Annotated in this window: 92 protein-coding genes (2 of these 92 only partly in view); 58 read left to right on the forward strand and 34 right to left on the reverse strand. The window is 36.6% G+C overall.

Annotation, left to right across the window (positions count from 1 at the left end; genetic code table 11):
• A protein-coding gene (locus ACFS6I_RS06795) for an NAD(P)H-quinone oxidoreductase (RefSeq protein ID WP_380919063.1) crosses the window boundary here: on the forward strand, positions 1 to 793 show its 3' portion. Its footprint begins 176 nt before the window's first position; only the last 793 of its 969 coding nucleotides appear in the window; the start codon falls outside the window, past its left edge; its stop codon occupies positions 791 to 793.
• Here ACFS6I_RS06795 and ACFS6I_RS06800 read toward each other — a convergent pair.
• The gene (locus ACFS6I_RS06800; RefSeq protein ID WP_021190394.1) at positions 790 to 1,662 is read right to left on the reverse strand and encodes an AraC family transcriptional regulator; all 873 of its coding nucleotides are present in this window, start codon (positions 1,660 to 1,662) and stop codon (positions 790 to 792) included. The genes ACFS6I_RS06795 and ACFS6I_RS06800 overlap by 4 nt on opposite strands.
• 141 nt (positions 1,663 to 1,803) lie before the next feature.
• Here ACFS6I_RS06800 and fucP point away from each other — a divergent pair, with 141 nt between their 5' ends.
• The 7 genes from fucP to ACFS6I_RS06835 all read left to right on the forward strand — a co-directional run bounded on the left by fucP (position 1,804) and on the right by ACFS6I_RS06835 (position 8,516).
• Entirely contained in the window at positions 1,804 to 3,060 is a 1,257-nt protein-coding gene (gene fucP, locus ACFS6I_RS06805) for an L-fucose:H+ symporter permease (RefSeq protein ID WP_380919065.1), read from the forward strand.
• 10 nt (positions 3,061 to 3,070) lie between these two features.
• Positions 3,071 to 3,406 carry an L-rhamnose mutarotase gene (locus tag ACFS6I_RS06810; protein WP_380919067.1) on the forward strand — a complete coding sequence of 112 codons (336 nt, stop codon included), beginning with the start codon at positions 3,071 to 3,073 and terminating at the stop codon, positions 3,404 to 3,406.
• A 1-nt stretch (position 3,407) separates the two neighbouring features.
• Positions 3,408 to 5,072, forward strand: a complete 1,665-nt coding sequence (locus ACFS6I_RS06815; RefSeq protein ID WP_380919069.1) for a UxaA family hydrolase — start codon at positions 3,408 to 3,410, stop codon at positions 5,070 to 5,072.
• Positions 5,073 to 5,202: 130 nt separating this feature from the next.
• Positions 5,203 to 5,967, forward strand: a complete 765-nt coding sequence (locus ACFS6I_RS06820; protein WP_380919071.1) for an SDR family NAD(P)-dependent oxidoreductase — start codon at positions 5,203 to 5,205, stop codon at positions 5,965 to 5,967.
• A 56-nt stretch (positions 5,968 to 6,023) separates the two neighbouring features.
• On the forward strand, positions 6,024 to 6,878 hold the full coding sequence (locus ACFS6I_RS06825) for a fumarylacetoacetate hydrolase family protein (protein ID WP_380919073.1): 855 nt from the start codon (positions 6,024 to 6,026) through the stop codon (positions 6,876 to 6,878).
• A gap of 10 nt (positions 6,879 to 6,888) precedes the next feature.
• On the forward strand, positions 6,889 to 7,716 hold the full coding sequence (locus ACFS6I_RS06830; protein WP_380919075.1) for an amidohydrolase family protein: 828 nt from the start codon (positions 6,889 to 6,891) through the stop codon (positions 7,714 to 7,716).
• A gap of 8 nt (positions 7,717 to 7,724) precedes the next feature.
• The gene (locus ACFS6I_RS06835) at positions 7,725 to 8,516 is read left to right on the forward strand and encodes an SDR family oxidoreductase (RefSeq protein ID WP_380919077.1); all 792 of its coding nucleotides are present in this window, start codon (positions 7,725 to 7,727) and stop codon (positions 8,514 to 8,516) included.
• Positions 8,517 to 8,593: 77 nt separating this feature from the next.
• On the opposite strand, the gene gap is transcribed toward ACFS6I_RS06835, so the two are convergent.
• The 3 genes from gap to pfkA are packed head-to-tail and all read right to left on the reverse strand — an operon-like array spanning position 8,594 to position 11,457.
• A complete protein-coding gene (gene gap / locus ACFS6I_RS06840; RefSeq protein WP_132773545.1) occupies positions 8,594 to 9,592 on the reverse strand; it encodes a type I glyceraldehyde-3-phosphate dehydrogenase in 999 nt (332 codons plus the stop codon).
• A gap of 4 nt (positions 9,593 to 9,596) precedes the next feature.
• Positions 9,597 to 10,448: a hypothetical protein gene (locus ACFS6I_RS06845; RefSeq protein WP_380919079.1), complete on the reverse strand. Its 852-nt coding sequence runs from the start codon at positions 10,446 to 10,448 to the stop codon at positions 9,597 to 9,599.
• Positions 10,449 to 10,470: 22 nt separating this feature from the next.
• Positions 10,471 to 11,457, reverse strand: a complete 987-nt coding sequence (gene pfkA, locus ACFS6I_RS06850) for a 6-phosphofructokinase (protein WP_021190386.1) — start codon at positions 11,455 to 11,457, stop codon at positions 10,471 to 10,473.
• A gap of 164 nt (positions 11,458 to 11,621) precedes the next feature.
• On the opposite strand from pfkA, the gene ACFS6I_RS06855 reads away from it, so the two are divergent.
• The 9 genes from ACFS6I_RS06855 to ACFS6I_RS06895 all read left to right on the forward strand — a co-directional run bounded on the left by ACFS6I_RS06855 (position 11,622) and on the right by ACFS6I_RS06895 (position 26,983).
• On the forward strand, positions 11,622 to 12,293 hold the full coding sequence (locus tag ACFS6I_RS06855; protein WP_021190385.1) for an NUDIX hydrolase: 672 nt from the start codon (positions 11,622 to 11,624) through the stop codon (positions 12,291 to 12,293).
• A 156-nt stretch (positions 12,294 to 12,449) separates the two neighbouring features.
• A complete protein-coding gene (locus tag ACFS6I_RS06860) occupies positions 12,450 to 13,073 on the forward strand; it encodes a TetR/AcrR family transcriptional regulator (protein ID WP_380919082.1) in 624 nt (207 codons plus the stop codon).
• Between the two features lie 8 nt (positions 13,074 to 13,081).
• A complete protein-coding gene (locus tag ACFS6I_RS06865; RefSeq protein WP_380919084.1) occupies positions 13,082 to 14,431 on the forward strand; it encodes a TolC family protein in 1,350 nt (449 codons plus the stop codon).
• A gap of 12 nt (positions 14,432 to 14,443) precedes the next feature.
• Positions 14,444 to 15,502 carry an efflux RND transporter periplasmic adaptor subunit gene (locus ACFS6I_RS06870; RefSeq protein ID WP_132842526.1) on the forward strand — a complete coding sequence of 353 codons (1,059 nt, stop codon included), beginning with the start codon at positions 14,444 to 14,446 and terminating at the stop codon, positions 15,500 to 15,502.
• 16 nt (positions 15,503 to 15,518) lie between these two features.
• The gene (locus ACFS6I_RS06875) at positions 15,519 to 18,695 is read left to right on the forward strand and encodes an efflux RND transporter permease subunit (RefSeq protein WP_380919086.1); all 3,177 of its coding nucleotides are present in this window, start codon (positions 15,519 to 15,521) and stop codon (positions 18,693 to 18,695) included.
• 183 nt (positions 18,696 to 18,878) lie between these two features.
• Positions 18,879 to 20,720 (forward strand): glutamine--fructose-6-phosphate transaminase (isomerizing), encoded by a 1,842-nt coding sequence (gene glmS, locus ACFS6I_RS06880; RefSeq protein WP_132842530.1) that lies wholly within the window; start codon positions 18,879 to 18,881, stop codon positions 20,718 to 20,720.
• Positions 20,721 to 20,724: 4 nt separating this feature from the next.
• Positions 20,725 to 22,911, forward strand: a complete 2,187-nt coding sequence (locus ACFS6I_RS06885; RefSeq protein ID WP_380919088.1) for a DUF4954 family protein — start codon at positions 20,725 to 20,727, stop codon at positions 22,909 to 22,911.
• A 176-nt stretch (positions 22,912 to 23,087) separates the two neighbouring features.
• The gene (locus tag ACFS6I_RS06890; RefSeq protein ID WP_380919090.1) at positions 23,088 to 25,091 is read left to right on the forward strand and encodes a DUF3857 domain-containing protein; all 2,004 of its coding nucleotides are present in this window, start codon (positions 23,088 to 23,090) and stop codon (positions 25,089 to 25,091) included.
• Positions 25,091 to 26,983 (forward strand): DUF3857 domain-containing protein, encoded by a 1,893-nt coding sequence (locus tag ACFS6I_RS06895; RefSeq protein ID WP_380919092.1) that lies wholly within the window; start codon positions 25,091 to 25,093, stop codon positions 26,981 to 26,983. The genes ACFS6I_RS06890 and ACFS6I_RS06895 overlap by 1 nt, the downstream gene beginning before the upstream one ends.
• Positions 26,984 to 27,142: 159 nt before the next feature.
• Here the strand turns inward: ACFS6I_RS06895 and ACFS6I_RS06900 are convergent, their stop codons facing one another.
• Together ACFS6I_RS06900 and ACFS6I_RS06905 are read right to left on the reverse strand one after the other, a co-directional pair.
• Positions 27,143 to 27,415 (reverse strand): hypothetical protein, encoded by a 273-nt coding sequence (locus ACFS6I_RS06900; RefSeq protein WP_132773561.1) that lies wholly within the window; start codon positions 27,413 to 27,415, stop codon positions 27,143 to 27,145.
• 128 nt (positions 27,416 to 27,543) lie between these two features.
• Positions 27,544 to 28,383, reverse strand: a complete 840-nt coding sequence (locus ACFS6I_RS06905) for an aldo/keto reductase (protein ID WP_132842537.1) — start codon at positions 28,381 to 28,383, stop codon at positions 27,544 to 27,546.
• A 130-nt stretch (positions 28,384 to 28,513) separates the two neighbouring features.
• Between ACFS6I_RS06905 and ACFS6I_RS06910 the strand changes: the two genes are divergently transcribed.
• Positions 28,514 to 29,158, forward strand: a complete 645-nt coding sequence (locus ACFS6I_RS06910; protein ID WP_380919094.1) for an NAD(P)H-binding protein — start codon at positions 28,514 to 28,516, stop codon at positions 29,156 to 29,158.
• Positions 29,159 to 29,403: 245 nt separating this feature from the next.
• A complete protein-coding gene (locus ACFS6I_RS06915) occupies positions 29,404 to 31,617 on the forward strand; it encodes an NADP-dependent isocitrate dehydrogenase (protein WP_132842541.1) in 2,214 nt (737 codons plus the stop codon).
• Between the two features lie 82 nt (positions 31,618 to 31,699).
• Here the strand turns inward: ACFS6I_RS06915 and ACFS6I_RS06920 are convergent, their stop codons facing one another.
• From ACFS6I_RS06920 to ACFS6I_RS06955, 8 genes are all read right to left on the reverse strand, one after another.
• The gene (locus tag ACFS6I_RS06920; protein ID WP_380919096.1) at positions 31,700 to 31,921 is read right to left on the reverse strand and encodes a hypothetical protein; all 222 of its coding nucleotides are present in this window, start codon (positions 31,919 to 31,921) and stop codon (positions 31,700 to 31,702) included.
• A gap of 102 nt (positions 31,922 to 32,023) precedes the next feature.
• Positions 32,024 to 32,464 (reverse strand): MepB family protein, encoded by a 441-nt coding sequence (locus ACFS6I_RS06925; RefSeq protein ID WP_380919098.1) that lies wholly within the window; start codon positions 32,462 to 32,464, stop codon positions 32,024 to 32,026.
• Between the two features lie 323 nt (positions 32,465 to 32,787).
• A complete protein-coding gene (locus tag ACFS6I_RS06930; RefSeq protein WP_380919100.1) occupies positions 32,788 to 34,053 on the reverse strand; it encodes a hypothetical protein in 1,266 nt (421 codons plus the stop codon).
• Between the two features lie 6 nt (positions 34,054 to 34,059).
• A complete protein-coding gene (locus tag ACFS6I_RS06935; protein ID WP_132842548.1) occupies positions 34,060 to 36,072 on the reverse strand; it encodes a hypothetical protein in 2,013 nt (670 codons plus the stop codon).
• Between the two features lie 4 nt (positions 36,073 to 36,076).
• Positions 36,077 to 36,763, reverse strand: coding sequence for a hypothetical protein (locus tag ACFS6I_RS06940; protein ID WP_380919102.1), 687 nt, complete (start codon positions 36,761 to 36,763; stop codon positions 36,077 to 36,079).
• Positions 36,764 to 36,934: 171 nt separating this feature from the next.
• Positions 36,935 to 37,564, reverse strand: a complete 630-nt coding sequence (locus ACFS6I_RS06945) for a response regulator (protein ID WP_380919104.1) — start codon at positions 37,562 to 37,564, stop codon at positions 36,935 to 36,937.
• Between the two features lie 5 nt (positions 37,565 to 37,569).
• Positions 37,570 to 39,822 (reverse strand): tetratricopeptide repeat-containing sensor histidine kinase, encoded by a 2,253-nt coding sequence (locus tag ACFS6I_RS06950; RefSeq protein WP_380919106.1) that lies wholly within the window; start codon positions 39,820 to 39,822, stop codon positions 37,570 to 37,572.
• 150 nt (positions 39,823 to 39,972) lie between these two features.
• Positions 39,973 to 41,325 carry a WG repeat-containing protein gene (locus ACFS6I_RS06955; RefSeq protein ID WP_380919107.1) on the reverse strand — a complete coding sequence of 451 codons (1,353 nt, stop codon included), beginning with the start codon at positions 41,323 to 41,325 and terminating at the stop codon, positions 39,973 to 39,975.
• A gap of 304 nt (positions 41,326 to 41,629) precedes the next feature.
• On the opposite strand from ACFS6I_RS06955, the gene ACFS6I_RS06960 reads away from it, so the two are divergent.
• From ACFS6I_RS06960 to ACFS6I_RS06990, 7 genes are all read left to right on the forward strand, one after another.
• The gene (locus ACFS6I_RS06960) at positions 41,630 to 42,124 is read left to right on the forward strand and encodes a hypothetical protein (protein ID WP_380919109.1); all 495 of its coding nucleotides are present in this window, start codon (positions 41,630 to 41,632) and stop codon (positions 42,122 to 42,124) included.
• 32 nt (positions 42,125 to 42,156) lie between these two features.
• Positions 42,157 to 43,668, forward strand: a complete 1,512-nt coding sequence (locus tag ACFS6I_RS06965) for an NAD(P)H-hydrate dehydratase (RefSeq protein WP_380919111.1) — start codon at positions 42,157 to 42,159, stop codon at positions 43,666 to 43,668.
• Positions 43,669 to 43,793: 125 nt separating this feature from the next.
• Positions 43,794 to 44,318, forward strand: a complete 525-nt coding sequence (locus ACFS6I_RS06970; protein WP_132842558.1) for a DinB family protein — start codon at positions 43,794 to 43,796, stop codon at positions 44,316 to 44,318.
• 1 nt (position 44,319) lies between these two features.
• Positions 44,320 to 45,093 (forward strand): alpha/beta fold hydrolase, encoded by a 774-nt coding sequence (locus tag ACFS6I_RS06975; protein ID WP_380919113.1) that lies wholly within the window; start codon positions 44,320 to 44,322, stop codon positions 45,091 to 45,093.
• A 191-nt stretch (positions 45,094 to 45,284) separates the two neighbouring features.
• The gene (locus ACFS6I_RS06980) at positions 45,285 to 46,088 is read left to right on the forward strand and encodes a hypothetical protein (RefSeq protein WP_380919115.1); all 804 of its coding nucleotides are present in this window, start codon (positions 45,285 to 45,287) and stop codon (positions 46,086 to 46,088) included.
• A 229-nt stretch (positions 46,089 to 46,317) separates the two neighbouring features.
• Positions 46,318 to 46,710 carry a VOC family protein gene (locus ACFS6I_RS06985; protein WP_132842562.1) on the forward strand — a complete coding sequence of 131 codons (393 nt, stop codon included), beginning with the start codon at positions 46,318 to 46,320 and terminating at the stop codon, positions 46,708 to 46,710.
• Between the two features lie 170 nt (positions 46,711 to 46,880).
• The gene (locus tag ACFS6I_RS06990; RefSeq protein ID WP_132773587.1) at positions 46,881 to 47,849 is read left to right on the forward strand and encodes an ROK family protein; all 969 of its coding nucleotides are present in this window, start codon (positions 46,881 to 46,883) and stop codon (positions 47,847 to 47,849) included.
• 96 nt (positions 47,850 to 47,945) lie between these two features.
• On the opposite strand, the gene ACFS6I_RS06995 is transcribed toward ACFS6I_RS06990, so the two are convergent.
• On the reverse strand, positions 47,946 to 48,641 hold the full coding sequence (locus ACFS6I_RS06995) for an alpha-ketoglutarate-dependent dioxygenase AlkB family protein (RefSeq protein ID WP_380919118.1): 696 nt from the start codon (positions 48,639 to 48,641) through the stop codon (positions 47,946 to 47,948).
• A gap of 175 nt (positions 48,642 to 48,816) precedes the next feature.
• Here ACFS6I_RS06995 and ACFS6I_RS07000 point away from each other — a divergent pair, with 175 nt between their 5' ends.
• The gene (locus tag ACFS6I_RS07000) at positions 48,817 to 49,056 is read left to right on the forward strand and encodes a helix-turn-helix domain-containing protein (protein ID WP_380919120.1); all 240 of its coding nucleotides are present in this window, start codon (positions 48,817 to 48,819) and stop codon (positions 49,054 to 49,056) included.
• Positions 49,057 to 49,125: 69 nt separating this feature from the next.
• On the opposite strand, the gene ACFS6I_RS07005 is transcribed toward ACFS6I_RS07000, so the two are convergent.
• From ACFS6I_RS07005 to ACFS6I_RS07025, 5 genes are all read right to left on the reverse strand, one after another.
• Positions 49,126 to 49,980: an endonuclease/exonuclease/phosphatase family protein gene (locus ACFS6I_RS07005; RefSeq protein WP_380919122.1), complete on the reverse strand. Its 855-nt coding sequence runs from the start codon at positions 49,978 to 49,980 to the stop codon at positions 49,126 to 49,128.
• A gap of 44 nt (positions 49,981 to 50,024) precedes the next feature.
• Positions 50,025 to 51,794, reverse strand: a complete 1,770-nt coding sequence (locus ACFS6I_RS07010) for a RagB/SusD family nutrient uptake outer membrane protein (RefSeq protein WP_380919124.1) — start codon at positions 51,792 to 51,794, stop codon at positions 50,025 to 50,027.
• 67 nt (positions 51,795 to 51,861) lie between these two features.
• Positions 51,862 to 55,110 carry a SusC/RagA family TonB-linked outer membrane protein gene (locus ACFS6I_RS07015; protein ID WP_132773594.1) on the reverse strand — a complete coding sequence of 1,083 codons (3,249 nt, stop codon included), beginning with the start codon at positions 55,108 to 55,110 and terminating at the stop codon, positions 51,862 to 51,864.
• Between the two features lie 88 nt (positions 55,111 to 55,198).
• Positions 55,199 to 56,269 carry a FecR family protein gene (locus tag ACFS6I_RS07020; protein WP_380919127.1) on the reverse strand — a complete coding sequence of 357 codons (1,071 nt, stop codon included), beginning with the start codon at positions 56,267 to 56,269 and terminating at the stop codon, positions 55,199 to 55,201.
• Positions 56,270 to 56,347: 78 nt separating this feature from the next.
• Complete coding sequence (locus ACFS6I_RS07025; RefSeq protein WP_132842572.1) at positions 56,348 to 56,944, reverse strand: RNA polymerase sigma factor; 597 nt, start codon at positions 56,942 to 56,944, stop codon at positions 56,348 to 56,350.
• A gap of 205 nt (positions 56,945 to 57,149) precedes the next feature.
• Here ACFS6I_RS07025 and ACFS6I_RS07030 point away from each other — a divergent pair, with 205 nt between their 5' ends.
• Positions 57,150 to 58,532, forward strand: coding sequence for a M20/M25/M40 family metallo-hydrolase (locus tag ACFS6I_RS07030; RefSeq protein ID WP_380919129.1), 1,383 nt, complete (start codon positions 57,150 to 57,152; stop codon positions 58,530 to 58,532).
• Positions 58,533 to 58,821: 289 nt separating this feature from the next.
• Complete coding sequence (locus tag ACFS6I_RS07035; protein WP_380919131.1) at positions 58,822 to 59,694, forward strand: hypothetical protein; 873 nt, start codon at positions 58,822 to 58,824, stop codon at positions 59,692 to 59,694.
• 104 nt (positions 59,695 to 59,798) lie between these two features.
• Here ACFS6I_RS07035 and ACFS6I_RS07040 read toward each other — a convergent pair whose 3' ends face one another.
• A complete protein-coding gene (locus tag ACFS6I_RS07040; RefSeq protein ID WP_380919133.1) occupies positions 59,799 to 60,866 on the reverse strand; it encodes a DUF6688 domain-containing protein in 1,068 nt (355 codons plus the stop codon).
• A 257-nt stretch (positions 60,867 to 61,123) separates the two neighbouring features.
• On the opposite strand from ACFS6I_RS07040, the gene ACFS6I_RS07045 reads away from it, so the two are divergent.
• Both ACFS6I_RS07045 and ACFS6I_RS07050 read left to right on the forward strand, forming a co-directional pair.
• A complete protein-coding gene (locus ACFS6I_RS07045; protein WP_132767706.1) occupies positions 61,124 to 61,516 on the forward strand; it encodes a hypothetical protein in 393 nt (130 codons plus the stop codon).
• A 112-nt stretch (positions 61,517 to 61,628) separates the two neighbouring features.
• Positions 61,629 to 63,095, forward strand: a complete 1,467-nt coding sequence (locus ACFS6I_RS07050) for an aminotransferase-like domain-containing protein (protein ID WP_380919135.1) — start codon at positions 61,629 to 61,631, stop codon at positions 63,093 to 63,095.
• A gap of 115 nt (positions 63,096 to 63,210) precedes the next feature.
• Here ACFS6I_RS07050 and ACFS6I_RS07055 read toward each other — a convergent pair whose 3' ends face one another.
• Both ACFS6I_RS07055 and ACFS6I_RS07060 read right to left on the reverse strand, forming a co-directional pair.
• Positions 63,211 to 64,860, reverse strand: coding sequence for an FAD-binding dehydrogenase (locus tag ACFS6I_RS07055; RefSeq protein ID WP_380919137.1), 1,650 nt, complete (start codon positions 64,858 to 64,860; stop codon positions 63,211 to 63,213).
• A 142-nt stretch (positions 64,861 to 65,002) separates the two neighbouring features.
• On the reverse strand, positions 65,003 to 65,830 hold the full coding sequence (locus ACFS6I_RS07060) for an aminotransferase class IV (RefSeq protein ID WP_380919139.1): 828 nt from the start codon (positions 65,828 to 65,830) through the stop codon (positions 65,003 to 65,005).
• Positions 65,831 to 66,209: 379 nt separating this feature from the next.
• Here ACFS6I_RS07060 and ACFS6I_RS07065 point away from each other — a divergent pair, with 379 nt between their 5' ends.
• Both ACFS6I_RS07065 and ACFS6I_RS07070 read left to right on the forward strand, forming a co-directional pair.
• Positions 66,210 to 67,085, forward strand: a complete 876-nt coding sequence (locus tag ACFS6I_RS07065; protein ID WP_380919141.1) for a helix-turn-helix domain-containing protein — start codon at positions 66,210 to 66,212, stop codon at positions 67,083 to 67,085.
• Between the two features lie 65 nt (positions 67,086 to 67,150).
• On the forward strand, positions 67,151 to 68,317 hold the full coding sequence (locus ACFS6I_RS07070) for an iron-containing alcohol dehydrogenase (protein ID WP_380919143.1): 1,167 nt from the start codon (positions 67,151 to 67,153) through the stop codon (positions 68,315 to 68,317).
• 139 nt (positions 68,318 to 68,456) lie between these two features.
• Here ACFS6I_RS07070 and ACFS6I_RS07075 read toward each other — a convergent pair whose 3' ends face one another.
• Complete coding sequence (locus ACFS6I_RS07075) at positions 68,457 to 69,335, reverse strand: AraC family transcriptional regulator (RefSeq protein ID WP_380919145.1); 879 nt, start codon at positions 69,333 to 69,335, stop codon at positions 68,457 to 68,459.
• Positions 69,336 to 70,055: 720 nt separating this feature from the next.
• Positions 70,056 to 70,652, reverse strand: a complete 597-nt coding sequence (locus tag ACFS6I_RS07080; RefSeq protein ID WP_168126374.1) for a GrpB family protein — start codon at positions 70,650 to 70,652, stop codon at positions 70,056 to 70,058.
• Between the two features lie 188 nt (positions 70,653 to 70,840).
• On the opposite strand from ACFS6I_RS07080, the gene ACFS6I_RS07085 reads away from it, so the two are divergent.
• The 4 genes from ACFS6I_RS07085 to ACFS6I_RS07100 all read left to right on the forward strand — a co-directional run bounded on the left by ACFS6I_RS07085 (position 70,841) and on the right by ACFS6I_RS07100 (position 79,039).
• Entirely contained in the window at positions 70,841 to 74,089 is a 3,249-nt protein-coding gene (locus ACFS6I_RS07085; protein WP_380919147.1) for a SusC/RagA family TonB-linked outer membrane protein, read from the forward strand.
• A gap of 14 nt (positions 74,090 to 74,103) precedes the next feature.
• On the forward strand, positions 74,104 to 75,624 hold the full coding sequence (locus ACFS6I_RS07090; protein WP_132840299.1) for a RagB/SusD family nutrient uptake outer membrane protein: 1,521 nt from the start codon (positions 74,104 to 74,106) through the stop codon (positions 75,622 to 75,624).
• Between the two features lie 20 nt (positions 75,625 to 75,644).
• Positions 75,645 to 76,880, forward strand: a complete 1,236-nt coding sequence (locus tag ACFS6I_RS07095; protein ID WP_380919150.1) for a YdcF family protein — start codon at positions 75,645 to 75,647, stop codon at positions 76,878 to 76,880.
• A 98-nt stretch (positions 76,881 to 76,978) separates the two neighbouring features.
• On the forward strand, positions 76,979 to 79,039 hold the full coding sequence (locus tag ACFS6I_RS07100) for a glycoside hydrolase domain-containing protein (RefSeq protein ID WP_380919152.1): 2,061 nt from the start codon (positions 76,979 to 76,981) through the stop codon (positions 79,037 to 79,039).
• Between the two features lie 79 nt (positions 79,040 to 79,118).
• Here ACFS6I_RS07100 and ACFS6I_RS07105 read toward each other — a convergent pair whose 3' ends face one another.
• From ACFS6I_RS07105 to ACFS6I_RS07115, 3 genes are all read right to left on the reverse strand, one after another.
• Positions 79,119 to 79,748 carry a hypothetical protein gene (locus tag ACFS6I_RS07105; RefSeq protein WP_380919154.1) on the reverse strand — a complete coding sequence of 210 codons (630 nt, stop codon included), beginning with the start codon at positions 79,746 to 79,748 and terminating at the stop codon, positions 79,119 to 79,121.
• A 66-nt stretch (positions 79,749 to 79,814) separates the two neighbouring features.
• A complete protein-coding gene (locus ACFS6I_RS07110) occupies positions 79,815 to 80,501 on the reverse strand; it encodes a DUF6624 domain-containing protein (protein ID WP_183913644.1) in 687 nt (228 codons plus the stop codon).
• Positions 80,502 to 80,572: 71 nt separating this feature from the next.
• Entirely contained in the window at positions 80,573 to 81,385 is an 813-nt protein-coding gene (locus ACFS6I_RS07115) for a helix-turn-helix domain-containing protein (protein WP_380919156.1), read from the reverse strand.
• Between the two features lie 427 nt (positions 81,386 to 81,812).
• On the opposite strand from ACFS6I_RS07115, the gene ACFS6I_RS07120 reads away from it, so the two are divergent.
• The 8 genes from ACFS6I_RS07120 to ACFS6I_RS07155 all read left to right on the forward strand — a co-directional run bounded on the left by ACFS6I_RS07120 (position 81,813) and on the right by ACFS6I_RS07155 (position 94,500).
• On the forward strand, positions 81,813 to 84,293 hold the full coding sequence (locus ACFS6I_RS07120; RefSeq protein WP_380919158.1) for a phosphocholine-specific phospholipase C: 2,481 nt from the start codon (positions 81,813 to 81,815) through the stop codon (positions 84,291 to 84,293).
• 207 nt (positions 84,294 to 84,500) lie between these two features.
• Complete coding sequence (locus ACFS6I_RS07125) at positions 84,501 to 84,965, forward strand: GyrI-like domain-containing protein (protein WP_380919160.1); 465 nt, start codon at positions 84,501 to 84,503, stop codon at positions 84,963 to 84,965.
• Between the two features lie 465 nt (positions 84,966 to 85,430).
• Positions 85,431 to 85,982 carry an RNA polymerase sigma factor gene (locus ACFS6I_RS07130; RefSeq protein ID WP_380919162.1) on the forward strand — a complete coding sequence of 184 codons (552 nt, stop codon included), beginning with the start codon at positions 85,431 to 85,433 and terminating at the stop codon, positions 85,980 to 85,982.
• 55 nt (positions 85,983 to 86,037) lie between these two features.
• The gene (locus tag ACFS6I_RS07135) at positions 86,038 to 87,117 is read left to right on the forward strand and encodes a FecR family protein (RefSeq protein ID WP_380919164.1); all 1,080 of its coding nucleotides are present in this window, start codon (positions 86,038 to 86,040) and stop codon (positions 87,115 to 87,117) included.
• A gap of 131 nt (positions 87,118 to 87,248) precedes the next feature.
• A complete protein-coding gene (locus ACFS6I_RS07140; RefSeq protein ID WP_380919166.1) occupies positions 87,249 to 90,743 on the forward strand; it encodes a SusC/RagA family TonB-linked outer membrane protein in 3,495 nt (1,164 codons plus the stop codon).
• Positions 90,744 to 90,753: 10 nt separating this feature from the next.
• A complete protein-coding gene (locus ACFS6I_RS07145; RefSeq protein ID WP_380919168.1) occupies positions 90,754 to 92,580 on the forward strand; it encodes a RagB/SusD family nutrient uptake outer membrane protein in 1,827 nt (608 codons plus the stop codon).
• Between the two features lie 10 nt (positions 92,581 to 92,590).
• Entirely contained in the window at positions 92,591 to 92,974 is a 384-nt protein-coding gene (locus tag ACFS6I_RS07150; protein WP_380919170.1) for a hypothetical protein, read from the forward strand.
• Complete coding sequence (locus ACFS6I_RS07155; protein ID WP_380919172.1) at positions 92,971 to 94,500, forward strand: sulfatase family protein; 1,530 nt, start codon at positions 92,971 to 92,973, stop codon at positions 94,498 to 94,500. The genes ACFS6I_RS07150 and ACFS6I_RS07155 overlap by 4 nt, the downstream gene beginning before the upstream one ends.
• A 483-nt stretch (positions 94,501 to 94,983) precedes the next feature.
• Here the strand turns inward: ACFS6I_RS07155 and ACFS6I_RS07160 are convergent, their stop codons facing one another.
• The 3 genes from ACFS6I_RS07160 to ACFS6I_RS07170 form a co-directional block, all read right to left on the reverse strand.
• A complete protein-coding gene (locus ACFS6I_RS07160; protein WP_380919174.1) occupies positions 94,984 to 95,823 on the reverse strand; it encodes a DUF5694 domain-containing protein in 840 nt (279 codons plus the stop codon).
• Between the two features lie 309 nt (positions 95,824 to 96,132).
• The gene (locus ACFS6I_RS07165) at positions 96,133 to 96,825 is read right to left on the reverse strand and encodes a 3-keto-disaccharide hydrolase (protein ID WP_021189929.1); all 693 of its coding nucleotides are present in this window, start codon (positions 96,823 to 96,825) and stop codon (positions 96,133 to 96,135) included.
• Positions 96,826 to 97,112: 287 nt separating this feature from the next.
• Positions 97,113 to 97,727: an MCP four helix bundle domain-containing protein gene (locus tag ACFS6I_RS07170; RefSeq protein WP_380919176.1), complete on the reverse strand. Its 615-nt coding sequence runs from the start codon at positions 97,725 to 97,727 to the stop codon at positions 97,113 to 97,115.
• A gap of 209 nt (positions 97,728 to 97,936) precedes the next feature.
• Between ACFS6I_RS07170 and ACFS6I_RS07175 the strand changes: the two genes are divergently transcribed.
• From ACFS6I_RS07175 to ACFS6I_RS07185, 3 genes are all read left to right on the forward strand, one after another.
• Positions 97,937 to 99,058: a vWA domain-containing protein gene (locus ACFS6I_RS07175; RefSeq protein WP_380919178.1), complete on the forward strand. Its 1,122-nt coding sequence runs from the start codon at positions 97,937 to 97,939 to the stop codon at positions 99,056 to 99,058.
• A gap of 65 nt (positions 99,059 to 99,123) precedes the next feature.
• Entirely contained in the window at positions 99,124 to 99,252 is a 129-nt protein-coding gene (locus ACFS6I_RS07180; protein ID WP_380919180.1) for a hypothetical protein, read from the forward strand.
• Positions 99,253 to 99,366: 114 nt separating this feature from the next.
• On the forward strand, positions 99,367 to 100,590 hold the full coding sequence (locus ACFS6I_RS07185) for a sigma 54-interacting transcriptional regulator (protein ID WP_380919182.1): 1,224 nt from the start codon (positions 99,367 to 99,369) through the stop codon (positions 100,588 to 100,590).
• 146 nt (positions 100,591 to 100,736) lie between these two features.
• On the opposite strand, the gene ACFS6I_RS07190 is transcribed toward ACFS6I_RS07185, so the two are convergent.
• The gene (locus ACFS6I_RS07190; protein WP_380919184.1) at positions 100,737 to 101,873 is read right to left on the reverse strand and encodes a hypothetical protein; all 1,137 of its coding nucleotides are present in this window, start codon (positions 101,871 to 101,873) and stop codon (positions 100,737 to 100,739) included.
• Between the two features lie 245 nt (positions 101,874 to 102,118).
• On the opposite strand from ACFS6I_RS07190, the gene ACFS6I_RS07195 reads away from it, so the two are divergent.
• From ACFS6I_RS07195 to ACFS6I_RS07230, 8 genes are all read left to right on the forward strand, one after another.
• Positions 102,119 to 102,622, forward strand: coding sequence for a YfbM family protein (locus ACFS6I_RS07195; protein WP_380919186.1), 504 nt, complete (start codon positions 102,119 to 102,121; stop codon positions 102,620 to 102,622).
• A gap of 241 nt (positions 102,623 to 102,863) precedes the next feature.
• Entirely contained in the window at positions 102,864 to 105,077 is a 2,214-nt protein-coding gene (locus tag ACFS6I_RS07200; RefSeq protein WP_380919188.1) for a tetratricopeptide repeat-containing sensor histidine kinase, read from the forward strand.
• Entirely contained in the window at positions 105,070 to 105,699 is a 630-nt protein-coding gene (locus tag ACFS6I_RS07205; protein WP_315394658.1) for a response regulator transcription factor, read from the forward strand. Before ACFS6I_RS07200 ends, ACFS6I_RS07205 begins: the two co-directional genes overlap by 8 nt.
• Before the next feature lie 111 nt (positions 105,700 to 105,810).
• Positions 105,811 to 106,284 (forward strand): LIC11966 family surface protein, encoded by a 474-nt coding sequence (locus ACFS6I_RS07210; RefSeq protein ID WP_132842591.1) that lies wholly within the window; start codon positions 105,811 to 105,813, stop codon positions 106,282 to 106,284.
• 501 nt (positions 106,285 to 106,785) lie between these two features.
• Entirely contained in the window at positions 106,786 to 107,463 is a 678-nt protein-coding gene (locus tag ACFS6I_RS07215; protein ID WP_380919191.1) for a hypothetical protein, read from the forward strand.
• A gap of 44 nt (positions 107,464 to 107,507) precedes the next feature.
• Positions 107,508 to 108,113 carry a hypothetical protein gene (locus tag ACFS6I_RS07220; RefSeq protein ID WP_380919193.1) on the forward strand — a complete coding sequence of 202 codons (606 nt, stop codon included), beginning with the start codon at positions 107,508 to 107,510 and terminating at the stop codon, positions 108,111 to 108,113.
• A 1-nt stretch (position 108,114) separates the two neighbouring features.
• Positions 108,115 to 108,756, forward strand: coding sequence for a hypothetical protein (locus ACFS6I_RS07225; RefSeq protein ID WP_380919195.1), 642 nt, complete (start codon positions 108,115 to 108,117; stop codon positions 108,754 to 108,756).
• Between the two features lie 420 nt (positions 108,757 to 109,176).
• The gene (locus ACFS6I_RS07230) at positions 109,177 to 109,842 is read left to right on the forward strand and encodes a TetR/AcrR family transcriptional regulator (RefSeq protein ID WP_380919197.1); all 666 of its coding nucleotides are present in this window, start codon (positions 109,177 to 109,179) and stop codon (positions 109,840 to 109,842) included.
• 407 nt (positions 109,843 to 110,249) lie between these two features.
• Here ACFS6I_RS07230 and ACFS6I_RS07235 read toward each other — a convergent pair whose 3' ends face one another.
• Positions 110,250 to 111,563 carry an aminotransferase class I/II-fold pyridoxal phosphate-dependent enzyme gene (locus ACFS6I_RS07235; RefSeq protein WP_380919199.1) on the reverse strand — a complete coding sequence of 438 codons (1,314 nt, stop codon included), beginning with the start codon at positions 111,561 to 111,563 and terminating at the stop codon, positions 110,250 to 110,252.
• A gap of 707 nt (positions 111,564 to 112,270) precedes the next feature.
• Between ACFS6I_RS07235 and ACFS6I_RS07240 the strand changes: the two genes are divergently transcribed.
• Positions 112,271 to 112,972 (forward strand): hypothetical protein, encoded by a 702-nt coding sequence (locus ACFS6I_RS07240; protein WP_380919202.1) that lies wholly within the window; start codon positions 112,271 to 112,273, stop codon positions 112,970 to 112,972.
• Positions 112,973 to 113,405: 433 nt separating this feature from the next.
• Here the strand turns inward: ACFS6I_RS07240 and ACFS6I_RS07245 are convergent, their stop codons facing one another.
• Entirely contained in the window at positions 113,406 to 113,882 is a 477-nt protein-coding gene (locus ACFS6I_RS07245) for a hypothetical protein (RefSeq protein ID WP_380919204.1), read from the reverse strand.
• 725 nt (positions 113,883 to 114,607) lie between these two features.
• Between ACFS6I_RS07245 and ACFS6I_RS07250 the strand changes: the two genes are divergently transcribed.
• Positions 114,608 to 115,343, forward strand: the 5' end (the start) of a protein-coding gene (locus tag ACFS6I_RS07250; protein ID WP_380919206.1) for a TonB-dependent receptor domain-containing protein. 1,658 nt of this gene lie beyond the right edge of the window; the window shows 736 of its 2,394 coding nt (coding positions 1-736); its start codon is at positions 114,608 to 114,610; its stop codon lies off the right edge, out of view.

The raw sequence follows: 115,343 nt of genomic DNA on the forward strand, positions 1-115,343 counted from the left end.
AGATATTCCTGGTCTTGAGGTTGCGGGAGAAATTGTTTCCATTGGTGAGCTGGTGGATGAATGGAAAATCGGTGATCAGGTCTGTGCTCTTTTATCTGGTGGAGGATACGCAGAATATGTCGCTGTTGATCAGGGACAGTGTCTGCTTATACCTAAAGGATTAACTTATGAAGAAGCTGCGGCTTTACCAGAGACATTGTTTACAGTGTATCATAATGTCTTTCAAAGGGGCGCGCTAAAATATGGCAATAGCTTTTTAGTTCATGGTGGAAGTGGAGGTATTGGATCAATGGCAATTCAGTTAGCAAAGCTTGCAGGAGCAAAAGTGTATACAACAGTGGGATCGGGTGACAAGGCTGCTTACTGTAAAGAATTGGGAGCGTCAGTAATCATTAATTATAAGGAGCAGGACTTTAGGGAGATTATTGGAGATAATAAAATTGACGTTATACTTGACAGTATAGGAGGGGATTATTTTGCAAAAAATCTTGAAGTATTGAAACCGGATGGTCATCTGATCTACATTAACGCAATGAAAGGTGCTAAAGTAGAATTAAATCTTTTTAAATTGATGCAGAAACGAATCTACCTATCAGGTAGTCTTTTAAGAAGTAGATCTATTTTATTTAAAAAAAATGTGCGCGATGACATAAATAAACAGATCTTACCTCTAATCAAACCAGGTGTTTTTAAAGCAAATATCTACAAGACCTTTCAATTGGAAGAGGCTTCTGCTGCCCATGCATTGTTAGATTCTGGTGACTTTACAGGAAAGCTTGTCTTTGTTCTTTAAAATAGATGTGCAATTCCTTTTTGATATTGTAATGGAGTAAATCCTGTCGCTTCTTTGAAATATTTGTGAAAACTGACAAAGTTTTGAAAACCACATTCGAAGCAAATTTGTTTCACATTATATTTACGTTCTGCTAATAATTTACAGGCATGCCCAATACGTATTTCGATAAGATATTGAAATAGAGTTTTTCCAGATTTAGCTTTAAAGTAGCGACAAAATGAATTTGTAGTCATTCCAGTTAATGTCGCAATATCTTCTAACTTGATTTGTGATTTGTAATTTTGTGTAATATAATCCATGATAACAGTCATTCTTCTGAAATCTAGATCTTGACTGTCAATCGGATAATTTTCACTGGACAACAAAGTATAGGCTTCAGATTCTGCTATTAAAGTTAAGACTTCTATTAGGGCTATTATTTTAGTTGAGTTGTTATTGTTTAAAACCTTTTCTATTAGAGATTTAGCTAATTGCAAAATTGATTTATTTAACTGAATTCCCCTTTTAGATTTTTTTAATAAATTCTTTAATTTATAATTTTCTGGCAGATTAAAGAAAGCGTCGCCAAGAAAATTTTCTTTAAAATGGGAAACTCTAATGTCCGCGGGTTCGGGGCAGTTATCATCTAAATAGCAGGAGTCAAATAACCAATAATGAGGTAAGTTAGATCCAACCAATACGATATCACCATTTGTAAAATTTTTAATACTGTCACCAATAAATTGGGTTCCCGATCCTTTTCCGAAATGAATTAATTCAAGCTCTTCATGGTAGTGCCAAATATTATGATTTTGTGGTATAATATCGTTCCTCACGCTGAATGACTGTACGTTACTATTATTGACTTTTAGTAGTTGTGGTTTCATTTATTAATAAATATATGCACTATATTTTACAGTTCTACTATTTTGAATGGTAATATAGCGTAATAATTGGGTAAAATACTTAAATTTTCTTTCATTAATTATTCCTTATTTTACATAAACCAATGATAAATTATATTTTATATGTCAGTTAGTAAAAATAATAAATTAGCGATTGTACTCGTAACATCCCTTTTTTTCTTTTGGGGCTTTGTTCATAATTTGGACCCTATTTTAATTCCACATCTTCGTAATGCATTTAGCCTAACGCATTTACAGGCATCTTTAGTGGATTCAGCTGTTTTTATTGCTTATTTTTTACTAGCTATTCCTGCCGGTATGATCATGAAAAAATATGGTTATAAATCGGGTATTTTAATAGGTCTGACAATTTTTGCTATTGGTTGTTTTTTATTTATACCAGCAGCTAATCAGATTAGTTATGTATTCTTTTTAGCGGCTTTATTTGTTGTGGCTTGTGGTTTAACTATTTTGGAAACTGCGGCAAATCCCTATGTTACGGTCTTAGGTGACCCCAGTAAAGCAACGCAGCGATTGAATTTTGCCCAATCCTTTAATGGACTGGCAGCATTTATAGCTCCAATCTTAGGCGGAAAATTTATTTTAGCAGAACAACCAAAATCTGATACTGAGATTGCCGCCATGAGTGAGCAGGTTAAATTAGCCTATATGCAGGCAGAGACTGCAACTGTAAAAGCGCCTTATATGATTTTAGGCTTAATTATATTGATTGTTGCCGCAATTCTTTTTTTTACTAAACTTCCTGATATTAAAGATGATGAAGGCGAACAAAAGGCTGGTTTCTTTCATGCATTTAAGCATAAAAATGTAAAGTGGGGAGTAATCGGACAGTTTTTTTATGTAGGAGCACAGGTGTGTGTGTTGAGCTTTATGGTACTTTATGCTACTGAGGTTGCTGGAATCACGCCCTTAAATGCTTCCAAATATGCTAGTTTTGCAGGTTTAGCTTTTATGTTAGGTCGTTTCGTTGGAACATTTTTTATGAAATTTATACAGCCACTAACTTTGCTAATGATTTATTCAATTATTTGTATTGCATTGTCATTTATTGTGATATACGGAAGTGGTACAATAACAGTCTATGCATTAATTGCAGTAGCATTTTTTATGTCGATTATGTTTCCCACAATATTTGCGGTCGGAGTTGAGGGAATTGGGGCAGATACGAAATCAGCTTCAAGTTTAATCATTATGTCTATTGTAGGTGGAGCAATTTTGCCACCTTTATTGGGATTGATTTCAGATAAAACTGGTAATCTTCAACTGGGCTACTGGGTACCTATGATCTGTTTTATAGTCGTGCTTTTATTTGCTCTAGCTAATAAAAATAATTTAAAGACGAAATCTTCTCACGAATAATAATTGTAAAATGACTCAATATACTTTTGCCTTAGATCTTGTTAATGATCCCGAATTAATTGCTGAATACGAAAAATATCATAGTAATGTTAGTTCGGAAATTCAACAATCAATTTTAGATGCCGGTGTTACTAAAATGCAAATTTTTAGGTTTGAAAATCGCTTGTTTATGATCATGGAAGTGGATGACACTTTTACATTTGAAAGAAAAGCAAATATGGATGCTACCAATCCTAAAGTTCAGGAATGGGAACAGCTGATGTGGAAGTACCAGAGTGCTATTCCGGGAGCTAAAGAAAATGAGAAGTGGGTTTTAATGAAACAGATATTTGATTTGAAGAAATAAAATGATAAAAGATAAAAAAACATATTTGCAGATTCATCCAGAGGATAATGTATTAGTGGCTTTGCAAGATTTGCCTAAAGGAACGTTAATTGAATGGAAAAATAACAATTTCCATTTATTGCAAGATGTAGCTGCCAAGCATAAGTTTACCATCTCTCCTTTAGATCAGGACGCTGAAGTTTATATGTACGGTGTGTTGGTTGGAAAGGTAAACTGTGCATTAGAAACTGGTGCCTTGATTTCTACAGAAAATCTACGTCATGCCGCCGATGATTTTAAGCTAAGTAAAAGAAGAACGGACTGGATAAAACCTGATGTTTCATCTTTTTTAGCAAAAACCTTCAATGGCTTTCATCGATCTAACGGATCGGTTGGTACTGCTAATTACTGGTTAGTAATCCCATTGGTTTTTTGTGAAAATAGAAATGTCTTGACTTTAAAGACAGCTTTTGAAGAGAAGTTGGGGTATAAAGTAAGGGCGAATGATTATACCACTGAAGTGGATGAATTGATCCGTTTATATCAATCAGGTGCAGATATTAATCAGATCATTGCTCAGGATTTAAGTTCTTCGGCAACGCGAGCAAGCGACCATCGCTTATTCGAAAATGTCGATGGAATCAAGTTTTTAAATCATGAAATGGGCTGTGGCGGTACACGTATGGATTCGGATGCACTGTGTGGTTTGCTTGCAGGCTACATTACACATCCAAATGTAGCAGGCGCTACCATCTTAAGTCTAGGTTGTCAACATGCTCAAGCCTCAATATTACAAGCGGAGATCGCGAAGAGGGATCCAAAGTTTGATAAACCTTTGTATATTTTTGAACAACAAAAAGAAGGTACGGAGAAGGAATTAATGCAAAAGGCTGTGAAGGCAACATTTGCTGGAATGATGGAAGCAAATAAATGTATGCGTCAACCCGCTAGCTTAGATAAATTATGTATAGGTCTCGAATGTGGTGGATCTGATGGATTTTCTGGTATATCTGCAAATCCTGCTCTGGGATATCTTTCTGATATTTTAGTAGCATTAGGTGGATCTGTTATTTTAGCAGAATTTCCAGAGTTATGTGGGGTAGAACAAGAGTTAAGTGACCGATGTGTAGATGAAGAGACTGCGGATAAATTTATGGAGTTAATGCGTGTTTATAATGCGAAAGCTGAGGCCGATGGTTCTGGTTTTTATATGAATCCTTCTCCTGGCAATATTCGTGACGGTCTTATCACCGATGCAATAAAGTCTGCTGGAGCTGCTAAGAAAGGTGGTACATCGCCTGTTACTGCAGTAATTGATTATCCAGAGTTAGCCAATAAGCCAGGTCTTAATCTGCTATGTACACCAGGAAATGATGTTGAAAGTACTACCGCAGAAGTTGCTGCAGGAGCAAATATTGTTTTGTTTACCACTGGTCTAGGAACACCAACGGGTAATCCAATAACTCCAGTGATTAAACTGTCTACAAATACAAAGACTTTTGAGAAAATGCCGGATATCATCGATATTAACTGTGGGACTATTATCGAGGGGGAGGAATCAATTCAAGAAGCGGCGCATCGTATATTAGATTATGTGATTGAAGTGGCTAGCGGAGAAGTAGTGCCGAAAGCGGTACTTTTGGGACAGGATGACTTTATTCCTTGGAGAAGAGGTGTATCTTTATAATCATAATTTGGTGTCAAGATTATCAGTATAGCTAGGTAGACAACTTCAATTTGTTAATAAATTTTAATAATCATAAGGTAGCTGTTCATGAAGTGTCATGGATCAGATATTAATAATAAATAATAATAACATGTCAAAATTGCAAAATAAAGTAGCTGTTATCACAGGTGGTGGAAGTGGAATAGGTCGTGCAATAAGTTTACTTTTTGCCGCAGAAGGAGCAACGGTTCATATCCTGGATCTAAATATCGAAGGGGGACAAAGTGTTGTTTCTGAGATAGCTAATCAAGGAGGACAAGGATTTGTTCATGCATGTAATGTAAGTCTTCAGGAAGAGGTGTTATCAATTGTAAATACTATTGGTAAAATAGATATTTTAGTTAACAACGCGGGTATTGCTCATGTTGGAAATCTCGAGAACTGTAAAACTGAAGATTTCGAAAGAGTATTTAATGTAAATGTTAAAGGTGCTTATAATGCGCTCTATGCAGTTGTTCCAAAGATGAAAGAAAATGGGGGCGGTGCAATTCTTAATCTAGCATCTATTGCGGCATGGGTAGGAATTACAGATCGATTCGCATATTCAATGAGCAAAGGTGCCATTTTTGCTATGTCACTATCGGTTGCTCGTGATTATATGGCTGATGGAATTAGATGTAATAGTATTTCGCCGGCAAGAGTACACACGCCATTTGTGGATGGTTTCATTGCCAAAAATTATCCAGGACAAGAAGCGGAGGTCTTTGAAAAATTGTCAAAGAGTCAACCGATTGGACGTATGGCACAACCTGAAGAAATTGCTAAATTGGCTTTGTTTTTATGTAGTGATGATGCTGGTTTTATCACTGGAAATGATTATCCCATTGATGGAGGTTTTATAAAACTAAATAATTAAAAGAGTTAAATTAGGGATCTTTTGAGATCACTTTATATAATATTAATACTGAAAATATGAAATTAATACGTTTTGGAGCAAAAGGAAAAGAGCAAATTGGTGTTCAGATAGATGGTGTAAATTATGATGTATCTGCATTTGGAGGCGATTATAATGAGTCTTTCTTTGAGAATGACGGTTTAGCTGCTTTGGAGGAATTTGTTAAAGCAAATGAAGGAAAATTAATTCCTGTACCCGATACTGAAAGAATTGGAGCTCCATTTGCAAGACCTTCTAAAATAGTTTGTATTGGTCTTAATTACAAAGATCATGCTGAAGAAACAGGAGCGGCTATTCCAGCAGAACCTATTATTTTCATGAAATCTACTACTTCTTTAATTGGTCCTTATGATCAGGTGATGATACCTCGTGATTCGGTTAAAACAGACTGGGAAGTGGAATTCGGGATTGTTATTGGTAAAACAGCATCTTATGTGGAAGAAGCTAATGCATTGGATTATGTAGCGGGATATGTGTTGCATAACGATGTTTCTGAACGTGAATATCAATTAGAACGCGGTGGAACATGGGATAAGGGCAAAGGCTGTAATACTTTTGCACCTATGGGACCTTATTTGACAACTAAAGATGAAATTAAGGATATTAACAACGTCAATATCTGGTTGAAGGTAAATGGTGAAATGTATCAAAATGGAAGTACTAAAAATTTAATCTTTTCTGTACCTTTTATTGTGAGTTATGTGTCTCAATTTATGACATTGTTGCCAGGGGACGTAATTTCTACAGGCACGCCTGCAGGTGTTGGATTAGGATTTAACCCTCCAATTTATTTGAAACCCGGCGATGTAATTGAACTAGGTGCTGATGGTCTAGGTGAGTCGCGTCAAGAGGTAATTGCTTATTCAAAATAATTAATTTTTTATGCGTATAGATGCTCATCAACATTTCTGGCAGTACGACCCAAACCGTCATAGTTGGATCACAAGTGAAATGAAGGTTTTGCAACAAGACTTTATTCCGCTAGATCTGCAGTTTATATTGGAAAAGAATGATTTTGATGGCTGTATCGCTGTTCAAGCAGATCAGTCTGATGAAGAAACGAAGTATTTGGTGCAATTAGCAAAAGAATATTCTTTTATAAAAGGAGTAGTTGGCTGGGTAGACCTACGCGCTTCGAATATTGATGAACAGTTGCATCAGTATAAAGATGAATCTATTATTAAAGGATTTAGACATATTGTAGAAGGAGAGGAAGATCCCGATTTCTTAAAGAGAGATTCTTTTCTAAAGGGTATAGAATCTCTCACAAAGTATAATTATACTTATGATCTTCTGATTCGTCCTCGTCATTATGCTGGCGCTATAACATGCGTACAATCAAATCCAAATCAGACATTTATTTTGGATCATATTGCTAAACCTCCAATAAAATCCCGTGAGTTTGATGAATGGGCATTATTTATTGAAGAATTAGCTGGTTTTTCGAATGTAAGTTGCAAGGTTTCTGGTCTTGCTACGGAAGCTAATTGGAAAAGTTGGCGACTGGATGATTTTACACAATATCTGGGACATGTATTTGATTCATTTGGTAATGATCGAATTATGTTTGGATCCGATTGGCCAGTATGTTTATTAGCAGCATCTTATGAAGAAAGTGTCACCATTGTGGAATCGAAATTAGGTGCATTTACTGCCACTGAGAAAGAGGCGTTCTGGGGATTAAATGCATTAAAAACCTATAATTTATAAGGTAGAATATGAATTTAAATTTGAAAGATAAAGTTATAATTGTCACAGGAGGTGCAAAGGGCATTGGTAAGGCAATTGTTTTAGGTTTGGCAAAAGAGGGTGCTATTCCAGTAATTGTTGGTCGTAGACAAGCTGATAATGCTCTTGTTAAGCAAGAAGTGGAAGCTCTTGGAGGACAGGCTTTTGCGGTAGAGGCAGAACTGTCTGATCCGAAAGATTGTGAAGCTGCAGTTGCAACAACATTTAATCATTTTGGACGCATAGACGGTTTAGTGAATAATGCTGGAGTTAACGATGGAGTAGGGTTAGCCTCTGGTAATTATGATAAATTTGTAGCGTCTTTACATAAAAATCTAATTCACTATTATTTAATGGCGCATCATGCTTTAGATGCTTTGATCGCATCACAAGGTAGTATTGTCAATATTACTTCAAAGACAGCAGAGACTGGACAAGGCAATACATCGGCTTATGCAGCCTCTAATGGGGGTAGAAATGCGCTAACAAGAGAGTGGGCCGTCGAACTGCTTCCACACCGAATCCGCGTGAATGCAATTGTCGTAGCAGAATGTGCTACGCCACAATATGATACTTGGATACAAACTTTAGATAATCCGGTAGAAACTTTAAAGAAAATCACAGATCGTATTCCGCTAGAACATAGAATGACTACTTCAGAGGAAATTGCAAATACAGCATTATTTCTTTTGTCTGATAAATCAAGTCATACAACCGGTCAGCTGATTCATGTTGATGGCGGTTATGTTCACCTTGATCGATCGATTATTGCTGAGCAATAACGATAAGAAATAATTTAGGAAATAAAAAGGGCTTTTAATATTTATTAAAAGCCCTTTTGTTATTTAATTAGTAAAGATTAACCTAATTTACCAATTTCTTGAACTAAATCAACGATTTTGTTAGAGTAACCCCACTCGTTGTCATACCAAGAGATAACTTTAACGAAGTTTTCATTTAATGAAATACCCGCTTTTGCATCAAAAATAGATGTGCGTGCATCACCTACGAAATCAGTTGAAACAACTTCGTCTTCTGTGTAACCTAAAATACCTTTTAAGTCACCTTCAGAAGCTTCCTTCATAGCAGCTTTGATTTCTTCATAAGTAGCAGATTTTGCTAAACGTACTGTTAAATCAACAACAGAAACGTCAGCAGTAGGAACGCGTAAAGACATACCTGTTAATTTACCTTTTAATTCAGGTAAAACTAAACCAACAGCTTTAGCTGCACCAGTAGAAGAAGGGATGATGTTTTGATAAGCACCACGTCCACCTCTCCAGTCTTTCACAGAAGGTCCATCAACTGTTTTTTGAGTTGCAGTAACAGCATGTACAGTTGTCATCAAACCTTCAACGATACCAAATTTGTCGTTTAAAACTTTAGCAACAGGTGCTAAACAGTTTGTTGTACATGAAGCGTTAGAAACGATATGTTGATCTGCTTTTAAATCTTTATGATTAACACCCATAACGAAAGTAGGAGTATCATCTTTAGCAGGCGCTGACATTACTACTTTTTTCGCACCAGCATCAATGTGTTTCTGTGCTAATTCTTGTGTCAAGAAGAAACCTGTAGACTCAATAATAACTTCTGCACCAACTTCATTCCATTTTAAGTTTGCAGGATCTTTTTCTGCTGTAACACGAATTGTTTTTCCGTTAACAACTAAGTTTCCGTTAACAACCTCAACTGTTCCATCGAATTTACCGTGTGTTGAATCATATTTCAACATATACGCCATATAATCTGGCTCCACTAAGTCATTGATACCAACAACTTCAACATCTGGACGATTTACCGCAGCTCTGAATGCTAAACGACCAATACGGCCAAATCCGTTAATTCCAATTTTCATATTATTAATTTTTATTGATATAATATTTTGTAAGATTATGAATAGGTTCTTTTATAATAGTACCTATTGATATATTAAATTCTTCTGTTGCAACCTCTTTGAGTAAATTTTCAAAATTAGCAGCTACAGAACCTGTAAAATGAATGTCGTTATCAGGATGTTCCTTGTACAAAGGCTTTATGAAAGTTTTGAGAAACAAACGAAAACCATTTTTTACTATTTGAATAATGAATGGATGATTTTTGTTTTCCAATACAAATTCGGAGAATGAATTGAGAAAAATAGTTGGTTGAGGGGAATTATAAACCTTTTCCAAAATTATTTTTCGATCAATAGCATATTTATTTAATAGTTTATCCTGCAAATCCTGCGGAAGTGTATCTGTTAAATAATGTTTTAACAACATTCTTGATGTCCAATTCGTAGATCCTTCATCGGCTAAAATATAACCGAGGCCATAATTATTTGGGATAACTTTTTTCCCCGTATAAAATGCCGCATTTGAACCACTTCCGATAATGCCAATAATGCCTTTTTCATCGCCAAAAGAAGAAATTGCAGAGGCGATAACATCATGTTCCACTTTTACTTTCGCGTTAATAAAGAATTTTTCAAATACAGTTTTGATTTTGTTCTTGCGTTCCGGAGAAGATGAGCCAGCACCAAAAAAATAAATGCGTTTGATCTTCTCAGCATTATTGATCAAATTGGTATTCTTATTTAAAAGTTGTGCAATATATCGCTCGTCTTGCAAATAAGGATTAATTCCACTTGTACGAAAGCCCGTGATCACACGACCTTTATCGGCTAATCTCCAATCTGCAAATTTTGAACCACTGTAGACCACTGCAATCATCTGAATTCTCTATTTTTTTATTTTAAATAGCCAATACTTGAACAAGTTCTAACATATCAGAACTTAATTTGTATTCTTTATTATTAATAGCCTCCTCTAGTGGAGTAGTAACAACTTCATTCCCTCTAACACCAACAGTCATACGATTGTTTCCTTTTAGTAATTCTTTTACGGCAGCAAAACCTAAACGGCTCGCAAGTACCCGATCAAAGCTTGATGGAGAACCACCGCGTTGTAAGTGCCCTAAGATACTAACTTTTGTGTCATAATAATCAAATTTTTCTTTGACTTTTTTGGCAACATTGTAGGCACCTCCGTTTTGATCACCTTCTGCGACAATAACAATTGAAGATGATTTCTTCCCACGGCCATCTGCAGCTGATAAGTGAGCAATTAATTCATCTATCGCTGTTTCCTTTTCTGGTAATAAAATTGCTTCTGCACCACCAGCTATTCCAGCATTCAAGGCAATACATCCAGAGTCTCGTCCCATAACTTCAATGAAAAATAAACGCTCATGGGATGCAGCTGTATCTCTAATTTTATCTATTGCTTCGATAACTGTATTCGTTGCCGTATCATAACCTAATGTGAAATCAGATCCGTATAAATCGTTATCGATTGTACCAGGGATACAAATAACTGGAATATCATATTCTTTTGAGAAAAAGTCTGCACCTGTAAAAGTTCCATCCCCACCTATAGCAACCAAAGCATCAATACCGGCCGCTTTTACATTTTCGTAAGCTTTTGCTCTTCCTTCTTTTGTTTTAAATTCGAGACATCTCGCTGTTTTAAGAATAGTTCCTCCTAATTGGATAATATTACTAACCGAACGTGATGTCATTTCTGTAAAGTTACCGTCCAACATACCTTGATATCCTTGGTATATGCCGGTAACACTTAATTTTTCGTATAATGCTGTACGGACAACCGCTCGAATGCAAGCATTCATGCCTGGAGCGTCTCCGCCTGATGTAAAAACTCCGATTCTTTTAATATTCACCACTGTCAAAAATTTTAGGTTGTACGAATATAGTGTATTTTTTACACTATTGAAATTATTTTTTATTTTTTTGTTTCGATAAAAATTAAGGTAAAGTTATTAACTTTATAGCATAAGCTACATATTCAACTCATTGGTTTAAGTAAAGATAATAAATTAGAAAAGTTTTGTATACTACATTTACAGTCGATTGTGTCATTTTCGGTTTTTATGAGGGGGAACTACATGTTCTACTAACGGAGAGAAATGAATATCCTTTTAAGGATTGGTGGGCATTGCCTGGTTTTTTTGTTAATAATGATGAAGAAATGGAGGATGCTGTTAAGCGGATATTATATGAAAATACAGGTCTTAAGGATGTGTTTTTGGATCAATTGTATGCCTTTGCAGGTTTAAAAAGACATCCTCAGGGAAGGATCTTGACAGTTGCTTACTATGCTTTACTACAATTGGACAAGACAAAAATTAAGTTAAAGCCAGTTACTTCTTATATGCGACAGGCCAAATGGTTCCCTTTAAATAAAGTGCCAGATTTGGCTTTTGATCATAGTACAATTTTAAAACAAAGTGTTGAAAAATTGAGACGTCGTATCGCTAATACACCCATCGCTTTTGAACTGTTGCCAGACAAATTTACGTTGACACAGTTACAAATGGTCTATGAAAGTATTTTGGGAAGAGAATTGGATAAAAGAAATTTTAGAAAAAAAATGATTAACTACGGTTTTCTTAAAGAATTGGACGAAGTTCAAAAAGGAGTAGCTTATCGTGCGGCAAGGCTTTACAAGTTGGATAAACGCAAGTTTTTAAAGCAATTTCAAAACAGTATAACTTTTTAACAGTTATAAGTTTAAAATAAAAAAAGTGCATATCGTATAGTATGCACTTTTTTTATTTTAAAAATTGACGATCTGTTGACAATTAAATTGTGAGTGTTTTTCACTTTTTGTATATTTGACCAAAGTTTACATAAAGTCAAAAGTTTAGAATCAAGTATGTCAACAAACAATGATAATAAGAAAGAGTTCATTATTGCCGCAGCTATTAGAAGATTTGCGCACTATGGCTTTTCTAAAACAACCATGAATGAGATTGCAGAAGATGTTAAAATTACCAAGGCAAACCTTTATTACTATTATCCTGATAAAACAACATTAGTGCATGATGTGATCTTATCTGTCACAGATGATTTCAGGAAGCAGGAACAAGACCTAATTAAGAAGTCTAAATCATCTGTAATAAATCTTCTTTTAGATTTGTTGGATTTAAAATCAGCATTTATAGAGCGTCATTATATGTTGCATATGAATGAAAACATGGAATGGATAAAAGGTGCGCCATTGCAAACATTGATGCGTCAAATACATGAAAAGGAAGTTATCGAAGTTGCGAAATTATTTCAAAAGGGAGTAGATAATAAAGAACTTGCTATAGAGGATGTACATAAAACTAGTGAAATGTACGTTTACCTAATGAAAAGTATCGGATTAGTTGGAATATTATGTGATGTGTTTACCGGAATTCCAACTCAATGTAATGTGGGCGATGTTTTACAGAAACAAAAAGATGCAACAATGTTAATATACAATGGTTTAAAGTTTAATACGGTTTCGAATTAATTATAAAAATGAAAAAGATAAAAATAGTAGGAGTGCTATTAGCCGCTTTGTTTTCAGTGAATTTCGTGCATGCGCAGGAAATATTAACATTGAACCAAGCTCTTAAGTATGCGCTGGAAAACAAAGCAGAGGCAAAAAAATCAACACTTGATTTAGAGAACGCCCAGTATAAAATTGACGAAGTCCGAGGGGGAGCTCTTCCGCAGATTAGTGGTGCAGGTACATTGACATATAACCCAATGTTACAGAAGGTGGCACTACCTGGAGAAATTATTGGAAAACCCGGTGAAACAGTAATGGTCGCAATGGGGCAAAAGTGGCAATCAAATGCTTCCCTGCAGGTTAATCAGCAGCTATTTAACCAATCATTATTTACGGGGTTAAAAGCCGCAAAAACTACAAAAGAGTTCTATATCATTAATAAAAGCTTGTCTGATGAGCAATTAATTGAAAAGGTCGCAAATGCGTATTATGATGTTTTTCAGACACAGTTACAATTAGAGACCGTTGATAATAATTTAAATAGCACAACTAAAACAAGAGATGTGATCGCGGGTTTGGTACAGGCGGGTTTGGGAAAGAAAATTGATTTGGACCGTACAAGTGTAGCTGTCAATAATTTAAAAGCAAACCGTCAAATTTTGATTAATGCATTGGAATTGAAAGAAAATGCGTTGAAATTTGCTATTGGTATGCCTATGCAACAGGAAGTTAAACTTCCCAATGAGACTTTTGAAATAAACTTATCAACAGCTGATTTAGCAGCGGCAGAATTAGCATCAAGAACCGAAGTTAGATTGCTGGAAAAGCAAAACCAACTATTGGAGTTGAATAGAAATGCTATGAAAGCTGAACTTTACCCTAAACTTTCTTTTTCTGGTAATTTAGGATATTTAGGAATGGGACCAACTTTCCCAATTTTCGCAAAAAATGAAGGAGTTAAATGGTCGGGTTTTTCTGGTTTAGGCTTAAACCTTTCAATTCCTATTTTTACAGGAGGAACAACAAAAGCTAAAATTAACCAAGCTACTATTCAGTTGAAACAAGCACAGGTTGATTTGGAAGATACCAAATTGGCATTGAGTTTATCCAATGAAAATGCCAAATCGCAGATTACAAATAGTCTATTGACAATTAACAGTAATCGCGAAAATGTGCAGTTAGCAAAAGAAGTTTTGGATAATACGCAGAATAATTATAAAAATGGATTAGCAACGCTCACAGATTTATTAGATGCTGAGAATGCTTATGCAGATGCACAAAACAATTTAAGTACATCATTATTAAATTATAAAGTAGCTGAAGTTCAATTGATTAAGGCTAAAGGGGAATTAAATACATTATTAAATAGCAAATAGTAACCGATATATATGAAAAAGATATTTATAACAGGAATCATAGTTATTGCTGCACTAGCAGGTATTATGTATGTGTTGAAAAAAAATAAAAAGGAGAATGAAGCTCAAACAGCTGTAGTAGCGCAAAAAAATGCAGCAGTTGCTGTTCGTATTGCTGAGGCAGGCATTAAGGATGTCAATACAGTTTACGTAACAAATGGAACTTTCGTTCCTAAACAAGAAGTTAAACTTTCTTCAGAAGTTGCTGGACGTGTAGCTCGTGTACTTGTAGATGAAGGTGATTATGTTAAAGTAGGACAGACATTAGCCATTATTGTTGGCGATAAGCAAAACGTAAGTGTAAACAATGCGCAGGCGGTTTACGATAATGCGAAAAATGAGGTAGCTCGATTTGAAAGTGCATTTGCAACAGGTGGTGTTACGAAACAACAATTGGATCAGATGAAATTGCAATTGGAAAATGCAAAAAACAATTTACGCTCTTCACAGATCACGGCCTCAGATGTTAACGTAAAAGCTTCATTTGCTGGTATTGTCAATAAGAGAAGTATTGAGCCAGGTTCATATGTAAGTCCAGGAAATGAAATGTTTGAAATCGTCAATGTTTCTTCATTAAAGCTGAAGGTAAATGTAGATGAGAAAAACATTGGATTTGTCAAATTAGGTCAAAACATCAAGGTTCAGTCAGCAGTGTTAGCTAATAAAACCTTCCAAGGTAAAGTCACATTTATTGCGCCCAAAGCAGATGGAAGTCTAAACTTCCCTGTTGAATTGGAAATAAGTAATAATGCCGCTAATGATTTAAAGGCAGGAATGTACGGAACAGCTTATTTTGGTGATGATCAGACTGCTCAAGCATTAGTTGTTCCTAGAGATGCTTTTGTCGGTAGTGTAAGCTCGAATCAGGTATTTGTTGTTAAAGACGGAAAAGCGGTATTAACTAAAGTAACTGCGGGTCGTGTGTTTGGAGATCAGGTTGAAATCATTTCAGGTATTGAAAGTGGTGCACAAGTCATTACGACAGGACAGATCAATTTATTGGATGGTACTGCTGTAGAAATCATTAAATAATTAACGTAAGTTTTAAATGAAAATTTCTGAAATATCTATAAAACGACCGAGTATCATCATTGTCATATTTTTATTATTGACATTAGGTGGTATCGGATCTTATTTGAATTTAGGCTACGAATTAGTTCCTAAATTTGATGTGAATGTTATAACTGTACAGACCGTCTATCCAGGAGCAGCTCCTTCGGAAGTAGAAACATCTGTTTCTAAAGTAATAGAAGATGCCGTTTCATCTTTAGAGAACGTAAAGAAGATTGAAACAAAATCTATGGAAAGTGTTTCTGTTGTCATGATTACGTTAAATACAGGTGCCGATGTCAACTTTCTTTTGACTGATGCACAACGTAAAATCAATGCTGTGATCAATGATTTACCGGAAGATGCCGAAACCCCATCATTAAGTAAATTTTCACTCGATGATGTGGCGATAATGAACCTTTCAGTAACGTCAAGCTTATCTGAAAAAGAATTATATGACTTATTAGATCAAAAGATTCAACCTGTTTTTGCCCGTATATTAGGTGTTGCAAAAGTTGATTTGACCGGTGGTGAAGAACGCGAAATCCAAGTAAGTGCTAATCCTGAAAAATTAGAAGGATATGGCCTTACGATCAGTGATGTACAAAAAATAATTGCATCTTCTAACTTAGATTTTCCAACAGGTAGCATTAAGTCGAGAGACAATCAGACAACAATCCGCCTATCGGGTAAATTTACCTCATTGGACCAAATGCGTAATCTTCCGATCACTACGCCTTCTGGTGTATCAATTCGTTTAAGTGATGTTGCAGATGTTCAGGATGGTATCAAGGATATTGAAAAGATATCTCGTATTGACCAAAAAAACACCATTTTAATGCAGGTTTTCAAGCAGTCAGATGCCAATGCGGTTGCTGTATCGAAACTTGTTAAAAAGACAATCGAGGTTGTAGAAAAAGATTACAAGGAACAAAAAATCAAAATTGATGTCGCGAGTGATTCGACTGAATACACCATTAATGCCGCAAGTAACGTAATGCACGATTTAATGATCGCTGTTGCTTTGGTAGGTTTTATCATGTTGTTTTTCTTGCATAGTTTACGTGATGCCTTTATAGCTGTTGTGGCTATTCCTTTGTCATTAATTGCAACTTTTATCGGTCTTTATGTAATGGGGTATACGCTTAACTTAATGTCTTTATTAGGTCTTTCCCTAGTGGTTGGTATTTTGGTGGATGATGCGATCGTTGTTATTGAGAATATTCACAGGCACATGCAAATGGGTAAAAGCAAGATTCGTGCAGCTTATGATGGTGCTGCAGAAATTGGATTTACCGTAACTGCCATTACGTTAGTAATTGTCGTTGTATTCTTACCGATTGCTTTATCATCAGGTTTAGTATCTGACATCTTGCGTCAATTTTGTGTAACGGTTATTTTTGCAACATTAATCTCTTTACTTGTTTCATTTACCGTAGTACCTTGGTTGTATTCACGTTTTGGAAAATTGTCACACATTAGCAATGCGACTTTCTTTGGTAGAATTTTAGAAAAATTTGAAGCAGGATTACAGAAATTGACACATTGGATTTCTGGAATTTTAGAATGGGCATTACGTAATCGCTGGAATAAGGTAATTACACTGGTCGTTACGATCGTGATGTTTGCCGCATCGATTAGTTTATTGGTGATGGGTTACATTGGTACAGATTTCTTCCCTGGTAATGATAAAGGAGAATTCTATTTACAGCTAGAACTTAATAAAGATGCTTCGATTGAACAAACCAACTTTATGACTCAAAAAGCTGAATCATTTTTAGCGGCTAAACCAGAGATCGAAAGAGTGATCACAACTGTGGGACAGGCGTCTGATGGTATGATGGCTGGTACTTCAGGAACGAAGTATAAATCTGAAATGCAGATTTATTTGAAAGATGGTCAAAACAAATTGGTGCCAACAAAAGTGTATGCTGCGAAGTTGAAACGAGAGATGGAAGAGCATTTAGTGGGAGCCAAAGTAAAGACGGTTTCAATCGGTATTATGGGGGCAGAGCAGGCTCCATTGAATCTAACTGTAATTGCATCATCGCAAAAAGATGCTTTAGAATTTGCTGATAAGGCTGCCGCATTATTGCGTAATATTTCAGGAGCAACGGAAGTAAAATTGACATCAGAAGATGGTAATCCGGAGATCAATGTACAATTAGATCGTGACAAGATGAATGCTCTGGGATTAAATGTCGCTTCTGTAGGTATGACGATGCAGACAGCATTCTCTGGTAATACCGATACCAAATACCGCGCTGGTGATACAGAATATGATATCAATATTCGTTACGATCAATCCGGTAGAATGAGTATGGATAATGTCAAAAATTTAAAGTTCATCAATACGAAGGGTGAGTCGATTTCCTTAGAGCAATTTGCAGATATCGAATATGGATCTGGGCCAACTTTATTGGAAAGACGTGATAAATCACCATCAGTTTCAGTACAAGCGCAAGTTGTCGGTAAACCTGCTGGTACAATAGCGACTGAATGGGAAACTGAATTTAAGAAACTTGAACTTAAACCAGGTGTATCGTTCAAGTGGGGCGGTAATATGGAGAATCAGCAAGAAGGTTTCGGTACTTTAGGAATTGCATTATTAGCTTCTATTATTTTAGTATATTTTGTGATGGTAGCCTTGTACGATAGTTTTGCAACGCCATTTATTGTATTGTTCTCAATCCCATTATCTTTCATTGGTGCATTTTTGTTATTAGCATTGACGAACCAGACTTTAAATATCTTTACTATTTTAGGTATTATTATGTTGATTGGTTTAGTTGCGAAAAATGCCATTATGTTGGTTGATTTTGCAAATCATAAGAAAGACGCCGGTTTTACTACATATGAATCATTAATTGCGGCAAACCATGCACGTTTACGTCCTATTTTAATGACAACTATCGCAATGGTTATTGGTATGGTTCCGATTGCAATGGCGCAAGGTGACGGTGCTGACATGAACCGTGGTATTGCAATTGTGATTATTGGAGGTTTATTGTCATCGTTGTTTCTTACGCTGATAATAGTACCAGTTGTTTACTCTCTTTTCGATGGCATTCAAAGAAGATTGGGTAATCATGAAAAGGTAGATTACGAAGCAGAAATGGTTGCAGACTATGTTCCAAGTGATGATTATGTGGATGAAATGTCCAGCAAGCACTAAATATTTTTCATAAGTTTATTTAAAAGAAGAAAGCCTTGCAAAACTGCAAGGCTTTCTTCTTTTGTTACTGTTCGTATTTAATTTATGTTAAATTTTGATAAAATTATTTCAAACAATCGATTGCATTAAAAAAAATGCTAATTTTGATTCAATTGTTTAAATTAATAACGTTAATAATAAATTATGTGTGGAATAGTTGGTTACACGGGTCCGCGTCAGGCATTTTCTATCGTGCTTGATGGACTTAAGAGATTAGAATATCGTGGATATGATAGTGCTGGTATAGCATTAGTTCAAGAAAACAAGCTCAATGTTTTTAAAAAAGCAGGTAAAGTAGCAAATTTGGAAACTGCCGTTTCTGGCCATGATGTTAGTTCACATACCGCTATTGGACATACCAGATGGGCTACACACGGTGAGCCTTCCGACAGAAATGCTCATCCACATTATACACCTGATGGTCAAATTGCCATGATTCATAATGGTATTATTGAAAACTATCAAACTATAAAAAATGAATTAATCAGTAAAGGGTATGAGTTTAAAAGCGATACAGATACCGAAGTTTTACTCTATTTTATTTCTGAAATTAAGAAAAATAATGCCTGTAGTTTAGAGGAAGCAGTACGTATTGCTTTAAAACGGGTTGTTGGTGCTTATGTTATTTTATTGATAGAACCGGAACATCCTGAAACTATCATTGCGGCACGTAAAGGAAGTCCATTGGTTATCGGTATTGGTAAAGGAGAGCATTTTCTTGGTTCCGATGCATCTCCAATGTTAGCATATACCAATGAGGTTGTGTATATCAATGATTACGAATTGGCCATTGTTAAACCTGATGAATTAATATTAAAAAATATAGGAAATGAGCGTGTTACACCGTATGTTCAAAAGTTAGATCTGGAATTGGCTGCGATTGAAAAAGGAGGCTATGATCACTTTATGCTCAAAGAAATTATAGAACAGCCGCAAGCTATTTTTGATTCAATGCGTGGACGTTTGGATTTAGATAAACTGACCATTACATTGAGCGGCATTGAGCAGTACGCAGAGCAGATTTGTAAAGCAAATCGAATAGTCATCGTCTCATGTGGTACAAGCTGGCATGCCGGACTAGTAGCTGAATATTTAATTGAAGAGCTTTGCCGTATCAATGTTGAAGTGGAGTATGCTTCAGAATTTCGTTATCGAAACCCTATTGTCAATGAAGGAGATGTTATTTTGGCGATATCACAGAGCGGTGAAACAGCTGATACATTGGTTGCCTTAGAAAATGCGAAAAGCAAAGGCGCAATTATATTGGGAGTTGTGAATGTTGTAGGATCATCTATTGCAAGATTATCGCATGCTGGTGCGTATACGCACGCTGGTCCAGAGATTGGAGTGGCTAGTACAAAGGCATTCACTGCGCAGTTAACAGTTCTTGAATTAATAGCAATTAAAATAGCGCATATTAAAAAAACAATTGACGAGCAGCAATATGCACATCTTTTAAAAGAACTGAGTGCAGTTCCAGATAAAGTACAAACGATTTTAGATACGCAACTTCCAAAAATCAGAGAAATAGCTCGTAAATATAAGGACGCAAGAGATTTTCTATATTTAGGTAGAGGATATAATTTCCCTATTGCATTAGAAGGAGCCTTAAAACTAAAGGAAATTACGTATATCCATGCAGAAGGGTATCCGGCAGCAGAGATGAAGCACGGACCTATTGCATTAGTAGATGAAAATCTTCCAGTAGTATTTGTGGCTACCAAGGACCGCTATCATGAGAAAATTGTGAGTAATATTCAGGAAGTGAAGGCTAGAAAAGGTCGTATTATAGCGGTTATTACTGAGGGAGATGAAGTATCAAAAGGGTTGGCGGAAGATTATATCGAAATTCCGGATGCTGATGAAATTGTAGCACCTATTTTATCCGTTATTCCATTGCAATTATTATCATATTATATGGGCGTTGAACGTAATCAAGATGTTGACAAACCTCGTAATCTAGCCAAATCTGTGACTGTTGAATAAAAATATGAGTCAAATAAAAAAAGGTAGCATCACTCGATTAGGTTTTGATTTTATTCCACAGGTATTTATACCAAAAGGGAAAGATGAAAATCATCATCGTTTTGAACAAAATCCACGTTCAGATTATAGGAATTTGACAGTAGAAGAAATCGTCATTCTTATCGAAAATGGTAATAGGGCAGATAATTGGGAGAATATCTTGGTAAGTGAATCATTTATCCCTTATCAAATTAGACAGAGTAATTTCTTTGGGTTGGTTCGAATTGGTCATATGGCACCAACCTATTTAGAATATCGTAATCTTAAACTGGAATCAGGTATTTATAATAGCACTATTGTAAGTTCTGATTTGGGTGATTACGTGGCTATACACCATGTCCGTTATATGTCTCATTTCATTATTGGTAACGATGTTATATTAAGTAACATCAGCGAAATGGAGACGAGTAGTACTGCTAAATTTGGAAATGGAGTTTTACGAGAAGGGGAGGCCGAAGATCTACGGATAGCATTGGAGCTATGTAACGAAAATGGGGTGCGCTCTATTCTTCCTTTTGATGGGATGCAAGCAGCGGATGCTTATTTGTGGACACGAAATAGGCAAGATACTGTTTTGCAGCATAGATTTAAGGAGCTGACTGAAAAGAGATTTTCCACAGTACGAGGCACCTATAGTATGATTGGCGATCGCTGTATCATTAAAAATTCGCAGAATATAAAAAATGTGCAAATTGGTTCAGATGCATATATTAAAGGAATCAATAAACTGAAAAATCTTACCATTAATTCTTCGCCCGAAGCTTTTACACAAATCGGTGAAGGTTGTGAGTTGGTCAATGGAATTGTCGGATATGGATGCCGCATATTCTACGGAGTTAAAGCCGTAAGGTTTATTTTGTCGTCTTTTTCACAATTGAAATATGGCGCCCGTCTTATAAATTCTTTTTTAGGAGATAATTCAACTATTTCGTGTTGCGAAGTTCTAAATTCTTTAATCTTTCCTGCACATGAGCAGCATCATAACAATTCTTTCTTATGCGCGGCAACGATCATGGGGCAGAGCAATATGGCTGCAGGTGCGACAGTTGGTTCGAATCATAATTCTAGAGCTGCAGATGGTGAAATTATTGCAGGAAGAGGATTCTGGCCAGGCCTATGTGTTAGTTTAAAGCATAATTCAAGATTTGCATCTTATACACTTCTAGTTAAGGGTGATTTTCCATATGAAATGGATATTCCGATTCCATTTTCTTTAGTCAACAATGATGTTAAAAACGATAAATTAATGATCATACCTGGTTATTGGTTTATGTATAATATGTATGCGCTTGTTCGTAATGCAAATAAGTATGCAAGTAGAGATAAACGTTTATTGAAAAATCAATATTTAGAGTATGATATGCTTGCTCCAGATACGATAAATGAGCTTTTCAATTCCTTGCGCATTATTGAATTGGCAGTTGGTTCACAGATGAATGAAGAGAGCAATTCACTCACCAAAGAAGAAATTATTCGAGCTGGTAGAGCAAAATTGACTGGACCGCTAGATCAGATACCTACATCAGTTCTTGTAAAAGGATTTGAACATTCGAAAAGGAAAGTTGAATTGGTCAAAATTGGCACTGCTTATCCACTTTTTAAGCGTTTTATCCAATACTACGGAACCATTCATATGATTGACTTTTTAGAAACTCATAGCTTTGAAGAGTTGAAAAATGAGATGACAAATAGTCAACGCCTAGAGTGGGAAAATATCGGTGGGCAATTGATAGAAAAAAATGCTATTGATCAATTGCTTCGTGAAATTAAATCAGGCAAGATTGATGATTGGGAAGATATCCATAAATATTATCATGAATTGAGTCGATCTTACTTAGAAACAAAAAGGGCGCATGCATTTGCATCGTTACTCGAAATTACAGACGTAAGATCGGAATCTATATCGGTTGAAATTGTGCAAGCTTGGCTGAAAGAAGCGATCTCGCATCGAACATGGATGGTTGATGAAATTTACGCAAGTAGGGCGAAAGATTACGAGAATCCTTTTCGAAATATGGTATACAACAGTGAAGAGGAACGTGATTTGGTTGTTGGCAAGTTATCTGAGAATAGTTTTATTTTGCAGCAACGTGACGAGCTCAATGGCTTTATAAAATGTGTCCATAAATTAATTTCAAAACTGTCGAATTAGACGATAATATAAAAACAAAAAATAAATCTTTCAAAATAGAACAATAGATGGTTGATAAATATTTTATGTAGTTATATTATTCATATTTTCAGGAAACAATTTAAGTTTAAAACGATATTTAATAGCTATTAAATATCGTTTTATTATTTATATTTGCATGACCAATTATAAATAAAATGCCATATAAAAAAGTATTATTAGTTTTTCTGATGTTATTTACCATCAGTCACTATCAGGTTTCTGCACAAAAAAAAGAAAAAATCGAATATAAGTTTGGCAAAATTCAACCTGAAGAATTTTCAATTATGCCATCAGGTGCAGACTCTGCCGCTTCAGCCATTAAATTGTTTGACATCGGTAACTGTTATTTTGAATTAAGTCCTGCTTCAAAATCATTTGTCTATGTATATGAAAGACACGTGCGTTATAAAATCATTAATAAAAATGGGTATGATTACGCAAATCATACTATTGGATTGTATAAAAGTAATTCACAGTCCAAGGAAACGTTAGATAATATGAGCGCAGCTACCTATAATATGGTGGATGGTGTCATGAAAACAGACAAAATTGATAAAGATTCAAAATTTACGGAAGAAGTAAATAAGAATGTTATCCAGAAAAAATTTACACTACCTAATGTAAAAGAAGGATCTATAATTGAATATAAGTATAAGATTAAATCGGATTTCATTTTTAATCTTCGCGGATGGAGTTTCCAAAGTGAAATTCCGACCCGTTGGTCCGAATTTACAGTAACTATTCCAGAGTATTTTGATTATAAATTCAGTAGAAATGGATATTATGATATTGCACATCCTATGCACGAAACCGTTAATGCAAGTTACGTTTCCGGTGTTCAATCTGCTGCGATTCGTGATCGCTTTGTGGCAGAAAATATGCCCGCTTTGAAGGACGAACCTTTTATTTCAAGCCTAGATGATTATCGACCTTCTATAGATTTTGAACTTCGATCCACCAATTTCCCTGGACAGTTTTTTGTTGATTATACAGGATCATGGCCAAAGATTATCAGTTCTTTGCTAGAAGATGAAAATTTTGGACGCTATATAGAGAAAACAAGCTTCGCTAAAAATAATTTGAAATCTATCATTAAAGCTGAAAACGATTCTTTGGCAAATGCGAAATCAATTTTTAAATATGTTAAGGATAATCTTAAGTGGAATGAGAAGTACAATTTTTATAGTACGGAAACAAATCCCAAAACAATTTTTGAGAAAAAAACAGGAAATTCAGCCGATTTAAATTTGGTGCTGATCAACTTTCTGAAAGAAGCGAATTACAGTGTTTATCCAGTGTTAATTAGTACACGTTCCAATGGGAAACATCCAGGATACCCAATCATAAGTAAATTTGATAATGTTGTGGCTGCGGTAGAAATTGGAGGCAAATCATACTTTCTCGATGCAACGGTTAAGGACATGCCATTTGGAATGATGAATTATCAAAATTTAAATCATGAGGGTTTCTTGATCAATGTTGGTGAAAAAAGTGGTGGGTGGATCAGCACTGAAACGCTTTTCGGAGATGAGAGCATGCATGTGTATAATCTCGTGTTAGATAAAGAAAACCGATTAAAAGGTAGTGTAACCAATTATTTCAATGGATATGCCGGTTTAAGTGCTCGCAACAGCTACAGGACTGCCATCAATGAAGAAGATTATATCAAGAACCTGAAAAAAAATAAAACGGGATTAGAGCTTAATAACTTCAAGATCTTAAATCTGGATAGTCTAGATGATCGATTGATTGAAACGATGGATGTTGAGATAGAAGATAATGTGGAAGAAGCTGGAGATCTGGTTTATTTCACACCTTTACTTTTCGAACGAACAAAGGAAAATCCATTGAAACATGAGGAAAGACTTTTTCCTGTAGATTTCGCTCATCCGATACTTGAAAATTGCCGTGTAGTCATTAATTTTCCTGAAGATTATCAGATTGATAAACTTCCTAAGGGCGGCATTTTTAAACTTCCTGAAGATGTCGGCTCCTTTTCGATATCGTATTTAATCGATGGCCAGACACTTCTAATAAAAAGTGCTATTCATATCAATAAGTCGATGTACAGTTCAGAAGAGTATTTCTATCTTAAAGAACTTTTCGCCGCTATTGTAGAGAAGCAAGCAGAAAAAATTGTATTTAAAAAGAAGGTATAATGAAGTATACATTGGGTTTAATGGCATTGCTGTTTTTTTCTCACGCTAATGCACAGACAAATTGGGATGTGGCAAATATCCACGAAGCGCTTAAAAAAGATGCCACTATTGTTATTAGAAATGAAGAACAGTTCCTCGATATTAAAGGTATCAATGCTGCAAAATATGATTATAAAATAACTGCAACCATTTTTAACAAAGCAGGTGATGACTTTGCTGCAATGGAAGAAGTTTACGATAAGTTTTCTACTATTTATAATATAAAAGCTGTTTTGTATGATGCCACCGGTAAGAAGATTAAAGAATATAAATCCTCTGATATAAAAGATCAAAGCTTGATATCTGGTTTTTCAATATTTGAGGACAATAGGCTAAAGAGTCTGAAATTTGTAAGTAATAGTTATCCGTACACCATTGAATATAGTTTTAGCCAAGATTTTAAAGGATTACTTTATTTTCCCCAGTGGCGCGATCTAAAAGATTTTGGTGTTTCCGTAGAAAAATCAAGTTATTGTATTCAAAAAGATAAAAATTATCAAATGAAATACCTCTCGAGTACAGGGTTGAAAGTTGATTCTACCAGTATTGGAGGTAAAATACGTTATAAATGGGAGAGTAGTCAAGTACCTGCTTTAGCTAAAGAACCGATGGCTATAGGGATTGATAATCTAAGTTCCTGGGTTAAAGCCTCTCCGAACTTATTTGAATATGATGGCTCCACCGGTAATTTTGATAACTGGAATAATTTTGGACAATGGATTTATAAGCTTAATGAAGGTGGAAATCAATTACCTGAAGCATTTAAAATTAAGATTCGTGACTTAACACAAGCAGCACGGACTCCAGAAGAAAAGATGCGCATCCTGTATCAATATCTGCAACAGAATACGCGTTATGTCAGTGTGCAATTGGGTATTGGCGGATTTAGACCTGTATTGGCCGAGAAAGTAGCTACAGTTAATTATGGTGATTGTAAGGGGCTGTCCAATTTTATGAAAGCGATGCTGAATGAAGTGGGAATTAATTCACATTTAGTGATGATTGGAAATGGCAAACCTAGTTTAAACGCTCAATACTCAAGTATCGGGCAGGCTAATCATATGATATTAGCTGTACCGATAGGGAAGGACACTACCTTTCTGGAGTGCACGAGCCCTTATTATCCGATGGGATTTATTGGTTACGGAAATTCAAATAGAAACGTACTGTTAGTGACCGAAGCTGGTGGAAAACTTGTAAAGACGCCAGCTTATAATGCCTCACAAAACTATCAGGTGAGTAAAACAAAAATTAAATTTAACAATGAAAATGATATTGATGTATTGATCAACACATCATATGGTAATTCTCAATTTGAAGATAATTTACGAAAAACAGTTTTAGAACCAAGTGAACAGAAAAAAAGAGCATTAGAAAATAGCAATATTCCTATTGAAACATTTGGTTATTATAAATGTGATCAAAAAGATAAAACTAAACCTGAGTTAGTAGAGGAGTTATCATTTAAATCAAAACCATTATTAAGTAAGGGTGGTGATAAATATTTTCTGTTACTGAATCAAATGAATAGAAGGGAAGCTGTACCTATTAAGATTGCAGATCGAAAAACATTTTTTTCCGTTCCTTATGCGTATGAAGATAAAGATGAGATCGTTTTCGAATTGCCACAAGGCTATCAGATAGACTTTATTCCAAAAGATATTCTGATCGAATCAGATTTCGGTATTTACACGGCGACATTTGAGAAAAAAGATGGTCTTCTTATCTACAGCCGAACTCAGAAAATGAATGATAAAATATATCCACCAGAAAAATACAGTGAGTATGTTGATTTTTATAAAAAAATAGTTCAGGCAGATAAGCAGAAAGCTGTTATTACAAAAACGTTATAATTTATTTAAACTGATATAATAAATTAAAAAGCTGTAAGGAAACTTTGATATCCTTACAGCTTTGTTAATATAAATACCTGGTTTTATATGTGATCAATAAATAATCTGAGCCAGTGTTGTCTGTGATTATTAATCAATTTTGATGCACGATCATAATAATTAATCATCCAAATCCGCCATGTAGATGTCATGTACGACAAATTTAACTTGTGCATTAGGTAATAGCATATCCATGACATCTTCCGAATCTATTGGATACAAAGTTTCACTATCTGCATCAAGCATTTCAGAATCAGGTATGAGCTCAAAGAATGTAATTCCATTGCTCTGTGATAATTCCTCCACTTTTATGCAGACAACATCTTGATTTTTCCAATTTGACCAGATGGTTTTATTGAACAGTTGATATGGATTTTTTTCTGAATTAGACATGTATGCAAACATAGTCAATCACATCTCTACAACAAAATTTATTCTTAACTAAGAGTCCTGGTCAACTTGGTACAGATGTAAATTATACACAAACAAGACCCGTGTAGCACTTTAAGTACAATTCTTTTTTAGAATGGCACCTCTGCTGGGTTGAGTCCTGAAAAACCTAAGTCCCCCATATTTTTAATTGATGCTATATCTTCAGCAGTCAATTCAAAATTTGATAGGTCAAGATTTGCCTTGATATTGATCGGATTAGTAGATTTTGGTAACGGATTAATACCCTCCTGTAGTGCAAATTTAATGCAGATCTGGCCGACACTAACGTTATACTTTTGCGCTAACGAAAGCAATACTTCATTGTCAAGAATTCGACCTGATCCAAGAGGTGACCAAGCTTGTACCAAAATGTTGTTTTCTTTACAGTACGAAACTGTTTCTTCCTGTAAATACCCAGGGTGAAATTCCAGTTGATTGACAGCTGGTTTAATTTGTACTGTTTTCAAAAGGGTTTCAACATATTTCTTAGGAAAATTACTTAGACCAATAGCTTTGACTCTTCCATCAACATATAATTTTTCAAAAGCTCTCCAGGTATCAGCATTAATTTCTGCCCAATTTTCAAATTGTGCTTCATTAGCCGGCCAATGAATAAGGTATAAATCAACATAAGTTAAATTGAGTAAAGCTAGTGATTTTTCAAATGCAGTTAATGTGTTTTCATATCCACGGTCCGCGTTCCATAATTTTGTCGTAATAAAAAGATCATCACGATCAATTCCACTATCTTGAATGGCCTTTCCAACGCTTTTTTCGTTACCATATACGGCAGCAGTATCGATATGAATATAACCCGCATTTAATGCCTCAGCTACCGCGTTATAGGCAGGCGCACCATCTTCGATTTGCCAGGTTCCGAAACCGATAGCAGGAATCTTAATCCCGTTGTTTAATGTATATGTAGTCATGTATTAAAGTTATTTGTAAATAATAAATCTAAAATTAACGATTCTAACAGGCAATCTCAGTCCCTCCGTTTATTTTAGTGAGAATTTGACAACATAATGAAATATGGAAACGAATCATTATATTTAATACATGGAAGCAATTGTTATTGGAGGAAGTGGAGCTACAGGAAGAGAACTGGTTAGGCTATTATTAGAAGATGTACGCTTCACTAAAGTCCGTGTATTAGTACGTAAAGCTTATTTTGAAGAACAGGATAAGTTAGAGGAAATTATTGTCGATTTTGACAAATTATCATCTTATCACCAAGTTATAAAAGGAGAAGTTGCGTTTTCATGTCTTGGCACAACTTTAAAAGATGCAGGAAGTAAAGATGTACAATGGCATATAGATTACGATTATCCACTGGATTTTGCACAGCTAGCTTTCAACAATGGGGTATCCCATTTTGTTCTATTATCAGCAATAGGAGCAGATGCAAAATCCAGTATTTTCTATAATCGTATGAAAGGAAGTTTAGAAGAAGCAATCAAAAAAATTGGGTTTAAACACCTTATGATATTGCAACCAGGCTTTATAGAAAGACCTAATTCAAATCGATTTGGAGAAAAGGTCGGACTGAAAGCAATTACTTTTTTTAATTCATTAGGTTTTTTTCGGCATTATGCGCCTATTAAAACGCATCAGCTCGCTCAAGCAATGATAGAAAGTGTTTTTTCATATGGATCAAACGTTCAAGTAATTTCATTAAAAGAAATGAGGGCACTAACTAAGTAATTAGATGTAGGCTGTAGTGCGTATAGGATATAAGTGCACATGCATCTGAAAAGAAAGGTAATAGACAAATATAATTGTGTTTAATCCAGTCATGCCAACATTTTACTTTTAACCGTCATAATTCAACCTTTTGTAGCGATTTAAATTTCAATTTCCTATCTTTAGGCGAATTTTGAATCAGCCTCAGCGTTCGTTTTGAATTTCAATTTTGTTTAAGCAAATTAAAAGATTTCAATAAAAAAATTATGTCATCTAAAATCATTTACACCAAGACAGATGAAGCGCCATTGTTGGCGACTTACTCATTCTTACCTATTGTACAAGCATTCGCCAAAACAGCTGATATCGATGTTGAATTAAGAGATATTTCTCTTGCAGGTCGTATTTTAGCAAACTTTTCAGATGTATTAAGCGCAGATCAGAAAGTAGCTGATGCTTTAGCTGAATTAGGGCAGTTGGCAACAACTCCAGAAGCTAATATCATCAAATTACCAAATATTTCAGCTTCCATTCCGCAATTAAAAGGAGCAATTGCTGAATTGCAGGCAGCAGGTTATGCGATACCAAATTTCCCTGACAATCCAGAAACTGCAGCAGAAACTGAGATTAAGGCAAAGTATGCAAAAGTATTAGGTTCAGCTGTAAATCCAGTTTTACGTGAAGGAAACTCTGACCGCCGTGCGCCAAAAGCTGTTAAGAATTATGCTAAAGCAAACCCGCATTCAATGGGTGCTTGGTCAGCAGATTCTAAGACACGCGTAGCGTCCATGTCTCACGGTGATTTTTATGAGACTGAGCAATCAGTAACAGTAGAAAACGCAGGACAGTTCAAAATTGAATTTGTTAATGCAGCGGGTACTGCTACAGAATTAAAAGGTTTATCTCCATTAAAGGCAGGTGAAGTAATTGATTCATCAGTAATGAGCTTAAATGCATTAAAAGGTTTTGTTGCAGATACAATTGCTGCGGCTAAAGCTGAAGGTGTTTTATTATCTGCTCATTTAAAAGCAACGATGATGAAAGTATCAGATCCTATTATTTTTGGTGCTATCGTAGAGGTTTATTTTAAAGATGTATTTGCTAAATATGGTGAATTATTCAACTCTTTAGGTATCAATAAAAATAATGGTTTAGGAGAAGTATTTGCAAAAATATCGGGTAATCCGCAAGAGGCAGAAGTTAAAGCAGCTATTGAAGCCGCTATCGCGAATGGTCCAGATTTAGCAATGGTAAACTCTGATAAAGGTATTACGAACTTACATGTGCCTTCAGATGTGATCGTTGATGCATCTATGCCAGCGATGATCCGTACTTCGGGACAGATGTGGAATAAAGAAGGAAAATCGCAAGATACCATCGCTATTATTCCAGATCGTTCTTATGCAGGAGTGTATGAAGCAACTATTGAAGATTGTAAAGAAAATGGCGCATTAGACCCTACAACTATGGGTTCTGTTCCCAACGTGGGTTTAATGGCTCAAAAAGCTGAAGAATATGGTTCACATGATAAAACTTTCCAGGCATCAGAAAACGGTTCGATCCGTGTAGTAGATGCAAATGGAAATGTTTTGATGGAACAAAGAGTTGAAACTGGTGATATCTTCCGGATGTGTCAAACTAAAGATGCACCTATTCAAGACTGGGTAAAATTGGCGGTTAACCGCGCGCGCTTATCGGCTACACCTGCAGTGTTCTGGTTAGATGAAAATCGTGCCCATGATAGAGAAATCATCAAAAAAGTTGAGAAATATTTAGGTGATTTTGATACAAATGGATTAGATATTTTTGTTATGAATCCTGTTGAGGCAACTAAATTTTCTTTAGACCGTATCCGCGAAGGATTAGATACAATTTCTGTAACGGGTAACGTATTACGTGATTATTTAACAGATTTATTTCCTATTTTAGAAGTTGGTACATCTGCAAAAATGCTTTCTATCGTTCCTTTAATGAATGGTGGAGGTTTATTTGAAACAGGTGCTGGTGGTTCTGCTCCAAAACATGTTGAACAATTCTTACAAGAAGGTTATTTACGTTGGGATTCTCTAGGTGAGTTTTTAGCTTTAGGAGCATCTTTAGAGCATTTGTCACAAACACAGAATAATGCGCAGGCATTAGTTTTGGCAGAAGCATTGGATGTGGCAACAGAAAAATTCTTAGCGAATGATAAATCTCCAGCACGTAAAGTAGGTCAAATCGATAACCGTGGTTCTCACTACTATTTGACAGCTTATTGGGCTGAAGCTTTAGCTGCACAAACAAAGGATAGCGTACTAGCAGCGAAGTTTGCACCTTTAGCTAAATCATTAGCTGAAAATGAGGCTAAGATCAACGAAGAGTTGATAGGTGCTCAAGGTAAAGCACAAAACATTGGTGGTTATTATTTCCCCAATGATGATTTGGCTACAGCCGCTATGCGTCCTTCGCAAACATTAAATAATGCAATCGCTTCTTTATAGTCGTGATTTTATAAATAAAAAGGCTCCATTCATGATGAATGGAGCCTTTTTATTTATAAAAATTATAAAGTATTATGGAATACTAATTTTTGTTCTTCATTAAATTCATTTCGAATATAACCTGTTCTAAGGTCTCTTCATTAACAATAGGTACTTGTTGGATTTTTAGCATATTATGCGATTTTGTATCCTTGTCGAGTAAATGAAAATTAGACCTCACAAAAGGATGAGCATTTGGTTTTTTAGAATCCTTATTTTCATTCATAATGGAATGATTTCTATTTTTATTTCGAAATGGATGCATAATGATTCGATTATGTCTGTAATTGGTATTTACAATTTACATAAAATAAATGAAAAGTACAATAGATTAGAATCTTGAAAATAATTTTTTAAAATTACCCCATCATAAGGTTAATAGTTGTTTAGCTTTTTTTAAGTCAACCTCTTCACCTGCAAGAATCTCTATAAAGTATAATTTTTGCCAAAGTTGTGTTTGTTTAGCCTGTTTATTCTCGGCGATATCCCAATTTGGATAGACTCTAAAACCTCGTTTACCAGCTTTACATTCACCTCTCAAGATACCATGTTTTAACAGAATGCTTCTAGGAAATATAAACAATCCAACACCATTATCTTTTCGGGTAGCTATTATATAAAAATCAATAGGGTTACTACCTGCATACGGAGTCGTAATTCCAGCTGCATCCCTATACCATAAGGTAACGAATTGACCAATCTTTTTAGGTGTTATCTTGGCTTTCCTATACTTAATTTTCAAATGGTCTAGATCAAAATTTTGAGCATCATATTCTTGACTTTCTCGTTCATATTTTCTATGTACCATTGTTAATCCACAGGGCTGAAAAATAAATGTATTGATGAGCTGAATCTCCGTAGGGGTAAGGGTAATATCTTGCAATGTGATGTATATAATAATTTAAAAAGCTTATTTATATGAAATGGATTATGCATTTGAAGAATTGCTTGAACATGGTAAGCAGTTTCAAACTTTGTTAAAACTTGTATTGTTGCAAATATAAAGAGACTTGTGCAGATCTTTTTAAAGCGAGTGATATTAGCATAGTATATAACCTTAGATATAACAAAAAACAGACAGTATTTTTTAAGTACTGTCTGTTTTCATGAAACCAAATATGACTACGAGTACTAGTAGGTGATTTCTCCCTTTATAGCAAGTTTGTTTTTATCCATAAGAGTAGTTGTCATTGTAGCGCTGACTTTGCTCTGTTTTAATTTACTAAACGGATATATTGTCCACTTTTCCGGCCATGCATTAAAATCAATAAAGAAGTAAAAAGGGTGTTGAGTTCTTTCATTTTGAATCCGATCAGGAGATCGTTCAGAAGTTGTATTTAACAAGTATGAATCGATATGTGCTTTATGAAATTGATAAAACATTTTACCAGGAAGGGACGCAGCTAATGGCTCGTTATATTTCCAGGTATGTACAATATAAGGAACAGCAATCTCTGTTACTTTTATTTCTTCTGTAGCATTAAAATCATCATCATATGCATATGCAATCGAGGTATCTTTTTGGATGACACTATCGGTTTTAATCTCTAAATCCAAATAATTAGCATAATTCTTCTTTAACTGTTCCTGATTGAATCCTGTATACTTGCTCATAATCTGGGATAACAAAGGAAGATCATTTAGAGACAATAAACTCCATAAGGTAACAATTTGATTAGCTGTATCTATCTTTCTTACCTGAAGGTTCTGTTCTATACTTTCAGATAACAACCACTGTCCAGTAATGTCTGTCTTATGTTTCGTAACAGTAGCTTCAGCCATTAAACTTTTGTCTTTTAGGGCATAACCAATATGTTTTTTGGTCAAAGCATGTTCAAAGCCTTTAAAAGAACCGACCTGTACCCATGCATCTTGATTTTTTAACAGTGCATGGAGCTCATTAAAATCCGAATTAGGATCAAGTCCAATCGAATAAACAAGATGATTATGATCAAACAGTACTTTAATATGTTTTGCTATATTAACACTGACAATACCTTGTTTTTTATCTACAAAATTAATTGCCTTCGGATATTGGTTTGCAAAAAAAGAAAAACAATCATCATAGTTCGATACAGCTAATATTCCGCAGAATTGATTTTTCTGTGTATCAGTACTAAATAAAAACAGACGGGCTGGAATAGATATTCCTGAATTCCATACGATTTTTTTTATCAAGTCTTCACCACCTTCTATTCCTGTAGAACGGGTATCAAAGCTCAAGAACTGAGATACATTATCCAACAGTAAATCATCAACAGCAATGGAGAGAATACCGGTACTTGATTGACCGACATATTGTTTTTCAATCCTATTTTTACGGACAGTATAAGTCACCCATAGGAATGATATAAGTATAAGTAATAGCGAGCAGATGATGATTGTAATCCTTTTCATGTATAATTAATTAGCGATTTTACTATCCATGTTCTGCATGATATGTTTTAAAATATACTGTAATGCATTTTTATCCTCTTTTGGCAATTCTATAGAAAGTTCACCAGAGAATTGACGATTTTTTAACGTACTTCCTCTTAATTGAATATCGCCGTAAGTCGATAGGTCTTTCATTGTTTGTTGCAATGAAGCAGTTACTGGTACTTCTAGTTTATGGACTACTTCAGGAATAGCATTCGCGTGAACAACCAAATTGAATGGGTTAGCAAGTAAATCCTTTTTCACTTTTGCATTTTTAGTACCTTTAAAACGGTTTTGTTCAATAGAAGTTAATTGTTCTACATCACTACCCACAAATACAAGATCTTCCTTGAAAAGGATATAGATTGGTTTTATATTTTTCTGCTCAGCAATTTTGTAGATACCATTTTCCAAAGTTACTTCTTGTTTTTTTACAGCGAAGTCAAGTGTACGTTTATACAATCTTTGATCTTGAGAAGTAAACATCCATAAGAAATTAGGTACGTACTCATCTTTCATTTTCGTAATTTCTTTGTAATTGTAATCATCATCATACTCATAGGTTACATACTCTTTATTAACCTTTTGAAGATCATTTAAGAAAAAAGCATGGTCACCTTTCATCACTTTACCGATTGCTTTCTCATCTAGTGCAATTTCTAAAGCTGTAGCGCCAATGGTGACAACGTCACTATATTCGCCAGCAATGGGAGCATACCAACGATTCACAAGGGCTGGCAGTTGTTTTAGATAAGCTTCCGTATTAATATTTACGGCAGCATATGCTAAATGGTTTTCAGGGATATATTTTGCAAATTTCTTGTTGATTTTACCATTGTACAACGGTTTGAAAATCTTTGCCATTTCAGCATCGACTCCCAAAGTTCCAGTAAACTTAATCGTATGCTGATCCTGGATTAAATCAAATGTACCTTCCTCATATCCATATTTAAATTTATCCATATCAATACCATAGGCCAATTTTAACACATCATAAGGCAATGCACCTTGATATAATTTATCTACATTGGGCACCCACAGACGAATCAGATGTTTGTTATCTGTTAATTTGATCGCTTTATTGTTTGCCATGTTGCTCTTAGGATCTAAGTAGCCATTAAAGTCATTTGCAAGCCATGTTCCAAATAATTTATTTTTAATAGAATCATTTTTAGCTTCTCGAGCTTGATTTAGAAGATAAAGTGAGTCCGACTCCAAATCGTAAGCCTCTACTGTGTCTACTGAATCATCCCATTGATCTGCGGATATGGCTATAGTCGAATCAACAACAGCTTCAACGGCCTCCATTTCAGCTTCGCTTATTTCTTCTAATACGTTCACGGTATCAGGTAAAATTTCCTCTTCACTCTCAAAAGTTTCTTCTTCCATAGCCTCCACAGCTTCTTCAGCAGCAGCCGTAGCTGCGGTTGCCGCATCACCTAATGCTTCATTATAGGTCCAGGTGTCCGTCGCATAAGAGCCAAGATCTAAGCCGTAACGGTCTGCTACATCTTTCATTTGAAAGTATTGACTGTGTACATCACCTGTGAGAATAAACATTGTTTCTGAATTCCAGGCAACCTGTGTTTTACCATCTTTTGAAACTCTTCTTTCATATCCATTATATATTGGAAGAACTTCATATTGTGAAAACATATGTTGTTTAACCTGATGGTTTGCTTTCAGGGGAAGTAAAATTCCAATGTAGTGTAAACTATCGGTATTTGCACGGTAAACATAAGCCTGTTTATCTAGATTAAAATCCAGCTCTTTTAGGTTTTTGATTGGAAAATCCATGTTTTTGGCCTGTTCAAATGCACCTAGTTTAGTTAGTGTTTCGTTTAGCAGTTCCATAGAACTTTGTTCTACGATAGCTTTATTATTAATAGAAACAACAAAGTCGGCATGAGCCGGTATTTTGCTGGTCAGTTCTTGAGCTGTAGCCTCCATTCCTGCAAAAGCAGATAATGCTAACAAGGGTAAGAATTTAATATTCATGTAGTTATTTGTTATTTAAAGTGATGGTATTGGCTAATGAAACTTTGCCACTAGCAAGATCTGTTGCCTTTAACTTAAGTAGAACAGCTTTTGCAGAACTGGATATTTTTGCTGAAGCATGTTTTTGTGATTTGACCGTTTTATCAAAACGTATAATCTGTGTGTAAAAGGCATCATTAAAATATTTGCGGTCAGTTTCAGATATACGGGCATACTCTTTACTTAAAGTAGGAGAGTGTGTATATGTTCTGGTAAAGGTTCCAGTTTTAGCATCGTAGGAATAATTATTATTATTACCGAGGGCACTTTTAAAATGAGTTCCAAGCGCTTTACTAAAATTATTCAGAGCATTTACGGAAGCGAAATTGCAGGAGACAGTTGCAATATAATTGTTAAAATCTAAATTATATTGCACCTGACTTATACCTGGGGTATTTTTTAAAATACGGATCATGTCCTCGGTTTCACTCTTTATCTTCTCTTTTGTCGGAATTTGAATGCCATTTACACTTTTTAATTTCATCAGAGAGGCTACTTTAGTACTACTTTTACTAAGGTTGAGTGTAGCTTTAATACTGCCAGAACCATTGGCATTTAGATTGATATCTTCGATAAAGTCAAAGCAACTTGTCAATAAACTGCAACAGCAGATTAAGATTATTAATCGCGAAAACGGCTTAAGTTTTATCATTTTTTATTGTTTTAAAGGATTTGCTATTATTCCTGCTAATTACCGTGCCATCATCGTAAGGCATCAGATTTTCTTTCTAGGTTTTTAACAATTTTACGTCTACTCAAAGCTAGAGATTAGAAGCAATTTCTACAATCCCCGAAACTAGTGGTTTTACCAATCAAAGTTCTACTATTGACGAATCAATCCATATTCTAACGCTAATTTAATTGCAGAACTAAGATTTTTTGCGTCAAATTTCTCAATCAAATTTTTACGGTGACTTTCCACAGTATGCGGACTAATAAATAGTTTTTCTGCGATTTGCCCCGTTGTTAATCCCAAAGATGCCTCAGTTAGTACTTCCTTTTCCCTACGGGTCAATTTTGGAACACTTTTGAGTTCATCTTTTGATTTTCTTTCAACAATATTTTTGGTTTGAGAACATAGAAATTTGTTTCCTTTTATAACCTGTTCAACTCCGGCAACAATCTCTTCCACAGAAGCATTTTTTTGAATATAACCTTGGGCCCCCTCTTGCAGTACACTATTGATAACAGCATATTCGTTATGTACACTGATTACTATAATACGCATTTCAGGATACTTGGATCGCAACGGTTTGATCAGCTCAATACTATTGGCATCAGGAAGATTAATATCCAGTAAAAGTACATCAACAGGCCCATCCGAAAGCGCTTTATGCATGGTTGATGCATCAGGATAACAACCCACTACTTCTAACATATCTTCCTTAGAAAGGATATTTTTCAATCCTTCCGAAAGCAAAGGATGATCATCTGTAATTGCTATTTTAATCATTTATTTTATTTTTTTGGAAATATAATTTCAACACTTGTCCCCACATCTTTTTCCGACTGTATAGTAAATTTCCCTTTAAGGAAATCGATACGCGATTGTATATTATGAAGGCCTGCTGAGTGATTACCCTTAACCTGATCAATATCAAATCCTTTTCCATCATCTTCAACAGTGATGGTGTAATAATCAGCTTCTTCTACAATTTGAATGATAATTTGTTTGGGGTCAGCATGTTTTATTGCGTTATTAACCAACTCCTGGATTACCCGATAAACAAGTAATTGTTCATCTTTTGTAAGTTGATTCGAATAATGTAAAAATTGTACATCAATATCCAATTCTACATTGGACATACGAACAGCGTAATCTTGTAATGCTTCCTTTAGACCATATCTATTTAGCAAATCGGGCATCAGATTATGAGCTACGCGTCTTAGCTCTTCTACAGCAGTATCCAATTGCAGAAGAGATTTTTGCATATCATTTTTCATTGGACTATCCACTTTATTTGTCAATTGAGATAAACTTATTTTTGTGGTGGATAAGAGGCCTCCCAGTCCATCATGAAGGTCCCTGGCCAATCGTCCTCGTTCCTGTTCCTGACCATCAAGCATAGCAGTTAATATTGATATTTTTGAATTCTGACGTTCCTTATCTAAAGAGAAATTATACAGTTCCTTATTTTGACGCATACTTTTGGACCGCTGTTTATATGCGTATAACATTAATAGTAGAACCAATAAAAAAAACAAGATCAAAGCCACATAATATTTATTTATTTTCTCTTTATAAGAAATCTCATTTTTGAAACTGAGGATGTCCTGAGCACGATTTTGTGTCTCTAAACGAGATAGCTTGAGTTCCTGGGTTCTTTTTTCAGATTCAAGCTGTGTGAGCTCAAGTTCTTTTCGCTGATTTTCTTCATGCAGCTTCAAATTCTCATATTGCTGTTTTTGTTGCAGACTGACCGTATGCATCAAACGGAGCTGCTGTTCTTTTTTATCCGTTTCCAGTTGCATTCTGATAAGTTGCTGTTGCTGTCTTTCTTTATCAAACTGTGCTTCTAGTCGTTTGCCCAATTCCAATTGTTCTTGATTGTATATGGATTTAAATGTTTCCATATACACTTTATGGTAACGTATGGCTTCAGCAAGATTATTCTCCTGTTCCGCAATTTCAGAGAGATTCTCGTAAATACTGAGGATGATGTTCTGATCCGGAACACTACTTTTAGTAATCTCCATAAGTGCCGACAACAAATAGGCTTTAGCACGCTCAGGTTTTTTGTTTTTCAGTGCGATCTCCGCCATTATACCGTAAGCAGACGCAACATGCGTGTATTGTTGAGTCGCTGTTCCCTGCTTTAGGGCGAGCTCAGCATATTGAATTGCCTGATCTTGATAAGAATCAGGAAAAAAACTAAAGTAGAGGTAAGCTAGATTATTAGCAACAAAAGATAGATTAGATGGGAAGGGGATTGTAGCCTTATTTTTGTTATACGTATTAATAGCTAAGAGGTAATACTTTTCTGCCTGATCTCGTAATTTGTGGTTAGTATCGTTCTTTATGTACTGTTGTTCATACATATAACCCATGAGCATATAAGCGTCAAATATAGCAATGGGATCATTTTGTTGAATAGCAAGATCTAAAGCAAGTAGACTATACTTCTCCTGTAGCTGATGCTCATTCCAATTCGCATAAATTGAAGTTAGCTCCTTGTAGGTCGTTGATTTACGGCTATTAAGTGTACGGGATGGGGGAGCCTGATCAAAATAACGGATAGCGCGTAAAAAACTTCTAACAGCTTCACCTTCTTTATTATTTCTGGTATATAGCCATCCTTCACAATAACTTATATAACCCTTAATCTCTGTATCTTTAGATTTGCTAGCAAACTCTTTTGCCTTATCAAAACTACTTTTAGATTCTTTTATACGCTCGCTGATTCTATAATTCATAGCCTCAATCGCATATAGATTAGCCGCATATTTTCCATCTGGTAAACGACTTGCTATCTGGATATTATCTTTAAGGATTTGACCGGCCTTAACTTCTTGTTGATTGAAAAATAAGGCAGTTGCATATTTTCCGGCAACAATTAATCTTTCTGGATTCGTAACAGATACTTTATCATATTGCTCCTTTAGTCTATCTAGCACTTCTTGAGCAGAAGAAAAGTTAAATAAAAAACACAAGATTAATAGAAGCAGAGTTTCTCTCAATTTATTGGTAAAATATAGTGCACTCTTCTTCATTTGCATTCATTCTGGACCTATTATATAGGAGACTAAGATATCATTTTTTATAAACAATGTATAGATCGAAACATTAAAATAGTTGTTTAAACCCCATAAATGCAAGAAAACTCCCATATTTATTTTACTAAATATGGGAGTTTTCTCATATTATTCAGCCTCTACAGCAGCAACCTCTTGACCTTTAGTATCAATATAATATATGTTTTCACCAGCTTCATCTTCCGAGACAATGGCTACACCATTATCAAACGCAAGTGCTGTTGAAAATTTAAAAGGAATAATTGTTTTACCTTTTTCATCAATGTAACCATACTTACCATTTTTCATCGCTAAGAAAATATTTCCTTCATCAGGTAAAGCCATATATTCATATCCTCCGGCTATTTTTTTATTATCTTTCATAGAGAGTAAAGAATAAGAAGTATCCTCGAACGTAATAAAATAGTCTTTATTTCTCATGAAAATGTGTTCATGTACTGCTGGTATGATCACCTGCTCCTTCTCATTCATAAAACCGCTTTTATCATTTTTCATGAATTGGATCAGCCCATTTTCCGGAAAACTCACCATCTCATATGTTGCGTTAATCAAAACGCTTCCATCAGCACGTAATAAACCGTATTTATCTTGTGCACCGTACATGAATGTTTTGGAGTCGTCAGAATAGTTTAGAAAATCGTGTTGTAGCGTAATAATTTCTTTACCGGCTAAGTTGATCGCTCCAAATTTATCCTCTGCATTGTTTACTATAGATATGTCTCCATCAAAAGGTGCTATAAAAGTATACTTAGGCTGTAAAAGAACTTGATCATTTTCATCTTTTAGTCCATATAAATCTCCTGTTTCATTAGTGAAAATATAGCGATTATCAGCAACTTGAAGATCACCATATCCTACTGCACTATCAGCTTCCATTTCAGTATAACTTTCTGGAATTTCGAATAGCTCTTGAGTCAATTCCTCAGAGTCGATCTTTTTTGCAATGTAGCCATCTCCCGATACCGTAATTGACAATGGTGCCCCAGGTAAAGTTTCTAAGAAATTGAATTCCGCCCAAGATAAATTAGGGATCTGCTCAGTATAATAAACCGTAAGTTTTACATCCTCGCCAGACTCCTCATCAGTTCCTATATTAATTATTGCTAGTTTACATGTATATCCCGCTATATTTTTCTCTTGGCCTTTTATGTATTCGATCTGGATATCACTGTAATCATTTTTGGTACCGTCTTGTAGCATCAAGTACTCTTGAGAGTTAGGAACTAGAATAAATGATTTTAATTTTTTCTTATCTTTTATCTCGATGTGACTTTCATCCTGCGTATAAGCGATGCGCATATAATCCTGATTCACCCAAGCTCTTAATTGCGTATCATCCATCTGTCCATTGTTTTCTCCCGATTTTATTCCGTAATCGATACGAAAAAACTTGTTGGATTGAGCTAGGGCACTTAAGCTCATTAAGCACACTGTTGCTAGTGTTAGTGTTATTCTCTTCATGATATTAATGTAATTCTAACACAAAAGTCATGATTGTTTTTTACCATTTTTATCCCTGATAACAGCCATTTGCAAAACATGAATAGGGATTTTTTAGTTATCATTAAAAACTCTTGACCATCTCGTAATGTATTCATCACCTAAGCATGAAGTCTATTTGTTTATTTTGTAACGCTTTAATTTTTTCGACATCAAGATATAAATCGTAGTTTTTTAACTTGAAATAGAGAAAATCTAAACAATAAAGGCATGTAATTTGTTTAAAAGTTGTACAGATTATTTCAAGCGACCAGATGTGAGACATATGCGCATACCTTTACTATTTTTTTTCATTGCAACTTTTGTAAATGCCAACCCCCAGCAGTTAAAGCAGGTATCGCAGGAAGAAGCGATCCTGACGAACATTGTTTTCATGCGTACCGAAGGATTACTTATGACCCAACTGATAGAGCAAAAGTCAAAGAATAAAAAAGTGCTTTCCGCAATTAAGCGAGCCAAACGTTACTACACAGAGACCCAGCCTATGCTACTAGAAGTTATAAAAGGAAAAGCACTTGCCCTAGATCAAAAACAGTTCGATTACATTTCTCAAGAAGCTGAAAAAAAATTCCAAAATTACGACATCAAAAATGAAGGTCATTGGATTAAACTCTATCAAAATCACATTCAAAACTGTATACGCTCATATAGCCTACTTTTGCAAGATAGAGAATGGGCAAGTGTTACCTATTTTTCATTTTATGCACTCCCAGAATTGATTAATCTCGATCAGGAATTTATAAAATTAAACATTAAATAAATACAAGTATATTTAGCGTATATCTGGATCATATGAAAATTCTTACCGCAAAACAAATGATGAACGCAGATGTACTGACCTGCAACGAACAACAAATAACAAGCTTAGATTTAATGGAAAGAGCTTCCCAAACGGTCTTTGCTGCATTAAAGATCAAGTACCCAGATCTCCCAAAACAACATTTCACCATCATCTGTGGAAAAGGAAATAACGGCGGAGATGGATTAGTATTAGCACGTTTATTAGATGCACATTTAGCCAATGTGATGGTATATGTCCTAAAATCCGAAACTTACGCGCCTGATAATAGCCGCAATCAGGCAAGATTATCCGCGGCGCAAATTCATTTTTTTAACGAAACAGATCAGTTACAAATCCCGGATAATACCATTGTTATAGATTGTCTTTTCGGATATGGACTTCGAGAAGAATTAGACGGAAAATGGGCTTATATCTGCAAGCAGATCAATGAAGCTGATGTTCCTGTATATGCCATTGATATGCCTTCAGGCTTATTGGCAGATAGACCAACATCGATTACTGCTCCTGTGATTCATGCAGATTTGGTATATACTTTCCAAATGCCTAAGCTCGCATTATTAATGCCTCAGAACCAAGTTTTTTATGATGATTTTCAAGTACTGGACATTCAATTGAGTAAAAATGCTATTGAAAAAGAAAATTCCGATTTGATTTATGTTGAAAAAGGGTTAATACTCAAATACTATAGAAAAAGGAAAAAGTTTGAACATAAAGGCATTTTTGGGCATAGCATGATCATAGGGGGAAGCAAGGGAAAAATGGGATCTGTCCAGCTGGCACTAAAAGCAGCTTTGCGAAGTGGCTGTGGTTTAGCTACCGGCTTTGTACCTGCTTGCGGGCATATCATTATCCAGACTGCTGTGCCCGAAGCTATGGTCTTATTAGATGACCATAATGACGTGATAACCACCATGCCCGACTTAGCAAATTATCAAGCTGTTGGCATTGGGGTAGGAATGGGAACCGCAGCAGAAACAAGTGTAGCCTGGATAGATTACATAAGTAGAGGAATCCAAACGCCATTGATTATTGATGCTGACGGCTTAAATATGATGTCAAAAAATCCTGAATTATGGAACTTTATACCGAAAAACACCATTCTGACTCCACATCCAAAAGAACTGAATCGGATTATAGGAGCGTGGATAGACGATTGGGATAAATTAGAAAAAGTAAAAGAATTTGCAACTAAATATCAGGTCAATATATTGATAAAAGGAGCAAATAGTGCAATGGTGATGAGCGACGGTAAGTGCTACTTTAATAGTACAGGCAATGTAGGGATGGCAACTGGGGGCAGCGGCGATGTATTAACAGGGATTATAACTGCATTGCTTGGACAGGGATATCTTGCAAACGAAGCGTTAATCATGGGTGTATATTTACATGGAAAGGCCGCAGATTTGGCAGTTAAGACCATCGGTACTTATAGTCTTCTTCCCTCAGATATTATTCAGTATTTACCACAAGCGTTTCTTGAATTAGAACTTGCGACACTGTAAACTAGTCCAAGACTTAGATGGCATACGATAGTTTGTTTTCTTGCCATAGGGCAAGGAGACTTTATGATCTATTGTTTATTTTTGATTAAACAGATGGTAGTCAACCATCACTAAATCAATAAACAATGGATAAGCCAAAATCAACAAAACTAGAAGTGATTATTCCCGCTTATAGAATGCATACACAGACTTTTTTAAGTGTGTTATCTGGGATATCTGAAGTGGATGCCAAGAAGCGGATCGATGGACGAACGAATCATATTATTTGGATGGCCGGCAACTTTGTCAATGTACGTTACGGAATAGCGAACATTTTAGGTTTGGAAGAAACAGATCCCTATAACGATTTGTTTTATATGGGAAAGACATTAGATGAACAATTTCAATACCCGACTCTAGCCGATCTCATTGCTAGTTTTCATAAAATCTCTCCTAAAGTTTACCGGAGTTTATTGGCCGTCAATGATGAACAGTTGTCTGAATTATTTCCGATTGGAATGAATATCCCCTTTGTTACAGAAGATAAACTCAATTTTATCGGAATGTGTATAGGTAGGCAGGATTATCTTGGCGGGCAGATGGCATTGATGAGACGTATCCTTAATTATTCGAGTATGAGTTACGGTGTAGATGACAAGATCACATATTAGCATGGAAGCACATGTAACAGGATACCTAGAGATAAACGGAATTCGCCTGTATCATGAAATTTATGGAGCAGGTGAACCTTTGGTTTTGATTCATGGAGGGGCGGGTTCTATACAGTTTGATTTTAGAGAAACGATTATCCGGTTACAAGAACGCTTTTTGCTGATCGGCATTGATCTGCAAAATCACGGACGCTCAGATCATAGGGAAGAACCTGAAACTTTTGAACAGGATGCAAAGGATATTGTCGCATTATTGGATCTCTTGGGAATACCTAAAGCCTCTTTTTTTGGATTTAGCAATGGTGCTACGACTGCCTTAGAGATAGCAAAGATTTACCCAGATCGCGTCGTGAAGATCGTTGCAGCCTCTGGAGTTTATAAAAGAAATGGCCTGATACCAGGTTTCTTTCAAGTAATGGAACAGGCCACAATTGATAATATGCCGACCTATCTGAAAGAGAACTTTCTGAAACTAAATTCGAATATAGATGAGTTGCATAATATGTTTCAAAAAGACAGTCAGCGGATGATCCATTTTGAAGACTGGAAAGATCGTGATATGCAGCATATTAAAAATCCTGTTCTGCTCATTTATGGAGATCGCGATGTTGTTACAGTCAAACATGCCGCAACCATCTGTCAGTTGCTCCCTGATGCAAGATTATGCATACTTCCTGCCACCCACGGCGGGTATATGATGGCCGATGAATCAGGGATAGTAGATGAAGAATTAATCACATTTACGGTATCACAGATCGCAAGATTTTTAGAATAATTTACATGTTCCTGGGTCAATTTAAATGCAACCTTTACAGCTTGTTAGGGTCAGTAGGTAATTAATAAAGTGAAATATAGGTTATAGGGCTACTTTATTTTTAAATATTTGTAATATCTTAGAGTATCACAGACGAAACTTTCAAAGTTTATCGCGCTAAGAACCCATTACTAAATTAACCAATATTGAAAATGAAGATGTACAAATCATTTATTCCGCTCTGCACTGCTTTATTCTTGTCAGCTTGTTCTTCAAATTACCTGATGACTGTTAATACCACCAATACGATTAAAGAAAAAGACCAAGGAACTTTCTTATACACAAATGACACTTTGGCTGTTCAATACTCTTTTGCAGGGAAGGATGGTAAAGTATATGTTAAGGTTGAAAATAAATTAGATCATCCAATCATGTGGAACTTGAAAAATTCTGCACTAGTAATCAACGGTAAGGCCCTTAGTTACGCTAATAACCAGATAGATTTAAAAGGTAATGTGAATCAGAATGTTTCCGCTTTTAGTGAGGATATTATTCATGGATATTTTAACGGCACAGCAACATTACCTAAAGATATTTTATTAATACCACCTCATGCGTTTGTCGAGGGAAGGTTTTTTGATCTTCGCGATGATGTAAAGAAATCGGTATCCCAAGCAAAAAAAGAAAAGGTTGTGCGGTATGGCATGAACGGTGGAACATATAATGTTCAACAAGCCAAGTTTAACATACAGAATTCGCCTTATATCCTGAGCAGTTTTTTGAGCTATTCTGTGTTGAATAATGGCGAGGCTACTTTCAGAACTACAGAACAAAAATTTTATGCTGAAACATTATTTCAGACTAGTACATCATTAAATAATGTACTTGAGTATTATACAAAACAAGGTGATCTAATGGCTTATAAGAAAGTAAAAGGTGAAAATGCTTTGCTGTTAGGAGGGGTGGTGGCTTTAGGTGCAGCAGCAGGAGCACTTGACAATAGTAGAACCGATTAAGCTGTAATTGAACTATAAAAAGCCTTGATCACTTCGACAAGGCTTTTTTATTTTTATTGTATTTTAATAAGGTTTACTGACATACTGTTGTCATTGACAGACTTATTTTTGTGTTAGCTAAAACATAGTAAGACGACGAACTTGTCTATTTCCAGTAACCTGATACAACGTCAAATTGATATAGCGAAAATAAAAACGGTAAAATTTTGAAGAAACAAAACAGTTAAAAATGATCAAATTTAAATATACTATCTTATATGTGTCCGATGTGACACGGGCCATTCAGTTTTATGAACAAGTATTTGGCTTTGTACGAAAATTTATAACACCTGAAAAAGACTACGGCGAATTAATAACAGGAGAAACCACCATTTCATTTGCCAAACACAGTTTAGCACAGACTAATTTGAGTGCAGGATATCAGGAAAGTTCTCGTTTAGCGAAACCTTTTGGAATAGAATTGGGCGTTATCACGGATAATGTTGAAGATCTAGTAGACAAAGTATGGGAGTATAATGGAATTATTGTTGAACAGCCTACAGTCAAGCCTTGGGGACAGACCGTTTCATATGTGAGAGATTTAGATGGTTTTCTAATTGAATTATGTACTCCGTTACCTTAGCCAGAAACTTTTTTGTAAAAATATATATCCGTTTATTATCGAGTAACGATGCCTTTTTAGTGCATTTTTCTCTCCATAAAGCACACATTAAGATCGATTAAGTATTTTTAAATAGCGCATTTATACATTTTTTTTTATAGTTTTAGCGATTTAGCATATTAAACAGAGAAATGGCGTTAACAAACTTGTCAAGACGAGTCGCTCTCGGAATCGATATTGGTGGAACCAATACGAAATTCGGAGTGGTAAATCATCGCGGGGAAGTTCTAGAAAAAGGATCCCTAAGAACAGATGAATATAAGAAAATAGAAGATTTTATTGATGCATTATATCTTCAGGTTTCTCCACTTATCGAGAAATACGGTACAGTGAAAAACTTTGATGGAATTGGTCTCGGTGTACCTAACGGTAATTACTATACTGGTACGGTAGAATTAGCTCCTAATTTACCTTGGAAAGGTGTAATTCCTTTTGCCGAACTTATGGAAAATAAATTTGGTATGGAGTGTACCATTACCAACGATGCGAATGCGGCAGCTTTGGGAGAGATGCTTTTCGGAGCAGCACGTGGTATGAAAGATTTTATCATGATTACTTTAGGAACAGGTGTAGGAAGCGGAATCGTTGCCAATGGAAATGTAATCTATGGACATGATGGTTTTGCGGGAGAGTTAGGACATACCATTGTAAAACCAGGAGGTAGAAAACACTGGAGTACAGGTTCGGAAGGAAGTCTGGAAGCCTATGCATCTGCTACCGGCATAGCCATTACAGCAAAGAAAATGAGAGCAGAATTTCCAAGTTCTATGCTCAATCAATATCCAGAAGAATCAATCAATTCTAAAACAGTTTACGAGTGTGCCATAAAAGAAGATCCAATTGCTATTGAAGTATTCCGCTATACAGGACAGAAGCTGGGTGAAGCATTAGCTAATTTTGTGATGTTTTCATCTCCTGAGGCGATCTTATTGTTTGGCGGAGTTATTCAAGCCGGAGACTTTATTCTCAAGCCTGCAAAATTACATATGGAAAGAAACCTACTTCCCATCTTTAGAGATAAAGTGAGATTGGTATTTAGTGAGCTTCCTGAAGCAGATGCCGCAATTTTAGGTGCAAGTGCACTCGTTTGGGAACAATAAAAGAAAATAAAACTCGTCTTTTAAGACGATCGTTTTCATAAACAGTGTCCGGTTGATGGATTTTAATGTAAATTAAATTTTAACAACCGGACACTCCTATAAAACCACATCGTCACGAGTATTAGCACGGCAGACCATTCTAAAGGTCAGATTTATTCTGGGCAGGATTTGCCGAGCTGTTTTAGGTACCTGGTGCTGCCAGCAACTGTTTGTCGTACCAGCCATCAGCAGGAAAGACCCATGATGCAGAGGAATTTCGATCTGCTTTATATCCTTTAGAAATTTATGACGTAGTCGGAATAAACGTGTTTCCCCAAAACTGACCGATGCAATCACAGGATTAGGACCAGACTTATCAGTATGATCACTATGCCACGCAACACCATCTTTCCCGTTACGGTAGTGGTTGAGCAAAACAGCATTAAAGCTTAAACCAGTTTCTTCTTCCACTCGTTTTCGGATGGCTAATAGTGCTGTGGTCCAGTCAGGACCTGCGGGATCAGCACCCAAATTGCTTTTATCCTCATACCAAGCGATCATGCGTGGCGCTTTAACTGTTTTATCAAAGATCTCCATTTCATATTCGCGCCATTTCGTAGTATGGAGCAAAGTATTGTAGTAATGGTCCGATTCTTCCTTTGAAAAAAAAGAATCAATTAGCATGAGTTCCGTATCAGGTAGATCGAATACAACCTTACCTCCATGGCCAGGTGCGAATATTTCAGTGTCATTAAATAAATTCATCGTATATGTTTTAGTAAAGTGGTAACAGTCAATAGGTGTTTTATTCATTTACTATAAACTTTAGAGTCTGCAATTGTAAGTTTTTTGGTTTTCAAAAAATAGCAGTTGGCTCTTCGGATTTATATATAGTAGTGTTCCTATTATGCTTATTAAAATATGACACAACAAAAATACTAATTATATTAGTATTTTTATTAAATTTGAAGCTATAAATATTAGCAGTATGATGTTGTCAAAAAACTTGAAGTATTTAAGAGCACAAAAAGGGATATCACAGCGCGAGATAGCAGCAGACTTAACCATTACACGCGCTAGGTACGCGAAGTACGAGGAAGCCCTCTCAGAGCCTCCGATAGAAGTCTTATTGAAGTTATGTCAATATCATCAGATCAGTATCGATACACTGATTACGGTAGATTTGAAGAATTTGAATCAAAAAACAGTGCTAATTGAAAATAGTTAGAATAATTTATATCGCAAAAAAGCCGTACTATTTTTTAGGTAGTACAGCTTTTTAGCTTAAAATGTATCATTAGAGTTCCAGTACAGTAAGTACAGGGAAATGGTCTGAAGGAAATTTACCGGAATAAGTATCTGTCAAAATTCCCCATTTATGACCTTTGAAGTGTTTGGATACAAAAATATGATCAATGATTGTATTATGAACAGGGAACTTTTCACCTGTCCGAAAACCATTGGAGCTTCCATTTAAAGCATAGGGCATGCTTACCATATGATAAGTATCTTTCAATAAATCAGATGTCGCTAAACTCTTATACCATTCAGAATTGCTATCGCCATTAAAATCACCCATAAGTATAACTGGCTGTTCTTTTGCGATTTCAGTAATCTTTTTTAATATTAACAAGCTCGATTCTTTGCGGGCTAATATTCCGCGATGGTCGTAATGAGCATTGAAGAGGAAGAACGACTTTTTAGAATCTTTATCTTTTAGCTGTATCCATGTACATATTCTGATGTTGAATGGCGCGTCCCATCCTAGACTCGGTCTATCTGGCGTTTCAGATAACCAAAAGTCGCCTTTACTGACCAGCTCAAAACGGTCCTTTTTATAGTAAATTGCCGCATGCTCGCCCGCAGCTTTACCGTCATCTCGTCCTAGTCCATAACGCTGAAATTGAGGAAGTTGCTTACTAAGGTCATCCAGTTGATTCTTCAATGCTTCTTGCGTCCCAAAGATATCAAATTCATGAAATTGGATTAATTGTGCGATCGGAGTCACTCTGTTTTGCCAGCGGTCCAGACTATCATTAGGCGTATCATAGCGAAGATTATACGTCGCCACGCGCATTTTTTGAGCCTGAGCAGTTAATGTAACTGCCGAAATCATGAGGCAGATCATGGTTTTGATATAGCGTGTTTTCATATTTTTTCTAAATATTCATATTACTAGGTTAAGCAGCAGACATACTATTGCCAGAAAGGATAATTTTTCAAATTTTTGTTTAAAACAATCGCATTGCTTGGTATTGGATAGTAGTACTGTCTGCCGTCATCATACCAGGTACGTGTTTGCGCTTTAAACCACTCCAGATGTTTATCTGCAGTTAACGTCTGGTAGTTAGTCGCTGGTCCACCAATAGCTATTTTTGCAACTTTGGCGCCAACCGTTACCGAAGGACCTTTATTATTGCCATCATAGAAGATAACATCTACAGTGCCGTCGCGATCCAGATCCATCGGTTTGTCCAATTCCGGAATATAGATACCGGACCATTCTAAAGAAGCCATGATATGACCCGCATTCCATCTTTTTAGATCATTAAATCTAAAACCTTCAAGCGCCAGTTCAACTTGTCTTTCACGTCTTATTTCTAGCAGTACAGGGTTGTCGATATCTTTAAAGAATTTTTCTTTGATGTAAGTATCAATCACTGTCGGTAATTGCGAGGTACCTCCTGTAATACCTGCACGCGAACGTAGTGCACCAATAGTTTTTTGCCAGTCGCCATCTGTAATTTCACCCAATTCGGCACGTGCCTCAGCATAATTAAGCAGTACTTCTGCATAGCGCATCAATGGAATAGCATTCGTATTTAGCTGTCCATTATCATATTTACTTTCATCAAGTGTATATTTTATTGGCTGATAACCTGTGTACGAGTAACCATTAAAATTTGGTGCTGCTGGTTTTCCATCTATTTTATAGCCTGGGGTACGGATAAGCTGAGATAAGCGGTAATCTCTATTTTGACACTCATCATAAAACTCTTGTGTATTGTACCCCGTTCTATTCGTATACGGTGTACCATCTCGGTTTAATATCGTATTGATAAACGGTCTTACAAAACTATAACGTGGGCCATAAGTCGGAGAAGTCCAATACCAGTTCGCAGAACTTAGGATGGCCAGGTTCTTATTAAAAGCAATAGCTAGCATGACCTCTTGAGTAACTGCAGCATCACTGACAAAAAGTTGACGTTGCGATAGTTCGGGACCTTTAGCGGTATAGATACTGTGCGGTCCCTTTGTCATCAGTTCCTGAGCGGCATCCACCACCTGTTTATAATATTTGTTTGCAGTTGATGCTAAGCCTAGCTCAGTATGGTATTTACGAAATGAAGCTTCAAAAAGTGCAATTCTTGTTTTCAGTCCCAGAGCAGTCCATTTCGTGATCTCCGAACCGTCTGTAGAGGAGCTGGTCTGTATATTCGCGTAGGCATAATCCAGATCTGCCAAGATATGATCCATCACTACAGTACGGTCTCCGCGGTCCCCATATAAGATATCGTTGTCAGTAATTGAAAGAGCCTTATCCACCCAGGGCACATCGCCGAAACGAGTGACCATTTTATAGTAAAAGTATGCTCTAAAAAAGCGAGCAACACCATTGTAATGGTTACGACTTGTTTCCGATACGTTTGACCGGTTATTGCTTGCTAAAAAATGATTGATATTTCTAAGGTTCTTCCAATCCCATCCAGAACTTGTCTGTGCCGTATAGGCATTCAATTTTAAAAAATTGTCGAGGTTATTGACAGCACCATAATCAGACATCTGGTCCAATCTGTAGGCATCAGAAGAAGAAGGCAGATCATTGTAAAATGAGATCGAATAGCGACGGAGTCCTCCCTCGGTTCCAAATACGTCTTCTTCTAAGGCTGACGATTCCGGAAATTCATTTAGCTCACAGCTGCTGCATAAAGCCAGTATACTTAATAAATAGAATATCTTTTTCATGTGTGTTTTTTCTTAATCGTTGCATAATGCTTCTGATTATCCAGAAGCATCTTTCTAATCATAAATGTTAAAAAGTGACTGATATACCTAAGCTGATTGATTTCATGGTCGGATAGTTGAAGCCATCACCAGCATTGCTGTCGCTGATATCCGGGTCGGATGAACCGATATTGCTTACATCCAGATCGCGTGTATGTTTATAGAACGGTGACCAGCTCCATAGGTTTTCACCCGATAGCGAAGCTTTTATATCCTGAAAGCCCCATCGTGATACGATAGATTTAGGAAGACTATATCCAACTTGAATATTTTTCAGTCTAATGTAACCCACATTTTGTAAGTAACGTGTTTGAGGCGTTTCTTTGATAGACTGGTTATAGCCAGCGTAGCGGGGTAGGTAAGCACCTTTGTTGTCCTCAGTCCAGTAGTTATTTAAGTGCCATTCCGGCAGATTATTGTACGGTCTATTATATTGTCCCCAGAAAATTGATTCATTGCTTGGATACCAGTTTTGACGGCCTACTCCCTGAAAAAATGTGGACAATGATATGCCGTTCCAGTCCGCATTAAAGTTAAATCCATAGATATACCGGGGATCCTTATTACCGATGATTTTTTTATCACCATGATTATCTAATGTATTGGTGCCGTAATCGATCTTCCCGTCACCGTTTAGATCTGCAAAACGGACATCGCCTGGATAAACAATACCAGCACTAGACGATTTGATTAAAATCTGCTTTGCGGCATTGTCAATCTCCGCTTGCGATTGGAACAGACCTTGAGTTTCGTATCCCCAGATTTCACCGACTGTTTGACCGGCATAGTAATCGCCTAACGTACCCGTTAGATTATTGTATTTATCGATTTTAGATTTATAGTCAGCTAAGGTTCCTCTAATACTATAGCGCAATGATTTACCCGCCACATCAAATCGATTGTTGTAAGAAAGTGTAAGTTCATAACCATTTGTGGTCATATCAGCATAGTTACCTTTAGGAGATGTAGCACCAAATATATCCGGCAATGTCATGCCTACAGTAAACATATCAGTTGTTTTACGTGTATACATATCGGCTACCAATTGCAGTTTACCATTTAAGAAACTCATATCCACCCCAAAATTGGCAGTGGTCGCCGTTTCCCAGGTTAGCTGATCGGGCAGTACTACCGGTTGCTGCGTATAGCGTGGCCGCTCACCGTTTATGATACGGTCAGAAGTACTGATGTTATAAATCTGTAAAAAGGAATAGGATTTAATATTACCATTCCCTAAAGAGCCGTAGGAGCCTCGAAATTTCAAATCTGAGATAATTTCAGGATTTACAGACCAAAAATCTTCCTGCGATGCTCTCCAGCCCAAAGAAGCAGAAGGGAAGAACGCCCATTGCGAACCTATCGGGAATTTGGAAGAGCCATCATAACGACCGTTCACTTCAAACAGATAGCGGTCTTTGTAAGCATAGTTAGCTCTAAAAAATAATCCTGCGATCCGGTATTTTTCATAATTACCAGAAGCAGTAATGGCATCCCCAAGAGCAAGATTAATATTGCTGACATCATTGGTTAATAGTCCATTTTTAGAAACATCAACACTTTCTCTTACCTTTTGCTCATAGTTATACCCAATTAACCCTTTAAAGTAGTGATTCTGTTTAAACGTATTCTCATACTCCGCATAGATATTTGTAAATAAGTTACGTTCTTGAAGCACATACTTTGATATATCATTATACTGGGTTGCCAGCTGAAGGATCTCACCTTCCTTTATACTATAGGGAATAGGAATACGTATTCTTGTCGCCACATCATCCTTATTCATAAAAGTGAAATCTCCCTTTACTCTGAACGTGTTGTTGAAAAATTTGGTTTCAAAACTTGTTGTATTACGCAATAGGCCATCATCGGTATCTTTACCATTTTTACTCATGATAAAATCACCTACAGAATACGCCGCAGAATATGAAAGTGTTCCATCAGGATTGAAGATAGGAGAGGTCGGATGGCCTTCATCGGCGATGTTACGCAGAATATTTCCTCCTTCACCAACAGTCATTGGGATATGGTACTTTTTGGCCGAATAGTCTAAATTATTAGCAATACGTAACCAGTTAGTCACCTGAATGCCTCCCTTTGCTCTTAAATTAAGACTTCTAAATTTATCGGTATTATAGCGGTATAAACCATCGTAGCCATAGTATCTTCCTGAAAGGTAAAAATCTGTTTTTCCCGAAGAACCATTGATCGCGATATTATGGTTCTGAGCCATCGTATTATCCTTGATCAAAGCCTTATAATAATCTTCATTGCCATAGTACACATAGTTTCCATTACCATCTACAGTTACCTGTTCTTGAATACCGGCATCATTGCGTCTTTTGAATTCTTCCAGCCACGCCAGTGAAAAAGGTTGTGTCTTGTTCATCTTACTCGGAATTGATGAATAATTATTCCAGGAATTGTAAGCCTCCGAAAAATGGGATGCATAGGTATAGCCGTCCGTTACAAATTGAGGAGTTGCGGTCGGCTTCTGGCTTGCGAGGGAGCCTGAATAATTGACAGAAGTGCGACCCTGTTTTGCTTTTTTTGTACTGATAAGTACTACGCCAAAAGTTCCCCTCGATCCATATATCGCAGCCGATGAAGCATCTTTTAAAACAGATACAGACTCAATGTCATCCGGGTTTAAATTTGCAGGATCACCTTCCACACCATCAATCAGAACAAGAGCAGCTCCACCTTGACCAATGGAAGTCGTGCCGCGTATGTTAAAACTCGCTGAACGACTCGGTTTGCCATCGGCCAGATTGATATTTAAATTTGGAACAGCACCTTGTAGCATTTGCGTTGCATTAGCAGCCATGCGTCCTTCAAACACTTCTTTGCCGACCATATCGACAGCTCCAGTAAGATTAGCTTTTTTTTGTGTACCGTAACCCACAACAACAACCTCGTCCAGTTGAGAAGAACCTTCTTCCATTCGGATCAAAATGGAGTTATTGTCCGCAGGTTTAACAATAAAATTATTTTCTTCTTTGTTTCCATAACCGACGATTGAAAATCGAATGTTATACGATTTACCAGCTTCAAGGGATTCAAATAGAAATAGTCCCTTAGCATCTGTGGCGGTATTGGTGATCACTTTGTTCAGAGAATCGGTGACCGTAACAGTTACACCAGACAGGAGCGAGCCTGTTTGGCTGACGACAGTTCCTTTTACACGACCTTTTTGTTGCCCGTACAGCGGAGATGTAAGCACAATACTCCCCAGTGCGAAAATCAATGCTCGTTTTTTTAGGTGTTCGTTAATTTTCATGTTTATTTTAAAAAATTAGTCAATATGATTTCAGGTAATACATTAATTATGTATGGTTTATCCAAATGAATTTCAGATGATCAGATCATTAATTGGAAGATTCAGCCTTTTTGCTCACATAGTAAGTAGATTGCTCTTTTCTATATTCAAGCTCGTTTAGACCACATAATATATGTAGGATATTTTCGATGCTTTCAGATACCTCAAAAGCACCGGTAAAGGTCAGTTGATTGACGTTCACACCGTCATATATAATTGCAACCTGCTTTGCTTTTGCGATTGAAGCAAATACCGTTTTTAGATTTTCTTTTTCAAAATTCAGGCTTGAAGAAGTTGCTGCTAACGATACAGCAACGCTATGCTGCGGAATAGGATCCGTATTCTTGATAGGACTTTTCGCTTTTTTTGATATTTTCCATTCCAATAGCTGGGTCATATTATTGATGACGATCTGTTCGCCGGTACGCAATACCGTTTCTTGAAATCTGTGCAAACTTTGGGCTGTAGGAGCTACTCGGATAGATCCTTCTACCAGATGAATATTGGTCTCTTTATTATTTTGCCCATCAATGATAAAGACTGTACCCAGAGCAGTAGTTGCTATTCCATTTGAGATAACCGTAAAAGGTCGGTGTTTATCTTTTGTAACATCAAACTTTCCTTTTCCGGTTAGAGAAAGCATACGGGAGGTATCCGTAAACTGAGGGTTATAAGTCAAGGAACTATGAGGAGATAAAGTGACGCTTGTACCATCTGGCAAGATATGTCTCACAAATACACTCGTGCTGCTCACAATCCGCTTTTGAAGGGGTAGTACTGTGACCGAAGTATGGACAAAATCCTGTTGATTTTTCCAAATAATCGAGACTCCACCTGCAACGAGAAGTAAACTTGCCGCTATTTTGACAATAATACGGGATAACGATTGTTTTTTACGAGCAGATTGGTCTCCGATAGTCGTGATGAGACGGTCATAAACTTTCTTTTTTTGTTCTGGGCTTAGTCTCTCCGATAAAAGAGTCGGCTGCTGATCAAATTCCTCTTGCAGGTCCGCTTTGAGTTCATGATCTGTTATTTCGAGTTGGTCGAGTAATTGCTGTTTCTCTTTTGGAGAAGCATAACCGGACCAAAATTTCTGTATAAGTTGCTTCGTATTCATATCGTTGGTATAAATACTAGCAATGATGGTTTAGGGGATGAAATTTTGGATTAACAAATGATTAAGATTATGTAAATTTTAAAGATGCTCGGTATAAAAGATCACCAATAGTCCCAGTGCAGTATATGGAGCCTCATTTTGGATATAATCTTTGATTGCACGGTTAGACTGTTTCAGATAATCTTTAACAGAATGACTGCTTATCCCCATTATTTTTGCGACCTCATCCGCAGATCTCCCTTCAAATCGGCAAAGTTTAAAAACCTCCCGTTTCTTTTTTGGTAATTTTTCAACCGCCTGATGGATCATCCTGATTTGCTGTTCATACAGATCTTCATCAATCACATCTTCATTTTCAAGTTGTAGGTATTGATCATAAGTATCCACACTTTCAATAGCTTCTTTCACCTTTTTCTTAAGGAAAGTAATGGATTTATTATAGCTCACCACAAATAGCCACCCAGGAATTGATTTTTCATCCACCAGCTTTAGTCTATTTTGCCAAAGTGCAGTAAATACCTCTTGCAATAAATCCTCAGCACATTCAGGTCGCTTAACCAAACGCAGAATATTAGCGTATACCGCATTTGCATATGTTTCATACAACTGTGCAAACTTATGCATGTCGATAGCAATAGGTTGTTGTGAGGTATCTGTAATTAGAAAGTTATCCATAGCAGTACATGTATTTGGCAGATCGTTTCAGGATTTACAATCGCAATCCATTTTATGGAAGACAAAGCTATCCAATCAATGCTATCAAGATGTAAAGTTGCCATTAAGGAAATGTTAATCTATAAAATTGAACACCAAAGGAAAAGAAATACCCGTATCCTAAAAAAAATAACTATGTTTATTCCATTGAATACAAAATAAACGAATGAAACGAACAGCATTACTAACCTTACTTTCTATCTCCACCTTTACCACCGCAGTTTTTGCACAGCAGGATTCCATGATGTTAGATAAAATCTATCATGAATCTTTCTATCAAGGACAGGCTTACGACAATTTGCACTACCTCACAAAACAGATCGGCCATCGTATTGCCGGATCACCTGCGGCTGATAAAGCTGTAGCCTGGTCCAAAAGCCTGATGGAAAAACTTGATTTCGACAAGGTATACCTACAGGATGTAAAACTCCCTTATTGGGATCGCGGTCCAAAAGAAAAAGCCTACATAGTAGGTTCAAAGGAGCCTCTAAATATCCTCGCGTTGGGAGGTTCAGTAGCCACTCCATCCAAAGGGATAACAGCCGAGGTTATTGAAGTCCAATTGTTAAGTGATCTGAAGAAATTTGGTGACCAGGTACGTGGAAAAATTGTTTTCGTCAATAAACCATGGGACGAGTCTATCGTAGAAACTGGTGTTGCATATGGACTCAACTCAAGTCAGCGAAGCCGCGGTCCAGCTGAGGCCGCTAAATTAGGAGCAGTTGCTTACTTATTTCGATCTTTATCATCATCCACAACTGATGACTATCCCCATACAGGAGGAACAGGTTATGTCAAAGGAATCGATAGTATTCCTGCTATGGCAATATCTGCGACTTCAGCCATTAAGTTGAGCGAAGCATTAAAAACCAATCCTCACACTAAAGTTTATCTGGAACAGCATTCTGCTTGGAAAGGGATGGTTCAGACACACAACGTTATTGCAGAATGGAAAGGTGCAGAATTTCCAGATAAGATTATCACGATCGGTGGACATATTGATTCTTGGGATGTAGGAGAAGGGGCACACGATAATGGAACCGGTACTATGGGGACTTTAGATGCGATACGTACCTTGATGGCATTAGGATATAAGCCTAAGCACACCATCCGTTTAGTATTTTATATGAACGAGGAAAATGGAGTGCATGGTGCATCAACCTATGGACAGGTCGCTAAAAATAAGCGGGAACAGATTGTTGCCGCAATAGAAAGTGATGCTGGTGGGTTTGCACCTAGGGGTTTTGATATTAAAGCCTCTGCCGAAAGAGTTGTATGGATGCAGCAACATTGGAAGCCTTTATTTGAGCAGAAATTCTGGGTATCACGGTTTTTACAGGGAAGTCCTGGAGTAGATTCAGGAGTCTGGGGACAGCATTTTCCAAATACCGTAATGTTCAACTTTAGACCAGATCCGCATCGTTATTTTGATCTGCACCATACGGCAAAAGATGTCTTTGAAGCTGTCGATAAACGAGAACTGCAATCAGGAGTAGCAGCTATTGCCTCTTTGCTGTATTTAGTTGATCAACAGATAGAACAGCTGTAAGAGGCAAATAATAAATAGGAAGGGAGCCCTATTATATTAGGGCTCTTTTTCTTATAATTAACACCATGCGCTAGCAAAATTCACTGTTGAATAATATCCCAATTTATTTTGCCAGATGCTTTAATCAGGCATCACACATGGCCACCTGATCTGGAAATTGATTATATATTTATGGTCAATTTCAAAGCTTAAAAAGAATTTTGTAAAGTAATTAACAGTTATTATCTATTTGGAATATAGATTATTAATTGTTATTTTTGAGTTAATACTCCCGTGTAAGACTTAAATTATGTTTAAAAGGATCTGCTTATTACTTTTAACAACCTGTTTACTAATTTCATGTTCTGACAAAGAACTTGGTTCACTTGTCGACGAAATTGATGTCGAACATCCTACTGGCAAAGAAGAGAAATTACCGATCAGAATAGTTGCAGATAAGAATAATCAAAATTTCTACGAGATGGTTATGTTTGAACTAAAAGATAGTACTTATAATGGACCAAACGGATCAATGTTAATTCCCTTAAAATATCAAAATTTAGATTCGCTGACATGGGAGGTTGAAGGAAGTCCCAAGAAACTGGATCTTGTCGTTAAACAATCCGGAGGATATCGGTTTACTACAGCTTGGGGGCATTATTTTTATTTACCAGGAAATTATAAAACCTACTTAAAGGGGTATAGAGGAAAGGACTTAGTTGTAAAAGATTCTGCAGCAATCCATATTACTGGAGATGGAGACTTTTTGCATGTTAAATGGAGTGAGCTGAGTGGTGATCCGAATCAAAACATAGGCTACACCAACAATGGAACACAAGATTATGAATTCCAAGTCTACAGCAATAAAATCGGTAAAGAAATTTTCTCGAAATTAAATGTACGATTTGAGCATTTGGATTATAGAAAGTTTAATCCTGAAATAGGAAAACGAGAACTGGAAGTATTGACAACACATATATCCTCCCTATATGGAGAACCTAAATATGATGAAACCACTAAAGGTATATATGCCAAGTTCAAAAAGCTTTTTAAGAAAGGTGTAAGAGCGGAGCAGGTGATCAAAATCTGGCTCGGTAAAACTTCAAATATGGCTCTTTTAAAAAAAGATTCCTGGAAGGAAAATGGATTCGGTTATGAAATTCATGCTGAACCAAATCATTAAATGGATTAATAAAATTTGATCGGAATTATCTCTGTATACATTTTAACAGTAAAAATAACCATGATAACTGCGATATAAAGTTGATTTAAAAGCGCTGTTAGTGTCTATAAAGCATATTGTTTTGCGATCTTCTCTTCAGGTTTTTTAGTGAATAAATACAAACAAAAGATAAAAAAGTACTCCAGAGGTTTCATCAATCTGTATACCAAATTAGATTTTTGAGGCGTATTAATCTTTTTTGATAAAGGATAACCAAAACGATCATAAAATCTTCTGATGACTTGATGTACAGATGGAAAATGATCTGAAATTAGTTCCTCGAAAGCATTGGCAACGAGTAGTTGCCTGTTGACAACAATTTCATTTCCATGCCTTTTCCCTAAGCGAAGTGGTTTTACAATCGTTGGATCTCCACAAACAGCGACAGTACATAAGTAATGTCCCCTATGATCTAAAAAAGGTGGGTGAGTTTTGGTAGAAAAATTCCATGTAGTCGTTTCCGTAAATACTTTTGTAATGGAATTTACTTCCTGTCCAAATAAAACCAATATTGCAACAATAATCACAAAAACAGGAATAAGAAAGACCAGAACGTAAACGGGTTGATGGCTCACATTCGCCATTTTCATGTTCAGGTAGTTAAGAAATTTATTCGAGTAATGTTTATTTGTTGCGGATATAGCTTCTTCTCCGATACATCTAAAAATTAAAATAAACGCCGTTACCGTATATGTGACGGGTAGGAAAAAGAACAACCAGGAATCGTAGAATTGCGTATTCGATGAGATCTGTAGTAAGACAGCAACGCTCATAATTATTCCGATAATGACAAAGATCAGTGACAGTACAAATAGAAGTGGAGGTGCTGATCTTCCTTTTAACCATAGCTTTATAATTCCAAACATGGCAAGTGCAAAAAAAGTAACTAATGTCAAGCTATGTTCTAAAGCAAATGGCGAGTAACCGCCGTCGACAATATCGATTGCTTCCGTATAATGTGAACCATAAAGCATAAGTCCGCAACCAAATAGTACAGTCGAAATACAAAAAGCAACAATAATAAGGTACTCCGTAATTTTAGTAGAGGTATTAGCTTTCTTTCGCAACTGTTTATAAACCCAAAATCCTAGTAGTGGAAATGAAATTAGAAAAAATATGATCAGAAACTCCATTGGCTTTTCTACTTTAGTTTATAGTTAAGGGGTACAATTTTTCATGAATATAATCAAAATAAGGAAAGGTATTGCGTTCTCAATGAGTTTTATTACTGATTATATTCTTTTTCCTAGATGCCGTTTTAAAATGTGTAAAATTAATGGTTAGGACTCGTATAAAAAATACTAGCTGTACCTATGAAAATTAGTATTTCTGTATCTGTACCCAAAGAAATAGAGTCTTTAAATTTGCTTATCACCAATACAACAAGAAGATGAAGACTAATGAAATTAATGGATTTAAGATTGTAAATTTTTATTTGTCCGAACTCAGCCCTGTGGTTTCTTTATATAAAAAACACAAGGAGAAATCCGATTTTGAGGGAAAGGACGCAAGGATAAATATTTTGACGGCCGAATTTGGACTCCCTTTAGCTGTGATCATGCAGGCTAAAGAAGTTATTGGCTATGCATCTGCAATTATTAATCATTCAAACAAGGTGGAAATGACTTGTTACTTTTTATCAGAATTTCATCAAGTCGAATTTAAGGAAGCATTAGAAATCAAAGCAAAAAGAAATTTTATCCAGACATTCGGAGATGATGATCATAGCATCTCTAAACTTAAATTGGCGATTGAACGACTTATTGATTGGCTCAACCTTTAAACTGATTGAAAAGGTGAATATTTAAAACATATAGCATAGGTGCTGTTGGATACATATGATATCCTAAAATATGTAAATTGCAGCGTGTTCAATATCCAACAATTTGAAGGCAGTGAATAATAAGAAAAAAATAGCGGAAGATAATTTATTAGCATATAAGTCCATGAAGAAAGAATCCTTATACCTCAAGATTGCTCATATTATTGAAGAACAGATTGTCTCCGGAACGATGCAATTAGGTGATAAACTCCCTTCGCTGCGTGTGGTTCAGAAGATGTATCATGTGAGTATCAATACGGTTAAACAGGCCTTTCTAGAGTTAGAAAGCAGGTCTCTGATTGAATCTAGACCTCGATCTGGTTATTTTGTGAGTAAAATAGCGCAACGACGTTTATCACTTCCCTCAGTTGGTCGATTACAGGCCTCGGATAATGAGCACGACCAGGAAGATCTGATTGATAAAGTTTATAACTCGCTAAAAAAAGAAAATCTGACACAGTTCTCTTTAGGCGTTCCTGCACAAAGCATGCTTCCGATAGCAAAACTAAATAAAGGAATTGTGAATGTGATACGAAAACTTGACGACGGCGGGACCAGTTACGAACCTGCGCAGGGAAGTATTAATTTAAGAAGAAGCATAGCCAAATGGAGCATGGAGTTTGAAGGACAACTAACTGAAGAGGATCTGGTGACCACTTCCGGAGCCATGAATGCCATTTTTAATTGTTTGTTAGCCGTGACAAAGCCAGGCGATACGATCGCAATGGAAACACCTGTATACTTCGGGACAATTCAAATAGCCAAGTCACTTGGACTTCATGTGATCGAAATACCTTCCCATCCGATTTGTGGGATCGATATGGACGCATTAAAGAAAGTTATTTCTAAAATAGATGTATGTTGCTTCACCGCAAATTTCAGTAATCCATTAGGCAGTCTTATGCCAGAAGAAAACAAAATCGAACTGGTGAAGATGCTTACCGAACGAAATATACCGTTGATCGAAGATGATCTGTATGGTAACCTTTACTTTGGCACCAATAGACCTAAGCCCTGTAAAGCCTTTGATGAAGCTGGAATAGTCATGTGGTGCGGTTCCTTTTCAAAGACACTGGCACCGGGGTACCGTGTAGGGTGGGTAGCGCCGGGAAAATTCAAGAAGAAGATCATTCGGCAAAAACTGCTGCAGACCATCTCAACACCTGTTTTATATCAGGAGGTTATTGCAGATTTTATGGAGCATGGCCGTTATGACCATCACCTTCAAAATTTTAGAAATAAGCTGTATTCAAACTGCTTTCAGTACCAACGGGCTATCGAAGAATATTTTCCGGACAATACTAAAATATCCGACCCTCAGGGCGGATTCGTGCTTTGGCTCGAATTGGATAAAAGAATTGATACAGCATCCTTGTTTGATACAGCTATCCGCCAGAATATAAGCTTTGCGCCAGGTAGAATGTTCACACTTCAGGACCGTTATCATAACTGTATGCGGTTAAATTTTGCTTTAGAGTGGAACGAACGAATCCATACCGATCTGAAACGGCTGGGTACGATCGTGAAGAATGCTTTTTAAAAACTTCTTATTCGGTATTCTTCCGGTGGTAAGACTTTATATGGTCTGCTTTAATGATTTGATTTTTAGTTGCATTTAGATTAAAAATCAGATTTGTTCGGCCTAGGCTATCTCTTTATTGTTTTGCTATATATTGACCAGTTTTCATTCCGGTAAAAATACATCCCCCTAGAAAAGTTCCTTCCAGAGCCCTGTAACCGTGCATTCCACCACCTCCAAATCCAGAAGCTTCTCCAACAGCAAATAATCCCGGCATGACATGACCTTCCGCGTCAAGCACTTGACCATTTAGATTGGTTTCAATGCCACCTAGCGTTTTTCGAGTCAGAATATTCAGACGTACAGCGATCAATGGACCATTTTTAGGATCTAGAATTTTATGTGGTTTTGCAGTTCTGGCAAGTTTATCGCCGAGATATTTTCGCGTATGCTGGATGTAGTTGATCTGTATGTCCTTGCTAAATTTATTGTCAAGTTGACGGTCTCGGTCCTGAATCTGTTTTTTTATCGTATTATAGTCGAGCAGTTCGTTTCCTGCTTTCTGATTCATTTTTGTCACCAATTCCTCCAGATTTGTTGCGACAATAAAATCATCGCCATGAGTTTTAAAAGCTTCCACAGGTGCTGTAGCAGCTTTCCCAAAAAGTCTGCTCAGAATGAGTCGATAATCTTTATTGGTCAGGTCTGGATTTTGCTCAGAACCAGAGAGTGCAAATTCTTTTTTAATAATTTTTTGAGTGAGAATAAACCACGAATAATCGTATCCCGTAGCTTGTGTAAATTTCAACGTACCGAGCGTATCAAAGCCAGGAAAGAAAGGAGCGGGGAGCCGATTGCCCATTGCATCGAGCCAAATTGAAGATGGCCCCGGTAGAATACGAATTCCGTGGTTCGACCAGATAGGATTCCAGTTTTTTAGACCTTCAGTATAATGCCACATCCTGTCTTTGTTGATGACGTGTGCGCCAGTCTGTTCCGCGATTTCAATCATCTTGCCATCCACATAATCTGGAACTCCACATACCATATGTTGAGGAGGAGAGCCCAGTCGAATCGGCCAGTTTTTTTTTACAAGTTCCAGATTGGCTCCAATTCCACCCGAAGCGATGACAATGTGTGCTCCACGAAAACAGAACTCACCGATACAATTTCTATTTGTTTTCTCACCACGTTTTTTATCATCAGCTTGAAGAATATCACCTTCGACACCGACAATAACTCCATTTTCGATCAATAACCGCGACACACGGTGTCGAAATTTGAACGTAAGCAAACCTTTTTCTTGAGCTTCATATGCTTTGTCAACAAAAGGCTTGACCACGCCAGTTCCTGTGCCCCATGTAATATGAAATCGGGGAACAGAATTACCATGGTCTGATGCAGAACCAGCACCACGCTCCGCCCAACCAACGATCGGAAAAAATTTCATTCCTAATCCTGAAACATAGTTGTATTTTTCCTCTGTTGCAAATTTAACATATTCAGAAGCCCATTTACGAGGCCAGAAATCTTCAGGACGATCAAACGACGCTGTTCCTTCCCAATCCTGATGAGCAAGTTGAAAAGAATCTTTAATCCCCAAAATTCGTTGTTGTGGAGAGTTTACGAAGAAAAGACCTCCAAATGACCAATATGCTTGGCCACCAATATTCGTTTCAGTTTCCTGATCTAAAATAAGCACCTTTTTACCGGCTTTCGTCGCTTCATATGCAGTAACTAGTCCTGATAATCCACTTCCAATGATAATTGTTGCATACTGTTCCATGTCAACATAATTTAGCTTTCTTGAAGTTAAGAAATTTTGAACAGTATGATCTTATTTTTTTAGAACTGTGTCAGTTATTGTCGTATAGCATAGAATTTTATAAATAACAGCCTCGTTCGCATACCGGATAAATGATGAATTATTAATGACCGTAAACCAATTCTTGTAGCATTTCCTGAAGACGTTTTGTTAGAGGTCCTGCTGCTGGGCTAAACTCTTTATAACCCAATAAAGCAGTTACAGGAGTAATATTTTTAGTAGTAGAACTAATAAATGCCTCACTTGCCGATGCAATGTCCTCAATGCTAATATTGCGGACTTCTACCATCATGATAGTTTTTGCCAATTCGATAATTTTTTTACGGGTAATACCCTGTAAAACATCTTCACCAGCAGTTAACAATTTGCCATCTTGACTTATTAAAAAGAAGTTAGCACGAGGGCATTCCGATATCAAGCCGTTTTGTATGTAAACCACATCGTCAGCACCCTGCGATTTGGCTGCCTTAAGCGCCTGTATACCCATTACATAATCGATAGATTTGACGAGACTAAATGGACGGTGATAGTGAAAAGGAAGTAGTTTCAGACCCTTACTTTCCAACACTAAATTTCTTTTTAAAGCTTGTTGACTGATAATTAAATTTGGCTCACCAATACTATACCCATCATTACTATATCCGCCGGTCAATAAAATTTTAATACCAGAATCCGGAATCATATTTGCTTCCATCAAACTTTTTATTTGAGCTTTCAGTTCATCTCTGGAGTGATTTACAGGTAGATCCACCAGCTCAGCAGATTGATAAAATCGATCTAGATTATCTTCTAGGAATACTGGAATACCGTTTACCGTTTTGAAAAAATCAAAAATACCGTAGCCGCGCACAAGAGCAAGATCCGTAATTGATAATTTAGCTTCGTTTTCAGGAATTAATTTTCCGTTGAAGATCACATAGCCCATTTGCATATACTTTTTTATATTGAATGTTTAGCGAACACAAACCTATACAATCCTCCATTGAAAAACAAGTTCTAGCCACGTGTTTAATTTGAACTTTACCCGCAAAGTAACCTGTATATGGTAAAGAATATCCACCTTTATTTCAGAAGACTTACTAACAAACTATTGTGTTCAATTTCATACACAATTGTTGTTATCTAAAATCTAGAAAATGTTCCTTTTTAATATCATATGTAAAAGAATACAGTTGAAATTCTAACGGTATATCAGTTAATTCGAATTTTAAGTGGTATTTACATCGAGGAAGTTTTAATTTTTTACGTTTAAGTGTCATTAGTTTTTTTAGATTTACCGCCCCGATGTATCAGAAACAAAGCGAAGGATTTTGAAGAAGTTAAAAATAAAAGATAATCAGCAAAAGAAGGAAGACCAGGATCTGTCTTTTAGAGTGTTTGATTTAACCAAAGAAAATTTGGATCAATATACAATAGCACATAAAAAGGATCATTTTTGCATCTACGTGATTGAAGATGGGACCATGCAAATGAGTGTAGAAGATAAAATACATAAACTAAAAGCAGGTAAGATTGCCGTGATATTTCCAGAGCAGGTGAGTTTAATTTCAAATCAAAGTATAGATCTAAAAGGTAAGATCATCCTATTTGAAGAAATATTATTCTGTTCCGATATTCTGAAAAATGAATTGAGTACATACAATGTTAACCTTTCCACCCAGCTCAATTGCACGATGCTTGCTGCAGCAGATTTTCAGCGGAGTCTAGGGACGATCAATATTATTCAAGATGTTTATCAGAACCCCTCTCTGGTTAAAAAGGAGCAAGCCAGATTTTATATTAAAATTTTATTACTCGGATTGATTGAATCTGTCCATGGTTTACATCCCATAATGTATCAGGAAACTAGTGATAAGCCTATTTATATCAAGTACAAGAAAATGTTGAATATTCACTACAAACAACACCGTACGGTTCAGTATTATGCGGCGCAACTGATGATAACGACAAAAAAATTAAATGCCATCACCAAAAAACATTGCGGTGAAACAGCTATTCAAACTATTCATCACCGTATTTTAATGGAAATTAAAAGGCAATTGATGTTTTCCGATCTAGCACACAAAGAGATAGCTTTCGATCTTGGGTTTAATTCGCCATCAGCATTGAACAAGTTTGTGCGCTCGAAATTAAAAGAAACACCCACACAATTGCAACAAGAACTGTCGCAAATGTATAACGGATAATCCCATTTGTATAACAGTGGTAATTCCTGCTCATGTACTTTTGTCAAGTACAAAAAAATAAAAACATGAGTAAATTATTTATTGCAGGTGAGGTTTTCCATGGTGCTGGAAGTCTTGAAGAGCTGAAAAATATCAAAGGTCAAAAAGCTGTAATCGTAACCGGTGGCAGCTCGATGAAAAAAAGTGGTACTTTGGATAGAGCCATTTCATTTCTTGCAGAAGCAGGGGTAGAAGTAAGTGTTTTCGAGGGCGTTGAAGAAGATCCTTCTTCAACAACTTGCTTAAAAGGAGCAGCGCAGATTCAAGCATTTAAACCCGACTGGATTATCGGATTGGGAGGCTGTTCTGCTATTGATGCCGCTAAGATCATGTGGGTTTTTTACGAATATCCTGATATTGATTTTGATAGTATTATAAAACCTTTTACAGTTCCAGTTTTAAGAAATAAGGCCAAATTTATAGCGATTCCCTCAACAAGCGGTACAGGAACAGAAACAACAGGCCTTGCTGTAATTACAGATCGTGAGAAAGGTGTCAAGTATCCGGTTGTTTCTTACGAACTTACACCAGATATTGCTATTGTTGACGGAGAAATCTGCGCGTCTATGCCTGCGCATGTGACAGCAAATACAGGTCTTGATGTATTGACACACTGTGTTGAAGCCTATGTTTCCAACATTGAAAACAATTATGCTGATGCCTTATCAAAAGGCGGTTTAGCGCTTGTATTTGACAATCTTAGCGAAGTTGTCCTTCATCCGGATAACATTACAGCGCGTCAAAATATGCATGACGCTTCATTTATGGCAGGCTTAGCTTTCAATAACGCTTGGTTAGGTATCGTACACTCGCTATCGCATCAAGTAGGAGCATTATACGGTATTCCTCATGGAGCTTCCAATGCGATTTTTCTGCCCAATGTAATCCGCTATAATGCGCAAGAAACCTCACGTTATCCTGATTTGGCAAAAATAATCGGAGAGGAAACAGCGGAAGGATTAGCACAAGCTATTGAACGTTTACGCTCTGAAGTGAATAACAAAGGTTCCATCAAAGATTTTGGTATTTCAAAAGAGCTTTGGGAGAAAAATTTGGATTTTATTGCTCAAAATGCACTAGTAGATCCATGTACAGGGTTCAATCCACGTGTTCCTTCTTTAGAAGAATTGAAGGCAATTTATAATGCGTGTTATGAAGGTGTTGTATTTTCAGAAGAAGCTGTAAATGCTTAATGCGATCAGCATTGTTTACAATGGTTTTGTATACAGGCCCATTGTAAACAATGTGAAGAACAGGGAGTCCATATGATTCCCTGTTTATTTTCTTGAACGTAGGAGAGGTGAAATATAAGAAGCACTTTATACTACGACTTCAAGAAGTCGTAGTAGCTTTGTAAAGAGCATTTTTAAACTCACTCGGAGTTTGGTTTTTAATCGTCTTAAAGACTCTATTGAAATTTGATAAACTATTGAAACCACAATCGTAAGCAACTCTATGTATTGAAAGTTGATTTTCTACAATTAATTTGCATGCCTGCATGATGCGTACTTCATTGACAAATTGCACAAATGTTTTTTGAGTTTGAGCTTTGAAATAACGGCAGAAAGCATTTTTGCTTAGATTCATTGCCAGAGCGATTTCCTCTAAACTGATTTCTCTCGAATAATTGGTCAGTACATATTGAACTATCTTATCAATTTTTAGAGCGTTGTTAGGAAAGTGAATATTTGAGTAGTCAATGTGACATAAAACATTTTTCTCCGATGCATCTTGTAGTTTTTCGATGATTTGCAGAAATATAATTATTCTTTTCAATCCTTGAGCATCCAGAAGCTTGTACAATAATTTTTTGATCTGCTCTTTGCATTTTCCTTCATAGCGTATCCCCCTTTTAGATAGAAGCAAAAATGCCTGTAATTTCTCAGTATCATGAAATGATGATAAGATTTCCACTAAACGGTCCGGATCAAAAAACAAGGCAATAGAATGAGCATGATGTTCCTTCTCCGATTCAATAACATCAGTAAACCATACATGAGGGAGCTCCGTCCCAGTTAACGTGAGTTCTTCACTTATAAAATAATCGAAATGATCACCGATTAAACGTTTACCTTGGCTCTGCACAATATAAGTCAATTGACATTCTTTATGAAAATGATAATCGGTCGAGAATGCTTGCTGCTGTGTTACCCGTACTGCAAACAAATCTTCCCCCACCGTTTCCATTACTTTTGCAAAAATGGGTTTCATAACAAGGTTGTGTGTTTTTTCAATATAAAAAAATAAGAAATCATTACAGCGAGATTTTTATTGTGACTTACAAGATCGAACAGGTAAAATTTTCGTAATGTGAATGAACAAGATACGCGCGAGCAAGCACAACGATCGTACTACATCTATGTAAGAATTCTTTTATGTGAAAATCATCAAAAAAAATTATCCTTACTACTGCTAATTTGATTTATTGTGATGTTTTTTTGCAATGCACTAGAGAATCTTACCACATAGTTTTTAAACCGGGAAATATATTTTTGCACTATTAATATTATTTTAAAAAAATGATGCCTATCTTAAGACTGTAAACCACAATTACAATTTAAGAAACACGGTTAGGAGAAGAAAGGTTATCATTGATCATAATTGTAGGTGTCTTTTTCGACGAAAGATAATTACTTTGAATGGATCTGTTATTTTTTCTAAAAGATGTAGAGCACTATACTGATAAACTAAATTGATAGAACAGCCCAAATTATAACATGATGAATAAATATTCGAAAATCATTATTATAGCTTATATTTTATTAGAAACCGTTAGTATAGTTCTATTTTCTATAGGAGAAATAGGTTTACGAAGTTTTCTGCTATCAACAGCAGTGTGTGCGCTTGGGATATTCGCGCAGATATTAAGCACAAATAAAAAAAGAAAATTAAACGATATTAGACAGTAGAATTGTATTCGATCTACATATGCTATAACTTCATAGCCTTATTTTGCAGTTCTATTTGTGATAAGACTTCTTGATCGAAACCTGACTTTTTCAAAATTTGAAGAATAAAGGCTGTTTTTCCTTCTACATAATGATCAATATCATCAGGATACTTTGCCGCTAGTTCGGTTTTTAATCGACCATAGTCTTGTGCTTCATTCAGATTTGCGCGGAGATAATCCCTTAACAATAAATGATTTTTTAAACTTTCACTATTTTCAACACAAACATATAAATGATGTTCATACCAGAGGTAGCCGGAACCATCCATAGGCGTTAATTGGTCATCTCTTTTAAAGGCCTCTCTTCCAGGAATACCCATTTCACCACAATAAGTATAACCTAGTTTTTTGAGTGTACTTTTGATCTCATCAAATTTTTCTTTATTGCTGATGATAATATCAATATCGATAATAGGTTTAGCGGAGAGACCAGGTACAGCGGTGCTGCCAACATGTTCAATGCCGCGTATCAGCGTTTTCAAACAATTCTGGAAAACTGATTTAAGTTTTTCAAATTCAGTAGCCCAATTTACAGAATAGGGTACCACAACGACCTTTTTTATCTTCTTATTTTCCATGCTTGGAGTCGGTTTGAATTCCAAAATTAAGGAATAAGTTTAAATTCATGTTATGCACGATCATCAAGACTTGTTTCCAGTTGCGATGCACATGATTGTTAATCATTTCATAAGCTTATGGTAATCCCTATTTAACACGCAACGTATAGCTTTGCCGCTAATCAATCTTATTTGTAAAGGCAAAACTCATGTACTTTAAATCATCTAGACTATTGTGGCTGTTAATACCACTTACATGCCACTCACTACCTACAGAAGCAAGCAATTTAAGAATAGCATTGTTGAAAAGTGAACTGAATATTCAACAGCAGCTATCCGGAATCGTGCTCGATGAAGCGGGGCAGCCCATTATTGGCGCGACTGTCCGCAATTTGCGCATCCAACAAGACTATCAGACAGATCATAACGGTCGGTTTGTGATGGATGGAAAAGTCGGAGATACCATCTCTATCCGGTTCATTGGTTTTACTACCGTACAACAGACCATTACTTCTCAAAGTGGATTTCAGATTAAGATGGTTTCAGAAGGGCAACAGCTTGAAGAAGTGATGGTATCCATTGGTTATCAGAAAGTCCGCAAATCTGATGTAACAGGAGCTATTGCGAGTGTAAAAGCAGATGAGCTCAACCTGACATCACCAAAACTGTCGCAAGCTTTAGTCGGCAAAATAGCTGGTGTACAAGTCATGCAAACCAGCGGTGCACCCTATGAGGGAACCAAAATTAAGGTACGCGGAATAGGATCTATCAATGCAGGTTCAGATCCTTTGTACGTTATTGATGGATATCCTTCAGGCAATAACTTAAATATCAATCCCAATGATATTGAGACCATCGATATCCTCAAAGATGCCGCTTCTGCCGCGATCTATGGTTCTAGAGCTGCAGGAGGTGTGGTTCTTATTACCACCAAACGTGGTAAAGAGGGACGTAGTAATATAGATTACGAAGTATTAGGCGGTTTTGGTCAGTTATCAAAAAAGATAGATCTATTAAATGCAGCCGAATTTATCGATTTACTGATCGATGGAAGAAATAATGCTTACAAAGACCTGGTCACTGGTAGAGGATTGACTTGGAATGATAATATGCGCTTAGACAGCAATGCCGACCGCGTCGCCCGTGTAAGTAATGCCGGTTCGGTTTCGATTCCAGAAGAGTATTACGATTTTTCGACAGGTCTAGCTAAGAAAGCAAAATATGATACTGATTGGCAGGATGCTTTGTATCGCAATGCACCTTTTCAACGGCACAACGTATCCGCATATGGTGGAAATGAAAAAAACAGATACTTTTTAAGTACCTCATATCAAGATCAAGACGGTATAATGTTGGGTACTGGACAACAGGTTTTTAATTTTAGAGCCAATGTCGATGCTAAGGTCAGCAAGCGACTTACTGTAGGTACCAACGTATCTTTCACCTACAATGATAACGATGAGGTAACCACAGGTCGCTATGACAGTAGTCCTTCTATGGCCGCATTGATCTATTTACCTACGCTGCCCGTTTATAATGAGGATGGTAGCTATGCCAAATTTTTAATGGCAGATTTATCTGCCAATAACTATGGTGTGCAAAATCCAGAAAACCCATTGGCCTATGTCACTGAAATCAAGAATAATAGACGCGGGAAGCGAGGTCTGTATAATGCTTTTGCTGATTTCTCTATTTTTGATGGTTTAAATATAAAAGTAAATGGTGGATTGTCAACTTATGATGAGAAGCACGACTATTATCGACCGACAAGTATTTCAAATGGCAATAACGCACCCTATTCAAATTCTGCAAAAGCTGCGGCTTATGCCGATGCCACTACCCGAAGTGAAATCGACAAATTAGTCGAAACGACCTTAAATTATAATAAGACATTTGCAGAAAAACACCAAGTTACGGCCCTATTAGGTTATTCAGCTCAACGGACAGATATCGACTATATGTCTGTTCGCGCCAACGGATTTCAGAATGATGCGATCGATGAGATTACCAATAAAGGAGCAGATCCTTCAAATTTTCAGTTGCGTGATGCTTACAAAAGAATAACAACAATGCAGTCGTACTTTAGCCGAGTCAATTACAGTTATGACTCCAGATATTTTCTATCCGCGTCATTCCGTACCGACGGTTCATCCCGGTTTGGACCCAAAACCAAATGGGGTACATTTCCTTCCGTATCTGCGGGCTGGACAATTTCAAAAGAAGATTTTTATGATGCTTGGTTAGGAGCGGGGTCGATGATGAAACTGAGGGCAAGCTGGGGGAAAAGTGGAAACAACAATATTGGCGATTATAATGCCATCACTACATACAATTCACCCACAGGTGTGATCATTGGTGATAAAGTAGAAACCTCATTAGCGCCAGGAGATATACGTGACCCGAAATTAGGTTGGGAAACCACCTCACAATACAATGCTGGTTTGGATTTAGGACTTCTTAGAGGTCGCTTGAATATCATGACCAATATTTATTTGAGTCGTTCGTCCGATATGCTCTTCAATCAGCCGATCACCGCAGTATCGGGAGCGACGACCATATTGACCAATCTGCCTAATAGTAAAGTCGAAAATAAAGGGTTTGACCTTCAGGTCGATGCTACCTTGATCCGTAAAAAGGACTTTGATTTAGGTATCAGTGGTAACATCAATGTCAACCGAAATAAAGTACTTGATCTTGGTGGAGGTTCTACCATTATGACCAATGGGGCAGAGCGCTCATACATCACACATATTACCCAAGAAGGCAGTCCAATCGGCATGTTCTATGGATTCAAAGTGTTGGGAGTAGCTACCGAAGAGAACTATAAAAGTGTTGCCCCATCTGCAGGTTCAACCAATCCATTGCAGCCGGGTGATCTTTATTTTGAAGATGTAGATGGTAATGGTATTGTAAACGATGAAGACAAACGTATTATCGGTAGTCCACATCCCGATTTTACCTACGGATTTGCGATCAGTACACGGTATAAAAACTTTGACTTAAGAGCTTCGTTCAATGGATCCCAAGGTAACAAAGTTTTGGATGGCTACGATTATTACCTGTATAATATGGAAGGGTCAGGCAATCAATATGCAGATGTTGCACAACGCTATAGATCAGCTTCAAATCCAGGTAATGGTGAAGTATATCGTGCCTCACGTGGTGGAACCCAGAGTAACAGCACACGTCTGTCGACCTTCTACCTACAAGATGGTTCATTCCTTCGGATGACAAATATCATCCTGGGTTACAGTCTGCCAAGTGCAACAGCAAACAAGTTATCCCTTTCGGGCGTTCGGATATCCGCGAGTGTGGACAATCCATTTACCATCAGTAAATACAAAGGTTACAACCCCGAACCCGATTACAATCAACGCGGCAATCTGACTCCAGGTGTTGATTACGGTCTGTACCCATTGGTACGTTCATTCAATCTCGGATTAAAAGTTACATTTTAAAAAAATCGACTATCATGAAAAAAAGATATTTACTACCCTTTGTTCTTCTCGCATTATCCTCTTGCAATAAAGATTTCCTAAATCAGGAAAGCCCCAATGCGGTCTCTGTCGGCACATATTTCAAGTCTGAAAACGACGTATTGTTAGCTGTTAACGGTTTGTACCAAGCATTGCGCTCCGGAAGCACCATCGGCGAGTCCAGTGCACTTTACAGCGAAGAGCGTTCGGATAATACCGGACGCGATGATAACCAGTCCAATGCAGGAGAACCCTTCCAGTTTAATGATTTCTCCATATTGCCCAGTAACTCTTATATCAAAACACACTGGTCTGCTATGTACGATGGAATTGCACGTTGCAATACGCTGTTGTCCAATATCGACCGTGTAACATTTGCCGACAATGCAGTCAAAGAACGTTACATTGCCGAGACCAAGTTTGTGAGAGGACTCTTATATTTCCATATGGTACGTAAATTCGGTGATATTCCGTTGTCAACGGTCGAGATCACGACCAAAGAGCAAGCGGCCGAAATTGCCTATAGACAAAAAGAAGCTACTGTTTATCAGCAGATCGTAACAGATCTAACTGATGCTCTGAACAGCAACCTGCCCAATGTGCAGTGGCAGTATGCTGTAGGGCGAACTTCCAAGGCAGCCATCAATGCTATTTTAGGACAGGTTTATCTGACTATGGGAGCAACCTTGGCAGGCGATAAACAAACTAATTTTCAAAAAGCAGAGCAATATCTGACAGCATCATACGGCATGCGTACATTTGGCAAGCTTACGGAGATTCCTTATACGGAAGTCTTCGATGTTAGCAAAAAAAGTACCTGTAAAGAATTGGTAATGCAGATTCAGTATCTGCAAGGTGACCAAAACTACAGTTCAAGTATCGCACGCAATAATCAGGCGAGAGGAGAAAACATCAATTCGAAATTTATATCAACAGGTATCGGAGGCAATGTTAAGCATGATCTTGTAAAAGATTATGAAGATCAAGATCTGCGCAAGATTTTTTCTATCAAATTTGCCGAACATGCACAAGTTAAAGATTGGTTTATCACCAAATTTAGAGATAACAGTGAAGGTGCAGGAACCGAAGGAAGAGGAGGAAATGATTGGATACTGATCCGTTATGCCGACGTAATGTTGCTCCTTGCAGAAGCGAAGATGAATTTGGGTAAAGATGCAGAAGCTATTGCTTTGCTCGACGAGGTTAGGCTTCGAGCAGGCTTACCATCATATGCAGTTTCAAGGACTAATGCCAGTTACGCAGCCAAATACCCGACATTGAAAGAGGCTATTTTGCATGAACGCCGTGTAGAACTTGCCTTTGAAAATCACAGATGGTTTGATCTCATCCGTAATTATGATGCAAATGCACTGGTCGAATATTTTAAAAAGAAGAGTCAGGCCGACTATGGTAATGCCAAGTTATCCAATATTTCGATTAAAGATCGCTACTATCCGATACCATTTGACGAGTATAAGCTAAATCCTGAAAAGATGTATCAAAATACAGGATACTAAATTAGTGACAAACTACTCTTATGATCAATACGATAAAAATATGGCTTCTGGTCCTAGGTACATGCCTTTCGAATGTAACCTGGGGCCAGGAGTTTCATAGCGATAGAAGCCCACAAGATTGGGTGATCGCCAAAAACTATTATGCCTCTTTTATTCTAAGTCAAGATAGCGTACTGACTGGACAATTATTGTCTCTGCCTGAAGTTCAAAATCTACTAAAAAAACGGCATAGCCGCTACCTCAACAATACTAAATGTGCAGACGTAGCATGCTTTGTGGATGCCTTCAAATGGAAACAACAGGAGATTGATCTTTTAGTGAACATTTTTGTTGCTAACACCAAAAGCCAGAAAGGGCAATCCTTCCGCAATCGGCTGATGGATTCACAGACCTATGGGCTTTCACATGGAAAGAAAGCCGATGAATACCTTGCTCGCGCATTGCGACAGGATCTTGAAGCAATGAACTATGTGATCGATGTTTATGCCGGAGCTAAGAAACCTAATTATCCGCGTATAGATTCTATTTCTTTTAATATTACCAGTAAATCATATCTACACTTGCTCAAAGATGTGGCACAGGACGTTCTCAAAGATGTACAGCAACCTAAGTTAGCATTCTACGAATCACTTTGGACAGCTGTTAGGCTATTGGAAGTTAACGAAAGATGGGACGCGGCACAATTGGAACCTTTGATGCAGTTGGAGAATAAGAAAGCATACGAAGCGATCCGAAGAACAGATTTTGACCGCTATCCTTATAGCCTGTTATTGACTTTAGGAGCAGGACCAGATCAATACGGTCAACCAATCAGTCCCGGCGGGATGTTGCGTTCCAGAATGGCAGCTCGCAGTTATTTCGATGGATTAGCTCCCTTTATTATAGTTTCAGGCGGACGTGTACATCCCTATAAGACCCCCTACATCGAAGCGCTGGAGATGAAAAAATACCTGATGCAGGTACTCGGTGTGCCCGAAGAAGCAATTTTGATTGATCCACATGCACGCCATACCACCACTAACCTGCGTAATACTGCCCGTATCCTGTTGACTTATGGATTTCCGAAAGATAAATTTGCAATCGTTAATAGCAGTGTACCACATATCGATGCTGTTCAAAATATGACCGATCGCTGCATGCGGGAATTAGGGTATGTGCCGTATGAGCTTGGAAAACGCATCAGTGATGTCATTATGGAGTTTAAACCGCGTATAGAATCTCTAACCATAGATCCGGATGAACCGTTAGATCCTTAGCTGTTTCTGATTCTTTCTTCAATTTTTATATATTTCCATTACTAACCCCATAATTATAGTAATTTACAGGTCTCTTTTTGAGACCTGTGAACAGCGTTATGAAAAAATACTTGAGACAATTATCGACCAGCTTTTTAATGTCATTTATTTCCTTTTTAGCACTTCACGCTCAGACAAAGACCGAATTGACAAATGTATTTCTTGGATCTTCTGGAGATCACGGACAGCTATCTCCGGCCGCATCTTCACCTTTCCATCAGATGAGTATCGCTCCTCAAACCTATCCCACGTTGCATATGGGGTATGAGCACCTCGCTAAAGAAATATTGGGATTTACCCACAATAGATTTGAAGGTGTGGGTTGTAAGGGGAGCGGAGGTCTCATTTTGATAAAGCCATTTCTAGGACATCAGGATGATGGCAAACCTCTGATTAAAGAGCAGGAAAAGGCAGGGCCGGGATATTATGACATTGCATTAAAGGGTCGTATAAAAGTACAATTTGCAGTGCATGAAAACTTTGGAATTCATCAATATACCTTTCCTGAAGGAGAAAAAGGACTGACATTAGATCTTGCACATGCATTCAATGGTGCATTTGTATCCAATAGCTATACCATTGATAAGAATGGTATCATCAAAGGAACTGTCAGATCAAAAACAACCTGTGGCGTAGGTGTATACAGCATACATTATGCAATCTCCGCCACATCCAGCAACCTTTGGATAGGAACGGATAATCACCTGACTCTTCATTTGGACAAACAGGTAAAAAAAACAACATTACGGATCGCTTTTTCTGCTGTAAGTCCAAATTATGCTGAGGCCACTTTAAACATTAATAGCAATAAAACTTATGATCAGGTAAAAACTGCTTCCGATAATCGCTGGGAAAGCTATCTGATGGGTATTATAGTTAAAGGAGATCCTGATCGCGAGAAGCTTTTCTATTCCTTGCTTTATCGTACCCTTCAGTCACCCTATCAGATCAATGAATCAGACGGTAACTATAGAGGCACAGATGGACAAGTCCACCAGTCCAAAGGCAGACGTTATCATGGATGGGCTATCTGGGACAATTACAAAACACAGCTACCTCTATTAGAACTACTCTATCCACAGCAATATCAGAATATTGTTTCTTCGGTTTCAGATCTTTATCGTTATGGAAAATTTGATTTTGCAGGACCAAATGAACCTGCGAATTCCGTTCGGACAGAACATGCTGCGGTAGTGTTGCTAGATGCCAGTAAAAAGGGATATGATATACATTTAGCCACAATCCGTGACTCTTTGGTGCACGACACGCTGCGTTTTGATTTTTCAAAACCAGATAAATATTTAGAAGCTGCTTATGATATGTGGGCTATGGCAGGTCTTTTCCAGGCAGAACGTAAGCATTACCTGGACCGAGCAAGCAGTTACAGAACAGTTTGGTTAAAAGAATTCAAGGATCTTAATCGTCCGGATGTAGATCGTATGTCAGCAAGAAATATGTATCAAGGTACAATCCGTCAATACCGCTGGAATGTACCCTTTGATATGCAGGGATTAGTAGACCTGGCAGGAGGTAAAGAAACATTCACTGCGCAATTGGATGATTTTTTTGATCATCATTATTTTAATCGTGCCAACGAACCCGATATACAGTCACCCACATCCTATTATGGCAGCAGTAAGCCATCACGCTATCAATCATTGATACGGGAGCTGGCGCTGGATACGGTAATACAATATTACTTTAATGACAATAGCCGTGGTATAGATCCCTTCATAGACCGAATCTACAAGAACCAACCTAAAGCATTTATACGTACCATGGATGACGATGCCGGCGCCATGTCAGGTTGGTTTATATTGACGGCACTGGGCCTACATCAGCCTTTGATCGGACAGCCTATTTATTATGTCAGCGTCCCTTTATTTCCAGAGATCGTTGTACAGCGTGGAGAGCAGAAACTTAAGATTAAGGTGCTCAACTACAGTGATAAAAATAGCTATGTCAAACGGATTTTGCTAAATGGTAAAGATATCAACAGAATTTGGATACATCATGAAGAACTTGATAAAGGTGGATTACTGGAGATAGAAGCAAGCGCCGAACCTTCTACTTATGGTACAGCCAATATCTGGGTTTCAGATTTGAAACAGCGAGATTAAGAGCTGATTAAAGTGATTAATAAACACCCGTTTTGGATCACCAAACGGGTGTTTTATGAGTTTGGAGGATGGCTGTAAATTAATCATTGAAATCTAAGTAGATTCTTTTATACGTATTTGTACCAATATCCTGATTTCCTGCAAAAGGAAAAAACACGAGAAAACCACCTGCTATGGTTTCACTTGGTACGATTAAGTCACCATTTTTAGCTATGGCGAAGCAGGATGTTGTCGAGATAAATCTATTTAATAAAATGTAAATGTCCACATCTGTCTTTCGAAGCGAGATAAAGTTTTGTGGTTCCGATTTGATTTTTATTGTTTTTTTCCGCAAAACATGACCCCCAGTATCAATCAATTTAAAATGAATTTTATTTTTGCTAATTAATTCCAATGAAGTTTTGTAAAGAAATTGGAGGCTATCCCGTTTATAATAACCCGGCTCAATGAAATTCCAGAAACAGTCAACATTTTCCTTTGAACTCTTTTCCAGAATGGGATTTATTCGGTTCCCTATTTTCAGTGGAAAATTATCAAAGGTGTAGACCTCTTGGGATGTTATTTTAGAAACAGTGTAGTCATCGGCAGTTTTTGCTAAATATTTCGGAGATATTGAACTGCAGGAACTGTATAACAGAACAAATAGTACTGAAAGTAATCCAACAAAAATGCGATATTCTTTTTTTGCATAAGCTTTAGTTCTTCTCATAATCAGTTAACAATTAGTGTTTAATCATTCGTTAAAAGAAACTCATGTTAACAGTTAAAGATACGTTTACTTATTTTTAATAACATCATTTATTTGCTTTTGTGTATATGCTTTATAAACCACCCCGAGTCTTTGTGCATTTTCTTCTACTGTAGAATCAAAACCAGCTTTTTTGCGTCTCTTATTTACGTTTTTAGCATCTTTAATAGGCATTACATATTCAAATGGCTCTTTTTTACCCGTTTTTGGATTATTCACCATTTGCATATATACTTGGGTACCGTATATCTGTTCTTTTCCTTCGCTAGTAAGTTTTCTGTCCAGCATCATAGCAACATACCGAAAAGGTAATTCTTTATTCTTTCCTGCATTTTCAATTAATTTATAATACTTTGAGATTTTATCTGAATGCTGTACCACATAAAAAACAGCTGTATTTTCAGGTTCACCAACTAATGTTTTACCTGGGTAACCATATTTTTCAATGATATGCTCGACCTTTTCAATATTTATTGAATCAATTTTTTGCATAATTTTCCAGTTACTTTTATCGAGTAAAGCTCTCGGGTAATTGAGGAATTGCGCAATGGTATCTTTCCTTTCATCCGTAACCTGCGGATCTAAAAATTCCCTTATACCCTGATCAGTTCGTAGAATGGTATCCAATTGTTTCTTTAATTCCAGATTTAATGGCTTTTGAGCATAACAGCTTATGCTAATGAGTGCTAATACTGATAGGAATACTTCTTTCATAATTACAACTTATTTTACTTATCAAAAATACATGATAGGAAAAAACTAAAAAGGTATAAATCGGACAACTTTCACATCAGTTTAAATACTGAACTCCCATTTCCAGGCAGGAAAGTGCCTTTTTTAAAGGATCTCAATGCACAACCCGTAAATTGTACAAATTCTTTTCTGAAATGGGATGAATCGTAATAGTCTTCTGTAATTAAAAATTTGTGATATGCGTTTGTATTTTTTGAGTATTGAGCATCAAGTGCATTTCTAAATCTAATTATTTTTTTAAAGAGGGAAGGATTGCAACCAACATACTTTTTAAAGTACCGTAGGAAATTTCGTTCAGACATACAGGCGGTTGCTGCCAGCTCTTTCACGGTCAATTTATTGACTTCAGAAGTGCTGTTATAAATTCGTTCTAATGGATCCCCTTTGTGTACGCTTAAATTCAATAAAAGAAATTCTTCGAGGCTTTCAATTCTCTTTTCTAAAGGAATTGCGAAGAGTTGTGAAGCAAATTTAGACCATTTGGATTCGCTCAGTAATTGATGTGACTGAGCTGCTATTTCTACAAATGGCAGCTCAAAAAAATAGTTGATACCGCAGGGTGTAAAATTAATGCCTATTTCGTCTACAGGATCATCAAACGTGATTAGTGTCGGTTGTGTTAATCTACCCAATACAATAATTTCAGGCCCATGGGTTTCATCTCTTGTGAAGGTAACTTTGTTGGGCTGTATGGATATCGAGGTATGATTAAATAAGGCTAGACATGTGCCCAAATTTGGAAACGCTGTATACCTTAAAGGAAAGGTCTCTCCATGATGTGACACTGTAAAACAGGTAATATATTTTTTTAGTTGATCGGAAAATGGTATAATATTGGTAAACATAATAGTATATCTAAAAAAATTATAAAAGGAGATATATCTTAAAGATAATAAGATTATCGCGCACTTGCACCTATAAGAGGCACATTTCCAAAAGTTATCTCCCGTATGATCTTTAGTTTTTTCTTATGCCTCACTATCCTGTCTAACTGGTTATTTCTATCATTACAATCAATCTATGACCACGAAGATGGATAATAATACCAATTCCATCATTACTGAGCAACATGGAATTGATAAAAAAATAATATTCTATTTCCAATAATTAGTTTATAATTGCTGTTCATTATAAACAAGCTATAATTCGTATTTTCAAGTCTCACATGATATTAGAAAATTAGGAAGAAGCGATCGCATATTTGCGATTATAACAAAAGTGGAATTCATAGGGCTGATTAAAGAATGATGATTTAAAAGGATAATTGATAAAATGGATAACAGGAGAGATTTTCTAAAAAAAGCGGCGATGCTAACAGGTGGTATGTCCTTGTCGCAACTGCTACCTCAATCTATTGCTAAGGCCATTGCTATAGATCCTACATTAGGGAGTACGTTTTACGATGCAGAACATGTTGTGCTGCTTATGCAAGAAAATAGATCATTTGACCATGCATTTGGCACGCTAAGGGGAGTTCGAGGATTTAACGATCCACGTGCTATCCGGCAGCCCAATAACCAAAAAGTCTGGTTACAGACACAAGCTGATGGTAAAACATATGCTCCTTTTCGACTGGATATTAAAGATTCTAAAGTCACTTGGATGGGCTGTCTGCCACATAATTGGACAGACCAGACCGATGCACGTAATCAGGGCAAAATGAATCGATGGCTGGATGTAAAACGTTCGGGATTTAAAGATTTTAAAGAGATGCCCTTAACATTGGGTCATTATACGCGTGAAGATATACCGTTCTACTATGCCATGGCCGATGCATTTACCATCTGCGATCAACATTTTTGTTCCAGTCTAACAGGCACCAATCCCAATAGGCTTTATTTTTGGACAGGCAATATCAGAGAAAAACTGACCGATAAAGCACTGGTCTGGAACGGAGATTCCGAGTTCAGTGGTAAAGCCACATGGAAAACTTTTCCTGAACGCCTTACGGACAGCGGAGTGGACTGGAAAATCTATCAAAATGAAATATCTTCCAGTAGTGCCGGTTATAGTGGTCGAGAAAACAGTTGGTTGGGGAATTTTGGGTGTAATGTAATGGAATATTTCCCTCAATATGCTGTCAAATATAGCAAGCGTTATCAAGATCTATTGATTGAAAAAAGAAAGCAGATCGACGTAAAACTTGAAGAGCTAAAGGAAAAAGGCATAGCAACTGGGGAAGAGTACGAGAAATTACAAAAACGACTGCAAGAAACCTTAAAAGAGCAAGAGCTGTATACGGACGAAAACTTTGAGAAGTTAAGCGCATACACAAAAGAAATCCACCGACGTGCATTTGTCAATAACAGTGCTGCTCCAGACTATATGGAGCTCGAGCAGATGGAATATCAAGAAGGCGATGAGACCCGCCAACTCCAAATACCGAAGGGTGATATCTTGTATCAGTTTAGAGAAGATGTGGACAGTGGCAAACTGCCTACGGTATCTTGGCTGACGGCACCGCAGCTTTTCTCGGATCACCCTGATTCACCTTGGTTCGGGGCCTGGTATGTCAGTGAAGTCATGGATATCTTAACCAAAAATCCAGAAGTATGGAAAAAGACGATCTTTATCCTTACTTATGACGAAAATGATGGTTATTTTGACCATGTGGCACCTTTTGCGGCGCCAAACCCTTATCGTCAAGATTCAGGTAAAGTTTCTCAAGGCATCGACACACGGTTGGAATATGTAACAAAAGAAGAGCAATATCATCCCGAAAGCGGCCGTGAAAGTAACATCGGCCTTGGGTATCGTGTACCGATGATCATAGCTTCTCCATGGTCCCGTGGAGGTTGGGTAAATTCACAGGTGTTTGACCACACCTCACCATTACAGTTTTTAGAGCGGTTCATTAATCACAAAACACGTTCTGATATCAAAGAGACTAATATTACAGCATGGAGGAGGGCCGTTTGTGGAGATTTAACCTCCGCTTTTAGACCTTACAAAGGAGAAGTTATAACAAAACCCGAATTTGTTCAGAAAAACCCATTTATTAAAAGCATTCATCAAGCACAATATAAAGATGTGCCCAAAGGATTTAAAGCCTTAAATCAAGCTGAAATAGATCAAATAGAACAAGATCCTCGAACTTCACCCTACTTCCCGAAACAAGAGAAGGGGAATAGAGATTCATGTGGGCTTCCTTATGAACTCTATGTTGATGGATATTTTGATCAAGAAAATGCAGCATATAAGATCTCCTTTGAGTCTGCAAACCACGTATTCGGTACCGCATCAGCAGGAGCAGCATTTACCGTTTACAGCGAAACTTCTTATCATAATGAACAAGGAAGAAGTTGGAATTATGCTACCGTTGCAGGGGACCGGTTGCAGGATAGCTGGTCATTAGAAGCCTTCGAAAAGCCTGCTTATAAATTAAGCGTTTACGGTCCCAATGGTTTTTTTCGAACATTTGCCGGAGGTAAAGAAAACCCGAAAATTAATATTTCTTGTCGTTACGAAAGTGATAAAAAAGGTAAAGGATTTACAGGCCGATTGCTGGTTGAGATCACGAATCATGAAGACCGTCAGGTTGAAGTATTGCTTCAAGATAACAGCTATGGACAACCGCCACGTAACATCAAGGTGCGTGCAGGTTCGACCTCGGTGGCCGAAGTTGATTTATCCAAACAGCATTTTTGGTATGATATAAAAGTAAGCTGTACTGGATACTTGAACTATTTCGAGCAATTTGCAGGACGTATTGAAGTTGGACAAAACGCGAAAAGCGATCCATTAATGGCATAAAAGTCGTAACGATCCTTCTATTATTAAACAAAAAGCATCATACACCTCAAATTGTATGGTGCTTTTACTTAGATGCAAATTAATAGCGTACCATTCTATATCTGATTCCTTTTATCGGCTATAAGTTTAATTCAATGTGGCTATTACTGCTGACATACTGCTGTCACCCGTCATCGTTATCTTCGTTTAAATATTAAAAATCAAAAAATGAACAACATTACTATTGAAGAAAAGAAGATTATCGGTATGACCATTAGAACTACCAATGAAAATGGACAATCTGCAAATGATATCGAATTATTATGGCAAAAGTTTTGGAAAGATGAAACCATACATCAATTCGAGCAAAAGATAAATAACGACATCTATGCCGTTTATACAAATTATGAAACAGATTTTACAGGCCATTACGATACCATTATCGGATATGAAGTAAGTACATTAACGGTGGTTCCAGAAGGACTTGTCGGTCTAGTGATCGAAGGGGGAGAATATGCTGAATTTGTATCCAAAGGAAAGATGCCAGAAGCCGTATTCAATACTTGGTTGGGCATTTGGGGTGATGAAGAATTTAATTCAAAAAGAGCCTACAAAGCAGATTTTACCGTACATGGTGAAAAATACAATGATGGTCCTGAGGCAGAGGTAGAGACCTTTATCTCCATAAAGTAATAATAGTTATTGTATTTTGGTTTTGTAGCGGTACCAAAAAAATATAAATAAGATAGTATTAAAATAAAAGCCGTTTGGAATGACCAAACGGCTTTTTATATGACCTTATTTTTGATGCCGTATTTTGCTTCAACTTTTTGAAAATCGAATAGTAAGAGATTCATGCATCATACAATATGAAGTATAACAGCAATATTTAGGTTGTTGCTAAGAAGTAAAATGTTTAAAACACCTTTTTAAACACGTAGATTATTAATCAAATCAAAAGATATTAAATCAAGTGGACATGTTTTCATTTAAAAGTTTAGTATTGCTTTTGGTAGTTATTACCAAATCTCTTAAATTATTCCAGCGGTTCAGAAATTCAGTCGGGAAGCTGAAGTAAAATTCTTTAAATTTTTTCAATTGTTAACGTTTTATGTATGATTTGTTTATATTAGTCAAGCCAATCAACGAACCATAAACATGTACGATATTAAGGATTTTAGTGAAGAGCAAAAACATAAAATCGCCATTATGCGTGATGAATATGTGTTTAAGGAGTTCTTCAGTAAAAATTTAGAAATTCTGGAGGAATATGCCTTATCCATTGTTAAAGACGATTGTCACGCTGAAGATGTCGCTAGCGAAGTATTTTGGGAGATCTGGAATATGGGTCCAAAGCTTATGGAGATCAAATCAGTGTCTGCCTACTTATACCGGGCAACAAAAAATAAATGTCTCAATCTATTACGAAATAAAATAGTTCGTTACGAATCTGTTGAACTGCATTGTAATACCTTAATCGACGACCTATCTCCTGAAGCACTTCTAATATCTACCGAGAAAACCAAAGAGATTGAATTTGCAATCAATCAATTATCACCAAAAACCAAAGAAGCATTTCTTTTGGTAAAAGACTGCCAGATGACCTATAAACAAGCGGCCGAAAGCATGGGTATCGCAGTCAAAACAGTAGACAGACACATGCAGATTGCAATCGAAAAATTATATTTTCTATTAAAAGCAAAAAAATAACATATCGTATTGGGGATTTTGCTCTTTTCATGTGTCTTGCTATTAAACCATGAATATGTCATCAGCAGATCAGCAATATTTACAATTGATTCATAAAGTTTTGAACCAGTCGATTTCGGGTTCAGAATTGGATGAGCTGTATCGTCTAATGGCTGAAGATGAAAATAGAATCGATCTCTATCTCTTTCTAACACAGAGCAAAAGTATATCTGGAAAAAAAACAATCCCCAAAGAAACACGCTACGAAAGATCAAAGCAAAAATTTATGTCTGCTGCTGTTTCCCAAGAACCTGTAATAGCACAACCAATAGAGCCTGAACGTAAAGTGCGAAAATATAGATTCTCAATAGCAGCAGTGATTATATTTTTCATTTTAGCAATAGGAGTTACTTACATCTATATGCCAGTAGCTAGTAATGATAGCATCACACTTGTATCCGCCAAGGGAGAGCGTAAATTCTACAGGTTAAAAGATGGTACGGAAATCTGGTTGAATGGCGAGAGCCAATTGGAATATAACACGTCATATGGACATAGTAACCGTGATGTGAAATTATCCGGTGAAGCTTACTTTAATGTTGCAAAAAACAAAAATCTACCTTTTCATGTCGATTCTTATGGCAACAGAATTGAAGTATTAGGTACTCAATTTAATGTCAGAGCCTATCCTGAAGAACAGAAAATGGAAACAGCATTGATTGAAGGGAAGGTCAATCTACAAATAAAAGACAATGGTAAATATCGTCAATATATTATGCTGCCGGGAGACAAAATCGAAGTAACCAACATCATGACTAATGCCATGCGTATCAGTAAAAATCGTCAGAATACTTCTCCTGATAACACACAAGTAATTATTGATATGAAAAAAGCTACCGCTACAAACGGTGAACAACTGGATATTCTTTGGACTAAAAATAAGCTTGTTTTTCAAAATGATCCATTGGAACTTATGACAAAAAAAATGGAACGGTGGTACAATAAAACGATTGTTATAGAAAATGAAAGACTCATGAATGAGTCTTTTACGGGTGTATTTGAGGAAAAAACCTGTAAAGATTTACTTGACCTGTTAATTAAAACAGGTGTCAATTTACAGTACACAGAAAAACAAGACAGTATATTAATTTATTAAAAACCCAAAATTATGAATCAAACCTTTACAAAAAAGGGTATATCGTAACGATATACCCTAAAAGATGAATGAACAAGCACAAAGCCCTAGTAAAGTAATGTGCTTAATTACTAACTTCTAATATCTAAATTATGAAAAAAAATTCACATGTCGTCAGTCATGTGCCAATTCTTTATTACCTAAAGTGGCTCTTCATGGTAAAATTTACGCTGTTGCTTATTGTAGCTTTGGGCTACAACAGTTATGCAAATTCGACACTTGCGCAAGGCAACATTACTTTAAAAAACAAAAGCATAAAGTTTAAAACTTTACTACAGCTGATCGAAAAACAAACTGATCTACGTTTTATCTACAATGACAACCAGATTGACAAATTTGTGATCAGCGATGTAAATGCAATTAAAAAACCATGGAATGAACTGTTAGAACCTATTTTAGAAAAAACAGGTCTTAAAATGCAGGAGATCAATGGTGGCCGGATTATTATTTCACCAATCGTAGTACAGGACCCCAGGTTTCATGGTAAGATCATCGATAGCAAAGGCGAACCTTTACCAGGAGTATCCATTAAGGAAAAAGGATCTGATAGGAGTACACTTACAAATGAAAAAGGAGAATTTACGATTGCGGTTAAAAATACACAAAGTACGATCTTAATCAGTAGTGTCGGTTTTGTATCAAGAGAGGTATCGTACTCATCTGCTTTTCAATCTATTCAGTTAGCCGACGATCTTGCTCAACTTGAAGAAGTCGTTGTCGTTGGTTATGGAGCACAAAAGCGCGTCAATTTGACCGGTGCCGTTTCCGCAATTAGCGGACGTGAACTTGAAAACAGACCTGTTGTCAATGCAACACAAAGCTTACAAGGGATCGTACCGGGACTGAATGTCAGCGTTGGAGGAAATACTAAGCCTGGTCAAAGTTTCAATCTCAATGTACGCGGAGTTGGAAACATCAGCGGAACCGATGGCCCATATGTACTTGTAGACGGAATGGAGATGTCACTTGCAGATATCAATCCAAGCGATATTGAAAACATTTCAGTACTGAAAGATGCGTCGGCATCTGCTATATATGGATCAAGAGCAGCATATGGAGTTATATTGGTAACAACCAAAAAAGGTACAGCTGGAAAAAAAGTAATCAGTTTTACCGGCAATACCGGAATTACTTCACCTGTTAGATTACCCGATATGGCTAATTCCGTAGAATTTGCCAACTTCTTCAATGCAGCGACCTTTAATGCATTGGGTACGAAGCAATATTCGGAAGACAAGATTGCGCTATTGCAACAGTATATCAATGATCCAAGCAGTCTTTCGATTTTTCCAGAAGTCAACACCAACAATTATGCAAGCTGGGAAAACAGTGCCAATGGAATTGCTAACACCAACTGGTTCAATCTGCATTATAAACCAACTGCTCTACGTCAGAATTATACACTAAACATGAGTGGAGGCAATGCAGGTACGCAATTTTACGTATCGGCAGGTTATTACAACGAAGAAGGAATCTTGCGGTATGCAGATATCGACTATAAACGCTATAATTTCAACAGTTCAGTTTCCTCAGATCTGACCTCTTGGCTAAAACTAAAAGCCAATGTTAAATATACCAGAAGCAATAACCAAACGCCTCTAGCAGGATATGAAGACATGTTCTTCCATAATTTAGCGCGTATGCGTCCCAATGTATCACCTTACGATTTTTATGGTAATTGGAATGAACAATCCATGGTTCCATATTTACAGTCGGGTACAAAAGACGATTTGACAAACAATACACTAGCAATATTAAGTGGTTTGGAAATAAGTCCTTTAAAAAACTGGAAGATATTTGCCGATCTCAATTATAGGTTAGATAATGATGCTAATGATATCTTAAAACTCCCAGGCACAATTTATGGCATTGATGGAGCTTCTTATCTTGTAAATCGTTCAGAATACAATATTCCATTAGGAGGCAGTTTTGAGCGTAAAATGAACAGCAACAATTACCTTACACCTAACATCTATACCAACTACAAATTATCGCTAGACAACCATAATTTTGATGTTACGGCGGGTTTTCAGCAAGAACTAAATCAGTTTAAAGAAATCTACACATCCGCTAGTGATTTGATTAGCTTCGATCGTCCGGGTATAGACCTGTCGACAGGAACCAAATCAAGTAAAGAAGCACGTAATCATTGGGCAACACGTGGTTTCTTTGCGCGTTTGAATTACAATTTCGACCAAAAATACCTCTTGGAAGTCAATGGCCGTTATGATGGTTCTTCCCGTTTCGCGCCCGACAATCGTTGGGGCTTCTTTCCATCGGTATCGGCGGCATACAACATCAGTGAAGAGTCCTTCTTTAAAGATGAAGTCAGCTGGGTCAATCAGCTGAAAATACGAGGTTCATACGGATCATTAGGAAATCAGGCTGGAGCAGGACTCTATGCGTACTCGGAAAACATGAGCATCATCGTACCAGGTGCCAACGGAGCAGGAGGAAGGTATTATTTTGAAAATGGCCGCGAGAGTTATATCAACGCTCCGGGTGCTTTCAATCCATTGATCACCTGGGAAACTGTACGTAGCGCCAATTTTGGTCTTGATTTTACGGCATTCAAATACAGATTGACCGGTGCAATTGATATCTATCAGCGCAACACCAAAGATATGCTCGGTCCATCTCGAGATGTAGCCGATCTTTTCGGTACAGTACCCGCAAAAAGTAACAATGCTGATTTAAGAACACGCGGTTGGGAAGTTAATGTCAAATGGCGTGATCAGCTTTCCGAAGACTGGAGCTATAATTTGGGCTTAATCCTCACAGATTACAAATCAATGGTTACGAAATATCAAAATCCAACAAAATTTGATCCAAGTGGACAATGGTACGAGGGCAAGACATCTGGTGAAATCTGGGGCTATACCGCCAATCAATTAATCCGTACACAGGCAGAAGCAGATGCTTATAATGAATTGGATCAGTCATTTTTGTCCGCTCGCGATTGGATCCCTGGAGATGTCATGTACCTTGATATCAACAATGATGGAAAAATCAATAATGGAACCAATCGCTTAGGTGATATGGGCGACATTTCCATTATCGGAAACAGCACCCCAAGGTATAGCTATAGTATCTCTGGTGGATTAACGTGGAAAAATTTATCGATGAATATGCTTTGGCAAGGTATTGGTAAAAGAGATTTTAGTCCAGCAGTGGCCGATGCTTACTTCTGGGGAGCAGGTGCTTTAGCGCAAGTGACCGTTTTCAAACAACATTTAGATTACTTCTCCGAAAGTAATCCCGATGCTTACTATCCCAATCCTTATGCAGCACCTGCAGGTGCCATTAATTCTTATATCAATAAGACCCAGCTATCTTCAACCCGTTATTTACAAAGTGCTGCATATTTACGCCTCAAAAACCTGACCATCAGTTATAATATCCCTAAATCACTGATCCAACGCTGGAAGTTCGAGCGTATCAATGTATTCGTTAGTGGCGAAAACTTATTGACTTTTAGTCCATTGGCGAAAATGTTTGACCCAGAAACCATCAATGGAGGTTCAGGTACAGGGAAGATATATCCCTTAAGTAAAGTGTATTCTTTTGGTCTAAACGTTAATTTCTAACCCGAGCAACATGAAACTATATAATTTATATTTATGCCTAATTACAGTGAGTATCACTGTGTTTTCAGGGTGTAATAGCAATTTTTTGGATCGAGAACCATTGGATCAATTATCCACAACAGGGAGTTTATCCTCGACCAATGAGCTAAAACTGTATGTCAATCAGTTCTATCAAACTTTACCCGGTCATCCGAATTTTACCGGTGGTATTGGGCCTGCTTTTGATGACGCACGTACCGACAACATGATATTTACCAGTGTAGATCCGAGACTTAGCGGACAGTTAACGGTTGCTAATGCTTCAAGTATCAGTGAATATACGCAAATAAGATCAATCAACTTTTTTCTAAAGCAATCAAAAAATGCAAAAGGAAATCAAACTGAGATCAACAAATATCTAGGTGAGGCATATTTCTTTCGTGCTTGGTATTATTTTGAGTTGGTGAAAAAATATGGCGATGTCACCTGGGTCAATCAATTGTTGAGTTCCGAAGATGAATCTACGCTATTAGCAAGGGACAGCCGTGTTATGATCGTAGATTCTATCCTCAGTGACTTGAACCGTTCGGTCGATCTTTTACCTACTGTATCTACCAATGCGAGTATGCGTGTTCACCGTGATGTGGCCCTGGCATTGAAATCACGTGTTGGTCTTTATGAAGGAACATGGCAAAGGTACCATAAATTAAAAGGGACATCATTTGCGAGCACGGAAGCTACAGAAGATAAGATTAAGAGTTATCTGACTCAAGCACGTGATGCCGCCAAGACCATTATAGATGGTAATCGCTGGAAAATATATACCACTGGAAAATTCAATGATGATTATCGCAATATGTTTAATACGGCAAATCTTTCTACAAACAATGAGGTTCTATTATATCGACGCTATAATCCTTCAGAAAATGTCGGTCACGGTGTTTCCAAATATCTATCAACAGGAGGGGGAGATATCGGTTTGACCCAGAGTCTCGTGAGTGATTACTTAACAGCAGATGGTAAACCTTTTGTAGGTACACTACAGACCGAAGCGCAAAAAACATACAGCCAAGATTTAAAACCTACAGTTCGTGATCCACGATTAGCACAAACAGCAGTAGTGCCACAGGCGCCTTTACGACCTGATGCTGTTGCCGCCAATTTTCCACCGATCAATCAAAGTGGATTCAATCGTTCAACTACAGGTTACCCGATGTACAAATATGTCGAGTACAATAGTCTTCCTGCCGTATCTGATGATGGCATGAGTGCTGCTCCTGTCATTTATTTCCGTTATGCAGAAGTATTACTCAACTATGCCGAAGCTATAGCTGAACTTAAGGAAGATCCGAGTAAAATTATTGAAGCGGTACGACCGTTGCGTGCCCGTGTTAATATGCCGGACATGGATTTCGATCGCGAGTACAATACTGCAGCAAACTACCCATTTGCACAGCTAGACAAATTCGTACAGGCAGTAAGAAGAGAAAGACGTGTCGAGCTCGTAGCCGAGGGACATCGTTTACAAGATATTTTACGTTGGGCAGCGGCAGATCAATTGCTTGTTGACAAAAGACCTTTGGGAATTCTGTTTACAGGAAGCAATATTGCGCAAGAAAATAACAGTACAGGTTTTTACAAAGACAATCTGTTATACTATGACACTGCGCCAGCAGGAAAAACAGTCAATTTCTTTTTGTCCGGTAATCCTGGTGATGCTATGCGCTATATGGATCCTTATAAAGCAGTATTGCCAAATGGGTATCGCTTTAGAGTCGATCGAGATTACTTACTTCCCATCCAACAACGGATGATTGAATTGACAAATGGCAAATGGAAACAAAACCCAAACTGGTAAAATCACTATCATGAAGATATTAATTTATAAAAAAGGAAACATCGGTTTCCTTATACTCCTCATTTTATTCGCGTTAGTTGCTTGCAAAAAAGAAGACCTTCCTGCTAAACCTGTCGCTGGTCCATTTCAGGTGACCAGTACCGTGACAAACGAAATAGAGAAAATAGCAAGTACTTATACCATAAGTATTGAGGGGACCACCAATGGTTGGTGGGTTACTTTACCTGCAAACGTACAGTGGTACACTATGGAACGCAAATACGGCTCTGGTAATGTCACACAGAAACTGACGATTAAGGCCAATGATTCAGGTCAAGATCGATCGGGCTGGGTCAAAATAAACTCGACTTCCAAAGAAGAAGTAATTATCAATTTTAAACAAAAGGGATCATGAAATTAAGTTTTATTGTAATTCTAGCGCTTGCCTTGACTACAGGAAGACATGTTTATGGACAAAAAAAACCCAATGTCGTCATCATTATTTCCGATGACCATGCATATCAAACCATAGGGGCATATGGCTCAAAATATGGAAAAACACCCCAAATAGATCGTATCGCCAATGAGGGTGCTATTTTTAAAAATGCTTTTGTCAATAATTCAATATGTGGCCCCAGTAGGGCCACTTTATTGACCGGAAAGTATAGCCATAAAAATGGTTTTAAGGATAATGAGACCTCCGAGTTTGATTTTAGTCAAGATCTATTTGTTAAACAGCTCCAGCAGGTCGGGTACAATACCGCCTGGGTCGGTAAAATCCATTTGGGAGACAAATTACAAGGATTCAATTATTTTGACATTCTGGTCGATCAAGGCACATATTTCAATCCAGATTTTATCAGTAAACAGGGACGTAAACGAAGTGAGGGATATGTTTCAGATATTGTGACCGATAAAGCTTTAACGTGGCTCGATACCATAAATCAAGAACAACCTTTTTGCTTGGTGATCGGTCATAAAGCTACCCATCGTACCTGGATGCCCGATCCTGCAGATTTTGGCACCTATGACAGCGTCGATTTTAAATTGCCGGAAACCTTTTACGACGATTACGAAAGCCGTAAACCAGCCAAGCTTCAGGAGATGTCTATTGATAAGGATATGCGCATGGGCTACGATCTAAAGATGTTCGAATCTGTTGAAGCGATGATGCAGGATGGTAATTTCAAACGAATGACACCAGCACAGCAAGAAAAATACATCAATTATTACAGACCGATTTATGAAGAACTTAAGCAATCCAAGTTGACCGGAAAAGCTTTAGCCGAGTGGAAGTTCAAGCGCTATATGACCGATTACCTCAATACAGCACAATCCATGGATAGGAACATCGGAAAAGTATTGGACTACATAGACAATAAGCAATTAAAGGAAAATACAGTTGTCATCTATCTGTCCGATCAAGGTTTTTATATGGGCGAACATGGTTGGTTTGATAAAAGGTGGATGTATGAAGAGTCCTTCCGTACACCAATGGTCATGCGCTACCCGCCAATTTTAAAACCCCATACTGAAATCAATGCAAAGGTCGTCAATGCCGATATTGCACCGACTCTCCTGGAACTTGCATCAGTCAAAAAACCGAAGGACATGCAGGGCAAGTCTTTTGTACATGTGCTCAAAAACCCATCAACAGAACATCGGAAAGATCTTTTCTATCATTACTTTGAAAATGGAGAACATGCTGTCAGCCCACATTTTGGAGTACGTGATGACCGTTACAAATTAATCCGATATTATAAACGTCAGGAGACATGGGAACTTTTCGATTTACAAAAAGACTCTCAAGAACTTCATAATGTCTATCATGATCCGGCCTATCATTCCATCGTGAAAATGATGAAGAAAAAGCTAGTTAAGCAAATTCATCTGTTTGATGATACAGAAGCAGCAGCAATCTATAAGATAAACATCGATTAGCATGGTATAATAAAACTATTTTATAATCAGTTGATTTGTGCTTATAAGCATACCCTCTGGACAATTCCGAAGATATATTCACAGATAAAATAGCTAAAGGTATAATTTAAATCAATTTTAAAGCCGTTTGGTATCCCCAAATGGCTTTTCTTTTAACAAACATTCATGCTTGAATACTTCAAAATTTAAATGCCAAACGAAGAACACATTGATACATCTGTTAATGGACCATGTTAGACATTTTTCTTCAAAAAGTAGGTCGATGCTTACCAAATGATTTCTTCTCCATCTTCAATAGAAGCTGAGAGACCAATTCGGAAGAAATTCCGTATTTGTTGCATAAAATGGAAACGAATGGTTGCATACTTAAAGGTATAGAATAAATATCGTGTTTAACATAATAAAAAATGCCATTATCTTAAATAAATAATGACATTTTTTTATATAAAATTAGTTTATTCGCTATTTCTGGAGGAAGAGTTTTTACTTAGCATCGAAGACTTTCGTTAAGTCAACAAGTTCAAAGTTTTTGTCGACTTCAAAAAACTGTCTTAAGACGGCCGCATGTCCACTACCAACAAGAACCAAAATAGTTTTTGTATGAGGTTTTAATTGATTCTGAATATTAGCGTACATAATCAAATTCCTCTTATACCAGTCAGTAACGAGATTTGAACCAAAATAATCTTTATTGACCATCACTTTATTCGCAAATGAAATATAAAAACCAATGTTTTTATCCAAGTTGGACTTTTGATTTATACATAAAAATATATCACTTAGACTGCTTTTTTCTAGGCAATTATCCGATAGAGAAGCATTAATATTACTAAACTCTTCTTTCAAAGCTGGATTTGAATTTACCTCTTTTAATAAAATATCAAATCTCATTTCTATCAGACTATCAATAGGATATAATTCTTGGTGTTCTAATTTTTTCGCTAATCTATAACCTAATTGAAAAGTTTCACCTTCGGAATAATATTTTTTCAATCGTACATTTTTTACTGTATCTGTGAACTTGTGATATTGATCTTTTAAATATGATTGGTAGTTTGCATTCAATTCGTTCTTTTTGTTAAAATTACTCTCAACAAATATTTGATCGGGCTTATAAGCAGATGCCTTTATTTTATTCGTAATTTCTTCTAAATCTTGTTGGTTTTCTTTAGATAATATATTTCTGTCTTTTTGTTTGATCATATCATTTCCAGGATTATTAAAGTGATAAGTTCCTAATAATATGACTTTTACTTTTTCTTGAGCCGATACAAATGATAGTTGAAAAATTAAGAGAAATAAGGTGAAGTTAATTTTGACCATGTTTTTTTATATTTATTTAAGTTATTGATTTTTTGCAAATATATAAAATCACATGCTTGTTAAATATAAAAAAGGATATAATTTATAAGGTAATTGAAGCCTTTTTCGATCTAGAAAGACTTGCTCATGAGGCTATCGTTTTTTAATGTAAACAATAAATCTGAACAGAATGCTTACCAAGTGTCATCAATGGACAAAGCCACTCCTAACGGAATGGCTTTCTAGATTTTCATTTTTTCTAGCAGTTAACTAACTATTGCAAATGCACGAATGCTTAGACTTGCATAAATGCTTTGTTACCATTATCATTTATTTAGAAAGATGCGTTATTGGCGTTAGTAAAACCTTACGGAATTCAACTTCAGCACCTTCAGCTTGAAGCGCAATCTGTCCGCTGTTTGCGGTACAGTCGTAACCTTCATTTACAAGGTCACCATTCACCCATACTTTTATCTTTCGGTCTAAACATTCAATCCTCATGCTGTTCCATTCACCAAGCGGTTTCTCCGATTTATCGGTAAGATTCAAAATCCGACGTTTTTTATCTTCTGTAATACCCCATTCAGCAGGGTCACCCCGACGCTCAACCATATTTGGTACTTTAATATCCTCCACAATACACCAAAAGTCTCCCGCATTTTCATGCATCATCTGTACTTCAATAGATTTTGGAAACATTCCATAAAGCGCGCGTGGAGTAGAGGCATGCACCAATACACCGCAGTTCCCTGGTTTTCCTGCAAAACGGTATTCGATATCCAGACTATAGTTTTTATACGACTTATCGGTTATAATATGGCCATTAGGATTACCCATACTTACTAGCATCCCATCTCTGACAAGAAAAGGACTTTTTACAGTCGTGTTTTTGTCCATTTCAGGAACATCGATATGCCAGCCTGTTAAGTCTTTGCCGTTAAATAGGCTTTTTGATTGAGCACACGAAGATAGAGAAAACGCTAAGCTGCTGACAATAAAAAGAGCAGAATAATAAAAGTTCATATTTGGTTTAGGTTTGAATGATTATCGTTAAAACAAACATACATAATAATTTTCATAGGAATAAAATAGAAATATTAGTTTTTACTTAATATTTTGAAAAAACTAACTCCAATAAAATATCGGTTCACAGTCCAAAAAATCGAAGATCTGAAGGTTTCTAAATCTGATCGAAAAATAAGAATTAGTTTTGTTTATAAAAGTCATAAAAATGATGGATTTACATTGAAATCTCGCAACTCAATCTATTTAAAAACCACTAGGTCTGGGGAATGAATTTGGACTTTCGATTAGTTTAAGTTATGATCTTTTGGAACTTTTGCACCCATCTCCACTTTAGCGGAAAATACCAAAATTTGAATTAATATTGCAATAACAATTAGGATCACGATTTCGATGTAAGACATTAATCTACTTCTGCTCGTCATACTGATTACTTCGTCCAGCTTTACTTTTCCTTCCTCCAATTGAATCGAAGACAATGTTTCTAAAGTTTGTCGTGCTTGTTTGCTGATCCCAATAGCTTTAGCATGATCTGTGGCATTAACATTTTGCGCTATTTGTTGAATGTAGATTTTAAATGTATTAAAATTGACGTTTTCTTTATCTGTAAGCACAGTTTTTTCATAAAGTGTAGTGATTTGCTTGATTTTATCTAGTTCCAAATTAACGTCTTTAGATGAATATTGAGGTGCAGATAGTAAGACAAGTAATTTCTCCATGCGATTTGAAAGCTGGTGAATATAATCAGCCACCACTAATCGATCCGAGTATAAAGATGTTACAGATTCATTAATTCTTTTGACCAAATGTTGCTCCTGAATATTGGTCAACATCACCAAGCAAAGGACAGAGAAAAACAACATCGCAGCCTTAATTTTATTTTTCACTGTAAAAGTCCACATTGGTCGTATATTTTGGTAAAAAAACTGAATAATAGCAATTTAATAAAAATTAAGCTAAAGAGGAAAAAGTAGTTTTTATGTTGAGTGTTTAAAACGAAGACCATATGGTTTATGATTCTTTATAAGGATTTATATTTCGTAAATTCAACTTTCGAAGTTATTCCGATTACAATATGCGAATAGCTTCTTTATGCTAATAAAATGAATCCATGAACAGCACGAAACGAAATAAGGGTTTTATCTTTAAGCAATATGACGAGCCGTTTCAAACGCCTTTTGACAAATTATTTGATATTTTCAAGGAACTGATTACCCACACCTCCGGAGATTTTGATGAAGCTATTGATTGGTTGCGGCAATTGGACAAAGAGTTTAAACTGACAACTCCAACATATACCATTGATGATTTCATTGCAGATCTGAAGAATAAAGGATACATCAGAGAAAAACTGGAACCAGGTGGCAATGGTAGCTCTTCTATTACCTCAAAGCTGGAAAAAGCCTTACGTCAGCATGCCTTAGATCAGATTTTCGGAAAGATGCGAAAAGGAAAGTCCGGGAACCATAAAACCAATCACCAGGGGCGGAGTGATGAAAATATGGGCGATTTCAGAAACTATCAGTATGGAGACAGCCTTGAGAAAATAGCCTTGACGGAGAGCCTAAAAAATGCACAGATTAATCATGGAATAGGAGAGTTCGCCTTATCAGAAAATGATCTCGTTGTCGAAGACACCCAGTTTAAATCACAGATGAGTACCGTGTTGATGATTGATATCAGCCATAGTATGATCCTATACGGTGAAGACCGGATCACACCCGCAAAGAAAGTGGCCATGGCCTTATCAGAACTCATACTGACACGTTATCCCAAGGACTCACTTGACATCATCGTTTTTGGTAACGATGCTTGGCCTATAGCGATAAAAGATCTACCTTATCTGCAAGTAGGACCATTTCACACCAATACGGTCGCAGGCTTGAAGTTGGCGATGGAGATCCTCAGACGTAAACGGCATGCTAACAAGCAGATATTTATGATTACTGATGGAAAGCCGAGCTGTTTAAACATGCCCGATGGTAGTTACTATAAAAATCCGATGGGTTTAGATCCTTTTATCACCAGTAAGTGCTATAGTATGGCCGCACAGGCCAGAAAGCTGGGAATACCCATTACAACCTTCATGATCACTTCAGATCCCTATCTCCAGGAATTTGTTGACGAATTTACGGCTTCAAATCAGGGAAAGGCTTACTATACAGGACTTGGAGATCTCGGAGAAATGATTTTTGAGGATTACGAAGAAAATCGCAGAAAAAGAATACGATAAAAAATTACGTTAACAATAACAGGATATACATCTTGCGCAGTATTTGCGCTTCATTATAAGAACATATGGATTACACGAAGATAACAACATTTGGCGCACTGAAAGCTTCTGGCTACAAACCGAAGACAATAAAAGAAGAATTGCGTCAGAATCTGATTACAAAGATAAGCAACGGCGAAACTGTATTTACCTGAGTACACGGCTACGAGGATACCGTTATTCCAGAACTAGAAAGAGCTATCCTCTCCAAACATAATATCAATTTCCTTGGTCTTCGTGGTCAAGCAAAGACACGTCTAGCCAGGCTAATGATTAATCTATTGGATGAATATGTACCTGTGGTACAAGGCTCTGAAATTAATGATGATCCCTATGACCCAATATCGCGTTATGCTGTAGAATTATTAAAGGAAAAGGGTAATGATACACCAATCGATTGGCTTCATAGAAGTGATCGCTTTGCAGAGAAACTTGCCACACCGGATGTAACTGTCGCAGATTTGATCGGCGATGTAGATCCGATCAAAGCCGCAAATCTGAGACTGAGCTATGCAGACGATCGTGTGATTCATTTTGGCATGATTCCACGAGCGAATCGCTCGATATTTGTTATCAATGAACTGCCCGATCTTCAGGCGAGAATTCAGGTAGCACTTTTTAATATATTGCAAGAAGGAGACATCCAGATCCGCGGATTTAAATTACGTCTGCCGTTGGATGTCCAGTTTGTGTTCACTGCAAATCCGGAAGATTACACCAACAGAGGAAGTATCGTAACGCCCCTCAAAGACCGGATAGGATCACAGATATTAACACATTACCCTGAAACAGTAGCGATTGCAAAAACCATTACTGCTCAAGAAGCTAACCTAGAAGCGGCACAAAAGGAACAAATATATGTTCCAGAACTGGCTCGTGAATTGATTGAGCAGATCAGTTTTGAAGCCCGCAATAGCGAATATGTTGATGAAAAAAGTGGTGTCAGTGCTCGTATGAGTATTACCGCATTTCAAAACTTATTAAGTACTGCCGAACTGCGGATGCTCAAAAATGGAGCTCCGGCCACAGCAATAAGATTGAGCGATTTTATGGGTATTGTGCCGGCTATAACCGGTAAGGTTGAGCTCGTATATGAAGGTGAACAGGAGGGAGCCGGTACTGTGGCAATTCAGTTGATTGAGAATGCCGTTAAAAGTATATTTCTTACTTTATTTCCAAAAATTGAGAAGTTTGAAAAGGAAAATGAACGCTATCCCTACGATGATATTGTCCGCTGGTTCTCGGAATCGGAGGGTATTGAATTATCCGATGAACTCACTGATGTAGATTACGAACATGCATTGGACGAAGTGACACCTATCCGCAGTTTGATACAGCAGTATCAGCCACAGACGAAGCCTGAAGATTTCTATTTTCTGACCGAATTCATCCTATGGGGACTTACGCTCAATAACAAGTTAAGTAAATACAGAGTAGGTAGCGGTTTGCAGTTTCAAGATAAGTTTCAAGAATATTTGAGAAACAATTTATAACAACTTTATCATGCAATTTCGTAAAAATGGGGAGAATAAATCTTTTATTATCCCCATTTTTTTAGGTAGATAATCCTTTATTTACAGCTATCATATGTAAAGTCAGGGCAGCTTATATACATGATTTAGCAGCATTGAACATTGATTTAATGGTCTTGCTTGCCTGTTTTTGGGGTTTTAGTAAGGCTTGGAATAAAAACTAGATAGTCGTAACCTTTTATAATTCTTTCCAGCGTCAGATCCTCTACTTTAAGTTTCTTTTTAGAAATTGCCTGTTTTAATGGCCTTAAATCATAGGTATACCAATTGTCATCTTTCACGACGCTTAAGAAAGGTTTATATTCGGACAAATCAGCCCATGTTTCACCTTCTTTCTTTCCGATGATCATAATATGTAATGACTTGCGGTAATTTGCCTCTTCAATATTAGATACCAGGTTTCCAATATCAAATACTTCCATTAAACTCTCCCCTTTAGGCATGTGATTAGCACCATATTTGAAAAGATTTTTTTTGTCTTTCCACTCAGGTAGCTTTTCCAGAACCAAGTGTTTCAAGTATTGAATTCTTAAAGGATGAATTCGACTTAAATAAAGTTCCTTGCTTAATTTGAGAGCTTCTAGTTGTTCTTTTTCGTTGGCGGATAAATTCAACGTGCTCAATGCCTCCATTTTTGCCTGACAATCATCAGAAAATAAATAGAAGGTGGTGTTGTTTTTTGTGTCATAAGCAGCAGAATTAGCGATCATCTGCTTATAAATTTCTTTTGCTTTAGTATTTTTGGATTGTTTACTCAATTCAGAAATGAGTAATTGATCTGAAAATAAACTAATTTGTTCAGCTCCATATATCTTGATATTTTGTTGAAGTATGTTTTTGTATAAATCAAACTCAGCCTCACCTTGTAAAAAAGATAAAGCAGAACCAGATTCATGACGGAATTTATCCAGATCAGCAGGAGATAAAGATTTAATTTTTGTTGTTATGGTGTTGATTGTATAGGGATCAATTTCCATAAAATAGTTGTCGAACTTAATGCTATTGACAATCGCATTTGTGAAGTAAGGGATTTCACTGGTGAAATGGTATTCGCCTAATAACACAGAATTGTTTTTGCTGATTTCATCCTGAAGGATACTCCATCCATTCCCTTCGAATGCGCTGCTGTTGTTTTTTCTAAAAGTGGAATAGTTTTTTTGAATTAAACTATCCATTAGTGAGGTTTGTGCGTAACTGAAATTGGCAATAAGTAGGCTTAAAATTAGTAGGTTGGTTTTCTTCATATTTTTTTTAGAAAGATACAATATATCTATATAATAAATAGCTGTTTTTCCTCGAAATATTTGTTTTTCATAGGTTGATGAGCGCATAAAGAAAATTGTTTTTATAACTAAAGTTGAGTCAAAAGTTGAAAATTAATTAGGAAGGAATAATCTAGCTATGGCAGGTATTGCGTAGGAGATTAGACTTTTTAAAGAGAAAATATTAAAACTCTTTCCCATATAATAAAATTAACTAATTTTATTATATGGGAATAATACAGCAATATCTACGGATAGACCAAAGTACTTTAATGCGTTATCTTGACAACAGTCAGTTATTGGAAGATGATCTTTTTTCGACTTCGAATTCGGAAAAAACTAATCTATTAGACATAGGTAAAAGCTGGGATGGCTTGTTTTACGTCGTCACAGGTGAACCTTTAAATAATTACAAACAGGTCAGCCCGCCTCTGCAATGGCTAATATTTGGCCCCAATATACTTGACATGGAACAGGATATGGGATATGGCCCGGCGAAATACCTTACGTCAAACCAGACTAAAGAATTATTTGAAGCTGTGAACGATCTCTCTGAATCCTCTTTATCAGATCGGTTTGATGCTGAAAAAATGAATGAAGAAGGTGTTTATCCTGAATTTTGGGAAGATCCTGAAGCGCTAAATTATTTGATTCAGGAATTCCGAAAATTGAAAGAATTTTTGCAAATAGCGGTAGCAGAAAATCAAGCTTTGATTACCTTCCTTTGTTAATTTTATTTTAATGGTCAGAAGCTATATCAGCATTTTTCACGCTGCTCGAAACGTCAATAAGTACAAAATGCTGTAAAAATAATAGCAAATTGAATGGACATCTTATTATTTTTTAACTATTTTGTTTTTCACGAGCCTTTCAACTGTGTTTTCATGTTTTGGTTTAATTATAAATTGTTAAAGAAGATATGATGATGTAAAGATGTTGCTCTTGTCCTAAATCTTGTTTTTCAAAACAAACATGAAAATCTGTACAGTGAAGAAGTATTTAGTATTAGTTTTAGTGATGTTTTTCTTCGGGAAACTTGGTGCTCAGAGTGCTGTTGAAAGCGCTGCAAGTGAATATCATCAGGTCGCTGAAGGCAGTGAGCAACAGTTATTGTTGGCCGGCAAATATGCGCATGCACTTTTTTTTAATGGTCAGCAACGGAAAGCGATGGAATTGCTGCAAAAAAATATAGCTAGAGCTTCTAAAAAGCTTGATGGACAATACGCTGCACAGTTATGTGGTATTGCCGCAATGAACAGCAAGATACTAGAAGATAATACATCCGCTAACAGATATCTCGCGCAGGCTAAAATATTTGCAAAAAAAACCAAAGACCTGAGCATTAAAGGGTATGTGTCGTATTGTGAGGGGTGGATGCATGCTAGGAATAATCAGGAGCAACAGGCGATCCGATGCTTCCAGAACGCTTTAGTGTTTTACGATCAATCCGCTCAGACAGATGTTGTTATATCTCGGAAAACCGCAATTTATAAGGAACTTTCCTCGATTTATTCAAACTGGAAAACATATGACTTACAGGAAAAATACGCTAAACTTACTCTGGAAGTCGCTAAATTAAGAAATAGACCCATGGATATTTTTGATGCTTACATGTCTATGGGATATAATTATCAGGAGCAGTACATCAATCAGCCCGAAAATGAGCATCTTCGTAACCAGTCTGAAAGTTATTACCTCCAAGCTATTAAATTCTATGAAAAGAACAGCTCAACAATGGCTGTGCCCTCTGACTTATCTTTTGCAGCAATTAATCTGGCCAATCTGTATTTACAGTATTATCCGGCGTCCTATAAAACAAAATCGCTCCAGTATGCGCAACAGGGACTAGAAGTTGGAAAAAAAACAGAACAATATGCGCAGGTAGCTTCGGCTTATGGAATAATGGCAGAGTACAGCATGAAAGAAGGTGATATAGAAACCGCAAAAAAATATCTCCTTGCTTCATTAGCCGCGCTCATGAAAGATACTGTAATAGAAAATACGATTGCCCTTAGCTTATATCAAAAGCTCGCAGAGGTGTATGAGACAGAAGGTCAGTATCATGAAGCCTATCATTACTATAAACAATATGTCAAGCTCTACGAAGAAGTTTTCAATGCAAATAAAATGGAACAGGGGCGGAGATTAGAAGCGCAGTTTGAAAAAGAGAGACAGCAACAACAGTTGATAAGACTGCGATTTGAAGCCGAAAAGAGAAAGCAGGAAATCTCGTTGATGCATGCGCATAATAAAGCGCAGCTGCAGGATTTGGAAAATTTAAAATTAAATGAAAAAATCCAACGTCAGCAGATAGAAGTTATTCAGCTAGAGGCAGATAACAGAGGTAAAGAACTTAAACTTTCACGTGTTGAGATACAGCAACGCGCAGCACAACTTAAAACTTCTCAAAAGGAACTTGCATTCAAATCAAAAATAAATTCAGTCTATTTTTTCCTTATCCTGACGTTTATCATAGCTGCCATGTTGATCTATTATGCATATCGCCAGCATCTCAAAACATTAAAACAGAAAGAAAGCCTACAGGTTTTGGTCTCCATGTTAGAGGGGCAGGAAACCGAACGTTCACGTATCGCCAGAGATCTTCATGATGGATTAGGCGGTATTTTGTCCGGGACAAAAATCACTTTATCTGGTCTTACGCTATATAATGAGAATGATTCCAGTAGAAATACATTGAATAAATCTTTAGATCAGCTCGATGTTGCTGTAGTCGAGTTGCGCCGCATTGCACATAACCTTATGCCTGAACTATTGGATAAATATGGCTTGGAGGAAGCTCTTAAAGAATATGCTGAACGCATGAGTAACGATGAGCTTGAGATTTCCAGTCAATTTGTAAAGTTGGAAGCCGACCTTTCAAAAGATAAACAAATAGTCGTCTACAGGATAATCCAGGAGCTGGTAAATAATGCGGTGAAACATGCTCAGGCTTCACAGATCATAGTGCAGCTGTCGCAGCACAATGATCATATCCTGATCACTGTGGAAGATAATGGAAAGGGCTTTGATCCGCATCTTGCAGATGGAAAAAAATCAGCCGGAATACACAATGTACAGTCTCGCCTCGAATTTTTAAGCGGGAAGATGCATATTTATTCCCGTGCCGGAAAAGGTACAAGTATAGAAATAGAGTTCCCGATAAATAATAATCCTTATTATGGTTAATATAGTAATTACTGATGATCATCCGATGATGCTGGAAGGTTTAAAAAATATTCTCGAGGCAGAACCCGATTTTAGAATTTTGGATTGCTTTACAGATGGTAAATCAACACTAGACCGGATTAAACGGATTAATCCTGATATATTATTGCTTGATATCAATCTTCCCGATACGAATAGTATAGAGTTAGTCGCCTTATTTAAGAAACGGTGTCCACACATGAAGATTGTTGCTATCAGTGTTCATAATGAATACGCTGTCATTAATAGTATGATCACCCAAGGTGCGGACGGATATATCCAAAAGAATGCTTTAGGACCGGAGATTATAGCAGGTATTCGGAGCGTCTGTCAGGGAGAACTTTTTTTGTGCGCGAAGACTAAGTTAAAAATGAGTAAGAAAGACAATATTGGTCTTCAAAATGTACCTAAGCTCACGCGCAGAGAGAAGGAAATATTAATGGAAGCAATCAAGGGATCAACTACCGTTCAAATCGCCGAAACTTTATTTATCAGTCATCATACGGTTGAAAGTCATAGAAAGAATCTCATCGAAAAATTTGAGGTGAAAAGCATTGCATCTGTCATCAAACTTGCACTTGAATATGGTATTCTTCGTGACTAATGGCCAAAAAACCACTACATTCAGGGATTTGCTGAAATTTTTTCATCCTTTAAATTTGTTTATCCTTCAGAAGAGGTTTTAACAAATTATCAACACAAAAAATAAAAAGAGATGAAAAAAGTGATTTCAGGAAGTGCTGCTTTAATTATGTTCTGCACACTTTTAAGCTGCGGCCAAAAGAAAGATGCAGTTGCCTATAACAATGAACTGATGACGATTATCAACAGTGAAGAGGTACATATTAGCGAAATGAATAGCGCAATGCAGTCAAAAAAATATGATGAAGCAGAAAAAGTAGCCCTAAAATGGGACCAAGCTGTAAAAGAAGACATTAAAAAGGTTGAAAAAATTGGCGATTTCAACGGTGATGACCAATTGCAGCAAGCCATTCTAAAAGGATTGAAAGGTTATGGTAAAATTGTTTCAGAAGATTACCCAAAATTGATTAACATTAGAAAGAGTACTACTCAAGATCCGGTTGTAGAACAAGGATTACTGGACAATATTAATAAGGCATTTGAAGATATGGCAAATGGTGTCAATGTCGCTTCAGATAAATTTGAGAAAGATTACGCCAAAAAATAGGTTGACATACGAATAAATAAAATAGCCGGTGATCTCCATCACCGGCTATTTTATTTATTTCTTCACTTTCTAGCTGTACTGATACCCTACTATGGAAGGCCATCTTATTGCAAGGCCTCGGACTAGGATATCATTTGTCCTGTCTTGAAAAATAGGAAACTACAAGATTTAAAAATTGATTTTTCATATTTTAAATATGCAGCATGTCTGAGGAACGTTGCGTCATCACTGTAATCAACTGGTAAGGAACCGTAAAATGAATTTGCCAAAAACTGCTTTAATTATCTTAATTTTATAGAACAAAGTCGTACCTGATTAATAATCAATATGGCGCACGTTGATATTTTAGAAATCTTATATCCGAAGCAGGGAGTTGATCCGGAATGAGGCTACGATCAATCTTAGCCATTCGATACAGCCCTATTTGAATGCTTGATTAAAATATTATAGTTAATAAGGTTATTTCAAATGAATCAAAAATATCTGCTTACACTATTTTTTATGATAGTAAGCCATTTTACACACGCACAATTTGCAAAGATCATCGATAAGGATGGTTATGTAAATGTGAGGAAGCAAGCGTCAGTTACTAGCGAAATTGTTTCAAAAATTAACATGGATGAGATTGTCTATGCATTCCCCGATGGAAAACTTCGCGATTGGGTAATTGTTGATTATACCGATCGTCAAAATGAGAATATTACTGGATATGTACACCATTCTAGAATTAAACTAATTGAATCCTATGAAAAGATCCCAATTAAATCCTTTAATGATAGCATTGCAAAATTTATAGCGAAAGATGTGAATGTGGAAATTAAGTCCGAAAAATTTGATTACAAAAAAAATAAAAAATATTTTTCATCGACAAAATATGAAGATTATACTGTTGAAGATAAATTTAAAGGACAGCAGGTATGGGGAACAGATGGTACGATCCCTACAAGCCATTACACATCTATAAAAGCTACAATTAAAGGTAGGAGTTTGCAAATCCCAGAAAAGGAGATTGAAAACTTGTTTAATATAAACAGTGCGTTTGCAGCATGTTACTATGATAATCTAAATGATACTTTATACATCACTTCTGTAAATGGTGATGGTGCAGGAGGATATGCTGTTTTGTTTAAGATTGAAAAAGGGAACTATAAAGCACGAGTTGTAACAATGCCTTTTTAACATAGTTTGAGTAATTATAGTTCAATTCAAAATACATCAAAAAAATGATGAAAAAAAAATATATAATCATAGTTTTTTTTGTACTTGTCACTTTGCTAGTGATAGGATATAACCTTTTTCTTAATACTTTGAGCGGTATGGGGAACCCGACGGGAGGACGAGGGCCTGATTACCCATATTTTATTACAACTGAGCCAGTAACACTCAAAAAAATTTTGCTTCCAAAGGGAACAAAATTGACTTATGAAGAACAGTTTTTTAGGGAAGGGCAACAGGATAAAATAATGAATGAAAAAAAACTTACCGATATACGTTTACCAGAAGGAGAAACAATAGATTGGGGTGGTGTGCCCGTTTATGCGATCACTAAATTTTATAATACTCAAATGAGTGGATATACAGTTTCTGCCGATTTTAGCCAATTGCCTGAAGAAAAGAAAACCAAGTTTTCCGAGTTATGGCAAAATTGTGATGGTGGGTTAGGAGTGGTTGTTAGAGACGCCGATGACTGGAATTTTAATATTAAAAATATTACCGATATTTACAGTTGCAGTGCGGGATATCAGCGTTATTTTAAGGAAGATGATAAACAGCAAGAATTTCTTGATAATCTGTATAGTGAACTCCGAAATAAGATCAAAACCAACTAAAATGAATAACATCAATAAATATTTTTACAACTATTTTATTTTCATTTTAATTGCAATCCCGACGCATGTATTCTCCCAAAGTATTAAAAATAAAAACAAGTATACTTACGAGGTAAGAGAAGAACAGGGGGACTTAAATCATGATGGCAAAATAGACAGAGTCACTGTGAAAATGGATACTGTAGATGAAACAAGGCCGTTAAGATTGCAAATTTTCTTATCTCAACCTAATGGAAAGCTAGTTTTGGCAGTATCTTCTGATAAAATCATCGAACCGCAGTATCCTACCGAAAACCAAGGCAAGTTTAATGGCTATCAAATTCCTAATTTCTTTATTGAAGAAGGGATTTTAAAAATGTGGAGCGAAATTAGAGGCGGAAATATTACCTATCATTTCAAATATAAAAAAGGCAATTTTGAATTGATTTATGTCGATAAGCCTACATATGACGCACCAAAAGGTTATATTGATGAAAATACAATATTCACAGAAACTAAGTTTGACTTGATTACGGGTATTAGAACCGAATCTGATGAAAAGTTAGGGTCAACTAAACCACTGACGGTTCGAAATAAAAGAGTTTTAATACGACCTTTACCTAAAATACAAGATGTTAAATTTTCGGATAAAGATCTATATTAACGATAATCCTTGGAATATTGACATCAAGGTCCGAAGAATAATCATATGACTGAAGAGAGGTCGGCAGGAGTAAAGCAATTTTAGTCAAAAAGTTTAGGTATCAACAGATAAGAATCTTGTACAAACCAAATCTTAGGATCAAAGGTCGTATATTCCGATGTTGAAGAGATAGCAGCCACCAATTTGAAACGCTCTTTTGCAGATAAGCACCATTCTTTTCTGAATCACTACTCCGATATTCAGTTTGATCATCTTTATTATATTTTATTAAAAATTTTTGTATAGTACAATATAAAAAGAGTATCTATAAGTGTCTTTTTATATTAAATGAATACAATTTATCAAAAATAAGAGGGGAGTGCTTTTTATTTTTTTCTATATTTGATTTTGACCCGTATAATTTGGGTCTAAATCGATATTATGGCCAAAGAACAACAGTCGAGAAAAACATATCAAGGAGTAAAAAACAATAAGGAGCGAACCATGGGTAAGGCCATTGCAGCAGTAGGTAAAGTGCTTGCAGAAAAGGGTTACACAGGGCTTACCATGAGTAATATTTCAAAATATGCAGAAATTGACCGTAAACTAATTTATGCGTATTTCGGAACTGTCGAAAATTTGGTCGAAACTTATATAAAAGGGAAAGATTATTGGGTTTCAGCAACCGAGGGGGCTGCTGAATTTTTCGGAAGCGCACCTGCAGCCAGTTCAATGGCAGTTTTAGAGTCTCTACTACTAAATCAATTTGATGAACTTCGAGAAAATCGTGAGATGCAGAAGATAGTGGCCTGGCAGATGAGTGAAGAATCTTCCATCATGTCTGAAATTGCTCAGGAACGCGAAAAGATGAGTGCCCTGTTCTTCGCTTTTGCGGATAAAGAACTTCAAGGAAAAGACCTTGACTTACGTGGAGTTGTTACTATTCTTGTTGCAGGTATTTATTATATCGTTCTTCATTCAGAGAATGTAAAAAGCACTGTTTGTGAAATCGATATATCTACGGAAGAAGGTATGGATCGGATAAAAACGTCTATAAAGAAAATCGTAGGTTGGGCTTATAGCTCTGTCGAAGAAACCACCAAATAATCAAGTTGAATTTTTAAATTCTACGACAAAAATTATGTTATGCAAAAGAGTATTGACTTGGAAATTTTTTGTCGTTTGCATATTTATATGGTCACGATTGGCTAAGAAAGTAATCTGAAGGCATACGTATTTAACTCCAGATACCAACCTAAATCAGAGTATTATTACTTTGTATAGAAGATCCCTGATCAATATTTTGATCAGGAATTTTTTAAAAACATATATATATTGCTTTTTTACAATTACCAGCTCTAGTACATGTGAAAGGAGTTAGAATCTAGGAATTACTAATCGTTTGCGTTTTTAATGTATTTGTTAGTTTACTAAAAAGTCTAAGCCACGGAAAGTATTAAAAGGGATTTTTAAACGCTCTTATTTCAAAATGTAAATGAATTTCAACTTCATCTTTACTTGCCCTCATTGATAGGTTCGTTAAAGAATTCTCCCGCTTGACGATCCTCTAATCGGGCTACTACTTTAAATGCACTATAGATATGATCGATTGTATATTGATGTTCTTTTAATGTTTCTAAAAATACTTCATTTAGGGTCATCACCATCATATATATTTGTTCGTAGGATTGTAGTGCAGTTATCGTGAATCTTATACCAGCATGATTTTTTGATACTGCAGGGAATACGCCGATGTTCAACAAAAATCCTTGCTTCATCATCTTTTCCATAATAATGTAAGCTAGTTCCGCTCTTGAAGTACCGACAAAGAATATTCCCGAATCGAAGTTTGAAATTAAAGGTAGTGATGTTTCGGTAAATAGAGTGCTAGCATATTTAATTCTACTCACTAATTCAGCCTGAAGGGTATAGATTTCATCGGTTAGGTGGATCTTTGCGGAAGCTACTGCAGCTCCCAGTGTAGCTGGTTGCAGCGGGCCAGAGGAGTTAAATGGAGCACCACAAGCCCTCACTTTTCTGGCAATCTCTTTATTTGGAAATACGAGGATGCCTCCACCAGTAGCAAATGCTTTGGCCATTGAAGATGCTACAATCATCCTTTCGTGTATCGAACGGCTACCTAGTATAAACCCTTTTCCATTTTCACCTATAATACTCATACTGTGTGCATCATCAATATATGTATTGAAAGAAGGATAGGTGTCTAATAAACTGAATATCTCATTAGCTGGACACCGATCACCGAACATCGAATAGATCCCGTCTGCGAAATACCAAACCCGTTTATGGGATTTTTGGAGAGTTTCAATCCGCTCACGCAAAAGATCCATCCTATTGTGACGAAGAACCTCAAAGTGTATTGGCCAATTTGCTCGGAAAATATTTATACCGCTCAATACTGAATTATGAAGTTGCTGATCTACGATAACAGCATCCTCGGAATCCAATATTACCGGTACGGCAGACAGGTGGGCCAGGGTTGTGGTCGGAGCAATAATAGTTGGAGCTCCAAAAATCTCGCTCATCAGATCTTCTAATTCCTTATAAAGATTGATGGAAACATATGCCCTAGATTCTGAAAATTGTACTCCATATTTTTCTACAGCAGATATTGCCGCCCGTTTTAAACGCGAGTCATGTTCAAGTCCAAGATAGCTACAGGAAGTGAAGTTAACTAATTCGGAGTCATTGATTTTGATCATGCTGTCTGTTGTAAGCACCCCTTCTTGGATCAAATGAAGTATTCCCCTCTTAACGCCATCAGAGATACTCTGGTCAACAGCGCTCAAAAAATTTTTATGATTCATTTCTAAGGATATATTTTTTGTAAGTAAGTTGTTAATAAAGTTATTATTTTACTACCAAATAGTGTAAATGTTATTTAGCAATTTCTCAACTTGGCAGTTATTTATGAAATTTTGAAGGCTAGATTTCGTTGGTATAGAGTAAAATAGTGCAATCGAAAAGTTTTATGAAAATAGAGGGTAAAAAACTGGAATCAAAATCGTACATAACTTTTTGATTTAATAAAGATATTCGAGATTATGTATTCATAATAGAGGAAAGAGTTTTTTGTATTTATAATACCTTGATTGCAATGGTGTTACGCTTCAATTCAGGTGTAGCTTACGAAAAATTAATTGCCATCCAAATTATAGGTTATCTAAAATTTATCGTTAGCATTGTTATATTTAAAAGGTGCTTCAAAGCATTGGAAATTCTGTTTCTTAAGTGAAACGTTTAATTTTTACTTGCCAACAGCACTTCTATTTTGAAAATCTCATTTACAAAAATAATTTGCTAAACCATTTCTCAACTTACTCAATTTAAATATTGACTTGACTATTTATTACAATTCATTTAGAACAAAAAAAAAATAAAAATGTATTAAACACTCTTTCTGTGGTTCTTGACGATATATTTAGTTGCAATTTCTTAATTGAAAGTTTTGTTAGTGTCGCGATTTATAACTTACAATCGTTATATTTAACATGAACACTAGATAATTTGAATTATGAAGAAAACTTTCCTTTTAGTATGCAGTCTATTGACTATGATCGTTTTGTTTTATGCCTGCAAAAAAGACAATAAGTATGAAGAGCTAAGTCAGCTTGCGGATATGAAATTGCAGGAAGCGATTAAGTTTGCCGAAAATCAACCTTGCAAACCTGCAGAAGAATGGCGTGTTGATACATTTTCCTACCGTTATGTAGCTGTACATCCAAGTTTTGAAAAGGAGTATAGTACATTGATTAAAGAATACAGAAAACTTTTTGAACAGGCTAATAAAGCTTACAAGCCTGGTAAAAACGGTGCGCTTGTTTATGATACTTCACCGGTTGTTCTACCCCCACACTTCGGTGCACGATGCAAGGATGGCAAGATGATTGTATCATTGGCTACAGATCTTGAGCTAGTAGAGATTAATCAAAGATTAGAGGTGCTATTCCCGAAAGTTCGTGATTTCTTCAAAGACACGCCCTGTACTAACCCGAGTAAATGGGGGGTAATCACTTTACGAAAAGACTGTGAATTTATACCTATAGCGATCACAGATACACCTAACTTTAGAACTTTTGCAGAAATGGAACAGCAATACAGTTCTTTGAATGCAGCTAAGATATGGTTGACCCAAGGAATGGACTGTTCGTCAGTTAATCCCAACTCTTCTAAAACCGTAGTCTGTTTGGACGGCAAAGCCACTATAAAATTGTAAAGTGCTTTCGATAGACCCTTCGGAGATAAAATTTTTAATATAATGCAGATGGTATTTTGTTTAGGCTCAACGTCAGTCCTGCTGGAACCTGCTTTACTTTTAAAATAAGAAGCTGCAAGGTTAGTTTATGATATCGTTTATAGGAGCCTCGGTCTTCAGCTTATTATGTTATGTGAGGTGTAAGAGGATGGGCATAACTTCCGAAGACATAATAAGGCCAGAATTACATTGGAGGACAATATACTCGCCACAAGCATGATAAGGAGCAGATTACTGTTGTAATTTTTGGATTTCCAGTGAAGAACTCGGAAGGCCTTTAAGCAATGAGATTGAAAAACTGAAAGAGAACATTTTTTATACGAGCCGCTTGGGATGACCAAGCGGTTTTTTTATCATCCTCAATTAATTTGCTTATATATAATCTTCCTAAAAGTTACTCTAGTAAATCTGCAGTATAAGCCACCAATTCCAAATTTTTGTTAACTATAATAAAAGAAAAATCTCTGCTTGTGTTATTACTGTTATAACGTATGATTTCAGCCGACTCGAAGTCACTTAATGGTAAAGCATAACTCGGATCTTTTTGTATTATTAATACATTTTTGTAAAACAATATGTAGCCCAATAAGGGTAATTGATTGTTCATTTGAGTGTTGAGATAGCTTGTGTAATAAATGATCGAGCGCTCATCATTAAAATCAACTTCAAAATCCACTCGCTGCTTTGAGACCAGAATACCTTCATTTCCATGTATTGGTACGACAGCGATGGGTTCGGGATTGCCTGTTAACATCGCCCAATCCGGGAGAGCATAAACAAATTTATCACTGTAATCAGCTTCTATCTTTTGTTTAGCCAAAGTGATTCCCCTTTGGATGATTGTGTCATCAATGTCTTTAAATCTGTTCATATCTTATTGCTCTTTATCTAGAAATAGTATTCTTTTCTGATTCCTACTATTCCGTTAGCATAGATGCTTACGTAAGTCCGTTATACCACTTGTTGTATTGTTATAAATGATTAACATAATCGTTCTGAAAATAACTTTTATCATCTACTTACGTATGGATAGGAGAATTAGTGATCTATTCTTCAAAATTACAGAGAATAGTTCTGCTAGAACACCCCTAGAATCAGGGATATTGCAAAGTAATACATCTAATTTTTTTACACAGTAGTACTGAGAGAAAGTATTATTTATGATCATTCGTGTTAAGCTGTTCTAATTGTCAGAAATTTAATTAGAAAATCATTTCATTTGTCTTTATTGCTAATGTATTGCATTTCCTATTTATCGCATATATACCAAAATCAAGCTTATCTAGACACTTAATAGATACTTAAATTAATTATAAATGTCTGATAGTTAGGGTTGTAAATATTATTTATAATGATTCTTAATAATTTGCAAAAATAGCTTGTAGAATAGGAATTTCTTTTTACATTTGCTTTGTTTATAATTAATCTAAATAAGTATAAGCGCTTTCAAATGAAAAACAACTATCTATATTATCCGATTTTGCTGCATTCCACTAGACACATTTATGAAATAAATGCTGTAGAAGTTGTTCATAATTTAATGGAGCCCCACAACTGTTGCAACTAACTATATTACCAAATATCATATCAACCAAAATGAATTATAAAACAACCTCCTTGACCAAACTAATATGTTTATCCGCCTTCTTTTCCATAATCAGCCTGCAGTCATATGGACAAAATAAGGGTATCGAATTTAGCGGTTATGTGCGGGATGACCATGGACAAGCAATCAGTGGAGCAACTATTCGGGTTAGCAAGCAGACCGTAGTCGCTGATAGCGAAGGGAAATTTACCATTGACAATCTACAGGGAAAAGAAGTAACCATCGAAATTACTCGAGTCGGCAAGAAAAAAATCAAACAGGTCATCCCACTTGCTGAGCGCGCGAAGCCAATCGTATTCACTATGGATGACGAAGGGAATATCTTGGATGCAGTTGATATACTTGGTCTTTCCAAAGTAGATCAGGCAAATAAGCAAGCTTACAATGTGACCGCTATCGATGCTAAGAAGCTTCACAATTCATCGACAGATGTAGGCCAGGCCCTTAATCGTATATCAGGAGTGAAGCTTAAAGAAGCTGGTGGTCTAGGATCGCAAATGTCGATTTCTCTCAATGGATTTACGGGTAACCAAGTTAAACTATTCATGGATGGACTACCCTTGGACAACGAGGGCTCCTCTTTCCAGCTGAATAACATTCCGATCAATTATGTGAGTGCCATTGAGGTCTATAAAGGTGTTGTCCCTGTCTGGCTTGGGGGTGATGCTATTGGCGGAGCTATTAACTTAGTGAAATCCACCAATCCTGGAAAATATCTAGATGTAT

This window comes from Sphingobacterium anhuiense (genome assembly GCF_042686355.1).
Classification (GTDB): Bacteria; Bacteroidota; Bacteroidia; order Sphingobacteriales; family Sphingobacteriaceae; genus Sphingobacterium; species Sphingobacterium anhuiense.

Bases quoted from the DNA above. Each gene is read 5' to 3' on its own strand.
- ACFS6I_RS07195 (WP_380919186.1), top strand. From the start codon at position 102,119: ATGGGAATAATACAGCAATATCTACGGATAGACCAAAGTACTTTAATG.
- ACFS6I_RS06825 (WP_380919073.1), top strand. From the start codon at position 6,024: ATGAAATTAATACGTTTTGGAGCAAAAGGAAAAGAGCAAATTGGTGTT.
- ACFS6I_RS06900 (WP_132773561.1), bottom strand. From the start codon at position 27,415: ATGTCTAATTCAGAAAAAAATCCATATCAACTGTTCAATAAAACCATC.
- ACFS6I_RS07140 (WP_380919166.1), top strand. From the start codon at position 87,249: ATGAAAAAAAATTCACATGTCGTCAGTCATGTGCCAATTCTTTATTAC.
- ACFS6I_RS07130 (WP_380919162.1), top strand. From the start codon at position 85,431: ATGTACGATATTAAGGATTTTAGTGAAGAGCAAAAACATAAAATCGCC.
- ACFS6I_RS06955 (WP_380919107.1), bottom strand. From the start codon at position 41,325: ATGAAGAGAATAACACTAACACTAGCAACAGTGTGCTTAATGAGCTTA.
- ACFS6I_RS06865 (WP_380919084.1), top strand. From the start codon at position 13,082: ATGAAAAAGATAAAAATAGTAGGAGTGCTATTAGCCGCTTTGTTTTCA.
- ACFS6I_RS07185 (WP_380919182.1), top strand. From the start codon at position 99,367: ATGATTAATCTATTGGATGAATATGTACCTGTGGTACAAGGCTCTGAA.
- ACFS6I_RS06870 (WP_132842526.1), top strand. From the start codon at position 14,444: ATGAAAAAGATATTTATAACAGGAATCATAGTTATTGCTGCACTAGCA.
- ACFS6I_RS06845 (WP_380919079.1), bottom strand. From the start codon at position 10,448: ATGATTGCAGTGGTCTACAGTGGTTCAAAATTTGCAGATTGGAGATTA.
- ACFS6I_RS06810 (WP_380919067.1), top strand. From the start codon at position 3,071: ATGACTCAATATACTTTTGCCTTAGATCTTGTTAATGATCCCGAATTA.
- ACFS6I_RS07070 (WP_380919143.1), top strand. From the start codon at position 67,151: ATGAGTAAATTATTTATTGCAGGTGAGGTTTTCCATGGTGCTGGAAGT.
- ACFS6I_RS07060 (WP_380919139.1), bottom strand. From the start codon at position 65,830: ATGCAAATGGGCTATGTGATCTTCAACGGAAAATTAATTCCTGAAAAC.
- ACFS6I_RS06885 (WP_380919088.1), top strand. From the start codon at position 20,725: ATGAGTCAAATAAAAAAAGGTAGCATCACTCGATTAGGTTTTGATTTT.
- ACFS6I_RS06965 (WP_380919111.1), top strand. From the start codon at position 42,157: ATGAAAATTCTTACCGCAAAACAAATGATGAACGCAGATGTACTGACC.
- ACFS6I_RS07190 (WP_380919184.1), bottom strand. From the start codon at position 101,873: ATGAAGAAAACCAACCTACTAATTTTAAGCCTACTTATTGCCAATTTC.
- ACFS6I_RS07125 (WP_380919160.1), top strand. From the start codon at position 84,501: ATGAACAACATTACTATTGAAGAAAAGAAGATTATCGGTATGACCATT.
- glmS (WP_132842530.1), top strand. From the start codon at position 18,879: ATGTGTGGAATAGTTGGTTACACGGGTCCGCGTCAGGCATTTTCTATC.
- ACFS6I_RS06800 (WP_021190394.1), bottom strand. From the start codon at position 1,662: ATGAAACCACAACTACTAAAAGTCAATAATAGTAACGTACAGTCATTC.
- ACFS6I_RS06990 (WP_132773587.1), top strand. From the start codon at position 46,881: ATGGCGTTAACAAACTTGTCAAGACGAGTCGCTCTCGGAATCGATATT.
- ACFS6I_RS06920 (WP_380919096.1), bottom strand. From the start codon at position 31,921: ATGCATCCATTTCGAAATAAAAATAGAAATCATTCCATTATGAATGAA.
- ACFS6I_RS07005 (WP_380919122.1), bottom strand. From the start codon at position 49,980: ATGAAAACACGCTATATCAAAACCATGATCTGCCTCATGATTTCGGCA.
- ACFS6I_RS07225 (WP_380919195.1), top strand. From the start codon at position 108,115: ATGAATAACATCAATAAATATTTTTACAACTATTTTATTTTCATTTTA.
- ACFS6I_RS06895 (WP_380919092.1), top strand. From the start codon at position 25,091: ATGAAGTATACATTGGGTTTAATGGCATTGCTGTTTTTTTCTCACGCT.
- ACFS6I_RS07035 (WP_380919131.1), top strand. From the start codon at position 58,822: ATGTTTAAAAGGATCTGCTTATTACTTTTAACAACCTGTTTACTAATT.
- ACFS6I_RS07240 (WP_380919202.1), top strand. From the start codon at position 112,271: ATGAAGAAAACTTTCCTTTTAGTATGCAGTCTATTGACTATGATCGTT.
- gap (WP_132773545.1), bottom strand. From the start codon at position 9,592: ATGAAAATTGGAATTAACGGATTTGGCCGTATTGGTCGTTTAGCATTC.
- ACFS6I_RS06835 (WP_380919077.1), top strand. From the start codon at position 7,725: ATGAATTTAAATTTGAAAGATAAAGTTATAATTGTCACAGGAGGTGCA.
- ACFS6I_RS07010 (WP_380919124.1), bottom strand. From the start codon at position 51,794: ATGAAAAAGATATTCTATTTATTAAGTATACTGGCTTTATGCAGCAGC.
- ACFS6I_RS07210 (WP_132842591.1), top strand. From the start codon at position 105,811: ATGAAAAAAGTGATTTCAGGAAGTGCTGCTTTAATTATGTTCTGCACA.
- ACFS6I_RS07085 (WP_380919147.1), top strand. From the start codon at position 70,841: ATGTACTTTAAATCATCTAGACTATTGTGGCTGTTAATACCACTTACA.
- ACFS6I_RS07090 (WP_132840299.1), top strand. From the start codon at position 74,104: ATGAAAAAAAGATATTTACTACCCTTTGTTCTTCTCGCATTATCCTCT.
- ACFS6I_RS07145 (WP_380919168.1), top strand. From the start codon at position 90,754: ATGAAACTATATAATTTATATTTATGCCTAATTACAGTGAGTATCACT.
- ACFS6I_RS06985 (WP_132842562.1), top strand. From the start codon at position 46,318: ATGATCAAATTTAAATATACTATCTTATATGTGTCCGATGTGACACGG.
- ACFS6I_RS07180 (WP_380919180.1), top strand. From the start codon at position 99,124: ATGGATTACACGAAGATAACAACATTTGGCGCACTGAAAGCTTCTGGC.
- ACFS6I_RS07170 (WP_380919176.1), bottom strand. From the start codon at position 97,727: ATGTGGACTTTTACAGTGAAAAATAAAATTAAGGCTGCGATGTTGTTT.
- ACFS6I_RS06830 (WP_380919075.1), top strand. From the start codon at position 6,889: ATGCGTATAGATGCTCATCAACATTTCTGGCAGTACGACCCAAACCGT.
- fucP (WP_380919065.1), top strand. From the start codon at position 1,804: ATGTCAGTTAGTAAAAATAATAAATTAGCGATTGTACTCGTAACATCC.
- ACFS6I_RS06940 (WP_380919102.1), bottom strand. From the start codon at position 36,763: ATGATAAAACTTAAGCCGTTTTCGCGATTAATAATCTTAATCTGCTGT.
- ACFS6I_RS06980 (WP_380919115.1), top strand. From the start codon at position 45,285: ATGAAGATGTACAAATCATTTATTCCGCTCTGCACTGCTTTATTCTTG.
- ACFS6I_RS07075 (WP_380919145.1), bottom strand. From the start codon at position 69,335: ATGAAACCCATTTTTGCAAAAGTAATGGAAACGGTGGGGGAAGATTTG.
- ACFS6I_RS07155 (WP_380919172.1), top strand. From the start codon at position 92,971: ATGAAATTAAGTTTTATTGTAATTCTAGCGCTTGCCTTGACTACAGGA.
- ACFS6I_RS07115 (WP_380919156.1), bottom strand. From the start codon at position 81,385: ATGTTTACCAATATTATACCATTTTCCGATCAACTAAAAAAATATATT.
- ACFS6I_RS07020 (WP_380919127.1), bottom strand. From the start codon at position 56,269: ATGAATACGAAGCAACTTATACAGAAATTTTGGTCCGGTTATGCTTCT.
- ACFS6I_RS06890 (WP_380919090.1), top strand. From the start codon at position 23,088: ATGCCATATAAAAAAGTATTATTAGTTTTTCTGATGTTATTTACCATC.
- ACFS6I_RS07160 (WP_380919174.1), bottom strand. From the start codon at position 95,823: ATGGTCAAAATTAACTTCACCTTATTTCTCTTAATTTTTCAACTATCA.
- ACFS6I_RS07200 (WP_380919188.1), top strand. From the start codon at position 102,864: ATGAAAATCTGTACAGTGAAGAAGTATTTAGTATTAGTTTTAGTGATG.
- ACFS6I_RS07245 (WP_380919204.1), bottom strand. From the start codon at position 113,882: ATGAACAGATTTAAAGACATTGATGACACAATCATCCAAAGGGGAATC.
- ACFS6I_RS06960 (WP_380919109.1), top strand. From the start codon at position 41,630: ATGCGCATACCTTTACTATTTTTTTTCATTGCAACTTTTGTAAATGCC.
- ACFS6I_RS07175 (WP_380919178.1), top strand. From the start codon at position 97,937: ATGAACAGCACGAAACGAAATAAGGGTTTTATCTTTAAGCAATATGAC.
- ACFS6I_RS07025 (WP_132842572.1), bottom strand. From the start codon at position 56,944: ATGGATAACTTTCTAATTACAGATACCTCACAACAACCTATTGCTATC.
- ACFS6I_RS06950 (WP_380919106.1), bottom strand. From the start codon at position 39,822: ATGAAGAAGAGTGCACTATATTTTACCAATAAATTGAGAGAAACTCTG.
- ACFS6I_RS06820 (WP_380919071.1), top strand. From the start codon at position 5,203: ATGTCAAAATTGCAAAATAAAGTAGCTGTTATCACAGGTGGTGGAAGT.
- ACFS6I_RS07150 (WP_380919170.1), top strand. From the start codon at position 92,591: ATGAAGATATTAATTTATAAAAAAGGAAACATCGGTTTCCTTATACTC.
- ACFS6I_RS06975 (WP_380919113.1), top strand. From the start codon at position 44,320: ATGGAAGCACATGTAACAGGATACCTAGAGATAAACGGAATTCGCCTG.
- ACFS6I_RS06860 (WP_380919082.1), top strand. From the start codon at position 12,450: ATGTCAACAAACAATGATAATAAGAAAGAGTTCATTATTGCCGCAGCT.
- ACFS6I_RS06905 (WP_132842537.1), bottom strand. From the start codon at position 28,383: ATGACTACATATACATTAAACAACGGGATTAAGATTCCTGCTATCGGT.
- ACFS6I_RS07045 (WP_132767706.1), top strand. From the start codon at position 61,124: ATGAAGACTAATGAAATTAATGGATTTAAGATTGTAAATTTTTATTTG.
- ACFS6I_RS07235 (WP_380919199.1), bottom strand. From the start codon at position 111,563: ATGAATCATAAAAATTTTTTGAGCGCTGTTGACCAGAGTATCTCTGAT.
- ACFS6I_RS06935 (WP_132842548.1), bottom strand. From the start codon at position 36,072: ATGAATATTAAATTCTTACCCTTGTTAGCATTATCTGCTTTTGCAGGA.
- ACFS6I_RS07030 (WP_380919129.1), top strand. From the start codon at position 57,150: ATGAAACGAACAGCATTACTAACCTTACTTTCTATCTCCACCTTTACC.
- ACFS6I_RS07205 (WP_315394658.1), top strand. From the start codon at position 105,070: ATGGTTAATATAGTAATTACTGATGATCATCCGATGATGCTGGAAGGT.
- ACFS6I_RS07055 (WP_380919137.1), bottom strand. From the start codon at position 64,860: ATGGAACAGTATGCAACAATTATCATTGGAAGTGGATTATCAGGACTA.
- ACFS6I_RS07080 (WP_168126374.1), bottom strand. From the start codon at position 70,652: ATGGAAAATAAGAAGATAAAAAAGGTCGTTGTGGTACCCTATTCTGTA.
- ACFS6I_RS07015 (WP_132773594.1), bottom strand. From the start codon at position 55,110: ATGAAAATTAACGAACACCTAAAAAAACGAGCATTGATTTTCGCACTG.
- ACFS6I_RS07110 (WP_183913644.1), bottom strand. From the start codon at position 80,501: ATGAAAGAAGTATTCCTATCAGTATTAGCACTCATTAGCATAAGCTGT.
- ACFS6I_RS07220 (WP_380919193.1), top strand. From the start codon at position 107,508: ATGATGAAAAAAAAATATATAATCATAGTTTTTTTTGTACTTGTCACT.
- ACFS6I_RS06930 (WP_380919100.1), bottom strand. From the start codon at position 34,053: ATGAAAAGGATTACAATCATCATCTGCTCGCTATTACTTATACTTATA.
- ACFS6I_RS07095 (WP_380919150.1), top strand. From the start codon at position 75,645: ATGATCAATACGATAAAAATATGGCTTCTGGTCCTAGGTACATGCCTT.
- ACFS6I_RS07105 (WP_380919154.1), bottom strand. From the start codon at position 79,748: ATGAGAAGAACTAAAGCTTATGCAAAAAAAGAATATCGCATTTTTGTT.
- ACFS6I_RS07165 (WP_021189929.1), bottom strand. From the start codon at position 96,825: ATGAACTTTTATTATTCTGCTCTTTTTATTGTCAGCAGCTTAGCGTTT.
- ACFS6I_RS07100 (WP_380919152.1), top strand. From the start codon at position 76,979: ATGAAAAAATACTTGAGACAATTATCGACCAGCTTTTTAATGTCATTT.
- ACFS6I_RS07000 (WP_380919120.1), top strand. From the start codon at position 48,817: ATGATGTTGTCAAAAAACTTGAAGTATTTAAGAGCACAAAAAGGGATA.
- ACFS6I_RS07215 (WP_380919191.1), top strand. From the start codon at position 106,786: ATGATAGTAAGCCATTTTACACACGCACAATTTGCAAAGATCATCGAT.
- ACFS6I_RS07230 (WP_380919197.1), top strand. From the start codon at position 109,177: ATGGCCAAAGAACAACAGTCGAGAAAAACATATCAAGGAGTAAAAAAC.
- ACFS6I_RS07135 (WP_380919164.1), top strand. From the start codon at position 86,038: ATGTCATCAGCAGATCAGCAATATTTACAATTGATTCATAAAGTTTTG.
- ACFS6I_RS06910 (WP_380919094.1), top strand. From the start codon at position 28,514: ATGGAAGCAATTGTTATTGGAGGAAGTGGAGCTACAGGAAGAGAACTG.
- ACFS6I_RS06875 (WP_380919086.1), top strand. From the start codon at position 15,519: ATGAAAATTTCTGAAATATCTATAAAACGACCGAGTATCATCATTGTC.
- ACFS6I_RS06915 (WP_132842541.1), top strand. From the start codon at position 29,404: ATGTCATCTAAAATCATTTACACCAAGACAGATGAAGCGCCATTGTTG.
- ACFS6I_RS07040 (WP_380919133.1), bottom strand. From the start codon at position 60,866: ATGGAGTTTCTGATCATATTTTTTCTAATTTCATTTCCACTACTAGGA.
- ACFS6I_RS06945 (WP_380919104.1), bottom strand. From the start codon at position 37,564: ATGATTAAAATAGCAATTACAGATGATCATCCTTTGCTTTCGGAAGGA.
- ACFS6I_RS06925 (WP_380919098.1), bottom strand. From the start codon at position 32,464: ATGGTACATAGAAAATATGAACGAGAAAGTCAAGAATATGATGCTCAA.
- ACFS6I_RS06995 (WP_380919118.1), bottom strand. From the start codon at position 48,641: ATGAATAAAACACCTATTGACTGTTACCACTTTACTAAAACATATACG.
- ACFS6I_RS06970 (WP_132842558.1), top strand. From the start codon at position 43,794: ATGGATAAGCCAAAATCAACAAAACTAGAAGTGATTATTCCCGCTTAT.
- ACFS6I_RS06815 (WP_380919069.1), top strand. From the start codon at position 3,408: ATGATAAAAGATAAAAAAACATATTTGCAGATTCATCCAGAGGATAAT.
- ACFS6I_RS07120 (WP_380919158.1), top strand. From the start codon at position 81,813: ATGGATAACAGGAGAGATTTTCTAAAAAAAGCGGCGATGCTAACAGGT.